The sequence below is a fragment of the Streptomyces sp. NPDC031210 genome, assembly GCF_055570395.1.
Window position 1 is genome coordinate 1 of the sequence record NZ_JBVIHH010000018.1, and the last position, 112839, is coordinate 112839.

General features: G+C 69.4%; 116 protein-coding genes and 4 tRNA genes (1 of these 120 only partly in view). 81 read left to right on the plus strand and 39 right to left on the minus strand.

Annotated features, from left to right (window positions below; all coding sequences use genetic code 11):
• Positions 1-105: 105 nt before the first annotated feature.
• On the minus strand, positions 106-615 hold the full coding sequence (locus ACZ45Z_RS27850) for a GNAT family N-acetyltransferase (RefSeq protein WP_468367927.1): 510 nt from the start codon (positions 613-615) through the stop codon (positions 106-108).
• 105 nt (positions 616-720) lie between these two features.
• On the opposite strand from ACZ45Z_RS27850, the gene ACZ45Z_RS27855 reads away from it, so the two are divergent.
• Entirely contained in the window at positions 721-2052 is a 1332-nt protein-coding gene (locus ACZ45Z_RS27855; protein ID WP_468367930.1) for a geranylgeranyl reductase family protein, read from the plus strand.
• Between the two features lie 60 nt (positions 2053-2112).
• Here the strand turns inward: ACZ45Z_RS27855 and ACZ45Z_RS27860 are convergent, their stop codons facing one another.
• The 4 genes from ACZ45Z_RS27860 to ACZ45Z_RS27875 form a co-directional block, all read right to left on the minus strand.
• The gene (locus ACZ45Z_RS27860; RefSeq protein ID WP_468367932.1) at positions 2113-2559 is read right to left on the minus strand and encodes a PIN domain-containing protein; all 447 of its coding nucleotides are present in this window, start codon (positions 2557-2559) and stop codon (positions 2113-2115) included.
• Positions 2556-2798: a hypothetical protein gene (locus ACZ45Z_RS27865; RefSeq protein ID WP_468367934.1), complete on the minus strand. Its 243-nt coding sequence runs from the start codon at positions 2796-2798 to the stop codon at positions 2556-2558. Before ACZ45Z_RS27865 ends, ACZ45Z_RS27860 begins: the two co-directional genes overlap by 4 nt.
• Positions 2799-2942: 144 nt before the next feature.
• Positions 2943-3758 carry an ATP nucleotide 3'-pyrophosphokinase gene (locus ACZ45Z_RS27870; RefSeq protein ID WP_468367937.1) on the minus strand — a complete coding sequence of 272 codons (816 nt, stop codon included), beginning with the start codon at positions 3756-3758 and terminating at the stop codon, positions 2943-2945.
• A gap of 235 nt (positions 3759-3993) precedes the next feature.
• On the minus strand, positions 3994-4800 hold the full coding sequence (locus tag ACZ45Z_RS27875; RefSeq protein WP_468367939.1) for a C40 family peptidase: 807 nt from the start codon (positions 4798-4800) through the stop codon (positions 3994-3996).
• Between the two features lie 725 nt (positions 4801-5525).
• Here ACZ45Z_RS27875 and ACZ45Z_RS27880 point away from each other — a divergent pair.
• The 14 genes from ACZ45Z_RS27880 to nuoN are packed head-to-tail and all read left to right on the plus strand — an operon-like array spanning position 5526 to position 21733.
• Positions 5526-5885 (plus strand): NADH-quinone oxidoreductase subunit A, encoded by a 360-nt coding sequence (locus ACZ45Z_RS27880; RefSeq protein ID WP_030262580.1) that lies wholly within the window; start codon positions 5526-5528, stop codon positions 5883-5885.
• Positions 5886-5894: 9 nt separating this feature from the next.
• Positions 5895-6449, plus strand: coding sequence for a NuoB/complex I 20 kDa subunit family protein (locus ACZ45Z_RS27885; protein WP_468367943.1), 555 nt, complete (start codon positions 5895-5897; stop codon positions 6447-6449).
• The gene (locus ACZ45Z_RS27890; protein ID WP_468367946.1) at positions 6446-7186 is read left to right on the plus strand and encodes an NADH-quinone oxidoreductase subunit C; all 741 of its coding nucleotides are present in this window, start codon (positions 6446-6448) and stop codon (positions 7184-7186) included. Before ACZ45Z_RS27885 ends, ACZ45Z_RS27890 begins: the two co-directional genes overlap by 4 nt.
• Positions 7186-8523, plus strand: a complete 1338-nt coding sequence (locus tag ACZ45Z_RS27895; protein WP_468367949.1) for an NADH-quinone oxidoreductase subunit D — start codon at positions 7186-7188, stop codon at positions 8521-8523. Before ACZ45Z_RS27890 ends, ACZ45Z_RS27895 begins: the two co-directional genes overlap by 1 nt.
• Before the next feature lie 17 nt (positions 8524-8540).
• Entirely contained in the window at positions 8541-9359 is an 819-nt protein-coding gene (gene nuoE, locus ACZ45Z_RS27900) for an NADH-quinone oxidoreductase subunit NuoE (RefSeq protein ID WP_468368279.1), read from the plus strand.
• On the plus strand, positions 9359-10741 hold the full coding sequence (nuoF, locus tag ACZ45Z_RS27905) for an NADH-quinone oxidoreductase subunit NuoF (RefSeq protein WP_468367951.1): 1383 nt from the start codon (positions 9359-9361) through the stop codon (positions 10739-10741). Before nuoE ends, nuoF begins: the two co-directional genes overlap by 1 nt.
• Positions 10738-13272: an NADH-quinone oxidoreductase subunit G gene (locus ACZ45Z_RS27910; protein WP_468367953.1), complete on the plus strand. Its 2535-nt coding sequence runs from the start codon at positions 10738-10740 to the stop codon at positions 13270-13272. The genes nuoF and ACZ45Z_RS27910 overlap by 4 nt, the downstream gene beginning before the upstream one ends.
• The gene (gene nuoH, locus ACZ45Z_RS27915; protein WP_468368282.1) at positions 13272-14690 is read left to right on the plus strand and encodes an NADH-quinone oxidoreductase subunit NuoH; all 1419 of its coding nucleotides are present in this window, start codon (positions 13272-13274) and stop codon (positions 14688-14690) included. Before ACZ45Z_RS27910 ends, nuoH begins: the two co-directional genes overlap by 1 nt.
• Positions 14683-15300, plus strand: a complete 618-nt coding sequence (nuoI, locus tag ACZ45Z_RS27920) for an NADH-quinone oxidoreductase subunit NuoI (RefSeq protein ID WP_468367955.1) — start codon at positions 14683-14685, stop codon at positions 15298-15300. Before nuoH ends, nuoI begins: the two co-directional genes overlap by 8 nt.
• Positions 15297-16157, plus strand: coding sequence for an NADH-quinone oxidoreductase subunit J (locus tag ACZ45Z_RS27925; RefSeq protein ID WP_468367958.1), 861 nt, complete (start codon positions 15297-15299; stop codon positions 16155-16157). Before nuoI ends, ACZ45Z_RS27925 begins: the two co-directional genes overlap by 4 nt.
• Positions 16154-16453: an NADH-quinone oxidoreductase subunit NuoK gene (nuoK, locus tag ACZ45Z_RS27930; protein ID WP_393892757.1), complete on the plus strand. Its 300-nt coding sequence runs from the start codon at positions 16154-16156 to the stop codon at positions 16451-16453. The genes ACZ45Z_RS27925 and nuoK (ACZ45Z_RS27930) overlap by 4 nt, the downstream gene beginning before the upstream one ends.
• 13 nt (positions 16454-16466) lie before the next feature.
• Complete coding sequence (gene nuoL, locus ACZ45Z_RS27935; RefSeq protein WP_468367961.1) at positions 16467-18413, plus strand: NADH-quinone oxidoreductase subunit L; 1947 nt, start codon at positions 16467-16469, stop codon at positions 18411-18413.
• Positions 18414-18416: 3 nt separating this feature from the next.
• Positions 18417-20084: an NADH-quinone oxidoreductase subunit M gene (locus ACZ45Z_RS27940; protein WP_468367963.1), complete on the plus strand. Its 1668-nt coding sequence runs from the start codon at positions 18417-18419 to the stop codon at positions 20082-20084.
• Positions 20081-21733: an NADH-quinone oxidoreductase subunit NuoN gene (nuoN, locus tag ACZ45Z_RS27945; protein ID WP_468367965.1), complete on the plus strand. Its 1653-nt coding sequence runs from the start codon at positions 20081-20083 to the stop codon at positions 21731-21733. Before ACZ45Z_RS27940 ends, nuoN begins: the two co-directional genes overlap by 4 nt.
• Positions 21734-21831: 98 nt before the next feature.
• On the opposite strand, the gene ACZ45Z_RS27950 is transcribed toward nuoN, so the two are convergent.
• Both ACZ45Z_RS27950 and fahA read right to left on the minus strand, forming a co-directional pair.
• On the minus strand, positions 21832-22320 hold the full coding sequence (locus tag ACZ45Z_RS27950) for a hypothetical protein (protein WP_468367967.1): 489 nt from the start codon (positions 22318-22320) through the stop codon (positions 21832-21834).
• A gap of 214 nt (positions 22321-22534) precedes the next feature.
• A complete protein-coding gene (gene fahA / locus ACZ45Z_RS27955; protein ID WP_468367969.1) occupies positions 22535-23764 on the minus strand; it encodes a fumarylacetoacetase in 1230 nt (409 codons plus the stop codon).
• Between the two features lie 359 nt (positions 23765-24123).
• On the opposite strand from fahA, the gene ACZ45Z_RS27960 reads away from it, so the two are divergent.
• On the plus strand, positions 24124-25137 hold the full coding sequence (locus ACZ45Z_RS27960) for a polyprenyl synthetase family protein (RefSeq protein WP_468367972.1): 1014 nt from the start codon (positions 24124-24126) through the stop codon (positions 25135-25137).
• A 295-nt stretch (positions 25138-25432) separates the two neighbouring features.
• Positions 25433-26704 carry a LolA family protein gene (locus ACZ45Z_RS27965; protein WP_468367975.1) on the plus strand — a complete coding sequence of 424 codons (1272 nt, stop codon included), beginning with the start codon at positions 25433-25435 and terminating at the stop codon, positions 26702-26704.
• Between the two features lie 127 nt (positions 26705-26831).
• Here ACZ45Z_RS27965 and rarD read toward each other — a convergent pair whose 3' ends face one another.
• From rarD to tgmA, 9 genes are all read right to left on the minus strand, one after another.
• Positions 26832-27908 (minus strand): EamA family transporter RarD, encoded by a 1077-nt coding sequence (rarD, locus tag ACZ45Z_RS27970; protein WP_468367976.1) that lies wholly within the window; start codon positions 27906-27908, stop codon positions 26832-26834.
• Positions 27909-28115: 207 nt separating this feature from the next.
• Positions 28116-29210, minus strand: a complete 1095-nt coding sequence (locus tag ACZ45Z_RS27975; RefSeq protein ID WP_468367978.1) for a 2-oxoacid:ferredoxin oxidoreductase subunit beta — start codon at positions 29208-29210, stop codon at positions 28116-28118.
• Positions 29203-31143 (minus strand): 2-oxoacid:acceptor oxidoreductase subunit alpha, encoded by a 1941-nt coding sequence (locus ACZ45Z_RS27980; RefSeq protein WP_468367980.1) that lies wholly within the window; start codon positions 31141-31143, stop codon positions 29203-29205. The genes ACZ45Z_RS27975 and ACZ45Z_RS27980 overlap by 8 nt, the downstream gene beginning before the upstream one ends.
• 316 nt (positions 31144-31459) lie before the next feature.
• Positions 31460-32161 (minus strand): LuxR C-terminal-related transcriptional regulator, encoded by a 702-nt coding sequence (locus ACZ45Z_RS27985; protein ID WP_468367983.1) that lies wholly within the window; start codon positions 32159-32161, stop codon positions 31460-31462.
• Positions 32162-32393: 232 nt separating this feature from the next.
• A complete protein-coding gene (locus ACZ45Z_RS27990; RefSeq protein WP_468367986.1) occupies positions 32394-33707 on the minus strand; it encodes a sensor histidine kinase in 1314 nt (437 codons plus the stop codon).
• Positions 33708-33921: 214 nt separating this feature from the next.
• Positions 33922-35133: a sensor histidine kinase gene (locus ACZ45Z_RS27995; RefSeq protein ID WP_468367989.1), complete on the minus strand. Its 1212-nt coding sequence runs from the start codon at positions 35131-35133 to the stop codon at positions 33922-33924.
• A gap of 96 nt (positions 35134-35229) precedes the next feature.
• The gene (gene tgmC, locus ACZ45Z_RS28000) at positions 35230-36351 is read right to left on the minus strand and encodes an ATP-grasp peptide maturase system methyltransferase (RefSeq protein WP_468367992.1); all 1122 of its coding nucleotides are present in this window, start codon (positions 36349-36351) and stop codon (positions 35230-35232) included.
• A complete protein-coding gene (gene tgmB / locus ACZ45Z_RS28005) occupies positions 36344-37312 on the minus strand; it encodes an ATP-grasp ribosomal peptide maturase (RefSeq protein WP_468367994.1) in 969 nt (322 codons plus the stop codon). Before tgmB ends, tgmC begins: the two co-directional genes overlap by 8 nt.
• Before the next feature lie 25 nt (positions 37313-37337).
• A complete protein-coding gene (gene tgmA / locus ACZ45Z_RS28010) occupies positions 37338-37610 on the minus strand; it encodes a putative ATP-grasp-modified RiPP (RefSeq protein WP_468367997.1) in 273 nt (90 codons plus the stop codon).
• 181 nt (positions 37611-37791) lie between these two features.
• Here tgmA and ACZ45Z_RS28015 point away from each other — a divergent pair, with 181 nt between their 5' ends.
• From ACZ45Z_RS28015 to ACZ45Z_RS28090, 16 genes are all read left to right on the plus strand, one after another.
• On the plus strand, positions 37792-38631 hold the full coding sequence (locus ACZ45Z_RS28015; RefSeq protein WP_468368000.1) for a helix-turn-helix domain-containing protein: 840 nt from the start codon (positions 37792-37794) through the stop codon (positions 38629-38631).
• Positions 38621-38830, plus strand: coding sequence for a DUF397 domain-containing protein (locus tag ACZ45Z_RS28020; protein WP_468368003.1), 210 nt, complete (start codon positions 38621-38623; stop codon positions 38828-38830). Before ACZ45Z_RS28015 ends, ACZ45Z_RS28020 begins: the two co-directional genes overlap by 11 nt.
• A gap of 308 nt (positions 38831-39138) precedes the next feature.
• Positions 39139-40521: an EsaB/YukD family protein gene (locus ACZ45Z_RS28025; RefSeq protein WP_468368005.1), complete on the plus strand. Its 1383-nt coding sequence runs from the start codon at positions 39139-39141 to the stop codon at positions 40519-40521.
• Positions 40522-41137: 616 nt separating this feature from the next.
• Positions 41138-42526, plus strand: coding sequence for a hypothetical protein (locus ACZ45Z_RS28030; RefSeq protein ID WP_468368007.1), 1389 nt, complete (start codon positions 41138-41140; stop codon positions 42524-42526).
• A gap of 238 nt (positions 42527-42764) precedes the next feature.
• Positions 42765-43166 carry an NADH-quinone oxidoreductase subunit A gene (locus ACZ45Z_RS28035; protein WP_468368010.1) on the plus strand — a complete coding sequence of 134 codons (402 nt, stop codon included), beginning with the start codon at positions 42765-42767 and terminating at the stop codon, positions 43164-43166.
• Positions 43157-43834: an NADH-quinone oxidoreductase subunit B gene (locus ACZ45Z_RS28040; RefSeq protein WP_468368013.1), complete on the plus strand. Its 678-nt coding sequence runs from the start codon at positions 43157-43159 to the stop codon at positions 43832-43834. The genes ACZ45Z_RS28035 and ACZ45Z_RS28040 overlap by 10 nt, the downstream gene beginning before the upstream one ends.
• Positions 43831-45249, plus strand: a complete 1419-nt coding sequence (locus tag ACZ45Z_RS28045; protein WP_468368016.1) for an NADH-quinone oxidoreductase subunit C — start codon at positions 43831-43833, stop codon at positions 45247-45249. Before ACZ45Z_RS28040 ends, ACZ45Z_RS28045 begins: the two co-directional genes overlap by 4 nt.
• On the plus strand, positions 45246-46211 hold the full coding sequence (locus ACZ45Z_RS28050) for a complex I subunit 1/NuoH family protein (RefSeq protein ID WP_468368019.1): 966 nt from the start codon (positions 45246-45248) through the stop codon (positions 46209-46211). Before ACZ45Z_RS28045 ends, ACZ45Z_RS28050 begins: the two co-directional genes overlap by 4 nt.
• A 113-nt stretch (positions 46212-46324) precedes the next feature.
• Entirely contained in the window at positions 46325-46945 is a 621-nt protein-coding gene (locus tag ACZ45Z_RS28055) for a 4Fe-4S binding protein (protein ID WP_468368285.1), read from the plus strand.
• A complete protein-coding gene (locus tag ACZ45Z_RS28060; RefSeq protein ID WP_468368022.1) occupies positions 46942-47595 on the plus strand; it encodes an NADH-quinone oxidoreductase subunit J family protein in 654 nt (217 codons plus the stop codon). Before ACZ45Z_RS28055 ends, ACZ45Z_RS28060 begins: the two co-directional genes overlap by 4 nt.
• Positions 47595-47975, plus strand: coding sequence for an NADH-quinone oxidoreductase subunit NuoK (gene nuoK, locus ACZ45Z_RS28065; RefSeq protein ID WP_468368025.1), 381 nt, complete (start codon positions 47595-47597; stop codon positions 47973-47975). The genes ACZ45Z_RS28060 and nuoK (ACZ45Z_RS28065) overlap by 1 nt, the downstream gene beginning before the upstream one ends.
• Entirely contained in the window at positions 47972-49969 is a 1998-nt protein-coding gene (locus ACZ45Z_RS28070; protein WP_468368028.1) for an NADH-quinone oxidoreductase subunit 5 family protein, read from the plus strand. Before nuoK (ACZ45Z_RS28065) ends, ACZ45Z_RS28070 begins: the two co-directional genes overlap by 4 nt.
• A 100-nt stretch (positions 49970-50069) precedes the next feature.
• Positions 50070-51710 carry a complex I subunit 4 family protein gene (locus ACZ45Z_RS28075; protein ID WP_468368031.1) on the plus strand — a complete coding sequence of 547 codons (1641 nt, stop codon included), beginning with the start codon at positions 50070-50072 and terminating at the stop codon, positions 51708-51710.
• Positions 51711-51718: 8 nt separating this feature from the next.
• Positions 51719-53299: an NADH-quinone oxidoreductase subunit N gene (locus ACZ45Z_RS28080; RefSeq protein WP_468368288.1), complete on the plus strand. Its 1581-nt coding sequence runs from the start codon at positions 51719-51721 to the stop codon at positions 53297-53299.
• A 178-nt stretch (positions 53300-53477) separates the two neighbouring features.
• A complete protein-coding gene (gene htpX, locus ACZ45Z_RS28085; RefSeq protein WP_468368034.1) occupies positions 53478-54341 on the plus strand; it encodes a zinc metalloprotease HtpX in 864 nt (287 codons plus the stop codon).
• Positions 54342-54477: 136 nt separating this feature from the next.
• Positions 54478-54870, plus strand: a complete 393-nt coding sequence (locus tag ACZ45Z_RS28090; RefSeq protein WP_468368037.1) for a YccF domain-containing protein — start codon at positions 54478-54480, stop codon at positions 54868-54870.
• A 64-nt stretch (positions 54871-54934) separates the two neighbouring features.
• On the opposite strand, the gene ACZ45Z_RS28095 is transcribed toward ACZ45Z_RS28090, so the two are convergent.
• Both ACZ45Z_RS28095 and ACZ45Z_RS28100 read right to left on the minus strand, forming a co-directional pair.
• Positions 54935-55660 (minus strand): hypothetical protein, encoded by a 726-nt coding sequence (locus tag ACZ45Z_RS28095; RefSeq protein ID WP_468368040.1) that lies wholly within the window; start codon positions 55658-55660, stop codon positions 54935-54937.
• 171 nt (positions 55661-55831) lie between these two features.
• Positions 55832-56320, minus strand: a complete 489-nt coding sequence (locus ACZ45Z_RS28100) for a YajQ family cyclic di-GMP-binding protein (RefSeq protein WP_468368042.1) — start codon at positions 56318-56320, stop codon at positions 55832-55834.
• Positions 56321-56508: 188 nt separating this feature from the next.
• On the opposite strand from ACZ45Z_RS28100, the gene ACZ45Z_RS28105 reads away from it, so the two are divergent.
• A tRNA-Tyr gene (locus ACZ45Z_RS28105) sits at positions 56509-56590 on the plus strand.
• Between the two features lie 153 nt (positions 56591-56743).
• Here ACZ45Z_RS28105 and ACZ45Z_RS28110 read toward each other — a convergent pair.
• From ACZ45Z_RS28110 to ACZ45Z_RS28175, 14 genes are all read right to left on the minus strand, one after another.
• Entirely contained in the window at positions 56744-58105 is a 1362-nt protein-coding gene (locus ACZ45Z_RS28110; RefSeq protein WP_468368044.1) for a tyrosine-type recombinase/integrase, read from the minus strand.
• Positions 58105-58314, minus strand: coding sequence for a helix-turn-helix transcriptional regulator (locus ACZ45Z_RS28115; protein ID WP_468368047.1), 210 nt, complete (start codon positions 58312-58314; stop codon positions 58105-58107). The genes ACZ45Z_RS28110 and ACZ45Z_RS28115 overlap by 1 nt, the downstream gene beginning before the upstream one ends.
• Positions 58315-58675: 361 nt before the next feature.
• Positions 58676-60652, minus strand: a complete 1977-nt coding sequence (locus ACZ45Z_RS28120; RefSeq protein WP_468368049.1) for a YfjI family protein — start codon at positions 60650-60652, stop codon at positions 58676-58678.
• Positions 60653-60754: 102 nt separating this feature from the next.
• The gene (locus ACZ45Z_RS28125) at positions 60755-62170 is read right to left on the minus strand and encodes a DNA cytosine methyltransferase (RefSeq protein WP_468368052.1); all 1416 of its coding nucleotides are present in this window, start codon (positions 62168-62170) and stop codon (positions 60755-60757) included.
• A 115-nt stretch (positions 62171-62285) separates the two neighbouring features.
• Positions 62286-62525, minus strand: coding sequence for a hypothetical protein (locus ACZ45Z_RS28130; RefSeq protein WP_468368291.1), 240 nt, complete (start codon positions 62523-62525; stop codon positions 62286-62288).
• A 59-nt stretch (positions 62526-62584) separates the two neighbouring features.
• Positions 62585-63190 (minus strand): hypothetical protein, encoded by a 606-nt coding sequence (locus ACZ45Z_RS28135; protein ID WP_468368055.1) that lies wholly within the window; start codon positions 63188-63190, stop codon positions 62585-62587.
• Positions 63191-63200: 10 nt separating this feature from the next.
• Entirely contained in the window at positions 63201-63389 is a 189-nt protein-coding gene (locus ACZ45Z_RS28140; RefSeq protein ID WP_468368058.1) for a hypothetical protein, read from the minus strand.
• A 27-nt stretch (positions 63390-63416) separates the two neighbouring features.
• Complete coding sequence (locus ACZ45Z_RS28145; RefSeq protein WP_468368060.1) at positions 63417-63668, minus strand: hypothetical protein; 252 nt, start codon at positions 63666-63668, stop codon at positions 63417-63419.
• A 140-nt stretch (positions 63669-63808) separates the two neighbouring features.
• A complete protein-coding gene (locus ACZ45Z_RS28150; protein WP_468368062.1) occupies positions 63809-66028 on the minus strand; it encodes a cell division protein FtsK in 2220 nt (739 codons plus the stop codon).
• A gap of 77 nt (positions 66029-66105) precedes the next feature.
• Complete coding sequence (locus ACZ45Z_RS28155; RefSeq protein WP_468368064.1) at positions 66106-66411, minus strand: hypothetical protein; 306 nt, start codon at positions 66409-66411, stop codon at positions 66106-66108.
• 1 nt (position 66412) lies between these two features.
• A complete protein-coding gene (locus ACZ45Z_RS28160; protein WP_468368067.1) occupies positions 66413-66754 on the minus strand; it encodes a hypothetical protein in 342 nt (113 codons plus the stop codon).
• Positions 66751-67833, minus strand: a complete 1083-nt coding sequence (locus ACZ45Z_RS28165; RefSeq protein ID WP_468368293.1) for a DUF2637 domain-containing protein — start codon at positions 67831-67833, stop codon at positions 66751-66753. The genes ACZ45Z_RS28160 and ACZ45Z_RS28165 overlap by 4 nt, the downstream gene beginning before the upstream one ends.
• Positions 67834-67847: 14 nt before the next feature.
• Positions 67848-68510: a GGDEF domain-containing protein gene (locus tag ACZ45Z_RS28170; protein WP_468368070.1), complete on the minus strand. Its 663-nt coding sequence runs from the start codon at positions 68508-68510 to the stop codon at positions 67848-67850.
• Positions 68510-68803, minus strand: a complete 294-nt coding sequence (locus ACZ45Z_RS28175) for a hypothetical protein (protein ID WP_468368073.1) — start codon at positions 68801-68803, stop codon at positions 68510-68512. The genes ACZ45Z_RS28170 and ACZ45Z_RS28175 overlap by 1 nt, the downstream gene beginning before the upstream one ends.
• A gap of 465 nt (positions 68804-69268) precedes the next feature.
• Here ACZ45Z_RS28175 and ACZ45Z_RS28180 point away from each other — a divergent pair, with 465 nt between their 5' ends.
• From ACZ45Z_RS28180 to ACZ45Z_RS28195, 4 genes are all read left to right on the plus strand, one after another.
• Positions 69269-69619 (plus strand): winged helix-turn-helix domain-containing protein, encoded by a 351-nt coding sequence (locus ACZ45Z_RS28180; RefSeq protein ID WP_468368296.1) that lies wholly within the window; start codon positions 69269-69271, stop codon positions 69617-69619.
• Between the two features lie 234 nt (positions 69620-69853).
• Entirely contained in the window at positions 69854-71284 is a 1431-nt protein-coding gene (locus ACZ45Z_RS28185; protein WP_468368076.1) for a helix-turn-helix domain-containing protein, read from the plus strand.
• A 40-nt stretch (positions 71285-71324) separates the two neighbouring features.
• Positions 71325-72008 (plus strand): RibD family protein, encoded by a 684-nt coding sequence (locus ACZ45Z_RS28190; protein WP_468368079.1) that lies wholly within the window; start codon positions 71325-71327, stop codon positions 72006-72008.
• Positions 72009-72028: 20 nt separating this feature from the next.
• Positions 72029-72463 carry a dCMP deaminase gene (locus tag ACZ45Z_RS28195; protein ID WP_468368299.1) on the plus strand — a complete coding sequence of 145 codons (435 nt, stop codon included), beginning with the start codon at positions 72029-72031 and terminating at the stop codon, positions 72461-72463.
• 584 nt (positions 72464-73047) lie between these two features.
• Here ACZ45Z_RS28195 and ACZ45Z_RS28200 read toward each other — a convergent pair.
• The 5 genes from ACZ45Z_RS28200 to ACZ45Z_RS28220 all read right to left on the minus strand — a co-directional run bounded on the left by ACZ45Z_RS28200 (position 73048) and on the right by ACZ45Z_RS28220 (position 77846).
• A complete protein-coding gene (locus ACZ45Z_RS28200) occupies positions 73048-73917 on the minus strand; it encodes a hypothetical protein (protein ID WP_468368082.1) in 870 nt (289 codons plus the stop codon).
• Positions 73918-73943: 26 nt separating this feature from the next.
• On the minus strand, positions 73944-74117 hold the full coding sequence (locus tag ACZ45Z_RS28205) for a hypothetical protein (protein ID WP_468368085.1): 174 nt from the start codon (positions 74115-74117) through the stop codon (positions 73944-73946).
• Positions 74118-74672: 555 nt separating this feature from the next.
• Positions 74673-75422, minus strand: a complete 750-nt coding sequence (locus tag ACZ45Z_RS28210) for a TIGR04255 family protein (protein WP_468368088.1) — start codon at positions 75420-75422, stop codon at positions 74673-74675.
• Positions 75423-75796: 374 nt separating this feature from the next.
• A complete protein-coding gene (locus tag ACZ45Z_RS28215) occupies positions 75797-76459 on the minus strand; it encodes an NAD(P)H-binding protein (RefSeq protein WP_468368091.1) in 663 nt (220 codons plus the stop codon).
• Positions 76460-76559: 100 nt separating this feature from the next.
• Positions 76560-77846, minus strand: coding sequence for an amidohydrolase family protein (locus ACZ45Z_RS28220; protein WP_468368094.1), 1287 nt, complete (start codon positions 77844-77846; stop codon positions 76560-76562).
• A gap of 182 nt (positions 77847-78028) precedes the next feature.
• Between ACZ45Z_RS28220 and ACZ45Z_RS28225 the strand changes: the two genes are divergently transcribed.
• From ACZ45Z_RS28225 to ACZ45Z_RS28250, 6 genes are all read left to right on the plus strand, one after another.
• Positions 78029-78101 (plus strand) — tRNA-Thr (locus tag ACZ45Z_RS28225).
• Positions 78102-78147: 46 nt separating this feature from the next.
• Positions 78148-78220, plus strand: a tRNA-Met gene (locus ACZ45Z_RS28230).
• An 88-nt stretch (positions 78221-78308) separates the two neighbouring features.
• A complete protein-coding gene (rpmG, locus tag ACZ45Z_RS28235) occupies positions 78309-78473 on the plus strand; it encodes a 50S ribosomal protein L33 (protein ID WP_006604855.1) in 165 nt (54 codons plus the stop codon).
• An 87-nt stretch (positions 78474-78560) separates the two neighbouring features.
• Positions 78561-79019 carry an FAS1-like dehydratase domain-containing protein gene (locus ACZ45Z_RS28240; protein ID WP_468368098.1) on the plus strand — a complete coding sequence of 153 codons (459 nt, stop codon included), beginning with the start codon at positions 78561-78563 and terminating at the stop codon, positions 79017-79019.
• Position 79020: 1 nt separating this feature from the next.
• On the plus strand, positions 79021-79455 hold the full coding sequence (locus ACZ45Z_RS28245; protein WP_468368101.1) for a MaoC family dehydratase: 435 nt from the start codon (positions 79021-79023) through the stop codon (positions 79453-79455).
• Between the two features lie 59 nt (positions 79456-79514).
• Positions 79515-80570: a UDP-N-acetylmuramate dehydrogenase gene (locus tag ACZ45Z_RS28250; protein ID WP_468368104.1), complete on the plus strand. Its 1056-nt coding sequence runs from the start codon at positions 79515-79517 to the stop codon at positions 80568-80570.
• Here the strand turns inward: ACZ45Z_RS28250 and ACZ45Z_RS28255 are convergent.
• Positions 80567-81607, minus strand: coding sequence for an adenosine deaminase (locus ACZ45Z_RS28255; protein WP_468368107.1), 1041 nt, complete (start codon positions 81605-81607; stop codon positions 80567-80569). The two genes, ACZ45Z_RS28250 and ACZ45Z_RS28255, sit on opposite strands and share 4 nt — an antisense overlap.
• 150 nt (positions 81608-81757) lie before the next feature.
• On the minus strand, positions 81758-82993 hold the full coding sequence (locus ACZ45Z_RS28260) for a pyridoxal phosphate-dependent aminotransferase (RefSeq protein ID WP_468368110.1): 1236 nt from the start codon (positions 82991-82993) through the stop codon (positions 81758-81760).
• Positions 82994-83176: 183 nt separating this feature from the next.
• Between ACZ45Z_RS28260 and ACZ45Z_RS28265 the strand changes: the two genes are divergently transcribed.
• The 37 genes from ACZ45Z_RS28265 to secY form a co-directional block, all read left to right on the plus strand.
• Positions 83177-83249, plus strand: a tRNA-Trp gene (locus tag ACZ45Z_RS28265).
• Positions 83250-83357: 108 nt separating this feature from the next.
• Positions 83358-83654 carry a preprotein translocase subunit SecE gene (gene secE / locus ACZ45Z_RS28270; RefSeq protein WP_136741286.1) on the plus strand — a complete coding sequence of 99 codons (297 nt, stop codon included), beginning with the start codon at positions 83358-83360 and terminating at the stop codon, positions 83652-83654.
• Positions 83655-83727: 73 nt separating this feature from the next.
• Complete coding sequence (gene nusG, locus ACZ45Z_RS28275; protein ID WP_468368113.1) at positions 83728-84627, plus strand: transcription termination/antitermination protein NusG; 900 nt, start codon at positions 83728-83730, stop codon at positions 84625-84627.
• Between the two features lie 167 nt (positions 84628-84794).
• Entirely contained in the window at positions 84795-85229 is a 435-nt protein-coding gene (gene rplK, locus ACZ45Z_RS28280; protein ID WP_468368116.1) for a 50S ribosomal protein L11, read from the plus strand.
• A gap of 106 nt (positions 85230-85335) precedes the next feature.
• Positions 85336-86052 carry a 50S ribosomal protein L1 gene (gene rplA, locus ACZ45Z_RS28285; RefSeq protein WP_468368119.1) on the plus strand — a complete coding sequence of 239 codons (717 nt, stop codon included), beginning with the start codon at positions 85336-85338 and terminating at the stop codon, positions 86050-86052.
• Between the two features lie 150 nt (positions 86053-86202).
• Positions 86203-87051 (plus strand): SCO4651 family lipoprotein, encoded by an 849-nt coding sequence (locus ACZ45Z_RS28290; RefSeq protein ID WP_468368122.1) that lies wholly within the window; start codon positions 86203-86205, stop codon positions 87049-87051.
• A gap of 302 nt (positions 87052-87353) precedes the next feature.
• Positions 87354-87905, plus strand: coding sequence for a 50S ribosomal protein L10 (gene rplJ / locus ACZ45Z_RS28295; RefSeq protein WP_468368125.1), 552 nt, complete (start codon positions 87354-87356; stop codon positions 87903-87905).
• 108 nt (positions 87906-88013) lie between these two features.
• A complete protein-coding gene (rplL, locus tag ACZ45Z_RS28300; protein WP_468368128.1) occupies positions 88014-88397 on the plus strand; it encodes a 50S ribosomal protein L7/L12 in 384 nt (127 codons plus the stop codon).
• Between the two features lie 645 nt (positions 88398-89042).
• Complete coding sequence (gene rpoB, locus ACZ45Z_RS28305; protein ID WP_468368130.1) at positions 89043-92528, plus strand: DNA-directed RNA polymerase subunit beta; 3486 nt, start codon at positions 89043-89045, stop codon at positions 92526-92528.
• 124 nt (positions 92529-92652) lie between these two features.
• A complete protein-coding gene (locus tag ACZ45Z_RS28310) occupies positions 92653-96552 on the plus strand; it encodes a DNA-directed RNA polymerase subunit beta' (protein ID WP_468368302.1) in 3900 nt (1299 codons plus the stop codon).
• A gap of 330 nt (positions 96553-96882) precedes the next feature.
• Positions 96883-97368, plus strand: a complete 486-nt coding sequence (locus ACZ45Z_RS28315) for a DUF1707 and DUF4190 domain-containing protein (RefSeq protein ID WP_468368305.1) — start codon at positions 96883-96885, stop codon at positions 97366-97368.
• Positions 97369-97822: 454 nt separating this feature from the next.
• Positions 97823-98194 (plus strand): 30S ribosomal protein S12, encoded by a 372-nt coding sequence (gene rpsL / locus ACZ45Z_RS28320; protein WP_003948652.1) that lies wholly within the window; start codon positions 97823-97825, stop codon positions 98192-98194.
• A gap of 2 nt (positions 98195-98196) precedes the next feature.
• A complete protein-coding gene (gene rpsG, locus ACZ45Z_RS28325) occupies positions 98197-98667 on the plus strand; it encodes a 30S ribosomal protein S7 (protein ID WP_004571813.1) in 471 nt (156 codons plus the stop codon).
• 39 nt (positions 98668-98706) lie between these two features.
• Complete coding sequence (gene fusA / locus ACZ45Z_RS28330) at positions 98707-100827, plus strand: elongation factor G (protein WP_468368135.1); 2121 nt, start codon at positions 98707-98709, stop codon at positions 100825-100827.
• Positions 100828-100982: 155 nt separating this feature from the next.
• Entirely contained in the window at positions 100983-102176 is a 1194-nt protein-coding gene (gene tuf / locus ACZ45Z_RS28335; RefSeq protein ID WP_468368138.1) for an elongation factor Tu, read from the plus strand.
• A gap of 456 nt (positions 102177-102632) precedes the next feature.
• Positions 102633-102941 (plus strand): 30S ribosomal protein S10, encoded by a 309-nt coding sequence (rpsJ, locus tag ACZ45Z_RS28340; RefSeq protein ID WP_003948644.1) that lies wholly within the window; start codon positions 102633-102635, stop codon positions 102939-102941.
• 14 nt (positions 102942-102955) lie between these two features.
• Entirely contained in the window at positions 102956-103600 is a 645-nt protein-coding gene (gene rplC, locus ACZ45Z_RS28345) for a 50S ribosomal protein L3 (RefSeq protein ID WP_468368141.1), read from the plus strand.
• A 7-nt stretch (positions 103601-103607) separates the two neighbouring features.
• The gene (rplD, locus tag ACZ45Z_RS28350; RefSeq protein ID WP_468368144.1) at positions 103608-104258 is read left to right on the plus strand and encodes a 50S ribosomal protein L4; all 651 of its coding nucleotides are present in this window, start codon (positions 103608-103610) and stop codon (positions 104256-104258) included.
• Positions 104258-104581, plus strand: a complete 324-nt coding sequence (gene rplW, locus ACZ45Z_RS28355; protein WP_468368147.1) for a 50S ribosomal protein L23 — start codon at positions 104258-104260, stop codon at positions 104579-104581. Before rplD ends, rplW begins: the two co-directional genes overlap by 1 nt.
• A gap of 39 nt (positions 104582-104620) precedes the next feature.
• Positions 104621-105457: a 50S ribosomal protein L2 gene (gene rplB / locus ACZ45Z_RS28360; RefSeq protein ID WP_468368150.1), complete on the plus strand. Its 837-nt coding sequence runs from the start codon at positions 104621-104623 to the stop codon at positions 105455-105457.
• A gap of 12 nt (positions 105458-105469) precedes the next feature.
• Positions 105470-105751 carry a 30S ribosomal protein S19 gene (gene rpsS, locus ACZ45Z_RS28365; protein ID WP_014054167.1) on the plus strand — a complete coding sequence of 94 codons (282 nt, stop codon included), beginning with the start codon at positions 105470-105472 and terminating at the stop codon, positions 105749-105751.
• Positions 105752-105794: 43 nt separating this feature from the next.
• Entirely contained in the window at positions 105795-106142 is a 348-nt protein-coding gene (rplV, locus tag ACZ45Z_RS28370; RefSeq protein ID WP_052859704.1) for a 50S ribosomal protein L22, read from the plus strand.
• Entirely contained in the window at positions 106142-106966 is an 825-nt protein-coding gene (rpsC, locus tag ACZ45Z_RS28375; protein ID WP_468368153.1) for a 30S ribosomal protein S3, read from the plus strand. The genes rplV and rpsC overlap by 1 nt, the downstream gene beginning before the upstream one ends.
• A 5-nt stretch (positions 106967-106971) precedes the next feature.
• Entirely contained in the window at positions 106972-107391 is a 420-nt protein-coding gene (gene rplP, locus ACZ45Z_RS28380; protein WP_006604880.1) for a 50S ribosomal protein L16, read from the plus strand.
• Positions 107391-107615: a 50S ribosomal protein L29 gene (gene rpmC, locus ACZ45Z_RS28385; RefSeq protein ID WP_006604881.1), complete on the plus strand. Its 225-nt coding sequence runs from the start codon at positions 107391-107393 to the stop codon at positions 107613-107615. The genes rplP and rpmC overlap by 1 nt, the downstream gene beginning before the upstream one ends.
• On the plus strand, positions 107615-107896 hold the full coding sequence (gene rpsQ / locus ACZ45Z_RS28390) for a 30S ribosomal protein S17 (RefSeq protein WP_248865559.1): 282 nt from the start codon (positions 107615-107617) through the stop codon (positions 107894-107896). Before rpmC ends, rpsQ begins: the two co-directional genes overlap by 1 nt.
• A gap of 127 nt (positions 107897-108023) precedes the next feature.
• Positions 108024-108392 (plus strand): 50S ribosomal protein L14, encoded by a 369-nt coding sequence (gene rplN, locus ACZ45Z_RS28395; protein ID WP_003992364.1) that lies wholly within the window; start codon positions 108024-108026, stop codon positions 108390-108392.
• Between the two features lie 3 nt (positions 108393-108395).
• The gene (gene rplX / locus ACZ45Z_RS28400) at positions 108396-108719 is read left to right on the plus strand and encodes a 50S ribosomal protein L24 (RefSeq protein ID WP_468368159.1); all 324 of its coding nucleotides are present in this window, start codon (positions 108396-108398) and stop codon (positions 108717-108719) included.
• On the plus strand, positions 108719-109279 hold the full coding sequence (gene rplE, locus ACZ45Z_RS28405; protein ID WP_468368162.1) for a 50S ribosomal protein L5: 561 nt from the start codon (positions 108719-108721) through the stop codon (positions 109277-109279). Before rplX ends, rplE begins: the two co-directional genes overlap by 1 nt.
• 2 nt (positions 109280-109281) lie before the next feature.
• The gene (locus ACZ45Z_RS28410) at positions 109282-109467 is read left to right on the plus strand and encodes a type Z 30S ribosomal protein S14 (RefSeq protein ID WP_004571834.1); all 186 of its coding nucleotides are present in this window, start codon (positions 109282-109284) and stop codon (positions 109465-109467) included.
• Between the two features lie 294 nt (positions 109468-109761).
• Positions 109762-110160: a 30S ribosomal protein S8 gene (gene rpsH / locus ACZ45Z_RS28415; RefSeq protein ID WP_030062890.1), complete on the plus strand. Its 399-nt coding sequence runs from the start codon at positions 109762-109764 to the stop codon at positions 110158-110160.
• A gap of 22 nt (positions 110161-110182) precedes the next feature.
• Complete coding sequence (gene rplF, locus ACZ45Z_RS28420; RefSeq protein WP_468368167.1) at positions 110183-110722, plus strand: 50S ribosomal protein L6; 540 nt, start codon at positions 110183-110185, stop codon at positions 110720-110722.
• Between the two features lie 3 nt (positions 110723-110725).
• Entirely contained in the window at positions 110726-111109 is a 384-nt protein-coding gene (rplR, locus tag ACZ45Z_RS28425; protein WP_468368170.1) for a 50S ribosomal protein L18, read from the plus strand.
• 46 nt (positions 111110-111155) lie between these two features.
• On the plus strand, positions 111156-111758 hold the full coding sequence (gene rpsE, locus ACZ45Z_RS28430) for a 30S ribosomal protein S5 (RefSeq protein ID WP_006604888.1): 603 nt from the start codon (positions 111156-111158) through the stop codon (positions 111756-111758).
• Positions 111758-111940, plus strand: a complete 183-nt coding sequence (rpmD, locus tag ACZ45Z_RS28435; RefSeq protein ID WP_030074796.1) for a 50S ribosomal protein L30 — start codon at positions 111758-111760, stop codon at positions 111938-111940. The genes rpsE and rpmD overlap by 1 nt, the downstream gene beginning before the upstream one ends.
• A gap of 1 nt (position 111941) precedes the next feature.
• Positions 111942-112397 carry a 50S ribosomal protein L15 gene (gene rplO, locus ACZ45Z_RS28440; protein ID WP_468368175.1) on the plus strand — a complete coding sequence of 152 codons (456 nt, stop codon included), beginning with the start codon at positions 111942-111944 and terminating at the stop codon, positions 112395-112397.
• A 228-nt stretch (positions 112398-112625) separates the two neighbouring features.
• Positions 112626-112839, plus strand: partial view of a preprotein translocase subunit SecY gene (gene secY / locus ACZ45Z_RS28445; RefSeq protein WP_468368178.1) — the start only. Its footprint extends 1100 nt past the window's final position; 214 of the gene's 1314 nt are visible here — the first part of the coding sequence; the start codon lies at positions 112626-112628; its stop codon lies beyond the right edge, outside the window.

Below are 112839 nucleotides of genomic sequence, written 5' to 3' on the forward strand. Positions count from 1 at the left end.
CCCCCCCCCCCCCCCCCCCCCCCCCCCCCCCCCCCCCCCCCCCCCCCCCCCCCCCCCCCCCCCCCCCCCCCCCCCCCCCCCCCCCCCCCGCCGGCGAACGGCCGCTCAGACCGCCAGCCGGTGGCAGTAGGCGGTCCGCTCGCCCCGCGGTGTGATCACCGTCTCCGCGCGCCGCATTCCCAGCCGCCGGGTCACCGCCAGGGACCGCTCGTTGCGGGCGTCCACCATCGCGACGACCTCCCGCACCCCGGCGGCGCGTACGGACTCCAGCGCCGCCCGCGCCGCCGCGGTGGCGTACCCCTTGCCCCAGTAGGCGCGGCCCAGCCGCCAGCCGATCTCCGTCTCCCCGGCCGGGCCCCACTCCCAGGGCCACGGCTGCGCGCCGGTGAAGCCCATGACCGCGCCGTCGGCCGGGTCCAGCAGGGTGTAGAGGCAGTACCCCAGCTCCGCGTGATGTCTGCGCTGCCGCGCGGTCAGCTCCTCGTACACCGACAGTTCGGCCGCGATCCCGCCGTGGAATTCCATGACTTCGGGGTCCTTGAAGACCTGGTGCCAGTGCCAGGCGTCCTCCTCGGTGGGCACGCGCAGCTCGACAGCCGGGAGCGGTGTATTCATCGGCCAACCCTTCAGGATCTGATCACCAAGGCCCCCATAGACTGCACGTGCCCAGTGCCGGTCGGCACCCAGATATCCAGATATCGACTTCCGGGAGACCCCGCCGTGACCGAGTCCGCGTCCGTGACCGAGCCCGTGACCACGCCCCGATCGGAGCACAGCGCGGATGTGATCGTCGTCGGTGCCGGGCCCGCCGGCTCAGCGACCGCCTACCATCTCGCCAAGTCCGGGCTGGACGTCCTCCTCCTGGAGAAGACCGCGTTCCCCCGCGAGAAGGTGTGCGGCGACGGCCTGACCCCGCGCGCCACCAAGCAGCTCGTGGCCATGGGCATCGACATCTCCGAGGAAGCCGGCTGGCTGCGCAACAAGGGCCTGCGCATCATCGGTGGCGGCTCCCGGCTCCAGCTCGACTGGCCGGATCTCGCCTCGTTCCCCGATTACGGACTGGTCCGCAAGCGCGACGACTTCGACGAGCAGCTCGCCCGGCAGGCGCAGAAGGCGGGCGCGCGGCTGTACGAGCGCTGCAACGTCGGCGCCCCGATCATCGACGAGCTGACCGGCCACATCACCGGCGTGCACGCCAAGCTCGGCGAGGCCGGGTCCGATGCGAAAGACAAGACCCCGGTCACCTTCCACGCGCCGCTCGTCGTCGCCGCCGACGGCAACTCCACCCGCCTCTCCCTGGCCATGGGCCTGCACCGGCGCGAGGACCGCCCGATGGGCGTCGCCGTGCGCACGTACTTCACCTCACCGCGCCACGACGACGACTACCTGGAGTCCTGGCTGGAGCTGTGGGACCGGCGCGGCCCGCAGGACCGGCTGCTGCCCGGCTACGGCTGGATCTTCGGCATGGGCGACGGCACGTCCAACGTCGGCCTCGGCGTGCTGAACACCTCAGACTCCTTCAAGGAACTGGACTGGCGCGAGGTCCTCAAGGCGTGGTGCGCCTCCATGCCCGCCGACTGGGGCTACACCCCGGAGAACATGACCGGCCCGATCCGGGGCGCCGCCCTCCCCATGGCCTTCAACCGCCAGCCGCACTACACCAAGGGCCTCCTGCTGGTCGGCGACGCCGGCGGGCTGGTCAACCCCTTCAACGGCGAGGGCATCGCGTACGCCATGGAGTCCGGCGCCATCGCCGCCGAGGTCATCGTCCAGGCGCACGCCCGGCAGACCTACGCGCAGCGCGAGCTGGCCCTGCACCGCTACCCGAAGATCCTCAAGGAAACCTACGGCGGCTACTACTCCCTGGGCCGCGCCTTCGTGAAGCTCATCGGCAACCCCAAGGTCATGAAGATCGCCACCCAGCGCGGCCTGACCCACCCCCTGCTGATGCGCTTCACCCTCAAGATGCTCGCCAACCTCACCGACCCCACGGGCGGCGACGCGATGGACCGCATCATCAACGGCCTGAGCAAGGTGGCCCCCAAGTCCTGACCATGCAAGACCGCCCGCCCGGGCCGGGGATCGGCGGCCGGGCGCGCGGCGGTTGAACTCTCAGACGTTGACGATCTTCAGCTTCGGCGAGCCCGGAAGCTCCTCGGCAGCCTTGCACAGAGCCGGGATGTGCGACTTGTCGGAGGTGACGAGCAGCACCGGGGGTGCGCAAAGCGCGGCTGTGGCGACCACGAGTGCGTCCACGAGGCATTCGTGCCCGTCAAGGCCCGAGAGGTCCAGCAGCTTCTCCGCGGCATGTATCACCGCGTCGCTGACCGGCTTCACGTCGAACCGGGACAGCAGGAACTGGAGCCGCTTGGCGGCCTCCCCGGTTCGGCGCACCTCCAAAGGTGTCAGGACGGACAGTGCCACTCGTCTGCCGCTCTGCTGGGCGACCTCGATTCGCGCACGCATCGGCTCGTCGCCGTCGACGTGCAGGGAAAGCCCCTGGGCGTCCAAGACGAGCGTGCCTTCACTTTTTGCCTTGATCTTGGGGCGTTTGGTCACCACTCCTGTTCCGCCTGCCGCCGTGCTTCGGCGGAAACCGGGCCGAACGCCTCGCGGTCGGCTGCGACGACCTCGCGGAGCTTGGCAGTGGCGAGCCACTGCTCCAGGGCTTCGGCCACGACTGAGGAGAAGGCGTTCTTCCCGGTCCGCTCCTCAACTTCCTTGATCAACGACTGCGCCAGCGAGACGGATCTCTTACCGGCCCGCTCGGGTGCGGCGTGGGCTACGTGGCTGCTCATACCTAAAAACGTAACACCGCCGGTAGGAAAAATCTCGTGGGGGTCGCCGCACGTAATCGCCGCCGGCCGGCTCGACGTGGCGCGGGCCCGGAGAGCTCCGGACCCGCGCCGTCGCGTGCGGCGTTCCGGCCGCGGCGGGAGGGGTCAGCCGGCCGGTACGCGGGCCGGGGCCCGGCGGCGGGGTTCGGGGGCGGTCAGCCGGTCGGCGCCCGGCGGGACCTGCACGGCCGCGAAGATGGCGTTCTGCTTCTCCTGGAGTTCGCGGACCCGCTCGGGCGGAGTGCCGGGCAGCCGCTGTTCCTCGTACAGCTTGTGTGTCTCCAGTTGTGCGGCCTTGCTCTGCGGGGTGTGGAACTGGACCTCGAAGAGCTGGCCGGAGCGCGGGGCGCGCCAGGCGGAGTTGATCGCCTTGTAGCCCGCGGCGCGGTGCCAGGTGTTGGCCCAGCGGGTGCTCTCGTTGCCCCAGTTGGAGAGCAGCCCGGCCGCGGTGGCGGCGCCGGTGGTGTAGGTGAGGGCCGGCCACTGGAGGGTGAAGCGGACCGAGTCGTTGATCATGGACAGCGCCTCCTCCACCGACTGGCCCGGGGTTTCCCGCATCCAGGTGGCGACCTTGCGCTTGAGCGAGTCGGGGGACTTCAGCCGGTGGTCGAAGCCGACCAGTTCGGCGTTGCTGAGCCGGGCGGCGGCGCGTACCTGGGGGCTGATGGAGCGCTCGGCCGTGCGGGCGCGGGCGGCGAACGCGTCGACCTTGTTGTTGTCGGCGGCGTTCAGCGCCAGTCCGTCCTGGCGCCAGCCGCCGTCCGGATCGGTGTCGGCCCGGCCCGCCGGGGCGGCCGTGACCGGGGCCGAGGCGGTGGCCGCGCTGGTGGTGTGGATCGCGCCCAGGCCGAGGGCGGTGGCGAGCGCGGCGGCGGTCGCGGCGCGGGTGACGAGGCGGCGGGGGGTGAAAGAAGTGCTCATCGGTGTGCGGGGTCCCTCTCGCTACGGGTACCGCATGACACTTACGGGTCATTTGCGCGGCATGTGACGAGAACTGCAACGGTGTCCCCGGCCATCGGTAGCTGTGGCACGGCCAGTTGGCGCATACCTGGCCAAAACACGGCGTCGAACGGCGCGAATCGGTTGCCACCGCGCGGCGGCGGCAACGAAAAACCGCCCCTCCCGAGCGGTGGGAGGGGCGGTCCGTGCGGCGGTCTCAGAGGACGCGTACCGCGCCGGTCGGCTGGTCGTAGTCGAGCGGGCGCTCGACGATGCCGGTGCTGGAGTTCTGCGCACCGATGAAGTTGCCGTTACCGACGTAGACACCCACGTGGTAGGCGCTGCCCGCGCTGCCCCAGTACAGGATGTCGCCGACCTGGAGGTTGTCCAGGCCGACCTGGGTGCCGGCGGTCGACTGGTCCTGCGAGACGCGCGGCAGGTCGATGCCGATCTGGCTGAACGCGGCCTGGGTCAGGCCGGAGCAGTCGTACGCGGACGGGCCGGTGGCACCCATCACGTACGCCTTGCCGAGCTGCGCCTTGAGGAAGGCGACGAGCGTGGCGGTGCTGCCGGTGGCGGAGGAGGCCGACGGCGTGGAGACGGCGGAGAGCGTCGAGCGCTCGGCGGAGCGCGAGGCGCGGGCCTGGGCGGCCTCCTTGGCCTCCCGGGCCTCCTGGGCCTTCTTCTTGGCCGCGGCCTTCGCCTTGGCCTCAGCGGCGGCCTTGTGCTTCTGCGCGGTCTTGGCGGCGTGCGTCAGGGCGTCTTCCTGGAGCGCCTGACGCTCGTAGGTGAACGCGACCTGCTGCGCGGCGTCGGCGCTCTTGGCGGCGCTGGTGGCCAGCGCCGTCGTGATGGTCGGCATCTCCTGCGTTTCGGAGACGGGCTTCTCGGCGGCGTTGGCCGGCACGGTCGCGCCGGTCACCGCGAAGGTGAGGATGCCACCGGTCACTCCCGCACGCAGTGCCCGCGAGGACGCGGAACGGCGGGGCTTCCGGTGGCTGGGTATGAGTGCGTTCGGGGACATGGCACCACGGCTATCAGGCGCCGGAGGTTGCTGCCAAGAAAGGTGCAGTACGCCACACTTGACGCGTACGCGTCGAACAAAACGGACTTTTGACTGCGCGCGGACCCGCCGGCGCGATGTCCGTATTTCGCGATCATGTTCCTACGCACGGCATTTGCAGCCCGATGCGGTCTCCGGAGGCACTTATCACCTCCCCATCCGCCACGCCAAGGCTTCCCGGCCGTCAAGGACTCAGGCCCCTAAATAGCGTGGGATAGGTCACTCTTGAGTGTCCGTTATGTTCCCGTGACCTGTCGGCGGGTGCCGCGCTCGTGAACGCGGGCACGTACGGACGATCACGGTCGGGTCACGGCCGGGCCGCCCCAGTCGGCCTGCGGCTTATAGCAGTTGGGCCGGTCCAGCGCCAATTTGCTTGCACGGTCCACCTCTTGATAGTGGCGCGTGCCCTCTGACCAGCGGTAACCCGGGTGAATGTCACCTCTCGTGATCACTCGCGCGCTTCGCGTATGAAGATCACCGCTGATCCGACTTCATGATCGTTCGCCGGGTGGTGGAGATCACAAAGGCGTTGTCGCACCCCGTGTCGCAGATCACAGATCGACGGGCATAAGATGCAAGCGGTTCGGGCTTGTGAACTGCCTCACATGTGCACGATCTTCACCGGGGCGGCCAAGGGCCCGAGCGGACCGCCATCCAGTCATCGTCGACTGAAGGGAGCGAGGACGGTGAACGCTTACGCGCCCATCCTCGTACTGGGAGCCCTCGGGGCAGGCTTTGCGATCTTCTCTGTCGTCATGGCCACGCTCGTCGGACCCAGGCGCTACAACCGGGCCAAGCTCGAGGCGTACGAGTGCGGAATCGAGCCGACCCCGCAGCCGTCCGGCGGCGGTCGCTTCCCGATCAAGTACTACCTGACGGCGATGCTGTTCATCGTCTTCGACATCGAGATCGTCTTCCTCTATCCCTGGGCCGTCACCTTCGACGCCCTGGGGCTGTTCGGGCTCGTCGAGATGCTCCTCTTCGCGCTCACCGTCTTCGTCGCCTACGCCTATGTCTGGCGTCGTGGCGGCCTGGAATGGGACTAGGGGCCACCAATGGGACTTGAAGAGAAGCTGCCGAGCGGCTTTTTGCTGACCACTGTCGAGCAGGCCGCGGGCTGGGTGCGCAAGTCATCGGTCTTCCCCGCGACCTTCGGCCTGGCCTGCTGCGCCATCGAGATGATGACCACCGGCGCCGGGCGCTACGACCTCGCCCGCTTCGGCATGGAGGTCTTCCGCGGCTCACCGCGGCAGGCCGACCTGATGATCGTGGCCGGCCGGGTGAGCCAGAAGATGGCGCCCGTGCTGCGGCAGGTCTACGACCAGATGCCGAACCCGAAATGGGTGATCTCCATGGGCGTGTGCGCCTCGTCGGGCGGCATGTTCAACAACTACGCGATCGTCCAGGGCGTCGACCACATCGTCCCCGTCGACATCTACCTGCCGGGCTGCCCGCCGCGCCCCGAGATGCTGCTGGACGCCATTCTCAAGCTCCACCAGAAGATCCAGGACACCAAGCTCGGGGTCAACCAGCGCCAGGCGGCGCACGAGGCGGAGGAAGCGGCCCTCAAGGCGCTCCCGCTGATCGAGATGAAGGGGCTGCTGCGGTGACCGAGCCGAAGAACCCCCAGAACCCCCAGCCGCCCGACGCCACGAGCGGAAACGTCCCCGCGCCGCGCGACGACGCCGGCGAGGTGATCGCCACCCGCCGCGGCATGTTCGGCGCCGACAACGGCGGCGACACCTCCGGTTACGGCGGCCTGGTCCGCACCGTACGGCTGCCCGGCGCCACCTCCCGCCCCTACGGCGGCTGGTTCGACGAGGTCGCCGACGAGCTGGAGGGCGCCCTGGACGAGCGGGGCCTGGTCCCCGAGAACGTCATCGACAAGACGGTCGTCGACCGCGACGAGATCACCTTCCACATCGAGCGCGAGTACCTCCCGGCCGTCGCCAAGATCCTGCGCGACGACCCGGCGCTGCGCTTCGAACTGTGTACGGGCGTGAGCGGGGTGCACTTCCCCGGCGACAAGGGCCGCGAGCTGCACGCCGTCTACCACCTGCGCTCGATCACCCACAACCGGCTGATCCGGCTGGAGGTCTCCGCCCCCGACGCCGATCCCCATGTGCCCTCGCTCGTGGAGGTCTATCCGACCAACGACTGGCACGAGCGCGAGACCTACGACTTCTTCGGCCTCGTCTTCGACGGGCACCCCGCGCTCACCCGGATCATGATGCCCGACGACTGGCAGGGCTTCCCGCAGCGCAAGGACTACCCGCTCGGCGGCATCGCCGTCGAGTACAAGGGCGCCCGTATCCCGGCTCCCGACCAGCGGAGGTCGTACAGCTGATGGCAACTCCCCACGCGCAGCGTCCCCACGCGGCGGCCCGCGAGACGACCGAGGGCCCGGTCTACACCGTCACCGGCGGCGACTGGGACGAGATCGCCGCGGCGGCCGCCAGGTCCGACGACGAGCGGATCATCGTCAACATGGGGCCGCAGCACCCCTCCACGCACGGCGTGCTCCGGCTGATCCTGGAGATCGACGGCGAGACCGTCACCGAGGCCCGCTGCGGCATCGGATACCTCCACACCGGCATCGAGAAGAACCTCGAATACCGGACCTGGACCCAGGGCACCACCTTCGTGACGCGGATGGACTACCTCACGCCGTTCTTCAACGAGACGGCGTACTGCCTGGCCGTGGAGAAGCTGCTCGGCATCACCGACGACATCCCCGACCGGGCCACCGTCATCCGCGTGATGCTCATGGAGCTCAACCGCCTCTCCTCCCACCTGGTGGCCATCGCCACCGGCGGCATGGAACTGGGCGCCACCACGATCATGATCTACGGCTTCCGCGACCGCGAGCTGATCCTCGACCTGTACGAGCTGATCACCGGGCTGCGGATGAACCACGCCTACATCCGCCCCGGCGGCCTCGCCCAGGACCTGCCCGCCGGCGCCGTCGACCAGGTGCGCGCCTTCGTCAAGAAGATGCGCAAGAACCTCCCCGAATACGACAAGCTCGCCACCGGCAACCCCGTCTTCCGGGGCCGCATGGAGGGCATCGGCTACCTCGACCTGGCCGGCTGCCTGGCCACCGGCGCCACCGGCCCGGTGCTGCGCTCCGCCGGGCTGCCGCACGACCTGCGCAAGACACAGCCCTACTGCGGCTACGACACCTACGACTTCGAGGTGCCGACCGCCGACACCTGCGACTCCTACGGCCGGTTCCTGATCCGGCTGGAGGAGATGCGCCAGTCGCTGCGGATCGTCGAACAGTGCCTGGACCGCCTGGCGCCGGGGCCGGTGATGGTCGCCGACAAGAAGATCGCCTGGCCCGCCCAGCTCGCCCTGGGCCCGGACGGCCTGGGCAACTCCCTCGACCACATCAAGAAGATCATGGGCACCTCGATGGAGGCCCTGATCCACCACTTCAAGCTGGTGACCGAGGGCTTCCGGGTCCCGCCCGGGCAGACCTACGCGGCGGTCGAATCCCCCAAGGGCGAACTCGGCGTGCACGCCGTCAGCGACGGCGGCACCCGCCCCTACCGGGTCCACTTCCGCGACCCCTCCTTCACCAACCTCCAGGCCATGGCGGCGATGTGCGAAGGCGGCCAGGTCGCCGACGTCATCGTCGCCGTCGCGTCCATCGACCCCGTGATGGGAGGCGTCGACCGGTGAGTGACGTCCAGTTGGGGATGCCCGAACTCCCCGCCCCCGACTACCCCGCCGACGTACGCGCCCGGCTCGAAGCCGACGCCAAGGAGGTGATCGCCCGCTACCCCGGCTCCCGCTCGGCCCTGCTGCCGCTGCTGCACCTCGTGCAGTCCGAGGAGGGGCACGTCACCCGCACCGGCATCCGCTTCTGCGCCGAACAGCTCGGCCTGACCACCGCCGAGGTCACCGCGGTCTCGACCTTCTACACCATGTACCGGCGCAAGCCCAGCGGTGACTACCAGGTCGGGGTCTGCACCAACACCCTGTGCGCGGTGATGGGCGGCGACGCGATCTTCGACGAGCTCAAGGAGCACCTCGGCGTCGGCAACGGCGAGACCACCGAGGACGGCGCCGTCACCCTCGAACACATCGAGTGCAACGCCGCCTGCGACTTCGCCCCCGTCGTGATGGTCAACTGGGAGTTCTTCGACAACCAGACGCCCGAGTCCGCCAAACGGCTCGTCGACGACCTGCGGGCCGGGCGGACCGTCGAACCCACCCGCGGCGCGCCCCTGTGCACGTACAAGGAGACGGCCCGGATGCTGGCCGGGTTCCCCGACGAGCGGCCCGGCGCGGTCGAGGCGAGCGGCGGCGCCGGCCCCGCCTCGCTGGTCGGACTGCGGCTGGCCAAGGGCCAGGCCGTGCCCGGCCGCGGCGACCACGTCATCTCGCCGCGTACGTCCCGCCCCCCGCAGGACCAGCGCCCGGCCACCCACCCCAGCTCCCACGACGCACCGCAAGAAACCTCGGCCTCCGACTCTCACCACCCGGCCGGGCCCACAGCAGAGGAGGGGGAGTGATGACCGTGGCAACCGAGGATGGGGGCACCGCCCGGCCGGAGGTCGGGGAAGGGACGAGCCCGGAGAAGATCCTCGCGCCCGTTCTGTCCGCCTTCTGGGACGAGCCCCGCTCCTGGACGCTGGAGACCTACCGGCGCCACGAGGGCTACGAAGGCCTGCGCAAGGCGCTGGCGATGCCCCCGGACGACGTCATCGCCTACGTCAAGGACGCCGGGCTGCGCGGCCGCGGCGGCGCCGGCTTCCCCACCGGCATGAAGTGGCAGTTCATCCCGCAGGGCGACGGCAAACCGCACTACCTCGTCGTCAACGCCGACGAATCGGAGCCCGGGACCTGCAAGGACATCCCGCTCCTCTTCGCCAACCCGCACTCCCTCATCGAGGGCATCGTGATCGCCTGCCACGCGATCCGCTCCCACCACGCCTTCATCTACCTGCGCGGTGAGGTCGTGCCCGTCCTGCGGCGGCTGCACGAAGCCGTCCGCGAGGCGTACGCGGCGGGCTACCTCGGCAAGAACATCCTCGGCTCGGGACTCGACCTCGACGTCATCGTCCACGCCGGCGCCGGGGCCTACATCTGCGGTGAGGAAACCGCGCTGCTGGACTCCCTGGAGGGCCGCCGCGGACAGCCCCGGCTGCGTCCCCCCTTCCCGGCGGTGGCCGGCCTCTACGCCTGCCCCACCGTCGTGAACAACGTCGAGTCCATCGCCTCGGTTCCCGCCATCATGAACAAGGGCAAGGACTGGTTCCGCTCGATGGGCAGCGAGAAGTCCCCGGGCTTCACGCTCTACTCCCTCAGCGGCCATGTCACCAACCCCGGCCAGTACGAAGCCCCGCTGGGCATCACCCTGCGCCAACTGCTCGACATGAGCGGCGGCATCCGCCGCGGCCACCGCCTGAAGTTCTGGACGCCGGGCGGCTCCTCCACCCCCATGTTCACCGACGAGCACCTGGACGTCCCCCTGGACTACGAGGGCGTCGGCGCGGCCGGCTCGATGCTCGGCACCAAAGCGCTCCAGTGCTTCGACGAGACGACCTGCGTGGTGCGCGCGGTGACCCGCTGGACGGAGTTCTACGCGCACGAGTCCTGCGGCAAGTGCACCCCGTGCCGCGAAGGCACCTACTGGCTGGTGCAGTTGCTGCGCGACATCGAAGCCGGCAAGGGCCGGATGGACGACCTCGACAAGCTCAACGACATCGCCGACAACATCAACGGCAAGTCCTTCTGCGCCCTCGGCGACGGCGCCGCCTCGCCGATCTTCTCCTCGCTCAAGTACTTCCGCGAGGAGTACGAGCGGCACATCACCGGCAAGGGCTGCCCGTTCGACCCCGCCAAGTCGACCCTCTGGGCCGGCAACGACGCCCACCTGGGGGTGAATGCATGACCGTCACGACAAATGCCCCCCACAACGGGGGCGGCGAGGCGGCGATCCCGCCGGAAGACCTCGTCACCCTGACGATCGACGGCATCGAGATCTCCGTTCCCAAGGGGACGCTGGTCATCCGCGCCGCCGAACTCCTCGGCATCGAGATCCCGCGCTTTTGCGACCACCCGCTGCTGGATCCGGCGGGCGCCTGCCGGCAGTGCATCGTGGAGGTCGAGGGCCAGCGCAAGCCGATGGCCTCGTGCACCATCACCTGCACCGACGGGATGGTCGTCAAGTCCCAGCTCACCTCCCCGGTGGCCGAGAAGGCCCAGCGCGGCGTGATGGAGCTGCTGCTGATCAACCACCCGCTGGACTGCCCGGTCTGCGACAAGGGCGGCGAGTGCCCGCTGCAGAATCAGGCGATGCAGGTCGGCGACCCGGACTCCCGCTTCGAAGGCAGGAAGCGGACGTTCGCCAAGCCGGTGCCGATCTCCACGCAGGTGCTGCTGGACCGCGAACGCTGCGTGCTGTGCGCGCGCTGCACCCGCTTCAGCAACCAGATCGCCGGCGACCCGATGATCGAGCTGGTCGAGCGCGGCGCCCTCCAGCAGGTCGGCACCGGCGAGGGCGACCCCTTCCAGTCGTACTTCTCCGGCAACACCATCCAGATCTGCCCGGTCGGCGCGCTCACCTCCGCCGCCTACCGCTTCCGCTCCCGCCCCTTCGACCTGGTCTCCTCCCCGTCGGTGTGCGAACACTGCGCGGGCGGCTGCGCGACGCGCACCGACCACCGGCGCGGCAAGGTCATGCGCCGGATGGCGGCCAACGACCCCGAGGTCAACGAGGAATGGCTCTGCGACAAGGGCCGCTTCGGCTTCCGCTACGCCCAGCAGCGCGACCGGCTCGAACACCCCCTGGTGCGCAACGCCGGGAGCGGTGAGCTGGAGCCGGCGAGCTGGCCCGAGGCCCTGGAGGCCGCGGCCCGGGGCCTGGCGGCGGCCAAGGGACGCACCGGCGTCCTGACCGGCGGCCGGCTGACCGTCGAGGACTCCTACGCGTACGCCAAGTTCGCCCGCGTCGCGCTGGAGACCAACGACATCGACTTCCGGGCGCGGCCGCACAGCGCCGAGGAGGCCGACTTCCTGGCGGCCAGGATCGCCGGCCGCGGCCGCGACCTGGACGGCGAGGGCCTGACGTACACCGCGCTGGAGAAGGCGCCGGCCGTGCTGCTGGCCGGCATCGAGGCGGAGGAGGAGGCCCCCGGCGTCTTCCTGCGGCTGCGCAAGGCCCACCGCCGCGGTGGCGGCCGCACCTTCGGGCTGGCGGCGTACGCCTCGCGCGGCCTGATCAAGGCCGGCGGCACGCTGCTGCCCGCCGCGCCCGGTACCGAAACCGAATGGCTGGACGCGCTCGCGGACGGCGCCGGCCTGGAGGGCGAGGGCCGGGCCGCGGCCGAGGCGCTGCGGGCCGACGGCTCGGTGATCATCGTCGGCGAGCGGCTGGCGGCGGTGCCCGGCGCGCTGACCGCGGCGGTCCGCGCCGCGGCCGCCACCGGCGCCCGCCTGGTGTGGATCCCGCGCCGGGCGGGCGAACGCGGCGCCCTTGAGGCGGGCGCGCTGCCGGGCCTGCTGCCCGGTGGCCGGCCGGCCACCGACCCGCGGGCGCGCGACGAGGTCGCCGCCGCCTGGGGCGTGGCCGCGCTCCCGCACCGGCACGGCCGGGACACCGGCCAGATCATCGAGGCCGCGGCGACCGGCGAGATCGGCGCGCTGGTGGTGGCCGGCGTCGAGGTCGCGGACCTGCCCGACCCGGCCCGCGCGCTGACCGCCCTGGACGAGGTCGGTTTCCTGGTGAGCCTGGAGCTGCGGCCCACCCGGGTCACCGAGCGGGCGGATGTGGTCCTGCCGGTCGCCGCCGTCGTCGAGAAGGCCGGCACGTTCCTCAACTGGGAAGGCCGGGCGCGGCTGTTTGAGGCCGCGCTCAAGCCGGACCAGATGACCCGCCGGCATCTGCTGCCGGACGCCCGGGTCCTGCACATGCTCGCCGACGCGCTGGCCCGCGTCGAAGGCGGACACAGCCGCAACCTGCTCGCGCTGCCGGACCTGCGCGCGGTACGCCGTGAGCTGGACCGCCTCGGCGGCTGGAGCGGGCCGTACGCCGCCGAGCCGGTGGAGTCGGGGCGCCCGCTGCCCCGGCCCGAGGCCGGCCAGGCGGTACTGGCCGGGCACCGGCTGCTGCTGGACCAGGGACGGCTCCAGGAGGGCGACGAGGCGCTGGCCGGCACCCGGCACGCCGCCGTCGCCCGGCTCTCGCCGACGACCGCGCGGGAGACCGGCGTCAAGGACGGCGATCTGCTGGCGGTGTCCGGGCCGGCCGGCTCGGTGCGGCTGCCGTTGCAGGTCACGCCGATGCCCGACCGGGTGGTGTGGCTACCGCTGAACTCCGTGGGCGGGGGCGTCGCCGCCGACACCGGGGCGCGACCCGGTGACCTGGTGAAGGTCCGCGCCGTCTCCGGTACGCCGGAGCTGGCCAAGGAGGTGGACGCGTGATGCAGCGGCTCGACCAACTCGTCGCGGCGGGCGGGGCGCTGGCCCAGGAAGACCTGTCGATGTTCGGCCGCGATCCGTGGTGGCTCGTCGTCATCAAGGCGGTCTTCTGCTTCGCGTTCCTGATGCTGACGGTGCTGTTCTCGATCGTCTGGGAGCGCAAGGTCGTCGCCTGGATGCAGTTGCGGATCGGCCCCAACCGGCACGGTCCCTGGGGCATGCTCCAGTCCCTCGCCGACGGCATCAAGCTGATGCTGAAGGAGGACCTGGTCGTCAAGCGGGCCGACAAGGCGGTGTACGTCCTCGCGCCGATCGTGGCGGCCGTACCGGCCTTCATGGCCATCGCGGTCATCCCGTTCGGCCCGGCCGACAACGAGATCTCGATCTTCGGCCACCGCACCCCGATGCAGCTCACCGACCTGCCGATCGGCATCCTCTACATCCTGGCCACGGCCTCCGTCGGCATCTACGGCATCGTGCTCGCTGGCTGGTCCTCCGGCTCGACGTACCCGCTGCTCGGCGGGCTCCGCTCCTGCGCGCAGATGATCTCCTACGAGATCGCGATGGGCATGTCGTTCGCGGCCGTCTTCCTCTACTCCGGGTCGATGTCGACCTCGACGATCGTGGAATCGCAGCAGGACAGGTGGTACATCCTGCTGCTGCCGGTGTCGTTCATCATCTACATCGTGGCGATGGTGGGCGAGACCAACCGCGCGCCGTTCGACCTGCCGGAGTCCGAGGGCGACCTCGTCGGCGGCTTCAACACCGAGTACTCCTCGATCAAGTTCGCGATGTTCATGCTCGCCGAGTACATCAACATGGTCACCGTCTCGGCGGTCGCGGTCACCCTCTTCCTGGGCGGTTGGAAGGCGCCGTACCCCATCACCACGTTCTGGGAAGGCGCCAACCACGGCTGGTGGCCGCTGCTCTGGTTCGTCATCAAGGTGCAGTTGCTGCTGTTCTTCTTCATCTGGCTGCGCGGCACGCTCCCGCGCATGCGCTACGACCAGTTCATGAAGCTGGGCTGGAAGGTCCTCATCCCGGTCTCGATGGTCTGGCTGATGCTGGTCGCCACCGTCCGGGCGCTGAAGAACGAGGGCTACGGCTTCCAGCAGATCGTGCTGTACGTCGCCGGGGGCGCGGTCGCCCTGCTGCTGGTCTCCCTCGTCGTGGACTTCTTCCGGCGGGGCGAGAGGGAGGAAGAGCCCGACGGCGGCGAGGCGTTCGACCCGATGGCCGGCGGCTTCCCCGTACCGCCCAAGCCCGGCCAGAGCCTGCCACCCGTGCCACGACGGCGACCGCGCTGGGGTTCGTCCCGCGCGGCGGGCGCCGGTGGCGAGCGGGAGCTGATTGTCAGTGGCGGGGTGGACACTGTCAGTGACGAAAACGGAATCGACGGAAAGGGGGGCGACGGTGCCTGAGTTCCACAACCCCGTAGCCGGCTTCGGCGTGACCTTCAAGGCCATGTTCAAGAAGCGGCTGACCGAGCAGTATCCGGAGGAGAAGAAGCCGACGGCGCCCCGCTTCCACGGCAGGCACCAGCTCAACCGCCATCCGGACGGGCTGGAGAAGTGCGTCGGCTGCGAGCTGTGCGCCTGGGCCTGCCCGGCGGACGCGATCTACGTCGAGGGCGCGGACAACACCGACGAGGAGCGCTACTCCCCGGGCGAGCGGTACGGCCGCGTCTACCAGATCAACTACCTGCGCTGCATCCTGTGCGGTCTGTGCGTGGAGGCCTGTCCCACCCGCGCCCTGACCATGACCAACGAGTACGAACTCGCCGACCGGTCCCGCGAATCGCTCATCTACACCAAGGAGGAGCTGCTCGCGGGCCTTCAGGAGACGATGGTCGACACGCCGCACGCGATCTTCCCCGGCATGACGGAGAAGGACTACTACAACGGCCTGGTGACCGAGGCCGCGCCCGGCACGGTCCGCCAGCCCGCCGTCTCCAAGGGCGCGGCACCGCAGGAAGCCGCCGCCACGACCGGTCCGAACGAACCCGCCGCGGGGGAGGTGACGGGGCGATGACTCCCCTCGCCGCCGCCATGACCTCCACCGGGGAGGCCGTGCAGTTCTGGGTCCTGGGCATCGTCGCCGTCGTCGGCGCGCTGTGCACGATCTTGCTGAAGCGGGCCGTCCACAGCGCGCTGTCGCTGGCCGGGACCATGATCACCCTGGCGGTCTTCTACCTCGCCAACGGCGCGTACTTCCTCGGCGTCGTCCAGGTCGTGGTCTACACCGGCGCGATCATGATGCTGTTCCTCTTCGTCGTCATGCTCGTCGGCGTCACCGCGGCCGACTCCCTCAAGGAGACCCTCAAGGGCCAGCGGTGGCTCGCCGCCACCCTGGGCATCGGCTTCGGGATCCTGCTCATCGCCGGCATCGGCAACGCCTCGCTCAAGGAGTTCAACGGCCTGGCCGAGGCCAACGCCGGGGGCAATGTGCAGGGCCTGGCCGCCCTCATCTTCACCAAGTACGTCTTCGCCTTCGAGATCACCGGCGCCCTGCTGATCACGGCGGCCGTCGGCGCGATGGTGCTCACCCACCGGGAGCGCACGGAGCGCCCCAAGTCCCAGCGCGAGCAGGCCGAGGCCCGTGTCCGCGAGGGCAAGCAGGTGCCGCCGCTGCCCGCCCCCGGCGTCTACGCCCGGCACAACGCGGTGGACATCCCCGGCCTCCTGCCCGACGGCACCCCGTCCGAGCTGACGGTCAGTCCGACGCTGCGGGAGCGCGGCCAGGTCCGCGACGTCTCCGGCGAGTCCCTGGCCGCACTCAAGGCGCTGGAGCGGCGGTCGCAGGAGTGGCTGGGGCGGGAGTCCGAGCCGGAACCCCCGCCGTCCTCGGCGCCCGGGGTCGCGTCGCCCAAGGAGGAGGCCAAGAAATGAACCCGGTCTACTACCTCTACCTCGCCGCCCTGTTGTTCACCATCGGCGCGGCCGGGGTGTTGATCAGGCGGAACGCCATCGTGGTGTTCATGTGCATCGAGCTGATGCTCAACGCCTGCAATCTCGCCTTCGTGGCCTTCTCGCGGATGCACGGAAATCTGGACGGCCAGATCATCGCCTTCTTCACGATGGTCGTCGCCGCGGCCGAGGTCGTCGTCGGTCTGGCGATCATCGTGTCGATCTTCCGCACCCGTCATACGGCCTCGGTCGACGACGCCAGCCTGATGAAGCTGTAAGGGGTCGCACAAAGTGGAGAACTTGATCGCGCTGCTTGTCGCGGCACCGCTGGTCGGTGCGGCCCTGCTGTTGTGCGGCGGAAAACGACTCGACCGGGCCGGCCACTGGCTCGGCTCACTGTTCGCGGTGGCGTCGTTCGCCGTCGCGGTGGTGCTCTTCGCCGACATGCTCGGCAAGGGCGCCGAGGACCGCGCCCTGCACCAGCACCTGTTCAGTTGGATCCCGGTCGGCGGCTTCCGCGCCGACCTCGCCTTCCAGCTCGACCAGTTGTCGATGACCTTCGTCCTGCTGATCACCGGTGTCGGATCGCTGATCCACATCTACTCGATCGGCTACATGGAGCACGACGAGCGGCGCCGCCGCTTCTTCGGCTATCTCAACCTCTTCCTCGCGGCGATGCTGCTGCTCGTCATCGCCGACAACTACCTCCTGCTGTACGTCGGATGGGAGGGCGTCGGCCTCGCCTCGTACCTGCTGATCGGCTTCTGGCAGCACAAGCCCAGCGCGGCCACCGCCGCCAAGAAGGCGTTCCTGGTCAACCGCGTCGGTGACGTCGGACTGTCCATCGCGATCATGCTGATGTTCACGACCTTCGGGACGTTCGCCTTCGGTCCGGTGCTCGCCGCGACCGGCGACACCTCGGAGGGCAAGCTCACCGCCATCGGGCTGATGCTGCTGCTGGCCGCCTGCGGCAAGTCCGCGCAGGTACCGCTGCAGTCCTGGCTGGGCGACGCGATGGAGGGCCCGACCCCGGTCTCGGCCCTGATCCACGCCGCCACGATGGTCACCGCCGGCGTGTATCTGATCACCCGCTCCGGGGCGATCTTCAACGCCGCGCCGGACGCCCAGACCGCCGTCGTCGCCGTCGGCGCGGTCACCCTCCTGTTCGGTGCGATCGTCGGTTGCGCCAAGGACGACATCAAGAAGGCGCTGGCCGGCTCGACGATGTCGCAGATCGGCTACATGATCCTGGCCGCCGGCCTCGGTCCCGTCGGGTACGCCTTCGCGATCATGCACCTGGTCACCCACGGCTTCTTCAAGGCGGGCCTCTTCCTCGGCGCCGGTTCCGTGATGCACGGCATGAACGACGAGGTGGACATGCGCCGTTACGGCGGCCTGCGGAAGTACATGCCGGTCACCTTCATCACCTTCGGCCTGGGCTATCTCGCGATCATCGGCTTCCCCGGCCTGTCCGGCTTCTTCTCCAAGGACAAGATCATCGAGGCGGCGTTCGCCAAGGGCGGCACCGAGGGCTGGATCCTCGGCGGCGCGGCCCTGCTCGGCGCCGCGATCACCGCGTTCTACATGACGCGGGTGATGCTGATGACGTTCTTCGGCGAGGAGCGCTGGCGCAAGGCGCCGACCCCCTCACCCGCCGAACCGTCCGTCGAACCCGCCGCCGAGACTCGCGGCGAGTACACCCCGCCGGACCCGCACGAATCCCCGCGGGTCATGACGATCCCCATGATCGTCCTGGCCGTCGGATCGGTCTTCGCGGGCGGCCTGTTCAGCATCAACGAAGCCTTCGTGAAGTGGCTGGAGCCGGTCACGTCCTTCTCGCACGGCCGCTCCCCGCTCAGCGCCACCGCCGTCACCTCCGCCACGATCGTGGTGCTGGCCCTCGGCGTCGGCGCCGCCTGGATGATGTACGGCCGGCGCCCCGTCCCGGCCGTCGCCCCGCGCGGTTCGCTGCTGACCCGGGCCGCCCGCCGCGATCTGCTCCAGGACGACCTCAACCACCTGGTCCTGGTGCGCGGCGGCGAGCAGCTCACCCGCACGCTCGTCACGCTCGACCACTCCCTGGTGGACGGCGCGGTCAACGGCACGGCGGCCTCGATGGGCGGGCTCTCGGGCCTGCTGCGCCAGTTGCAGAGCGGCTTCGTCCGCTCGTACGCGGTCCAGATGCTGGGCGGGGCGGCCGTTCTCGTCGCCGCGACCCTGCTGATGAGGGGTGTCTGAGCCATGGCAGATCTTTCCTTCCCTCTGCTGACGGTGACCGCCGCGGTGCCGGCGATCGGCGCGATCGCCACCGCCGCGGTGCCCGCCGCCAAGCGCACCGCGGCCAAATGGTCGGCGCTGCTCTTCTCGCTGGCCACCCTCGTCCTGGCCGTGGTGATCGCGGTCCGCTTCCGGCCCGGCGCCCGCGGCCCCTTCCAGCTCACCGAATCGCACGCCTGGATCCGGGACTTCGGGGTCCGCTACGACCTCGGCGTGGACGGCATCGCGGTCGCCCTGATCGCCCTGACCGCGCTGCTGATCCCGTTCGTGATCCTGGCGGGCTGGCATGACGCCGACCCGCTGGAGGAGGACCGCCCCAACCGCCGCTGGCGGCCCACCCAGGGCTTCTTCGCGCTGATCCTGGCCGTCGAGGCGATGGTGATCCTCTCCTTCGAGGCCACCGACGTCTTCCTCTTCTACATCTTCTTCGAAGCCATGCTGATCCCGATGTACTTCCTCATCGGCGGCTTCGGGGACCGTGCCGGAGGGGACGGCGAGGACCGGTCCGCCACCCGGCGCTCGCAGGCCGCGGTGAAGTTCCTGCTCTACAACCTCCTCGGCGGCCTGATCATGCTGGCCGCGGTGATCGGGCTGTACGCCGTCACCGCCGACCAGCTCGGCACCGGCACCTTCTCGCTCCAGCAGATCGTCGAGGCCCGCGCGTCCGGCAAGCTGGACATCTCCACCGGCACCGAACGGCTGCTCTTCCTCGGCTTCTTCTTCGCCTTCGCGGTGAAGGCGCCCCTGTGGCCGCTGCACACCTGGCTGCCCGGCGCCATGGGCGAGGCGACGTCGCCGGTCGCGGTGCTGATCACCGCCGTGGTCGACAAGGTCGGCACGTTCGCGATGCTGCGCTTCTGCCTCCAGCTCTTCCCGGAGGCCAGTAGCTGGGCCACCCCCGTCATCCTGGTGCTCGCGGTGATCAGCGTCCTGTACGGCGCACTGCTCGCCGTCGGCCAGCGGGACATCAAGCGCCTGATCGCCTACGCCTCGATCTCCCACTTCGGCTTCATCATCATGGGCATCTTCGCCATGACGTCGCAGGGACAGGGCGGCGCGACGCTCTACATGGTCAACCACGGCATCTCGACCGCCGCGCTGATGCTGGTGGCCGGCTTCCTGATCAGCCGCCGCGGTTCGCGTCTGATCGCGGACTACGGCGGCGTGCAGAAGGTCGCCCCGATCCTCGCCGGGACCTTCCTCATCGGCGGCCTGGCCACCCTGTCGCTGCCCGGCCTGGCACCGTTCATCAGCGAGTTCCTGGTCCTGGTCGGCACCTTCAGTCGCTATCCGGTGATCGGCGTCATCGCCACCGCCGGCATCGTCCTGGCCGCGCTCTACGTCCTCGTGCTCTACCAGCGGACGATGACCGGCCCGGTGAAGGCCGAGGTGCGGACCATGCCCGACCTGCGGGTCAGGGAGCTGGTCGTGGTGACGCCGCTGATCGCGCTGCTGCTCTTCCTCGGTGTGTATCCCAAGCCGCTGACCGACATCGTCAACCCGGCGGTGGACCACACCCTGTCCGTGGTGGACGAGAAGGATCCCAAGCCCGCCGTGCGGGTGGACGCCGTGCCCGGCGCGGGCCGGCACGGCCACGCCGCGCCCGATCAAGACGTGGAGGCCGCGAAGTGAGTTCCGTGGCAAGTGTCCACAGCCTGTGGACAGTGGCGGCCGACGCACCGGGCAAGATCCCGGCGCCGCACATCGAGTACGCCCAGCTCTCCCCGACGCTGATCGTCCTCGGTGCCGCGGTGGTCGGCGTCCTGATCGAGGCGTTCCTGCCGCGCCGCGGCCGCTACCACGCCCAACTGCTGCTGTCCGTGGTGGCGCTGGCCGCCGCGTTCGCCGCGGTGATCGGCCTGGCGGCCGGCGGCTTCGGCTCGTCCAAGGCGCACATCGCCGCGATGGGCGCCCTCGCCGTCGACGGCCCCGCGCTGTTCCTCCAGGGCACGATCCTGCTGGTCTCCCTGGTCGCCGTCTTCACCTTCGCCGAGCGCCGGCTCGACCCGGTGGCGGAGGGCAACCGCGTGGACTCCTTCGCCCCCCAGGGCGGCGCCGTCCCCGGTGGCGAGGCCGAACAGGCCGCCGTCAAGGCCGGGTTCACCACCACCGAAGTCTTCCCGATCATGCTCTTCGCGGTCGGCGGCATGCTGGTCTTCCCGGCGGCCAACGACCTGCTGACCCTCTTCATCGCGCTGGAGGTCTTCTCCCTCCCGCTGTACATCCTGTGCGCGCTGGCCCGCCGCCAGCGGCTGCTGTCCCAGGAGGCGGCGGTCAAGTACTTCCTGCTCGGCGCGTTCTCCTCCGCGTTCCTGCTGTTCGGTGTGGCCCTGCTGTACGGCTACGCCGGCACGGTGACGTACGCCGGCATCACCGAGGTCGTCTCGGACGGCGCCAAGCAGATCGATCCGGCGCTGGCCGGCACGATGGGCAATGACGCGCTGCTGCTGATCGGCGCGGCGCTGGTGCTGATGGGGCTGCTGTTCAAGGTCGGCGCGGTCCCGTTCCACATGTGGACGCCGGACGTCTACCAAGGCGCCCCGACCCCGGTCACCGGCTTCATGGCGGCGGCCACCAAGGTCGCGGCCTTCGGCGCCCTGCTGCGCCTGCTGTACGTCGTCCTGCCCGGCCTGCGCTGGGACTGGCAGCCGGTGATGTGGGGCGTCGCGATCCTGACGATGCTGGGCGGCGCGATCGTCGCCATCACCCAGACCGACATCAAGCGGCTGCTGGCCTACTCCTCCATCGCGCACGCCGGCTTCCTCCTCGCCGGTGTCATCGCCACCAGCGAGGACGGCATCTCCTCGGTGCTCTTCTACCTCGCCGCCTACTCCTTCGTGACGCTCGGCGCCTTCGCCGTGGTCACCCTGGTGCGGGACGCGGGCGGTGAGGCCACCCAGTTGTCCAAGTGGGCGGGGCTCGGCCGCCGTTCGCCGCTGGTGGCCGCCGTCTTCGCCGTCTTCCTGCTGGCCTTCGCGGGCATCCCGCTGACGTCCGGGTTCGCCGGGAAGTTCGCGGTCTTCAAGGCGGCGGCGCAGAGCGGCGCGGGCTGGCTGGTCGTGGTCGGTGTGATCTCGTCGGCGATCGCCGCGTTCTTCTACATCCGGGTGATCGTCCTGATGTTCTTCCACGAGCCGAAGGCGGAGGGCCCGACCGTCGCGGTGCCCAGCCCGCTGACGGCGACGGCCATCGCGATCGGCGTCGCGGTCACCGTGGTGCTGGGCCTGGCGCCGCAGTATTTCCTGGACCTGGCCGGCCAGGCCGGGGTCTTCGTGCGCTGACCCCGGCGCCGCCGTACGGCACACCGCGACGGCCGCCGCCCGGACCCCTCTCGGGGCCTGCCGGGCGGCGGCCGTCGCGCGCTGCGGGTGGCCGGCGGTCAGCCGCCGTCGGGCATGCCGCTCGGCAGCTCCGGCATGTCCGGGATCTTCACACCGCTGTCGGTGGACTTGGTGTACTTCTCGGTGGGCCCGTTCTTCCAGTTCACGGTCAGGCTCTTGCCGTCGGCGCCGGGCTTGAGCGTGCCCATCGTGCGGGTGGTGTCCCCGTCGGTGCACTTCAGCGCGGCCATGGTCATGCCGGCCAGCTCCTGGACCTTGCCCAGGCAGGCGGCCTTGTGGCCGTTGCTGAGGGCGACGGTGCCCTTGGTGATGGCGAGGATCAGCGTGCCGTCGGCGGACTTGGCCTCCCAGGCACCCTCGAAGGCCTTGGCGTCCGTGGGCTTGTCCCCGCCCTGCGGAGTCGACGGCGCGGTCTCCGGCTGCTTGCTGGGAGTGCTGTCCTTGCCGCTGTCGCCGCTGCTTCCGCAACCGCTGAGCAGCATCGCGGCGATGGCGGCCGCCCCGGCGATCTGCGCTGCCTTGCGCACGTTCGTCTCCTCCGTTGTGGGACAGGGAGACGTGAGGCTAGCAGCCGGCCGGCGGGCCCGTCCGGCACCGAGCACGCGGGGCTTCCCGGGGGCGGCGCGGTCGTGGCCGGGGCCGTGGCGAGCCGGGGAGCCGACCGGCCGGCAGAAGCCCGCCCAGCCGGCCCCTGGCCCCGTCCAGCCGACCCCCCCGCTGCGCTCGCCGGTAACCCCGCCGTCAGGGTGCCTCGCCCGCCGGGGCGGCGGTCGCGGGGAGGACGCGGCCGGTGACCTCGCCCAGGCCGATCCGGGCGCCGTCGGGGCCCGGTGCCCAGGCGGTGAGGGTGACCTCGTCGCCGTCCTGGAGGTAGGGGCCCTTGCCCTGGGTGAGCTCCAGGAGGCAGCCGAGCTGGTCGGGCTCGGGCCCGGACACCGTCCCGGAGGCGAACAGGTCGCCGGTGCGCAGCGAGGCGCCGTTGACGGTCATATGGGCGAGCTGCTGGGCGGCCGTCCAGTACATCGCGGAGAACGGGGGCCGGGAGACCGTCTCGCCGTTGATGTCCACCTCGATGCGCAGATCGATCCCGCCCGGTTCGGCGGCGGAGTCGTCGAGGTAGGGCAGGAGCGGCAGGTCGCGGGCGGGCGGCCGCGTACGGGCCTCGTCGAAGGCGTCGAGGGGGGTGATCCAGGCGGACACGGAGGTCGCGAAGGACTTGCCGAGGAAGGGGCCGAGCGGCACGTACTCCCATGCCTGGATGTCGCGCGCGGACCAGTCGTTGACGAGGCAGACGCCGAAGACGTGGTCGCGGAAGCCGTCGAGGGCGACGGGTTCGTGGAGCGCGGAGGGCGTGCCGACGACGAAGCCGATCTCCGCCTCGATGTCGAGACGGGTGGAAGGGCCGAAGGACGGCGCCGGGTCGGCGGGCGCCTTGCGCTGGCCGTTGGGCCGTACCACCGGGGTCCCGGTGACGACGACGGTGCCGGACCGGCCGTGGTAACCGATCGGCAGATGCTTCCAGTTGGGCGTCAGCGCCTCGCCGTCCGGGCGGAAGATCCGGCCGACGTTGGTGGCGTGGTGCTCACTGGCGTAGAAGTCGACGTAGTCGGCGACCTCGAAGGGGAGGTGCGTGGTGATGTCGGTGAGCGGGCGCAGGAGGGGCGCCACGGCGGTGCGGTGCGCCGGGTCCGTCAGGGCGGTGCGGACGGCCTGGCGCACTTCGCTCCATACGGCGCGGCCGGCGGCCAGCAGCGGGTTGAGGGTCGGTGCGGCCAGCAGGTCGGCGTGCGGCGGCCGGACGGCGGCGGGCAGCGCGCTCAGGTCGAGGACGTGCCGGCCGTAGCGGACGCCGATGCGGCGCAGACCGGGCGCGTCGGCGGTGCTGAACACCCCGTAGGGGAGGGTGTGCGGGCCGAAGGGATCGCCTTCCGCCAGGTCGAACAGGTCGTCGAACGGGCTCTGCTCGGGCATGGACAGCTCCTCGCGTGCGTCGTCGCCGGTGGGCGGCCGGGCCGGCCGGGGTGGGTGTCCGGGCCGGCCGGGACGGTCGGTGGACCGGCCGCCCGTGGCCGGCCGGTCCGACGCTCAGGGTACGGGGGCGGGGCCGCGGCGGGGCGGGTGATTCACGCGGACGACGGGTGGCCGGTGCGGGCCGTTCCGAGGGGCCGTGAGCGGCTCGCGGCGGCCGTCCCACGGGCCGGGGCGCTTCCGACGTGGTTCGAGGGGCGGGCGCTCACGGTGATCCAAGAGCGACCGGATACGCTGGCCAATGGTGGAGACAGCGACAGATCGACATTCCGTTTGATCGTCAGCAGACAGGAGTACCCCTCGTGACCGTCGTCGGGCCCTTCGGGCTGAGCGTGCGGGACCAGGCTCTTGAGGCCGATGTCCAGGCCGGGTTGGCGGCTGTCGAGGAGGGCCTGCTGGAGGCCACCAAGAGCGACGTGCCGTTCATCACCGAGGCCGCGCAGCATCTCGTGCGCGCGGGAGGCAAGCGGTTCCGGCCGCTGCTGGTGATGCTGGCCGCGCAATTCGGTGACCCGTACACCCCCGGTGTGGTGCCCTCGGCCGTCGTCGTGGAGCTCACGCACCTGGCCACGCTCTATCACGACGACGTGATGGACGAGGCGGACGTGCGCCGCGGTGTGGCCAGCGCCAACGCCCGCTGGGGCAACTCCGTCGCGGTCCTGACCGGCGACTTCCTCTTCGCCCGCGCCTCGCACATCCTCGCCGACCTCGGGCCCGAGGCGGTCCGGATCCAGGCCGAGGCGTTCGAGCGCCTGGTGACCGGCCAGATCCTGGAGACCGCGGGCCCGCGCGACGGCCGCGACCCCGTCGACCACTACCTGGACGTCCTGGCCGGCAAGACCGGCTCGCTGGTCGCCGTCGCGTGCCGCTTCGGCGCGATGATGTCGGGCGCCGAGGAGTCGACCGTCAACATCCTCACCCAGTACGGCGAGCGGCTGGGCACCGCCTTCCAGTTGGCCGACGACGTGTTGGACATCGCCAGCGATTCGCATGAATCGGGCAAGACGCCCGGCACGGACCTGCGCGAGGGCATCCCGACGCTGCCCGTGCTGCATCTTCGGGCGCGGGCCGAGAGCGACTCGGGTACGCCGGAGGACCGCGCGCTGTGCGAGCTGCTGGCCGGCGACCTCACCGACGACGCCCGGCATGCCGAGGCGCTGGCCGGGCTGCGCGCCCACCCGGCGCTCGAAGAGGCCCGGCGCGACACCGTGCGCTACGCCGAGGAGGCGCGGGCGCTGCTGGCGCCGCTGCCGTCGTGCATGGCCAAGACGGCCCTGGAAGGGCTGTGCGACGCGGTGGTGTACCGCGCGGGCTGATCCGGTGGCTTGTGCCGGCCGCGGTCCGGCCTCGCCTCCGGGGCATCCCCTCGGGGACATCCCCGACGCGACGGCCGTCCCCTAGGGAATGATCAGCCTCCCGTCGTACGGGTTCCGCCTCGCCGCGGCCGGTTGTCATCCCTCAGCAGTAGAGACAGTTGCTCCCGCGGGCTGACGCTTTGTGCCGGGCGGTTTGATGGGATGGAACCACCGAGCACGGCGGTCGGCCGACCATGCGCCCGAGGGGTGGGCGAGTGCACCTGAGGCCGCCGCCGTATATGACGGAGGTAGGCACATGCCACGCAACGAACCGACAGAGGCCACCGACGAGTGGGGCGGGGAGCGCTCCCCGGGGCGCCGGAAGGCGGCTCGGTACGGCGTACCGCTCGCGGTGGCAGGGGTGGCGGCGGCGACGATCGGGCTGGTCCCCGCGTTCGCCGGCTCCGGTTCTCCGGACCTGCCCGAGATCTCCGCGCAGGACCTGATCGCCAAGATCGCCCGCTCGGACGTCCAGCAGTTGTCCGGCACGGTACGGATCACCACCGACCTCGGGCTGCCGTCCCTGCCCGGCGGTGCCGGGGGCCTGGGCGGCGGTGACGGGGGCGAGGACGGCGCGGCCGCCGCCCCGCAGCAGAAGCTGATGGAGCTGGCGTCCGGCGCGCACACCCTGCGCGTCGCGGCCGACGGCCCCGACCGGCAGCGGGTGTCGATCGTGGACAAGGACGCCGAGTACAGCCTCGTCCACAACGGCGATGAGCTGTGGGCGTACGACGGTGGCAGCCGCACCGCCGTCCACACCAAGGAGGCCGGCGCGCACGGCGAGCGGCATGGCCTGCCGGGCGGTCGTCCCGGGCACCACGGGCGGTCCGCCGGGCTGAAGGACGCGACGCCGCAGGAGCTGGCCAAGGAGGCCCTGAAGGCCGCGGGCGACACCACTTCGGTCGAGGTCGGCGGCACGGCGAAGGTCGCCGGCCGGGACGCCTACCAACTGGTCATCAAGCCCAAGCAGTCCGCCTCGACGGTCGGCTCGATCCGGGTGTCGGTGGACGCCGAGAACGGCGTCCCGCTGAAGTTCACCCTCACCCCCAAGAGCGGCGGCGCGGCCGCGGTCGACGTGGGGTACACCAACGTCGACTTCGCCAAGCCCGACGCGAGCACGTTCTCCTTCACGCCGCCCAAGGGCACGAAGGTCGTCGACGGCGACAAGGAGCGCGCGACGGCCCACGAGCGCGGGGACTTCGGGTCCGGCAAGCACCTGAAGGGGCTCGGGGACCTCAAGGGGCCGGGCGGCGGCCTCGACGGGCTGCGGGTCATCGGCAAGGGCTGGACGTCCATCGCCACGATCAAGGGCTCCGGACCGGGCCTGCCCTCCGGCAAGGACAAGGGCGCGGCCGGCGACGCCGGCGCGTTCCTGGACAGCCTCGGCGAGAAGGTCAACGGCTCCTTCGGCTCCGGCCGGGTCTTCAGCACCCGCCTGGTCAACGCCCTGCTGACGGACAAGGGCACGCTCTACGTCGGCGCCGTGGACAAGCAGGCGCTGATAGCCGCGGCCAACGGCGCGAAGTAGGGCCGACGGCGCGGTGGCGCCCCGTACGGCGAACTGACGGACGCGCGCGGCCTCTGGCGGGGGTCGCGTTCGTCCGCCCTCCGGCGGGGGTCGCGCGCTCTTCCGCCCCTTCGCCCCGCGCGGGCCGTCAGGGCGTGACCGGTCCGGCGGCCGTCTCCGGTCCCGGCTCCGGGCTCTCCCGCGCGGCCGACTCGGCGGTCTCCGCGCCCGCGGCGGCCACCGCGGCCGTCTCCGTGCCCACCGCGGTCGGTGCGGCCCCGGCTCCGGCCTGGGCCGCCGCCTCGGCGGCCCGCGCTCCGGCCGCCGCCAGAGCGGTCCGCGCGGCCCGGGCAGTCCGCAGCGCGTCCCAGGTCAGCAGCGCCAGGGCCAGCCACACCAGCGCGAATCCGGCCCAGCGCTCGGGCGGCATCTCCTCGTGGAAGACCGTCAGCCCGAGCAGGAACTGGAAGGTCGGCGCCAGGTACTGCATCATCCCGATCACCGTCAGCGGCAGCCGTACCGCCGCGGCGCCGAAGCAGATCAGCGGCACGGCGGTCGCGATTCCGCAGGCCGCGAGCAGCAGCGCCTGACCCGGGCCCCCGGAGGTGAAGGCGGAGTCGCCGCCCGTGCCGAGGAAGAGCAGGTAACCCAGCGCGGGCAGCAGTTGCAGGGCCGTCTCCGCGCTGAACCCTTCGATGCCGTCGAGCTTGATCCCCTTCTTGACCAGCCCGTACGTCGCGAACGGGAAGGCCAGCGCGAGGGCGATCCAGGGGACCTTGCCGTAGGCGAAGGTCATCAGGGCGATGGCCGCGACGCCGACGGCCACCGCCGTCCACTGCAGGGGCCGCAGCCGTTCGCGCAGCACCAGCACGCCGAACGCGATGCTGACCAGGGGGTTGATGAAGTAGCCGAGCGAGGCTTCCAGGACGTGCCCGGCGTTGACCGCCCAGATGTAGAGGAACCAGTTCACCGAGATGAGGGCGGCGCACACCAGGATGAGCCCGAGCCGTCCCGGCTGCCGCAGCAGCGGGCGTATCCACGCCCAGCGGCCCGTTGCGGCCAGGATGACGACGGCGACGGGCAGCGACCACACCATCCGGTGGGCCAGGATCTCCGACGGCGAGGCGCCGCGCAGCAGGTACCAGTAGAGCGGGAGGAGCCCCCACATCGTGTAGGCGGCCAGGCCGTAGGCGAGTCCTGCGCGCTGTTCGCTTCGAGGCTGCAAGGGACCCCTCCCGATGGTGCCGCGTCGACCCTGTGAAGGTAGTGCCGACCGGCCCACCTGTCATGCCCGTACCGATATACGGTCATGACGACCGGACTCCGGTCGCGGCCTACGGGCCGGCGGGCGGAAAACGCCGAACGGGTGCCCGCCCGGCAGCGTCACACGAACGCTTCCGTACGGGCACCCGAGAAGGCAGGCCGGGGCCGGTCAGCCCACGACCGTCCAGGTGTCGTTGCCCGCCAGCAGGGTGGCGAGGTCGCCCTTGCCCTTCTGCTCGATGGCGGAGTCCAGTTGGTCGGACATCAGGGTGTCGTAGACCGGCCGGTCGACGCTGCGCAGCACACCGATGGGGGTGTGGTGGAGGGTGTCGGGGTCGGCGAGGCGGGAGAGGGCGAACGCCGTGGTGGGCGAGGGGTTGTGCGCGTCGTGCACCAGCACGCCGCCCGTGCCCTCCTCCCGGACGTCGATGACCTTGAGGTCGCCGGTGGCCGGGTCGCGGACCACGCCCTTGGAGCCGAAGCCGTCGGGAGCCAGCGCCCCGAAGCGGATCGGCTGCCCGTGCTCCAGGCGGATGACGGCTTCCTCGGCCTTCTCCTTGTCCTTGAGGACGTCGAAGGCGCCGTCGTTGAAGATGTTGCAGTTCTGGTAGATCTCCACCAGCGCCGTGCCGGGGTGGGCGGCGGCTTCGCGCAGCACCGAGGTGAGGTGCTTGCGGTCGGAGTCGACGGTGCGGGCCACGAACGACGCCTCGGCGCCGATCGCCAGCGAGACCGGGTTGAACGGCGCGTCCAGCGAGCCCATCGGCGTCGACTTGGTGATCTTGCCGACCTCGGAGGTCGGGCTGTACTGCCCCTTGGTCAGGCCGTAGATCCGGTTGTTGAACAGCAGGATCTTGAGGTTGACGTTGCGCCGCAGGGCGTGGATGAGGTGGTTGCCGCCGATCGACAGCGCGTCGCCGTCGCCGGTGACCACCCACACCGACAGATCGCGCCGGGAGGACGCCAGACCGGTGGCGATGGCCGGGGCGCGACCGTGGATGGAGTGCATCCCGTAGGTGTTCATGTAGTACGGGAAGCGGGAGGAGCAGCCGATACCGGAGACGAAGACGATGTTCTCCTTCGCCAGGCCGAGCTCGGGCATGAAGCCCTGCACGGCGGCGAGGACGGCGTAGTCACCGCAGCCGGGGCACCAGCGCACTTCCTGGTCGGACTTGAAGTCCTTCATGGACTGCTTGGCCTCGGCCTTGGGCACCAGGGAAAGCGCCTCGATCTGCGAGGAGCTCTCCGAGATCGTCTCAGTCATTGATGGCCTCCTTAAAGACCTCCGCGAGCTGCTCGGCCTTGAACGGCATTCCGCTGACCTGGGTGTGCGAACGCGCGTCGACCAGGTACCTGGCGCGCAGCAGAGTGGCGAGCTGTCCGAGGTTCATCTCCGGCACGATCACCTTCTCGTAACGCGCCAGGACCTCGCCGAGATTCCTCGGGAAGGGGTTGAGGTGGCGCAGATGGGCCTGCGCGATGTGCGCCCCCGCGCGCCGTACGCGCCGTACGGCGGCGGTGATCGGGCCGTAGGTCGAACCCCAGCCCACCACCAGGGTGTTGGCCTCGCCGGCCGGGTCGTCGACCTCCAGGTCCGCGACCTCGATGCCGTCGATCTTCGCCTGGCGGGTGCGCACCATGAAGTCGTGGTTGGCGGGGTCGTAGGAGATGTTGCCCGTGCCGTCCTGCTTCTCGATGCCGCCGATGCGGTGCTCCAGACCCGGCGTGCCCGGTACCGCCCACGGACGGGCCAGCGTCCGCTCGTCGCGCTTGTAGGGCCAGAACACCTCGGTGCCGTCCGCCAGTTGGTGGTTGGGGCCGGAGGCGAACTGCACGCGCAGGTCGGGAAGTTCGTCGACCTCGGGGATCCGCCACGGCTCGGAGCCGTTGGCCAGATAGCCGTCGGAGAGCAGGAAGACGGGCGTGCGGTACGCCAGCGCGATACGGGCCGCCTCCAGCGCCGCGTCGAAGCAGTCGGCGGGCGTCCTGGGCGCGACGATCGGCACCGGCGCCTCGCCGTTGCGCCCGTACATCGCCTGGAGCAGGTCGGCCTGCTCGGTCTTGGTGGGCAGGCCCGTCGAGGGGCCGCCCCGCTGGATGTCCACGACCAGCAGCGGGAGTTCCAGGCTGACCGCGAGGCCGATGGTCTCCGACTTCAGCGCCACACCGGGGCCGGAGGTCGTGGTGACCGCGAGCGCGCCGCCGAACGCCGCGCCCAGCGCCGCGCCGATCCCGGCGATCTCGTCCTCCGCCTGGAACGTCCGCACACCGAAGTTCTTGTGCTTGGACAGCTCGTGCAGGATGTCGGAGGCCGGAGTGATCGGATACGAGCCCAGATACACCGGCAGGTCCGCCTGGCGGCCCGCCGCGACGAGTCCGTAGGACAGCGCGAGGTTTCCCGAGATGTTCCGGTACGTGCCGGTCGGGAACGCCTTCGTCGCCGGCGCCACCTCGTACGAGACCGCGAAGTCCTCCGTCGTCTCGCCGAAGTTCCACCCCGCCCGGAAAGCGGCGACGTTCGCCTCCGCGATGTCGGGCTTCTTGGCGAACTTGGCGCGCAGGAACTTCTCGGTGCCCTCCGTCGGCCGGTGGTACATCCACGACAGCAGGCCCAGCGCGAACATGTTCTTGCTGCGCTCGGCCTCCTTCCGGGACAGGCCGAATTCCTTGAGCGCCTCGATCGTCAGCGTCGTCAGCGGCACCGGGTGGACGTTGTACGCCTCCAGGGAGCCGTCCTCCAGCGGGCTGGTCGCATAACCGACCTTCGCCATCGGGCGCTTGGTGAACTCATCGGTGTTGACGATGATGTCCGCGCCGCGCGGCACGTCCGCGATATTCGCCTTCAGCGCGGCCGGGTTCATCGCCACCAGCACGTTCGGCGCGTCGCCGGGCGTGAGGATGTCATGGTCGGCGAAGTGGAGCTGGAAGCTGGAGACGCCCGGCAGGGTCCCGGCGGGCGCCCGGATCTCGGCGGGGAAGTTCGGCAGCGTCGACAGGTCGTTGCCGAAGGTGGCCGTCTCGGAGGTGAACCGGTCACCCGTGAGCTGCATACCGTCACCGGAGTCACCCGCGAACCGGATGATGACCCGGTCCAGGCGGCGGACTTCCTTGCCTCCGCCACCGTCACCGGATGCTCGCTGCCCCCCGACACGCGCTCCGTCGGCCTGCTCGGCTGGGCTACTGACCTGGCTCGTCACTGCTTCGGACCTCCCTCGAGGCGTGAGGCGTCCCGCCGAAAGGCGGGCCTCGGGACCTGTCGTAACGACTGGTTGTCCCATATCCATCGTACGTGGGTAAGGGTGACCTTCCCTGGGTCGATCACATGCTGGACGCCGAGCTGAGACGCCCCCGCGGCCTTGATTGTCATGAAATCACCACCCCCGCTTCCCCCTCTTCATGACGCTCCGGACTCGTCCATTGGTTGTACGTGCAAGGTCCTGGCCCACCCTCACTTTCAACGCCGACGCGCCCGGCCCCATTCCGGCCGGACCGCCGGGGCGTCACGTGTTGTCCTCACGTGTTGAGGTAGGTGAGCACCGCGAGCACCCTGCGGTGATCCCCGTCGCTCGGTGCCAGGCCCAGTTTCAGGAAGATGTTGCTGACGTGCTTCTCGACCGCCCCGTCGCTGACCACCAGCCGCCGGGCGATCGCGGAGTTCGTGCGCCCCTCCGCCATCAGCCCCAGCACCTCGCGCTCCCGCGGCGTCAGCCGGGCCAGGACGTCCTGCTTGTGGCTGCGGCCCAGCAACTGCGCCACCACCTCGGGGTCCAGCGCGGTGCCGCCCCCGGCGACCCGGACCACCGCGGCGACGAACTCCCGCACCTCGGCCACCCGGTCCTTGAGCAGGTAGCCGACACCTCGGCTGGAGCCCGCCAGCAGCTCCGTGGCGTACTGCTCCTCGACGTACTGCGACAGCACCAGCACACCCAGTCGCGGGTGGTCCCGGCGCAGCCGGATCGCGGCCCGTACGCCTTCGTCGGTGTGCGTCGGCGGCATCCGTACGTCCGCCACCACCACATCCGGCGGCGCGCCGGCGTCCGCCAGCTCCCCGATCACCTTGAGCAGCGCCTCGGCGTCGCCCACGCCCGCCACGACCTCGTGTCCCCGGTCGGTGAGCAGCCGGGTCAGGCCCTCCCGCAGCAGCACCGAATCCTCGGCGATGACCACCCGTACGCAGTCCCGTACGCCGTCCCGCGCGTCCTCCACGACTGACATCCCCCGTTGTCCCCCGCCATCCCTCGCGTCGTGCGCGGCCCTCCCGGTCGATCCCAGCATCCCAGCATTCGAACGCCGGGGTGGGGGAGTAGGCGGATTGGGGGACAAGTACGGCAAAGGGGCAGGTCGGGGCGGGGTGAAAGGCGTGAAGGGCGGGCGGGGTGAACGACGTGAAGGGCGGGACCGGGACCGGACCCCCGTCCCGGTCCCGCCCGCTGCTACCGGTTCGCCCTCAGCCGCGCCACGGCAGCTCGGCCGTCACGACGGTCGGGCCGTCGGCCGGGGAGTCCACGACCAGGCGGCCGTCGACGGAGCCGATCCGCTCGGCGAGGCCGGCCAGGCCGCCGCCGCGGTCGGTGCGCGCGCCGCCCCGGCCGTCGTCGCGCACCAGCAGCCGGATCCGGCTGTCGGTGTGCCGGACGTCCACCGTCGCGCTGGTTGCCCGGGCGTGCTCCGAGACGTTCCGCAGCAGCTCCGAGACGGTGAAGTAGGCGACGCCCTCGATCGCCGCGGCCGGGCGGCGGTCCAGGTCCACCGACACCCGCACGGGCACCTCGCACCGGGCGGCCAGCGCCGACAGCGCCGGGCCGAGCCCCCGGTCGGTCAGGATGGCCGGGTGGATGCCGCGGGCCAGGTCGCGCAGCTCCCGCAGGGCCGTCTTCACCTCGCCGTGCGCCGCGTCCACCACCTTGGCGGCCGCCTCCGGGGCCGCCGCCAGCTTTTCCCTGGCCAGGCCCAGATCCATGTCCAGCGCCCTCAGCCGCGCCTGCGCGCCGTCGTGCAGCTCCCGCTCGATACGCCGCAGATCGGCCGCCGCGGTATCCACCGCCACCCCCCGGTCCGACTCCAGCTCCGAGACGCGGGTGGCGAGGGACGACGGGCCGAGCAGGCCCAGCACCATGACCCGGTCGACCTGCGTCAGCCCGTGCACCAGCCATGGCCCCACCACCACGAGCACCAGGCCGGCGGCGCTGGTGACCCCGATTTCCGTCGGGGTGTCCAGGTAGAAGCCGTCGCCGTCGCCGTTGCCCCACAACTGGATGCCGGGCCGGCCGAGGAATTCGGGGAAGGTCCACCGCCACAGCGGATAGGCCAGCAGAGCCCACCCCACGGACAGGAAGGTCACCGAGAGGACGAAGGAAAAGAGCGCCCAGGGGAAATGCAGCACCGAATAGAGCAGATGCCGCCAGGACGCCCCGCTCTTGAGCACCGCCCCGACCCACCCCATCAGCCCCGGCTTGGCGGGCCGCACCGGTGCCGGCTCGGCCACGTCCAGTCCGAGCAGCGCCCGGGCCCGGCCGCGCTCCAGCCCGCCCAGCGCCCGGCAGCCGGCCAGCCCGCCCGCGAGCACCGGGATCCCCAGGAAGGTGACCAGGAGACCGGCCCCGAGCGAGAGCACCGTCACCGCGTAGACGAACATCAGGACGGCCACGGGGAGGCTCAGGAACAGGTAGAGGAACTCCCGCCAGGAGCGCCCGGAGAACGGGGCGCGCAGGCCCACGGGCACCCGGGAGCCGCGAGGCCGCGGTGCGTATGCGCTGTCCATCGTCTGTAATCCGTCCGTTCTGCCGTTTCCGCCACCACCACCTGTCGCCGGTCATCCGGCGCGTGGTTCCTGCCCTACGCCCAGACTCCGGGAGCGCCGCCGCCCGCACCATGCGGCCCGTCGCCCTCTTCTCCTGGGGTTTTCCCCACGCCCTTCCTGGGGTTTTCCCCACCCCTTTCCCGAGGCTGGAGGTTTCCCCAGCCCCTTCCTTTCCTTACGTCCGCGCCCGCCAAGGGAGCTCGGCCGTCACCCGCGTCGGCCCGCCGCCCGGTGAGTCCAGGACGAACAGGCCGTCCACCGCCCCCAGCCGCTCGGCCAGCCCGGCCAGCCCGCTGCCGCCGGCCGGCCGTGCCCCGCCCCGCCCGTCGTCCCCGACCTGGATCAGCAGCCGGTCCCCGACCCGCGACACCGCCACGGACGCCTGCCGCGCCCCGCTGTGCTTGGAGACGTTCTGGAGCAGCTCGGAGACGGTGAAGTACGCGATGCCCTCCAGGGCGGGCGCGGGCCGCTCGGCCAGATCCACCGACGTCGTGACCGCGACCGTGCAGCGCCCGGCAAGAGAGGTCAGCGCCGGCCCCAGCCCCCGGTCCGTGAGGATCGCCGGGTGAATGCCCCGGGCAAGGTCCCGCAGCTCCTGAAGCGCCAGCTTCACCTCGCCGTGCGCCTCGTCCACCATCGCCGCCACGCTCTCGTCGACCCGGCCCTCCAGAAGCTTCTCCTTCGCCAGCCCGAGCCCCATGGCCAGCGCCACCAGCCGCGCCTGCGCGCCGTCGTGCAGATCGCGCTCGATACGCCGCAGATCGGCCGCCGCCGTATCGGTCACCGTCACCCGGTCCGACTCCAACTCGGCGATACGGCGCTCCAGTTCGTCCGACGGCGAAAGGAGCCCGCGCACCATCGCCCGGTCCGCGTTCGTCAGCCAGCGCGCCACCCACGGCAGCGCCGGCCACACCAGCACAAGCGACACGAGGGCGACCACGAAGGTGAGGACGACCCACGGCAGTCGGACGAACGCGAACAGGACGTGCCGCCAGGCGACGGGATCCTTCAGCCGCGTCCACAGCCAGGCGGCGAACCCCCGCTCCCGGGCCCGCGGCGCACTCGGCTCCTCGACCCGCATCCCCAACAACGCCCGCGCCCGCGCCCGCTCCGCCTTCCCGTACCACCGCGCCGCCCTCAGCCCCGTGGCCAGCAGCGGCAGCCCGACCACGGTGACGGACAGCCCGATCCCCAGGACGACCCACACGACCAGCACCGCGAACCCGACGACGCCCACCGGGAAGTTGGCCAGCAGATAGGCGATCTCCCGCCAGGTCGCCCCACTCAACGCCGCCCGGGGCGGCGTAGGTGACGCCCCGTCAGGCCCCTCGTCATCGGCAGTGGGCAGCGCGCCCTCGGAGGACGGGGAAAAAGATCTGTCGGTCATACCGCCCAGCCTGCCCGGCCGCGATCCGGGGTGCCATGGGGTTGGTGGGGTGCGGAGGGTGGGGTTTGCCCTACCCCGGGGGCCGGCAACCAGTGGCTACGCCCACGTGAGGCGTTGCCCGTCAGGGCCGACGTGCAGCCGCATCCGGTCGGCCGACGGTCGCCCCTCCGCCTGCCATCGGGTGACGTGTTCGGTGATCTGATCCCACAGGCGTGCCGTGCCGCCCTGCCGGACCCTCCACCGTGCGCCGTCCCGGAAGACGACCGCCCATGAGCCGGCCTCTACGTCGATGACGACGTGTTCTGCCCGGCCGTCGCGTTCCAGCGTGAGCCGCTGCGCGTGGGGGGCGGCGAACTGTGCGACGAACCGGGCCGTCCAGTCGTCGAGTACCTCCGCGCCGAGCACCGTGGGCGCCGTGTCGCCTTCGCCGAGGTCCGGCAGCATCCCGAGCGGGGGCGGAAGGTGGGGGCGGGCCAGCATGAACGAGATCTGCCCACCGAGAACCGGGCCGCTCGCCGTGCCGTCGTCGGCGACCGTGAGCCGTAGGAGTTCGGATGCGTGCATCCAGCCGCCGACGGTGACCAGGACCTCACCGCCGGGCCGGGTCTGCGCGAGCCAGTCGGCCGGCACCGTCCGCACGCCGCAGGTGGCGACCACGCGGTCGTACGGGCTGCCGTCCGGGTATCCCGCCAGGCCGTCACCGACCACGTGGGTAGGCCGGTAACCGGCGCCCGCGAGCGCCATCTCGGCGCGGGCGGACACCTCCGCGTCCACCTCTACCGTTGTCACGTTGTCCTCGCCGACGACGTGGCAGAGCAGCGCCGTTGAGTAGCCCGTGCCCGTGCCGATCTCAAGGACACGGGCCCCCTCGCTCACCCGCAGATCTTCGAGTATCCGCACGACGAGCCCCGGCAGGGTGGAAGACGACGACGGGGCCGCGGCGATGCGTCCCTCGATCTGGTCGGGGAAGACGCCCCCGGCCACCTGTGTCACGAGGGTGTCGTCTTCGTAGATCCGCCTGAGCCCGGCAGCGGAGTCCCCGGACACAGGCCGGTACCAGCCGCCCTCTTCGTACTCGAACCAACCGCGCGAGAGGAACGCCTCGCGGGGGACGGATAAAACAGCCGCTTTCCATTCGGGGCTGCGCAAGGCGCCGGTCTTGGACAGGTGCCGCGCGAGGTCGGCCCGTAGGTGTTCTGAGAGCAGGGGGTCAGTCATTCCGGCTCGCTCCGTTCTTCAACCCGTTCTTCAACCCGTTCGTCAACAGGTCTGCGATGGCACTTGTGATCGGCAGTCCGGCCGCGCTTTCGAGCCATGCCCATTGACCGTTGGGGTTGCATTCCAAGAACCACCACGCGCCGTCCGCGGTCATGGCGAAGTCGAAGGCGCCGAAGCTCAGCCCGAAGTCGGCGAGGAACCGCATCAGCGCACCGCGTATCTCCTTCGGACACGTAACCGGCTCATAGGCGAGGTTCTGATACTCGGCTCTCCAGTCCACGACTCCGGGCGGCGCGGTAATCCGGGCACTGAACACCTCCTCTCCGACGACGACCACCCGCATGTCCGCGGCCTTGGGCACCTGAGCTTGGAGTAGGTGCGCGCTGTGCCTCACTGCGCCGTCGATCTCGCCCGGCTCGACGGGCGCAGCCCAGATTCCGGCGGGCTCTCCCTCGACTTCGTACGCCGCCGCGTGCAAGGGCTTGTAGATCGTGGGCTGTTCCGCACAGAAATTCCTGGCCTCCTCCGGATCATTCGTGATCAGGGTGGCCGGGATCGTGAGCGCCACCCGAGCCGCCGCGGCCAACTGCGCGGGCTTGTACTCCGCCCGCGCGATGGCCTGCGGGTGACTCAGGTACAAGCACCCCGGCAGGGCACCCAACACGCCGCCAAGGCCACGCCGGTTCTCCTGAGCGGCGAACCGGCCGGACTGTTCGCCGCTATCCGTCGGGTAGGCAGTCGGGCGACGGTGGTACAGGGCGCGCGCCTCGGACAGGTCGGCCGTGCGCGCCCCGACCGTGAGCCGCCCGCCCCATCCCCTCGCTCCCGTACGGGCGGCAAGCACCGCAGGGGCGGGGAAATCGCGCCCCGGGTCGAACCGGAGGACGGGCACCCGGCGCCGGTTCAGTTCCGCAATGACCAGATCAGCGGTTGCGTCCTCGTGCTGCGTACAGATCAGCACCGGGCGTCCGCCCACGGCACTACCCCTAGTCCTGTGTCGCGTCGTGGCCGGAGTCGGCGTCTAACTTGCCGTCCTTGCCGACCTGCGTGGGCGGGTAGGTGTTCACGCTGGTGCCGTGCTTGCCTAGCTCGGCCGGCGTCATCGATCCGTCGGCTCCGATCCATCGACCGGTCTGCGTGTCTGGGTCGATGCCCGTGTATCGCCACGGCGAGGGCGAACCGTTGCGCAGCGGCGCCATACGGCGCAGGCCCCACGGGGCTTTTACCGTCGTTTCCGTACGTGCGATGTGTGTCTGCAAGCCTGTCTCCTTGTTCCGAACGTTGCGAACGCCCTTGGCGTGCAGCAGCGTTGGGCGGGTAGTCACGTGCTGTACTCCAACCATCACAAACATTGCCGATGAGGTCTGCCCGGTACACACCTGAGCTGTCACCGAATGCGTTGGGTTGACAGCGAGTTGAGGCGAAGAGGAGTTCGACGGAGTGGAGTTGAACAGCGGAGATTTCAAGCTCACGCCACGGGGCAGACTCGGCAGACGGCTGCGTCGGCTCCGCGAGCGTCAGAACCTGTCGCTCCGTCAGCTCTCCGAACAGGTGGGCGGCTACTCGCACAGTTACTTGGGGCGGGTCGAGCTTGGCCAGCAGCTTCCCTCGGAGGCGCTCGTCATCGCGCTGGACGAGTTCTTCGATACGGACGGGGTGTTGGCTGAGCTATTGGAGCTGGCCCACGACATGCTGGTTCCGGACTTCATTCGGCGAGCCTTCACCGTTGAGCAGGAGGCCGTACGCATTCAAGGGTTCACCAGTAGTGTCATCCCCGGGCTTCTCCAGACCCCCGAATACGCGCGGGCGCTTTTCCGGAGCGGGCTGCACGGCGAAAGCGACGAATTGATCGGTGAGCGTGTCACCGTTCGCATGAAGCGACAGCGCATCCTGGACAGAGAAGAACCGCCTTATTACTGGGCAATCATGGATGAAGCCGCCCTCAGGCGCCCAATTGGCGGCCGGAAGTGCATGGTTGGACAAATGAATCATCTGTTGTCCATGGCAACCCGACCTCGGGTTGAGATGCAGGTGCTTCCCTTCCACAAGGGGGTGCATCCCATCCTCGGCGGAAGCCTCAACCTGCGCACCCTGCCCAGCGGCGAAACGATCGCGACAGTCGAGAGCTTCGGCTCCGGTGAGGTAGTAGAGTCCCCAAGCAGGGTTCTCCTACAGACGCACCGATTTGATGTGGCCCGCACTCTGGCCCTCACGGACGACGAATCTATCGACCTGATCCATAGATACCTGAAAGAGTACGAAGTTGAAGATGATTTCTGACGCATCGACTCTCCGCGCCTGGCGCAAGTCCAGCTACAGCGATAACGCGGAAAATGCGTGTGTCGAGGTATCGGACGGCTACCCAGATGGCGTTCCCGTCCGCGACTCCAAGGCTCCGCACGGACCTGCGGTCGTCTTTGCGACGGCCGCTTGGTCGTCGTTCGTCGCCGCCGTCAAGGGCCGGGACTTCCCCGCCTGAGCCAGGCGGCAGACAACCCCCGATTGACCGGCCCTCGCCACGCGGCGGGGGCCGCTGTCATGTCGGCGCGGTAGCGGCGCCCGCTCGCCCCGGTCGGACCGTACCCAAATGAGGCGTTGGCGCAGGTGGTGGCTTTCTCGTTACCGGGCTTGGTGGAGACGGCCGGGTGGCCGGACCGTAAGGTGTGGCCGATAACGAACGGGAGAGGCGGGGGACATGGCACGGGGAGACGAGCGCCTGCGCGGGGCCCGCGCTCCGTACGTCCCTCCGGTCCGACCCGCGAAGAGAAGTACAGGGGTCGCGTCGACATGGCGAGTGTGAGTACCGGTGTCGGCGCGGGGCCGGGAGGGCGGTCCGTCCTCAGCCGGGTGACGCTGGTCGGTGACCGGCGCCGGATCGAGCTCGTCCTGCCCGCGCGGGAGCCCGTCGGGGCGCTGCTGCCCGACCTTCTGCGGCTGCTCGGAGAACGCGCCGACGGCGGTCCGTCGGGGCACCGGCTGCTCACCTCCGCCGGTGTGGTGCTCGGCGCGCACGATTCGCTGGCCTCCGCCCACGTCGCCGACGGCGCCGTACTGCGACTCGTACGGGACCTGGACGACGCGCCGGTCGCCGCCGGGGAGGGCCGCCTCCGCGAGACGGTCGGCCCGATGGACGAGGTGGCCGATCCCCTCGACGTGCGCGGCTGGGGCTGGGGCGAACGCGTCCGGGCCTGGACGGCGGTCACCGCGAGCGTGCTGCTGGCGGCGGTCGCCGGTGTCGGCGCCGGGCGCTGGTTCCCGGGCGGGAGCACCGCCCTGTGGCTGGCGGTCGCCGCCGTGCTCGCCGCGGGAGCCGGTGCGGCGGTCGGTGTGCGGGCGGGACGGTCCGGGCCGCACGCGCCGGGCGTCGCCCTGTCGCTGCTGGGCGGCACGCTCGGCGTCGTCGCCTCCTGGCAGGCGGCTTCCGGCGGCGGCGCGCGGCTCGCCGCCGTGGGCCTGACCGTCGCCGCGCTGCTCGCGTTCCTCGGCCTGAGCACCCCGCTGGGACGCGGCGGCCTGACCGGCGCGGCGGCGGTCGCGCTCGCGGTCGGAACCTGGGAGCTGTCCCTCGCGCTGACCGGCCCGGCGCGTACGGGCGTGGCGCTCGGCTTCGTCTCCGTCCTGGTTCTGGGATATCTGCCGCGCGCGGCGCTGACCGGGGCCGGCCTGACCCGGCTCGACGACCTGCGCTCCGGCGGCACACCGGTCAGCCGCTACCAGGTGGCGGCCGCACTGGGCGCCACCCACCGCGGACTCGCGCCGGCCACCGTGGCCGCGGCGGCGTCGGCGGGAGCGGCGGGCGTGCTGGCGCTGGACGCGCCCGACGTGTGGACCGTGGCGGCGGCAGTCCTGCTGTGCGGGGTGCTGTTCTCCCGGGCGCGTGCCTACCCGTTGGCCGTGGAGGTCGTGGCACTGCTGGCGGCGGGAACGGCCGTGTGCGTACGGCTGGTTCTGCTGTGCGCGACGGCCGCCGACGCGCCGGCGCTCGCCCTGGCCGCGCTGTGCGCGCTGGCGGCCCTGCCGGTCGCGGTGCTCGCGGTGCGCGTGCTGGAACCTTTGCGCGCACGGCTGCGGCGCCTGCTGGACGGGACGGAAGCGGTGGCCATGGTGGCGCTGATTCCGGTGGCCCTGGGCGCCTTCGGGGTCTACGGCGCGCTGTTCGGGACCGCCTGACGTGGGTCCTGGGGCAGAGGAGAGCAGAGGACTGGAGACAAGCGAGACAAGCGAGTTGGGTGTGACGGGCGACGGTGTGACGGTCCAGGGTGTGGCGAACGAGGGTGTGGCGCACCAGGCTGTGGCCCACGAGGGTGTGGCGCACCAGGCTGTGGCGAAGCAGGGTGGGGCGTACGAAGGCGTGACGGGTGACGGCGTGAGGGGGAGCGGGGCTGTGGCGGGCGAGGGGCTCACGAGTCCGGCGGGAGCCGGGGGGACGGCGCCGGACGCGCGTCCCGTGGCGCGGCCGACGCCCGGCGCGGCGAGGGCCGGCGGGCCGCTGCCGGCTCCGGTCCCGGGACCGGTTCCGAGGGCGGTTCCGCTGCCGAGGGAGGAGGCTTCCTCGGCTCCGGTCGCGCCGTCGCCATCCCAGTCGCCGCCCCTGGCGCCCCCGGCGTCCCCTGCCCCGGCACAGTTTCCTTCGGCGCCCCCTACCCACGCTCAGGCTCCCTCGATGCCCCCCGCTCAAGCCTCCGCCTCGGGACCCGCCTCCGCCCAAGGACCCGCCTCCGCCCAGGGACCCGCCCCTGCCCCGGGACCCGCCCCCGCCCAGGCCCCCGCTCCCCCTCCGCTTCCCGTGGCGCCCGCGCCCGTGCCCGGGCGGTACGGACGGTCGGGGCTGCCCGCGCGGACCCCGGTCTCCGTCCCCCTCCTGCCGCCCGAACTGGCCGACGGGCAGCCCAAGCCGCGCCGGGGCGATCCCCTCGCGCGGCGTGCCGGGCGGGCGCTGCGGCGGGTGTTCGCGTCCTCCCCGGCCGCCGAGACGGCCGCCGTGACCCAGGCCGCGTACGCGATCCAGCAGCCCGTGGCCACCGGCCGGCAGATCGCCGTGTCCAGCATTCGCGGCGGCGCGGGGAAGTCGACCGTCGCCGCCCTGCTCGCCCTCACCTACGCGCACTACCGCCCCGACCCGGTACTCGCCGTCGAGGCCGACCCGGCCCTGGGCACGCTCCCGCACCGGCTCGGCGCCCGGGAGGTGCGCTGGTCGGGCAGCGACCTGGCGCAGATCGTCGATCCGTCGATGCTGATCACCGACCTGACCGGCTACCTCCTGCCGTTCGCGGGCGGCGGCTGGCTGCTGCCCGGGAGCCAGGGTTCGATCGGCACCCGGCTGGACCTCGACACGTACCGCGTCGTGATGACCTCGCTGCGCCGTCACTTCGCCACCACGGTGGTGGACTGCGAAACGCTGCCGGCGGAGGTGGCCCGCACGGCTCTGGTGACCACGCAGGCGCGCGTACTGGTCACCCCGGCGACACCGGAGGGCGTGGCGGCGACCCGTTCCGTGCTCGACTGGATCGGCGGCCTGCACTCCGGGCTGCTGCCGACCACGGTCGTCGTGCTGACCCACTCCTCACCCGATACGGGCGTCGACGTCCGCAAGGCCGCCGAGCACCTGGGGGCCGGGGGCGCGGCGGTCCTGCCGCTGCCGTACGACCGGCACCTGGCGGCCGGCGGTGCGATCCGCACCGAACTGCTGGGTGAACGCACCCGTGAGGCGGCGGCGCGGATCGCCGCCGAGGTGATGGACCGCGCGGTCTCCCGGGAGCCCTCCCGGCGGCCGCAGCGGCAGATGGATCCGCCGGGAGCGGGAGGCGGCGCACCGCAGCCGCCCGCGTCGCCGATGCCCCCGCACGGGCAGCCGGACGGGCCGACGCAGCCGCAGCCGCAGCAGTACCAGCACTCGGCACAGCAGCCGCAGCAGTCGCACCAGTACTCGTCGCAGCAGCAGTCGCAGTACCAGCAGCCGTCGCAGCAGGCGCAAAACCGGCATCCGTCGCAGAACCAGCACCAGCACCAGCAGCCTTCATCGCCGCAGCCGCCTCCGCCGCACCCACAACCCCAGCCGCAGCAGCCCTACACCCAAGCCCAGCCGCAGCAGCCCCACCCACCGACGTCGGCCGCCCCCGCCACTCCCACCGCCCCAGACGAACGGAGCCCCTTCGACGGCGGCCCCCTCCGCTGACACCTGACACCCGGCACCTGACACCCGGCACCGTCCGCCTCTCCCTCCCCGCCCCGGCCACCACCAGCTCGGACGTTTCCCGACCCCCACCCGCAGGTAGGGCGAAGGTAGGGAGAAGAGGGACATCCCGCCCCGGAGTGAGACGGCTGCTCACCGCCGGGCGGGCAGGGCCTAGACTCCCGTCCGTACAGATCGTCGAAGTCGTTGAACAAGCGCAGTCAGGGAGCGAGGGGCGGACGTGCCGGACGCGACCGTACGCACCACCGTCGCCGCGAGCTACTTCCAGGGCTATGCGGTCGTCGGGATCATCGCCGTGATCGGCGTGCTCTTCGTCGCGGTGGCCTTCGGGGCCGGGCGGCTGCTGCGCCCTGTCGTGCCGACGCCCGAGAAGCTGCTGACGTACGAGTGCGGCGTGGACCCCATGGGCGAGGGCTGGGCGCACACCCAAGTCCGCTACTACGTCTACTCGTTCCTCTACGTCATCTTCGCCGTCGACTCGATCTTCCTGTTCCCCTGGGCGACGATCTTCGCCGCCCCCGGTTTCGGCGGCGTGACGCTGGTGGAGATGTTCATCTTCCTCGGCTTCCTCGCCGTCGGCCTGCTCTACGCATGGAAGAAGGGCGTCCTCGAATGGACGTGACTCCCGCCTCCAAGGGCTCCGTGGCCGCGACCGAGGGTGCCGCCCCCGAGTTCCTGCCCGAGCCGCGGCGCCTGGGCACGCTCGCCCGGCTGGCGCCCGAACCGATGAAGGTGGTCCTGAACTGGGGCCGCCGCTACAGCCTGTGGGTCTTCAACTTCGGTCTGGCCTGCTGCGCGATCGAATTCATCGCGGCCTCCATGGCCCGCCACGACTTCATCCGGCTCGGCGTGATCCCGTTCGCGCCCGGCCCCCGCCAGGCCGACCTCATGGTCGTCTCCGGCACGGTCACCGACAAGATGGCGCCCGCGGTCAAGCGGCTGTACGAGCAGATGCCCGAGCCGAAGTACGTCATCTCCTTCGGCGCCTGCTCCAACTGCGGAGGCCCGTACTGGGACTCGTACTCCGTCACCAAGGGCGTCGACCAGATCATTCCGGTGGACGTGTACGTGCCGGGCTGCCCGCCGCGGCCCGAGGCGCTGCTCCAGGGCATCCTCAAGCTCCAGGAGAAGATCGCGCGCGAGTCGCTGGGCGAGCGGTACGCGCGGGGTACGGGAGCGCGGCCCTCGACGGCCGCGCTGCGCAGCCCACTCGTGACGCCGCCGCCCGCGCCGACGACGGCGGAGGACAAGCCGGCCGGTGGGACGACGGCGGGGGAGGAGCCCCGATGAGCGAGCAGCCGGAGCAGTCGAAGCAGCAGCCTGAGGAGCCGCAGCGGCCTGACCGGTCGGAGCAGCCGGAGCGTTCCGAGCAGGCCGAGCAGCCGGAGCAGCCCGCCGCCGAGCCGGTCGTCGGCTGGCTGCCGCGGCCCGCGAGCGAGATCTTCGGCGCGGACGCCACGGCGGAGCTGGCGTACGACCTGCTGACCGTCGACGTCCCGGCCGACGGCTGGCTCACCGCGCTGACCGCCGCCCGCGACGACCTCGGCTGCACCTACTTCGACTGGCTGAGCGCCGTCGACGAGCCCGGCACCGGCTTCCGGATCTGCGCGCACCTCGCGGACGTGGCCCACCCCGGCACCGTCCGCCGCCTGCTGGTGCGCACGACCGTGCCGCACGACGCGGCCGCGCTGCCCACCGCCGTCGGTGTGTACGCGGGCGCGGGCTGGCACGAGCGCGAGACCCACGAGATGTTCGGCGTGGACTTCGCCGGCCACCCCCACCTCGTCCCCCTCCTGCTCCCCGAGAACTTCGAAGGGCACCCGCTGCGCAAGGACTTCGTACTGGCGGCGCGCGTCGCCAAGGCGTGGCCCGGCGCGAAGGAGCCGGGGGAGTCCGACCACGGCGGGCCCAAGCGCCGCCAGATGCTGCCGCCCGGCGTCCCGGACCCGAACGAATGGGGCCCGCTCAAGGGCCAGCTCCCGCCCGCACCCGCCCGCCCGGCGCGTGGTGCGCGTGCGGCGGGCGGGGCTCGTGCGGCGGGCGCCGCCGCGGGCGAGCGGCCCGTGCGGCGTGCCCGGACGGCGGACGCGTCCTCCCCGGCCGCCGCAGCCACCCTGGCCGGCGAGGCCGCGACGCCGCCGGCCGAGCGCCCGGCACGTACGGAACGGGCCGCTGGCACCGACCGGCCGGCCCGCCGTACGCGCTCCGTGAGCGAGGGCTCGGCGACCCAGCAGCAGGCGGCCGCGGCGGAGGCCGCCGACCAGGTGAACCGGGAAACCGCGGCGGCGGAGGCCGCGAAGCCGGAAGCCGCGAAGCCGGAGACCGCGAAGCCGGAGACCGCGAAGCCGGAAGCTTCCGCACCGGCGGGTTCGGCACCGGACGGTTCGGCACCGGCCGCCGCCGCACCGGCCGCCTCGGCGCCGGAGCCCAAGGAGCCGCGCTCCTCCGACGCGCCCTGGCACCACGCACGTCCGGCCTTCGGCGAACCCGAACCGGCCGCGGAACCGACCCCCGAACCGGCCCCCGAACCGGCCCCCGAGGCGAAGCCGGAGCAGGAAACCCAGCCGGAGCCGGAGACCGACCCGAAGCAGGAACCCCAGCCGGCTCCGGAGCAGGACACCGAGCGGAAGCCCGACCCCAGCCCCTCCCCCTCTCCGTCCCCCGACCCCACCCCCCAGGACCCGGCAGGAGGCGACACCCCGTGAGCGACGCTCTCGACATCGCGCTGCGTCTCGTCGCCGTCTTCGCCGTCTTTCTCGTGTTCCCCCTGGTCATCGGGCAGACCGAGCACAAGGTCATGGCCCATATGCAGGGCCGGCTCGGGCCGATGTACGCCGGTGGTTTCCACGGGTGGGCCCAGCTCGTCGCCGACGGCGTGAAGTTCGCGCAGAAGGAGGACATCGTCCCGGCTGGAGCCGACCGGCGGATCTTCCAGCTCGCGCCCGCCGTCGCCCTGCTGCCGTACCTCCTGGTGCTCGTCGCCATCCCGATAGGCCCGCACAACGCCGTCGGCCAGGCCCTCGACGCGGGCATCTTCTTCGTCCTGGCGGTCATGGGCGTCGGCGTGCTCGGCTCGCTGATGGCCGGCTGGGCCTCGGCGAACAAGTTCTCGCTGCTCGGCGGCCTGCGGACGGCCGCCCAGCTACTCGCCTACGAGCTGCCGATGCTGCTCGCCGCCGCCTCCGTGGCGATGGCCGCCGGCACGCTCTCGCTGCCCGGCATCATCGACGCCTTCCACTGGTGGTGGGTGCCGTGGCAGCTCGTCGGCGGCGTGGTCTTCTTCACCGCGGGCCTCGCCGAGCTCCAGCGCCCGCCGTTCGACATGCCGGTCGCCGACTCGGAGATCATCTTCGGCGCGTACACCGAATACACCGGACTGCGGTTCGCCCTCTTCCTGCTCGCCGAATACGCCGGGATCGTCGTCCTGTGCGCCCTGACCTCGGTGCTCTTCCTCGGCGGCTGGCACGGCCCGTTCGGCGCGGACGGCCTGGGCTGGCTGTGGACGCTGCTGAAGACCGTGATCCTCGCCTTCGGCGTCATCTGGCTACGGGTCACCTACCCCCGCCTCCGCGAGGACCAGCTCCAAAAGCTCGCCTGGACCGTCCTCATCCCGCTCGCTCTCGCGCAGATCGCCCTCACCGGCGTCGTGAAGGTGGTGATCTCCTGATGGCCACGGACAAGCACAACCACCCGCACGAGCATCAGCACCCCGGCCCGCCCAAGAAGTCCGGCTTCCCCGGATCCGGCCTCGCCAAGGGCCTGGCCGTCACGCTCCGGACGATGACGAAGCGGAGCTCCACCCAGCAGTACCCGGACGTCCAGCCCGACCTCGCGCCGCGCACCCGCGGCGTCATCGGACTGTTCGAGGAGAACTGCACCGTCTGCATGCTGTGCGCCCGCGAGTGCCCCGACTGGTGCATCTACATCGACTCCCACAAGGAGACGGTGCCGGCCGCCACCCCCGGAGGACGCGAGCGCAGCCGCAACGTCCTGGACCGCTTCGCGATCGACTTCGCGCTGTGCATGTACTGCGGTATCTGCATCGAGGTCTGCCCCTTCGACGCGCTCTTCTGGTCCCCGGAATTCGAGTACGCCGAGACGGACATCCACGACCTGACCCACGAGCGCGACAAGCTCCGCGAGTGGATGTGGACGGTGCCCGAGCCCCCGCCGCTCGACCCGGCGGCCGAAGAGCCCAAGGAGATCGCCGCCGCCCGCAAGGCCGCGGACAAGATCGCCGCCCAGGAGCGGGCCGAGGAAGCCGAACGGCAGGCCGCCGCAGCCGGCCCGCAGACCACCGAAGCCGACCAGTCGGCCGCCGAAACCGACCAGTCGGCCGCCGAAGCCGGCCGGCCGGCCGAGGACCGGAACCGACCCGACACCCCCCGGGAGGAATCGTGACGCTCGCAGCCGCGGTCGCGGCCGCCGGGAGCCATCCCGGCTTCCTCTCGCCCACCGGTGTCGAGATCGCCTTCCTCCTCGTCGGCATCGCCACGCTCGGCGCGGCGGTCGTCACCGTCACCACCAAGCAGTTGGTGCACGCCGCCCTGTGGCTGGTCGTCGCCCTCGGCGGCATCGCCGTCGAGTACCTGCTCCTGACCGCGGAGTTCATCGCCTGGGTGCAGGTCCTGATCTACGTCGGTTCCGTCGTCGTCCTCCTCCTCTTCGGGCTCATGCTCACCAAGGCGCCCATCGGCCGCTCCCCGGACGCCGACTCGGGCAACCGCTGGGCCGCGCTGACCGTGGCCCTCGCCGCCGCCGCGGCCCTGGTCTGGGTCGTCGTCGACGCCTTCCGCGCCACCTGGATCACTCTCGACGGAGCCGTCCAGGGCTCCACCGAGGTTTCCGGCCGCAGCCTCTTCCAGCACTGGGTGCTGCCCTTCGAGGCGCTGTCCGTACTGCTGCTCGCCGCCCTCGTCGGCGCGATCGTGCTGTCCCGCAGGAACGGTGACGCCACGCGCGACGGCGGCACCGCCCGCAAGGGTGGTGCGTCCCGCGACGGGGCGCCCGCCCCCGCGGCGGCCCCCGCTCCGGGAGAGGACCCGCGCTGATGCATCTCGCCTACCCGGCCGTCCTCGCCGTCCTCCTCTTCTGCACCGGTCTGTACGGCGTGCTCGCCCGCCGCAACGCGATCCTGGTGCTGATGTCCGTCGAGCTGATGCTCAACGCCGTCAACCTCAACCTCGTCGCCTTCGACGTCTGGCTGCGCGACACCCTCCACGCCGGCCAGGCCCTCGCCCTCTTCACGATCACCGTCGCCGCCGCCGAGATCGGCATCGGCCTGGCGATCGTGCTGCTCGTCTACCGCAACCGCGGCAGCTCCGACATCGACCGGCTCCGTGACCTCGCCGAGCAGCCGGGCGAGAGGGACGCGGCGGACGGGGACCCGCAGCAGCCGCAGCCGGACACCAAGGCGGAGGCCCCCGCGTGACGCTCACGACCACCGCCGTCCTCGTCCCCCTGCTGCCCTTCCTCGGGGCCGTCGCGGGCCTTTCCCTGGGACGCCGCGCGCCCGGCTTCGTCCGGCCGCTGGCCGTCCTGCCGACCCTCGCCGCGGCCGCGCTCGCCATCAGCGTCGCCGTCGAACAGGGCGGTGGCGCGGCCACCGACGTCGCCACCCGGCTCACCCCGACCGGCTCGGTCCCCATCGACCTGGCGCTGCACATCGACGGTTTCGCCGCGCTCATCGCCGTCCTCGTCGGCGTCGTCGCGACCTGCGTGCAGCTCTACTCCACCGGCTATCTGCGCGAGGACCCGCGCTACGCCTCCTACGCCGCGCTGGTCTCCCTCTTCACCTCCGCGATGCTGCTCGTCGTCTACACCGGCGACCTGATGGTGCTGCTGGTCGGCTGGGAAGTCATGGGCATCTGCTCCTACTTCCTCGTCGGCCACTACTGGGAGACCGAGGCCGCCCGCAGCGCCTCCCTCAAGGCGTTCCTCGTCACCAAGCTCGGTGACGTCCCCTTCCTCTTCGGCATCTTCGCGCTGGCCGCCGACACCGGGACCTTCCGCATCACCGGAATCCTCGGTTCGGTCGCCCGCGACGGCCTGGACCACCCGACCCTGATCGCGCTCCTGCTGCTGGCCGGCGTCGCGGGCAAGTCGGCGCAGTTCCCGCTGCACACCTGGCTCCCGGACGCGATGGCCGGCCCGACCCCCGTCTCGGCGCTCATCCACGCCGCGACGATGGTGGCCGCCGGTGTCTACGTCGTGGCCCGCCTCCTGCCCGTCTTCGCCGCCTCGGCCGCGGCCATGGTCGTGCTCGCCGTCATGGCCGCCGTCACCATGGTCGGCTCGGGCCTGGCGGCGCTGGCGCAGGACGACATCAAGCGGGTCCTGGCCTATTCCACGGTCGGCCAGCTCGGCTACATGACCGGCGCACTGGCCGTCGGCGACCGCGGTGCCGCCGTCTTCCACCTCCTGTCGCACGGTGCCTTCAAGGCGCTGCTCTTCCTCGGCGCCGGCGTGATCATCCACGCGGCGGGCACCAACTCGCTGGCCGCGATGTCCCGGATGAGCGGCCTGGCCCGGCGCATCCCCGACGCCTACTGGACGGTCACCGTGGCGCTGCTCGCGCTCGCCGCGATCCCGCCGTTCGCCGGCTTCTTCTCCAAGGAAGCCGTCCTGGGCGCCGCCGAACACGCCGCCACCGGCCACGGGCCGGGCATCCCCGGCGCCGCCGGCTGGACCGTGCTGATCGCCGGCCTGTTCACCGCACTGCTCACCGCCGGCTACGCCGCCCGCCTGTGGCTGCTCGCCTTCAAGGGCCGCGGCGCCGAGGCCCCCGACCACGGCCGGCAGCCCATCGTCATGAACGCCGTGCTGTGGTTGCTCTTCATCCCCACCGTCGGACTCGGCCTGACCGCCCCCTTCCTGCCCGACTGGTTCGACGGCCGCTCGCTCAACCCGACCCTGACCACCTCCGTCCTGGGCACCGGCGTCGCCCTCGTCGGCGGCCTGGTCACCTACGCGGCCTGGCGGCACACCACCGCCCTCGCCGCCCGCGCCCCGATCGGCGCGGTCGTCGCCGACCTGGACGCCACGCCCGCCGTCTCCGAGGAGACGGCCATCGCCACCCACGCCCCGGCCTACGGCGACAACGCCGGCGCCCCCGACCCGGCCGACCCCGGCCGCCTCGTCCTGGGCCCCCTGCACCGCCACGCCGCCGTCGGCTTCCACCTCGACGCGGTCTACTCCGCCCTGTTCGTCCGGCCCGTACGCGCCGCCGCCACCCTCGTCCGCTTCCTCGACCGCGAGGTCGTCGACACCTACGTCCGCGGTGCCGGCACCGCGCCCCGCTGGCTGGGCGCCGCCGTCCGCCGCGCCCAGACGGGGAACGTGCAGACCTACCTCGGCGCCCTGCTCGCGGGCTCGCTCGTGCTGGCCGTCGCCGCCGTCCTCGTCGCTACGGGCACGGGAGCCTGACCGATGCCGCACACCCCCGGGGCCCCGGCCCCGCACTCCCAGCCGACACCCCTCGCGGCCGGGCTCGCCGGAGCCGAACCCCTGAGGAGGGCCTGACCCCGTGAACCCCACCGCTCTGCAGCTCCTCCTCGCGGCGCTCGTCGTGCTGCCCCTCCTGGGCGCGGCCGGCGCCCTGCTGCCGCCCCCGCCCGGGCTCAAGGGCCGTAACCGCGACCAGGCCGTCCTGCGCCACGGCGTGACCGTCACCGGCGTGATCCTCGCCGCGGCCATCGCCCTGGCCGCCGGCTTCGACCACGACCACCCGGCCCGCATGCAGGCCACCACGGACATCAGTTGGATCCCGGCGCTGGACATCCGCATCCACCTCGGCGTCGACGGCATCTCGCTCCCCCTTGTCGTCCTGACCGCGCTGCTGACCTTCCTCTGCGCGCTCTACAGCTACTTCCACATGCCCAAGGGCCCGTCACCCAAGGCATTCGTGGCCCTGCTCCTCGTCCTGGAGGCCGGCACCCTCGCCACCTTCGCCGTCCTGGACCTGATGCTGTTCTTCCTCGCCTTCGAGATGGTCCTCATCCCGATGTACTTCCTCATCGCCCGCTGGGGTGGTGCGCAAAAGCAGGCGGCCGCCTGGAAGTTCATCCTCTACACGCTGCTCGGCTCCGTCGTGATGCTGCTCGGCCTCCTCCTCATCGGCGTGAAATCCGGCACGTTCGACATGGTGGCACTCGCCACTGACAACGGCCCGAAAGCGCAGCTCAGCCACACCGTCCAGCTCCTCGCGGTGCTCGCGGTCGGCATCGGACTGGCCGTCAAGTCCCCGATGTGGCCGCTGCACAGTTGGCTGCCGGACGCCCACACCGCCGCCCCCACCGTCGGCTCGGTGCTGCTGGCCGGCGTCCTGCTGAAGATGGGCACGTACGGCTTCGTCCGCATCGCGCTGCCCATCACCCCCGAGGGCATGCACACCTTCGCGCCCTACCTCGCCGCGCTCGCCGCCGTCGGCATCGTCTACGGCTCGCTCGCCTGCCTCGCGCTCGTCCGCAAGGGCGCCAAGGGCGACCTCAAACGCCTCATCGCCTACAGCTCCGTCGGCCACATGGGCTTCGTCCTGCTCGGCATCGCCAGCATGACCCCGACGGGCGTCAACGGCGCGCTGTTCGCCAACGTCGCGCACGGCCTGATCACCGGCCTGCTCTTCTTCCTCGTCGGCGCCCTCAAGGACCGCTACGGCAGCACCGACCTCGACACCCTCGCCGGCGAGACGGGCGCCGCCCTGTACGGCAAGGCGCCCCGGTTCGGCGGCCTGCTCGCCTTCGGGGCCGTCGCCTCGCTGGGCATCCCGGGCCTGGCCGGCTTCTGGGGCGAGATGCTCGCCATGTTCGGCGCGTTCCGGCCGGCCGAGGGCCTCAGCCGCCCCGCCTTCCTGACGTTCATGGCGCTGGCCGGCCTCGGCACCCTGCTGACCGCCGCCTACCTCCTGCTCGTCGTCCGCCGCGTCTGCATGGGCGGCACGCTGCCGGCCGCGGACGTCGCCGCGGCCGCCGAGGAAGGCGCCGCCACACCGGCCGAAGCGGCCGCGCGCCCCCCGGCGGACGCGCCCTTCATCCCCGACCTCGCCCGCTACGAATACGCGGCCTGGACCCCCCTCGCCGCCCTCACCGTCCTCGCCGGACTGTGGCCCGCGGCCCTCCTCGGCCTCACCGACCCGGCCGTCCAGCAGCTCCTCGGAGGCGGTAAGTGATCAGCCCGATGACCCTTTCGGCCCAGTCGGTGACCTCTTTGGTCCAGTCCGTCGACTGGTTCGCCCTCGCGCCGCCCACCCTCGCCGCGGCCGTCGCCCTGGTGGTGCTCGTCGCCGACCTCTTCCTCCCCGCCGCCAGGAAGCCGCTGCTGGGCTGGATCGCCATCGCCGGGCTGGCCCTCGCCGCGCTCTCCCTGCTGCCCCTCCTGGACGGCGACCGCCGCACGTTCTGCCTGACCGGCCACCCGTCCGTGTGCAGCTACGTGGCCGACCCGTTCACCCTCGTCATCCAGTTCCTGGTGCTGGCCGGGGCGCTGCTGACCGCCCTGCTGTCCGTCGACACCCTCAAGGACCACGGCCTGCCCGCCGGCGAGTTCTGGTTCCTGCTGCTGTCCTCCGCCGCCGGCGCGGCCCTGCTGCCCGCCTCCCGGGACCTGGCCACCCTCGTCATCGCCCTCGAAGTCGCCTCGCTGCCCGCCTTCGCGCTGGTCGGCATGCGGCGCGGCGACCGGCTCTCCTCCGAAGCGGCCCTGAAGTTCTTCCTCTCCTCGGTGGCCGCGACCGCCGTGATGCTGCTCGGCGTGAGCTTCCTGTACGCGGCGACCGGCAGCCTCCACCTCTCCCGGGTGGCGCACGCCCTGACCGCCCTGCCCGACCCCCGGCTGGCCACTCTGGCCAGCGCCGGCGTCGCCCTCACCCTCGTCGGCTTCGCGTTCAAGACGGCGGCCGCCCCCTTCCACTTCTGGGTGCCGGACACCTACGTCGGCGCCCCGCTGCCCATCGCCGCCTACCTCTCCGTGGTCGGCAAGGCCGTCGGCTTCTCCGGCCTGATCCTCGTCACCGTCCAGGGCTTCCCCTCGTACGCCGACGTCTGGGGCCCGGCACTGGCCGTCCTCGCCGCGCTCACCATGACCGTCGGCAACGTCGCCGCCCTGCGCCAGGAACCGGGCCGCGCGCACAGCGCCGTCCGCCTGCTCGCCTGGTCCTCCGTCGGCCAGGCCGGCTACCTCCTGGTGCCGATCGCGGCGGCCGGCTACGCCGACAACCCGGCGCACGCCATCGGCTCCACCGTCGCCTACGCGCTGATGTACGCGGCCGTGAACCTCGGCGCCTTCGCCGTCGCCGCCCTGGTGGCCCGCACCAGCCCCGCCAACCGGATCAGCGACTACCGGGGCCTGTACGCCCGCCGCCCCCTGTCCGCGCTCGCCCTCGGCTTCTTCCTGCTCTGCCTCGCCGGTCTGCCGCCGGGCATCATCGGCCTGTTCGCGAAGGTCACGGTCTTCTCCGCGGCCGTCGACGCGGGCCTGGGCTGGCTCGCCGTCGTCATGGCCGTCAACGTCGTCATCGCGCTCTACTACTACCTCCAGTGGACGGCGGTCCTCTTCCGCGGCGCCGAGGCCGGTGAGCCCGCGGCCGGCGAGCCCGAGGCGTACGCGCTGGAGGCGGACGGAGCGGTGACCGCCGGGCCGGCACGCGCCCCGATCCCGGCGGCCCTCACCGCCGCCATCGCCCTGGCCACCGTCCTCGGCATCGCCCTGTCCGGCGCCCCCCAGCTCGTCCTGCGCTTCGCCTCGGGCGCGCTGCTCTGACAGACGGGCCGGCACCCGTAACGCCGGCGCGCGCCCTCCCGTACCCCGTCCGGCCCCGCCCCGCGCGCACAAGGGAACCAGCCTTGCTCATCTGGCGTTGACCAGTGAGTAAGGGTCCACTGGAGAGTGGAGACAACGAGCAAAGGGTTCCCCTGCCGCACCGCTTGGAGGGCGTACCGTGCACCGCCGGCACAACGGGCTCAGGACCGCCGTACTCCTCGGGGGACTGTCCGCACTCATCATCGCCATCGGCAGCCTGTTCGGCCGTACGGGCCTGGTCATCGCCGTCGTCGTCGCCCTGGGCACCAACGCCTACGCCTACTGGAGCAGCGACAAGCTCGCCCTCAGGGCCATGCGGGCGCGCCCCGTCAGCGAGTTCGAGGCACCCGACCTCTACCGCATGGTCCGCGAGCTGTCGACGGCCGCCCGCCAGCCCATGCCCCGCCTCTACCTCTCCCCGACGCAGGCCCCCAACGCCTTCGCCACCGGCCGCAATCCGCGCAACGCGGCCGTCTGCTGCACCGACGGCATCCTCCAGTTGCTGACCCCGCGTGAGCTGCGCGGCGTCCTCGGCCACGAGCTCAGCCACGTCTACAACCGCGACATCCTCATCTCGTCCATCGCCGGCGCGCTCGCCTCCGTCGTCATGTTCCTCGCCAACTTCGCGTGGCTGATTCCCATAGGCAGATCCGACGATGACGAGGGTCCCGGCATTCTGGGCATGCTGCTGATAATGATCCTCGGGCCGGTCGCGGCCTCCCTCATCCGACTGGCCGTCAGCCGCTCCCGCGAATACGAGGCGGACGCCTCGGGCGCCCAGCTCACCGGCGACCCCCTGGCCCTCGCCTCCGCCCTGCGCAAGCTCGAAGCGGGCACCCGGCAGTTGCCACTGCCACCCGAGCCGCGCCTGGAGACGGCGAGCCACATGATGATCGCCAACCCGTTCCGCGCGGGCGGGGGCATGTCCCGCCTCTTCTCCACCCACCCCCCGATGCGCGAACGCATCGCCCGCCTCGAACAGATGGGCGGCCACCGCCCCTGAGCCCCCGGATCGCCACGCCCCTGAGCCACCCGAACGGCACGCCCCCGCTCCCACCCTCCCCGCAACTCTTCGCCCCACCAGCGCGTCCTTCCCAGCAGACACACTCACCCGCCGTGCCTGTGGAAGGCTGCCGCTCATGAAGTTCCTGCTCAACATCCTCTGGCTGGTCCTGAGCGGCCTGTGGCTGGCCCTCGGCTACGTCGTCGCGGGCGTCATCTGCTGCGTCCTGATCATCACCATCCCCTTCGGCATCGCGTCCTTCCGCATCGCCGGCTACGCCCTGTGGCCCTTCGGCCGGACGACCGTCCAGCGGTCCGACGCCGGGACCGGTTCGGCGATCGGCAACGTCATCTGGTTCGTCTTCGCGGGCTGGTGGCTGGCCCTGGGCCACATCGTCACCGGCGTGGCCCTGTGCGTGACGATCATCGGCATCCCCTTCGGTATCGCCAACTTCAAGCTGATCCCCGTCTCGCTGGTCCCGCTCGGCCGCGACATCGTCCCCACCGACCAGCCCTTCGCCACCCGCTGAACGCTCCCGCGCGCCGATCGGGCCCCGACCCGGCCGGGTCGGGGCCCGTGTCCATCCGGCCGGCTCACGCCCGCACGAGCCCCCGAGGCGTCACATAGCGCCGAAAGCCCAGGGTTTCGACACCCGGGAGCCCGCCGATGAACCGCATCACCGGCCCGTCGCTCCCCAGCTTGGGGACGATCACCCGCTCGTGGGACTCCGCGTCCCGCCACTCGCTGTAGTTGACGAGCCGGGTGCCGTCCTCGCTGATGTGGAAGTGCGAGGCGATCCCGCCGTCACCGTCCTGCCGGCCGCCGAACATCTCCATCAGACCGTCGACGAGTTCCCGGGCCGCCTCGTGCCCGCTCGTCCGGAAGGCGACCCGCACCACACACCCCGGCGCGGGCGCCACCCCCTGGGGCAGCAGGCTCCGATACAGCCGGAAGCGCGTCGGCCGCTCGGCGTCCACGTCACCGGCCTTCTCCAGCGCCGCCGCGATCCGCTCCCGCAGCCCCGTCTTCTCGCTCCGTACGAACTCCTCGTGTGCCGCGACGCTCGTCCACTGGGCGTAGTTGAGCACGCTGCGGCCATCCGTCCCCGCCAGCAGCACCCGCGACAGGAAGCCGTCCGGCAGCGGGGTCCGGGCCCAGGCGCCGGCCACGCCCTCCAGGACGGCGGCCTGCGCCTCGGGGCCGCCCGTGTCCCATTCGCTGATCAGCACGGCGCCGGCATCCGGCCGCCGGATCTCCGGAAAGACGTCCGCGACGAACGCGGTGGACATGCCGGCTGAAATCTCATCGCTCGTGTTCATGCCCACAGCCTGCGACCTCAACTGGACTTGAGGTCAAGCCCCTTGGGAGCGCCCTGAGCGCACACCTGTGCGGCGGCCCCCGGAACGCCGGTGGGGCGGCGCGCCCACGGCACACCGCCCCACCCGGCCACCCTCCCGGCGACCGCACCCGCGCCCGCCGGCCGGCGGCACCTACCGGTAGTTCACGAACTGGATCGCGAAGTCCAGGTCCTTGCCCTTGAGCAACTGCTGCACCGCCTGGAGGTCGTCCCGGCTCTTCGAGCTGACCCGCAGCTCGTCGCCCTGCACCTGCGCCTTGACGCCCTTCGGGCCCTCATCGCGGATGATCTTGGCGACCTTCTTCGCGTTCTCCTGGGAGATCCCCTCCTCGATCGAGGCGAAGATCTTGTACTCCTTGCCCGAGGCCTGCGGCTCCCCGGCGTCCAACGACTTCAGCGAGATCCCGCGCTTGATCAGCTTGGACTGGAAGATGTCGAGCACGGCCTTCACCCGCTCCTCGGCGTTGGCCCGCATCTCGATCTTCTCGCCCGACCACTCGATCGACGCGCCCACGCCCTTGAAGTCGTAGCGCTGCGAGATCTCCTTGGCGGCCTGGTTGAGGGCGTTGTCGACCTCCTGCCGCTCGACCTTCGAGACGATGTCGAAACTGGAGTCGGCCATGTTGAGTTGGCTCCTCGTACGTAGATCCGTCAGGGCTACGGCCCGTGCCGGACCGCCCCGCAAGCCTAGCCATCCCGGCATGATCCAGCGCTGTGGAATCGAGTGGCGGACCACCCCCAGCCATCGGGTATGGTTTACGTCGTTGCCACAGAGCGCCGCCCACAGCGGATCTCCCGGCAGCAAACCCTGGCGGTGTGCCCGAGCGGCCAAAGGGAGCAGACTGTAAATCTGCCGGCTTCGCCTTCCCAGGTTCGAATCCTGGCGCCGCCACAGGAAAGCAAAGGGCCCCTGGCCTGCGGAAATCGCAGGCCAGGGGCCCTTTGTCATGCGCCCTCGCGGCGGCCGTACTGTCTCGCTCCGTCTCGCATTCGAACGCCCTATCTCGAAGTGTGTGGACGGGGCGTGGACGGGATTTCTGAGCTGTCAGCCGCGCTGCCCCAAGCGGGCGGAAATCTTGGCGTTCGCGGCCGCGTCCCCGTCCTTGAGGAACTTGGCGTACACACGGAACAACACGGCCACACTGTGGCCGGCGCGCTCGGCGACAAGCTGAGGTTCCACGCCGGAGCTGAGCCACGTAGACACCGCAGCGTGACGAAGGTCATACGGGCGCTTGGCCAACACCGACTCGGACTCAGCCGGGCTCAGGGCCCGCGCGCGAGCCTCAGCCCAGACTTCGCCGTACCCGGTGTCCTGGATGAGCCCTCCGCGCATCGTCTGGAACACCCGACCGTCGGCGGCCGCGCCGTACGCGGTGAGGTGCCATCGCAGCAGGGCGACCAGTTCGGGCGGGATCGGTACGCGCCGGACCGCTTTCCGCGGGCGGTGCTTCAGGCCCCGTTTCTCGTGCGCCTCGCCACTGTCTGTCCAGGCCGTGCCGGAGCGGGGGCGGGTCTCCCTGAGCCTGAGCAGGCCCCAGCCGCGACGCGGTAGGTCGCAGTCTTGGAGCCGAAGCCCAATGACTTCCGCCGGCCGCGCGGCGCCGTAGTACATGCAGCCGAAGAACGCCACGAGCCGCCGACCGCGCTTGCTCTGGTCCCGCACGGCGGTCAGAAGCTTGGCCGCTTGCGCGGGGTTCGGCACGCAGGCCGGGTCCACCTCGTCCACCACTTGCTCCGGTGCTTTCCACTTGATGCGATCGAGCGGGTTGTCGTTGAGGAGATCAGCCTCCACCGCGTACTCAAGAGAGTTGTAGAAGATTGCGCGCTTTCGGCTGATCGTGCCCGGTGCGGCTGTCTTGCCGTCCAGTTTCTTGGAGAGGGCGTTGAGGGCGGCCCGTACGAGCAGGCGTTCCGAGAGCGCGGACACAGGAAGCGATTTGCGCTTGAACCAGTCCAGCACCTTCGTTACGTCGTCGGGCGTCTCCTGATCCCAGCGGTTCTTGTTGAAGGCCCAGCTGTAGAGGGCGCGCCGGACGACTCTGGCGTCCGGCATCCCCTTGGTGTCTTTCACGAAGGCGGGCGTCACCGTCGCCATTGCTTCGGACAGCGTGCGCCGTGTGTTGCCGGGGGAGTCGTCCCACTTCATCCCGATGTATTTGCGGGCGTGCTCGTACCACGAGATGTCCCGTTCCTTGTCGACCATGGACTTCGGCAGTCCGCTGTCCACGTCGAACGGCTCACCCTCGCGGGTGGCGGTAATGAGCTGGGCCCGGCGGCTCTCCGCCAGGCCCAGCGTGAGGAACGACTCCGAGTGCGGGCGGATGCCCACCTTCCAGCGGAGTTGGTAGGGCTTCCGGTAGTCGCGCTTCCGGATGGCCCAGATCTTCACGGTGTAGCTCCACGCCACTACGCCACGTCCATTTCTGCGAGGAATGCATCGAGGTCACTGCGCCAGACGCGCAGACGGCCGTTGGGCAGGCGGTGAGTGCGGGGGCCCTGGCCCCGGTTCCGCCAGCGGTACCAAGAAGCGCGGGTGATGCCGATCTCTTCGAGGACGACGGCCAGCGGGAGAAGCTCGTCGGCGGGTGCTCGGCGCTTGTGGACTTGGGTGCTCACGTGGTGCCTCCTTCAGGACTCGGGGTTCGTGCTCCGGACGCGGTGGGCGCCGCAGAAACCGCAGAATCCGCAAAAACCCCGGAGCATGCCGTCTGACCTGCGGAAACAGGTGGTTTCTGGCGCTGGTCGTGGCTGCCGCAAAAATCCCGGAAATCGCCGCAGAAATAGGCGGCGGGGCCCGGGACCCTGCTGGGCGGGGGTGCGGCGGTTGATTTTTGCGGGACTTTCGCGGGTTTTTGCGGCTGGCTGTTGCCGGGGCCCTGCGCGGGGTTCCTGGGCTGGTCAGAGCGGGTGCGGCGCGTATTTTTGCGATTTTGCGGTTTGTGCGGCTGGGTTCCTGCGTGGGGAGCCGTGCGGGCGCTCATACCTGGCCCTCCCGAAGCTCGGGGTGGACGAGGTACCGGGGGGCCGGCGGGCGGCCACGCTTGCCGGTGCGGGGCGGGGTGTCACTGCGGAGGTAGCCGTGCTCTTCGAGAAGGGCGACGGTCGGTTCGAGGTCGGCGACGGTAGGGAATTCGGAGCGGGACAGCTTGGCGAACAGGTCGCGGCGACTGACGCTCTCCCATCCGTTCGCGGCCAGAACATCCAGCAGCGTGCGGGCACGCGCCTGGGTGGCGTCGGCGCCCATGAGATCGAACACCGTCAGGGCGTGGGCGGTGAAGTAGTCGGCCAGCTCGATGGCGGCGCCCATGGTCGCTTCGCTGATGGGCTTGCCGTATCCGTCTTCGAGGTGGTCGGCCAAGTGCAGAAGGCCGGCGATACGGGCGGTGGCGCCAATGAGCTTGCCCGCCCACTTGCCGACGTGGCCAAGCCTGCCGCCCTTGGCCCGGAGCTGCGGCTCAAGGCGGTTCTCAAAGGCGATCAGCGCCACGTCCGCTGCCGGGGTGAGCTGGATGACGGCGGGATCGGTCCAGTCCGCCAGGGACAGGGTCAGGGCCTGCACGTTGCGCTCGTAGCGTTCGGCGAGGGCCTCTGGCACCGGGTCGGGGTTGATCTTCCGGAAGCCGACGAGGGATTCGGGTAGCGAGTACAGGAAGCGGGCCAGCAGGCCCCTGCCGTCGAAGCCGCGGTTCTTGCCGATGTCTTCCAGGACGGCGGGCTGCACGGCCAGGCCCATGGTCAGGGCCGGGGCTTCGATGTACTCCTCGCGGCTGCGGCGATCCACCCGCAGCCGGTCGCCGGCGTGGCCCTTGAGGAACACCTCCATGTTGGGGGTGCCGGAGTAACGGCCGGCGATGATGTCGAAGATGCCGCCCTCGGCGGACATCACCGCAAGCCGTCCGCCCTGCTCGGCCAGCAGAGTAGCGATGACCTCGGGGGTGGCATCGTCGGCCAGCAGACGGGGCCGGGCGGGCACGCTGAGGGATTCAGCGGCCTGGGCGAGGGCGATGGCCTCAGCTACCAGTCCGTCCCGCTCGGGGCCCTCCGCTGAGGCCGCTTTGGACGCGGCCTTATCGGCGGCTTCCTGGGTCATCTTGGCGGTGAGTTCAGCCTCCACGATGCGTCCAGACGCCTCGGCGACGAGCAACGCCTCGGACCGGTAGAGCGGGCTGGTCATGGCGGCGAATACCGCCGACTTCCGGTTAGCCGGGCCCAGTGCGACGACGACGAACAGGTTGGTCGGCTCCCGCCAGCGCCCACGCACCTGCACCACCGCGCGCCCGCCGGCGGCGGTGGCCAGGACCGACAGTGCCAGGGCGCCCGCCATGTCGGGTGGCGTCTGGGTTTCCTCGGCCACCGCAGCGACGTAATCCCCCAGCCAGCCAGGGAGGGCCTGGACAGGGAAGGGCGGGAGCTTGGGCTGGTGGTTGAGGGGGATCGGCTCTGCCCATACCTCCGGCACGGTCTGCGCCCCCAGGGCCAGGGCTTCGCGCAAATCGTCGTCCGTGGCGTCCGGCGCCATCCCGGCCTGGATGATGCGGGTGCCCGCTTCGATGCTGCGGCGCCGCTGCGCCTTGCCGTGCACGATCTCCGCGTAATAGGCGGCGTTGGAGGCGGTCGGGACCGCCTTTACCAAGGTGTGGAGGTAGGTCTTTCCGCCCACGCGGGCGATGGAACCGGCCTGCTCCAGATGGTGGCCGAGGGTGATCGGGTCCACGGGCTGGCCCTGGGCGTGCAGGTCGAGAAGCGCGCGGTGGATCGTCTCGTGGGCAGGAAGGTAGTGGTCGGCTGGGTCCATCGCGGCGATGACCTCGGAGATGATCTGCGGGGCGAGCATCATGGCGCCGAGAACGGCCTGTTCGGCTTCCAGGTCCTGCGGCGGGGTCCGGTCGATGCTGGCGGCGCCGCGCAGCGGCAGCACGGTGCCGTACTGCTCAGCCGCGGGTTCAGATGTCATGCTGGGGGTCTCCTGTTCTGTCTTCGGGCAGTGCGGGGAGACCGGGGGCGGCGGTGTGTCCTTGCACGGGAGTGCCGCCGCCCTCGGGCGTCATAGGTCAGGTCAGGCCGCAACGTCCAGGTCTTCGCCCGTGAGGGCTTCGGCGACCATGGCGATCAGGTCGCGGGCGGCCGGCGGGGTCACCGCGTTGCCAAGCATCAGCACCCGGGTGCGCTTGTCTTTGGCGAGTAGTCGATAGCCCTCGGGGAATGCCATCGCGGCGGCGTATTCGTGCGGCTCCAGCATCCGGAAGCGGCACTCCTCCACCGAGGTGACCGAGCCGCCGTACAGGGCGCCATGGCGGTCCACGGTGGTGACGGTGGGCAGGGGCTGGGTGGCGGGCCGGGCGGTGCCGTTGGAGTAGTAGGGCACGACCAGGTCCGGAGTGGTGACGATGCCGTGGTGGTTGCCGGACGCGCACACGGTGGCCAGCGGCGCGGCGATGGAGCGGTGGGAGGATCCGCCGCCGCGCAGTTCGACCATGTAGGGCGGCAGCGCGAGCCCCGTCTCGTTCCGCGTTGTGACGGTCCGCAGGGGCGAGGATGCAGGGGCGGCTTTCTTGCCGTCCCGGCCTTCCACGGGGACGGTCGGCGGTTCAGCGAACGCAGCGAATCCGGCGCGGACGCGGCGCATGGTGCCGGCCGCGAGGGGCCGCTTGCGCTCCCCGATAGCGCGGGCGGGAAGGCTCCAATCGATGACCTCGGCCGCGCCCCGCACAGCGGGCTCCACGACAGTGTTGCGGCACTCGGTGCGGGGGCAGCGCCACAGGTACTGGGCGCGCTTGCCGTAGCGGCCCCAGCGCCGGTCCAGGCGCTTGAACGCCTGCATTGCCCGGATGCGGCCGTGGGCGGGGCAGTCGGCCCAGGGGCGGGTCCACTTGCCGAAGTCCGGGGCCCGCTCCCCCTTGCGCCACAGGACCACGTACATGCGGTCGCGGGACTGCGGCGCGGCGGGGCCGAAGGCGGCGGCGTGCATGGAGTTGAGCCACACGATGTGGTGCTCGTAGCCCCACGCGTGAAGGGTGGACAGCCACGCCTGGAAGGCGGCGCCGGGCACCTGTTCGGGGCCCCACCAGTAGGCGTCCACGACGTTCTCCACGATGACCGCCCGGTAGTTATGGACCTCGGCGAAGCGGGGGACGTCGTGCATCGTGGCGCGGGAGCGGACGACGATTTCGTCGGTGCCGTCCTCGGCGAACAGCCCGTCCGAGTGGGCGCCGTGTCCGCGCCGCCGGCCTTTGGCGATGGAGTGGTTGGTGCACTCCGGGGAGGCCCACAGGATGTCCGTCTTGGGGTAGCGGCGGGGTTCGACCTGGGAGAGGTCGGCGCAGTCGTGGTCGGCGTCGGGGTGGTTGGCCTGGTGGGTGTCGACGGCGTGGCGGGCATGGTTGGCGGCCATCCGCACCGTCACACCCGGGACGGTCATGGCGCCGGTGGAGGAGCCTCCGGCACCGCAGAACAGGTCGGTCAGGGTCAGCACTTGGCCTCCTGGTGAGTCGTCGGGCAGGGCGGGGGGCCGGGGGCGGCGGCGGTGTCCTTTGCACGGGAGTGCCGCCGCCCTCGGGCGCGTCTAGGCGTTGGGGTGGGACTGACGATCAGAAGGGGGGTTCGTCGCTGAAGCCGTCGGCGCCCCACGGGGCGCGGCCGGTGCGGCGCCGGCGTCGGGGCAGGCGCGGCAGGGGCAGCAGGACCCAGCGGCGGTCTTGGTTCCAGCACTCGCAGGGCTCCCAGTGGGAGCCGTCGTACTCGCCGGTCTCGGGGTGGCCGTATTCACGCTCGATGCCGCCGATGCCCTCGCAGACGCGACAGTCGGGGCGGGGGGTGTCGGTCAGCATCAGCGCCGGACGGGGCCAGGTGGCGCGCTGGAAACGCAGCCGGGGCAAGGCTCGGTGACTCAAGCGGATGTCCTCTCTGTGCTGGGGAGTTCGGGCAGGCCCGCGTCGGTGAGGGCCTGCGGGTTGAAGCCGGGGAGGGCGGCGCGGGTGATGAGGGCGGTGGCGAGTTGTTCGGCGTAGGCAGCGCCGGAGTGGGCGACCTCGATCTGTGCCCCGGCGCGGAGGGCTTCGACGCGTTCGATATGGGCGTGTTCCTCGCGCCGCTCAGCGGTGTGCCGTTGGTGGGCGACGGTTTCGCGGTGGTCGCTGTGCCAGTGCCTCGCGGCCAGGCCGTACGCCACGGCGGTGGCCAGCGCCCATAGCAGCAGCGGCAGCGACCAGCCGTCGGAGTACCCGGCGACCCCGGCCAGGGCCAGGGCGCCGGAGGTGGCGAACGCGGTGCCCGCGATGACGCCGTCCCCGGCGCGGCCGACGGATGCGACGGCGCCGGCCACCGCCGCGCCGAGGGAGAGCGCGGTCATCAAGGCGGCGTTGCCGACGGAGTGTTCGGCGCCGTTGGCGTTCCAGATGCGCGCGAGGATCAGCACTGTGGAGGTGGCTAGGGCAGGGGCGGCTTTGGGGGCCGCTGCGGCGAGCCAGTGCCGGGAGGTGCGGTGTCCGTTCACGGCCAGCTCCTCACAGGTTGCGGACGGCGTCGAGGACCGCGTGGGCGAGCTGGTTGATGGGGCCGGAGGCGCCGGTGGAGGCGAGGAAGAAGCCGAACATGATGGCGATGAACGCGGAGCCGTAGCCGAGGGTCTTGGACCTCAGCAGGAAGAACAGGACCAGGCCGAACAGGGCGACGAGGGAGATGGTGACGGCCACAGGGGCCTCCTTGGCGTGAGGTGGCGGTCAGCGGGTGCCGTCGCGGTGGATGCGGGCGGCGACGTTGAACAGGTGGCGGCCGACGCGGATGCGCTTGCGGTCGCCGTGGCAGCGGCGGCAGGTCTTGCCGGGGCGGAGGCGTCCGCGTCGGTCGGTCTTGAGGGCGTAGCCGAAGCCCTTGCACTTGCGGCAGTTGCCGAACGGGCTCACCGCACACAGAGTCACATAACAGAGAGTGACTATGAGCAGGCAGGCGATAGCAAGGCTGTTGGGGGTCATGAGCGGCCTCCAGGGCGGTTTTCGGGGATTTCCGCAGGTGGGTCGCTATCCGCTAGCGGCCTGATCAGATGTGGTGTGGGGCGCTAGCGGGGCCGCTAACGTTAGCGAGGGTCACTGCTAGCGATAGCGGCCCCGGAGCCTCAGTCCGCATCGCGCTTTTTGTCACGCTCCGCTACGGTGGCGGTGATGTGGGCGCGTTCGATGCCGCGCCGGTTGACGACCTTGCCGTTGATGCGGCGGCCGATCTGGACGGTTTCGATGCCGTAGGGCTTGAGTGCCGCGGAGAGCTGTTCGGCGGCCCACTCGTCGTAGACCTCCGGTCGCAGCTCCGCGAGGCGGCCCACCACGGTCTCGTTCCAGACCTTGGCCTCTTCGACGGGCACCACGCCCAGGATGTCGCGCAGCAGGTCGTAGCTTGCTGCGGTGTTCTCCTCGGGCGCCTCTCCGGCCGCGTGGCCGGTGAGAGTGCCGGCGTCTTCCCGCAGCTTGCGGGCCCGTGCGGCGATGGCTTCGGCCGCGACGGCGTCCACGTAGACGGAGCGGACGATGCGGGCGTCGGAGCCTTCACCGACGAAGTAGTGGATGCCCTTGTCGCCCCAGGCGAACATCGTCGCCCGTATGCCCCGCTTGTAGGAGCCGGTGCCCAGGACCATGTCGTTCTCGATCTGGCCCATGACCTTCAGGCAGAACCGGGTGGAGGCGTTCGCGCTGATGCCGGTGGGCAGGGACTTGGAGTCGGGCCGCTGGGTGGCCAACAGCAGCGTGATGCCGGTCGCGGGGCCGCGCTTGACCAGGTCGGTGCAGATCTCCTCGAACTCGGCCCCGTACTTGGGGTGCTCGAACCACACCTGGCACTCATCCACCCCGATCACGATCGGGTGCAGACCCAGCTTCTTCATGCTGGCCAGCTCCGAAGTCACCTTGGACTCGGGGCAGATGTCGCGCGGAAGGGAGCGGATCATCTTCGCCCGGCGTCGCAGCTCCTCGCGCAGCGCCCGCAAGTCGACGATGGCGTACTCGATGTCGTCGTCGTCCTCGCCGGCCCGGTGGCGGTAGGAGCACTTCTCTCCCACGGGGTCCAGGTCGCCGGTGCCCTTGAGGTCGTAGGTGTGCAGCTCCGCCCTGGGGTCCAGGGCGGCGATGATCAGCAGCAGGCGCAGCAGGAACGTCTTGCCCATGCGCGGGATGGCGCCCACGATGCCGGAGATGTACATCAGGGACAGTTCCACCCAGCGTCCGCGCTGGTCGGTGCCGAAGGCGGTGGGCTTGAACAGGTCCACCGAGCCTGACTTGGCCAGAGGCCAGGCGGGCTGCTTGGCCTTGGACATGTCCTGATCGCCCACCCACAGCACCAGGCGGCCGGTGTGCTCGTCGGGCACCGCCTCCGGCCACACGCAGCCCAGCGGCCGACGAAGGCCGGAGGCAAGCCGGTCGCGGCGGTCCATCACGTCCGAGACGGTCACGCCGTAAGGCAGGTCGCCCTCAGCGCGCCAACCCGGACCGTCACGGGTGATCGGGGCCTTGAACACGAACCCCTCGCGCCCCTTGGCGATCGCCTGGTTGATCTGCGAGATGGACAGGGCGGCGAGCGCCCGCAGGACAATCGCATCCGTCAGGCGCGGCGTGGTCGGCAGTTCCACCGCGTGCCTGATCACGGGCGAGTCGGCCGACTCCCCGGCCCACCCCAGCGCCAGCACCACTGCGCCGACCGATACCCCCATCAGCCACCCCGGAGCCAGCACGTACAGTGCGAGGGCCGCCCCGACTCCGATGACGGAGGCGAGGATGACCACGAGCGTGCGAAGCCGCACCCGACCGTCCCGCTGACGCGACAGCTTCAGGTACGTGGCCGCGTCCTCCTTCTGCACCATGGCGCGGCGCACCGGATCGCCTTCGGCGTCGGAGACCCAACGCATCGTGCCGCCCAGGAACTTCGCCGCACCGCGGGGCGCCTGAAGGGCCAGGCGTCCGGCGTAGGCGGGTGCACGGAAGGCGTGGTACCCGGCCATGTGGCCGTAGTGACCAGCTACCCAGCCAGCAGCGGTCTTCAGCTCCTGGGTGGACTTCAGCCACTCGGGGATGATCGCCCGGCGCTTGGCTCCTATCAGCCGGCCGAGGTATCCGGGGCTCTTCGCCTCGGGTACCTCCACCATGATTCGGCCTGATCCGTCGGCCGACTCGGGCGGGGTCGAGTCGGCCGACGGATCAGCCGACTCGGTGGGCACGGGGGCGGCCGACTCGCTACGCGCCGACCGGGCCTTGTTCAGGTCCACTACGTCGGCCCCCGAGTCGGGCCCGTCGTTGGTGGTCATGTCGGCTTCGAGTCGGTTGAACAGTTCGTTCTCGTCGTCGTGATTCACTGACGTTCCTTCCAGAACGGGAGGGCGGCGGGGCCTGGTCGCTGTCCTTGGCCGGGTGGACCAGGCCCCGCGCTGTTTCAGAAGAGGGACTGAGCTGCTTGGCGCTGTTCCTCAAGAGCCGCCGCCCTGGCGGCGGCGCTGACCCTGGCGACGCAGCGGGGGCACCAGGCCCGAAGCCGCTTCGGGTCGGTTACTTCCGCGTCGGTGGTGGTGCCGGTCGGTTGGTTGGGGGCGATGACGAGTCGGGTGAAGTGGTCGTGGCTCTCGCGGCACATCCCGCCGCGCGTGTGGGTGCGGCCGCATGCGCCCTCGCACTGGCAGCGCCAGTCGGCCGTGTCCATCACCGCGTTGAACAGGTCAGCGCCACGGATCGGGCGACGCATCTCAGGCCGCCCGGACGACCCGCGCGTCGGTCGGCAGTCGGCCATAGCCGTGGACCCCAACCCAGGTGCCGCACCACTCCGTCTCGGCGGTGAGAGATACCGAGTTGGTCAGCATCCGGTAGACGACGCCCTCAGGCTGGATGCCGAGGGCTTCGCGCCACAGCTCGAAGCCGTCCAGCCCGTCGTGCAGCCTGATCACCACTGCTGCGCGGAAGTCGTCGTGCTCCGGGTGGTACACGGTCTGGACGTCCATCTCGGTGGCCGGGAGGTGGCCGAACGTCGCGGACAGACGGCCAAGGGTGTCGATGGCGGGCATCAGGCGGTTGAGGCTTTCGGCGCTCATGCTGCTTCTCCCTCACTGTGCTCGGTCTGGTCGATGTGGTCGGACTGGGCGGGCTCCTCGGTATCGGCAGGCCGGAAGCGGGCGGCCTGGGCGCGCTCGGCCTTGAGGGCGTCGCGCAGCATCCGGGCGTTGTCCTGGGATGTGCGGACCGTCTTGCGGATGGCGTCAGCGGTCAGCTCCGCCTCCGACCATCCGGCGGTCAGCTCCCGGGCCTCGGAGAACAGTTCTGCTTCGGTGCGGGCCGCAGGCGCCTTGGCCTGCTTGCGCTGGCGGGGCTGACGCTCGCGCGTGCGCGTGCGCTGCTGGGGTTCGCTGGCCTGCCGCCGGGCCCGCGCAGCGGCCTCCTGGCGCTGGCGCTCACGCTCGCGTTCTTCGCGCTGTTCGCGTTCCAGGCGTTCGGCGTGCTCGCGCTCCTCGCGCCGCTGCTGGTCCTGGCGGTCCAGGCGCTCACGCTCCATACGCTCGGCGTGCTCGCGCGCCTCACGGCGCTCGGTCGCCTCACGCTCCAGCCTTTCGCGCTCCAGACGTTCGGCCTGTTCGCGGGCTTCCCGCTCGGAACGCTCCCGGGCAGCGCGCTGTGCTTCCCGCTCATCCCTCGCCCGCTTCTCGCGCGCTTCGCGCTCCTGGCGGTCCTGCTCGGCCTGCTTTTGCTGCTCACGGTCGATGCGGGCCAGGGCGCCTGTGATCGCTCGGCGGTAGGCGAGCCCTGCCTCGGCGGTGACGATGAGCAGGAGCGGGGCGACACAGTGAACAGCCACCCCGACCAGGTCGCCTTTGAGGGCCGAGTCCCCGATGTTCAGGCCGAGAGTCATCAGTCCTGTCATCCAGCGCAGGACGGTTGGCCACGGGCCGCCGCTTCCACCAAGGCGGGCGACGGTGGAGTCGAGGCGGACCACGATGACGACTGCGGCGTCCACCACCACCGGGAGGATCGGGGCCGTCCACTCCCACCCGCCGGGGGTGGCCCGCTGAACGAGCGGCGTGACCGTCAGGACGGAAAAGACCACGGCGCCAATGGTGATCGCCCAGGTGCCCAGAGACAGCGTCCGCTCGGCCATCTTGATCTGCTGCGGGCTCATGGTCGCGAAGCGCATCACCCCGTCGCCTCCGCTCCGTCGGAAGCGCCGCGGCGACCGGCGCGGCGGCCGTTGACGGTGCCGTGAGCGGGCTCGGAGTCGTGCGCGACGGACCAGCCGCCGCCGTCCGCCTTGACCCCGTACATGACTTCGTCCGCCCGGCGCATCCAGGTGGACAGGTCCCCGGATCCGAGCGGGGCGACCACGGTGCCGATGGAGGCGCCCAGCGGCACCTTGCGGCCACCGACGCTGATCGGCTCGCACAATTGCGCATGCAGGTGCCACAGGAAGAAGTCCAGGGTCCTCAGCCCCTCCGGCTCCCCGGCGGGCGGGCGGCGGATCACGGCGGCGAACTCATCGCCCCCCAGGCGTCCCGCGATTCCGCGTGCATGAACCCACAGCCCGAGCCGCTCGCCGGCGGCGCGGATCGCCGCGTCCCCGGCGGCGTGCCCGTGGGTGTCGTTCAGCGCCTTGAGGCCGTCCAGATCGATGACTAGGACCGCCGTAGTGCCCTGACGCACCAGGCGGCGGGCCTGGGCCTCGAAGCCGTCCCGGCGCAGCAGGCCCGTGAGCGGATCGTGGCGGGCGGCGCGCAGTTGGCGGCGCATCCACAGCGTGTGGAGGGACCAGGCAGCGGCCAGCGGCCCGGACGCGGCGGCCAGCGTCATGACCTCGCTCATCAGGCCGCCGCCTTCCGCACACTGCGGCCCTTGCCCTTGCCAGGGCGAGACAGCGGGACGACGTTCAGCAGGTCCGGGGCGTGCGCCTGGGCCACCTCGCCGGCGATACGCGAGACCGTGTCGAACAGGCCGGGGTCGTCGGCGAGGATGTCACGCGCCGCGTCCAGCCTGGCCGCGCGCTCCTCGGCGCTCTCGCCCGCCACCCCGAGCCACAGCTCCAGCGGGGTGCCCAGGGCCAATTCGATGAAGTCGTTGTTTGTGACGGCCTGGTTGCCGCCGAAATAGGTCTTCATGGCAGTGCTCTCCTGATCTCAGATGGCGGGGAGAGCCGGGCGGCGGCGTGTCCTTGCACGGGAGTGCCACCGCTCCGGCCGGTCTGGATGAACAAGCCGCAGAACCGGAAGACACCGGCCGCGGCGACCGCTCGTTGAAGACGAGTGGCCATTGCTGCTGACGCCTCCGCAGAGAGTCGTCAGCAGCCAAAATCACTCGTTCTCAGCACTCTGTTCAGTTCTCAAGACACGGACGCTCTCTTCGAGCCCGTTTCACGGGGCCCTCCGGGCGTTTAATTGCGCAGGTCAGGCAGGTTCCTTGCGACTTCCTGGGGCTTTGACGGCCCCAGGCGCCTGTGCCTCATAGTGCACTGTGAGGCACAGTCCTGCAACCCCTCTTCCGGAGACCAGGGGCCTTGAGGCTTGGCCCTAGCTCTGCCGCTTGGGCACTATGAGGCAGAGACTGGATTGAGACGTGAGGTGCAGATGATCGAGTGGACCGGCAAGCCCGCCTATCAGCAGGTAGCGGAGGATCTTCGGCGACGGATCGCAGATGGCGAGTTCGCAGAGACTGGGCAGTTGCCTTCGCTCGCGAAGATCCGAAGCTCATACGGGGCTACCGCGACAGTGGCTCGCGACGCGATCCGCGAACTCAAGACCGAAGGTCTCGTGGTGAGTCACCAGGGCAAGGGTGCGTTCCTCACCGCCAACTCCGGCGAACTTGCTCAGCAGTCTGTTCCCGAAGCGGCGATCGCAGAACTGCGTGAACAGATCGCGAGCCTTCAGATGGAAGTGAGTGAGCTGCGCGAGCGGGTAGCGGGGCTGGAGGCGAACTAGTAGCCCGTGCGGTGCGTCGACGGCGTCAGCTCTGTTGGCCCGCAACCGCCCTGGCTGCAAAGCCTGCCCATCGGGTTTTTTTGCGGCCATGAGGCACCTCCTTCCTGCTCAATCGATGCGATCCATCAACCGACCTCGATAGGTTGGGATCTGCTTGTTCATCGTTTGTAGCGACTGAACTTGACTGGCCGACAGGCCTGACATGTGGCCGCCCAAGGCGGCCACATAGGCCTCATGGGGGAGGACGGGATGGGGCAACGTCCGAACGAACTGACACCGCACGCAAGCCCTCAGCACTACCTCGGTGCCGAGATGCGAGCTTGGCGTGAGCAGCGCCGTCTGTCCCTGGGCAAGTTGAGCCAGGCGATCATGTTCAACAGCAGCTACATGGCCCGTGTGGAAAGAGGCGGGCAGGCCGCATCCGCAGCCCTGGTCGAGGCGTACGACCGTGCTCTTGGTGCTGCTGGATCATTGGTCCGGCTCCACGTGAAGATCCTGGAGGGCGCGACCCTTGAGGCTCTGTCGTCCGGCCATGTGGCTAAACCGGGGACCCATGTGGCCAAAGCCCCTGTGGCCCTGGCTGGCGAATCGGGCATTCAGGCACCGTCAGAGGAGGGGATCTCAGTCCCCGTACGTACCGATGACGGAAGGATCATCTTCGTGTCCCTCTCTCGAAGGTCCCTACTCGGCGCGCTTGGGGCAGGCGCGGCGATAGCTGCGGTGTCGGACCTGCCGGCCGCTGCAAGGCCCAGCAAGTCGAGCCTCACGTTGTCGGGGGCGGACCCAATTGAGCACCTCAAGGCGACGCGGAGAGTGCTGATCGACAACGACAACCTGTTTGGCCCCCACCGCGTGATCCCCGCGGTCCAACAGCAGATCGCCGCTATCAAGGAGCTGCGGATCGACCGGCGCGGCGCAGATCGGCGTCATCTGCTCCAGATGCAAACGCAGTATTCGGAGCTCTGTGGATGGCTGCACCAGGATCTCGGCGACTTCCGCGCTGCTCAGCATTGGATGCGTGAGGCGTTGGAAGCCTCGCATATGTCCGGCGACCCGGAATTGACGACGTACATTCTGGCCCGGCGCAGTCAGTTGGCCGGCGACATGCGCGACCCTGTCGAGGCCGTGGATGTCGCGGAGGCCGCAGAAGATATGGCTGACCCGGGGAGCAGGTTGGCAGCCGTAGCGGCCACCTTCGGGGCACACGGCCATGCCCTCCGCAACGACCCAGAGATGGCCCAGCGTGCGTACGAACATGCCCGGGAGCTGCACGCGAGCATGGACCCGGACCCCCGCTCCTCCTGGGGGGTGTGGCTGGATGCGGCATACATCGAAGTGCACCGAGCGCAGAGCCTGGCAGTGCTGGGAGACCATCGAGAGGCCGCTGAGGGGTTCCGGAACGCCATCGCTCAGTTGCCCGCTGGCTACCACCGCGACAGAGGCGTGTACCTGGCTCGCGAAGCGGCGGCGCTAGGGCGTGCAGGGGAGGCAGAACAGGCTGCGGCTGTGGGCATTCAGGCGCTCAGCATCGGAGTCGAGACGGGGTCTGCTCGCATCGCACGGGAGCTGACCCAACTCGACGGGGACTTGAGCAAGTGGCGTACGGTCCCGGGCGTGAGCGACTTCAGAGATGCGATGAACGAAGCTGTGCTCAGCCAAGCCTGACGTTCGTGCCTACCCTTCCGAGCTAGCCAAGGAGACCGCGATGCCCCGTCCGTATGTGCTGCTAAGCGTTGCCACCTCTGTCGATGGCTACATCGACGACACCAGTTCGTCTCGGCTTCTGCTGAGCAATAGCGAGGATTTCGATCGCGTCGACCAAGTGCGAGCGGACTCCGACGCCATTCTTATCGGCGCCGGCACCATGCGTGCCGACAATCCCCGATTGCTGGTGAATAGCGAGGAACGCCGAGCTGCACGCGTTTCGGCAGGCAAGCCCGCGTATCCCCTGAAGGTCACCATTTCCGCGAGCGGTGATCTCGATCCGGATCTGAAGTTCTGGCATCACGGCGGAGAAAAACTGGCCTATACGACCGACGCCGGCGCAGAAAAGCTCGCCCAGCGCTTGGAGGGCCTCGCGGACGTTGTGTCTACAGGTTCCGACATCGACTTTGGCGCGCTTTTGGACGACTTGGGTGAGCGCGGCATCGAGAGGCTGATGGTGGAGGGGGGAGGGCGTGTGCACACAGCCTTCCTCTCGCAAGGACTGGCCGACGAGATCCACCTTGCGATCGCCCCGCTGATCGTGGGCGAAGCTGAAGCACCGAGGTTCCTCAGCCCCGCCAGCTACCCCGGAGGGTCGACGCGCCGCATGCGACTGGAAGAGGCTCGTAGCATTGGAGATGTCGTGTTTCTCCGATACTTGCCGAAGCAGGAGAGTACCGCTTGACCAGCACAGATCGAGCCTGGATGGAGGCAGCCATTGAGCTGTCTCGTCACTGCCCGCCAGCCCGTGGGGCGTACTCGGTGGGTGCCGTGATTGTGGCGGCGAACGGTGCAGAGTTGGCCCGCGGATACTCCCGCGAGACCGAGCCTCACATCCACGCAGAAGAGTCCGCCTTGAACAAGGTTCGCGATGGTCGCTCCAGGCTCGCCGGCGCCACGCTCTACAGCACCTTGGAACCATGTTCGCAGCGCCATTCACGACGGCCCACCTGCACTGAGTTGGTGCTTAAGGCTGGTGTCCCACGGGTCGTAATCGCCTGGCGGGAGCCAGCGTTGTTCGTGGAGGACTGTGTGGGGGTGGAGACGCTTCGCGCGGCAGGCGTGGAAGTGGTCGAACTTCCGGAGTTGAGCGAGCAGGCGCGCGCCGTGAATGCCCATCTGCTGCGCTTAAACGTCTGATCGGACGTAACGAGTCCCACAGGAGGAACGCGATGCCAATGTCCCACTCGGAGATCCTGGTGCCGAGCGACCACCCCGGCCCCACATGGGGCAGGCAGTGGCAGCTGATGTGTCCGGCGTGCGGCGCCGGTGAAGTCGAAACCGGTGGCCCCGACCATGAGTCGGTCACCGTGCAGCCCGACCGGGACGAGTACGCCGGCCCTTTGGGGACGCGCGGAGGATACGTCCGAGTGGACCTTGAATGTGCAGCCGGGCACGGCTTTTCCCTCATCGTGGCAAACCACAAGGGGGCGGAGTACTTGGGGGTTGTGCCGCGGGTCTGAGGCTAGGAGGGCGAGGGGAGGGCTTGCCCACTGACCCAAAAACGTTGGGCCGTGGACGAGACGCGGACGGCTAGAGCCCCCGTTAGGGCGAAGGGGGTTTGTGCCGCAGGCGTCATAAGCGGGCGCGGCGGGAACTACGCGCTGTCGAACATCGTGCAGGGGGCCATCGTCACTGAGCGGCGAATGACCTCTTCTCGCGCAGCAGCGAGTGGCTGTGGGGCCTCGGGAGCGCGCGGGGCTGATCTCGGAGGACGACGGATGTCATGAGCTTTTGCCATCCTCGACGAGCTGGCTTCCTTGGAAATCCGCCGCTGACAGGTCCTGGAGTGTGGCCGTCTTGGTAGGAATCAGCATCAGGTCGGCGGCAGTGGCCTGCTCGTACACGTGCTCCTCTGCTGCTGCCCAAAGATCGTGGTCGTGGTTGCCCGCGAGCCCCTCGCCCACAACGATGATCAAGCGAGCTTTCGACGGTGACTCGTAGCTGTCCTGCCAGACTCGTACGTGGTCCACGGTGTCCAGCATCCGCTGGCGCGTCGAATCGTCCTGCTGGCGCACCCAATCGAAGAGCGGTTGGACAACGTGGTCCAGGCACTTTCCCGCAACGTCGGGGCGCTTCCGAAGATGAGCGAGTCGCTCCCCGACATTTGAGTAGTCAGCCTCTGAGGCGTATGCCTCAAGAGGTGTCCGGTCGAGCAGGATCGTTTTTTCTACCGGTATCTCGATGCGCAGGTCTGCAACCCACTTCTCGTCTGAAGCGCCCCAGGGCGGCTTGAGCGGCAGCAGGTAGAGGACGTGCCCTGACCTAACCGCGCCGATCATGCTCCTGTCGAAGTGGCTGGCGGCGTTATACACCGGAACCACGCCGAGCCACGTATGTGTGGGCTTTACGATGTCGCAGCCTTGCGTGGTGATCATGGCATGGCGAAGCGGCAGCCCTTTCTCCATCACCGTCTGAAGGGCGGAGCCGAAGCCCCCCCGAAGCACCTCAGTGTCTCCAGCCCAGAGGGGCTGCTCGGCTGATCCCAGGAAGACGAGAGGGAGATCCTCCAGGATGTGGCCTTGCCGAAACTGGTTGAATTTCTCTAGATAGTCGTCGCGCCAAGGACGGGGCTTGCCGAGGTCCGGTTGCATCGATCCTTCGGGTTCAGACGTTGTTCTCACCAGCCTTCCAAGGGGCCGTCGGGTGCTGGGCCCTCGACTCCACCCGGGCGGGCCGCCAGACTGCGGTCGATGGGCAGCGCCTTGATGGGGGCGAAGGTGCGGCTCACCTCGTCCGTGATCTGGTCGAGCGCTTTGCGGTCGTCGGCTGCTGCCAGCAGCCTCTCGCGCATGGCGGGCGCCCCCAAGTGGAACCATCTGCGAGCACCGGGTTCTCCAAGCGCATCAACGACGAGCGAGGCCAGCGCATGAACCTTGTAGAGCAGGCGGGTCGTTCCTGAGCGGGGTGTACTCCCCCGGGATTTCCAGGCGTAGCAGGTAGCTCGCGGGATGCCTAGCGCTTCAGTGAGTTCGGAAACGCCTACCTCCAACCACCCCGACAAGTCGGTGACGCACGAGTAGGCGAAATTCGTACGTTCAGATCGTTCCGCGACAGGCAATGGACTGCCTGAGAGATCGGCTGACGCTGCCAGTTCAAGCGTCCTGACCGGTGTGATTGTGTCGATAAAGGACTCGCGGCGCGCAAGTGCCGTCCCGATGATCTCTGTGACAGCGATCCGCCACGCGATGCCGACTTCGGGTATCGCTACGGGCACAGGAAACGAGCCGATTTCTGTGACCGACGGGCCTACGGTGCCTGGCAGCTCATGCCGACGCTCACGCTCCCCAACCGACACGCCTTCCGTGCGTGTTCCTGTCTCCATGGCAGGTGCTTTCACCCGTGGCCCCTAACGCAGGTACTCGAAGAGATCATTGGTGATCGTGGCGCGGAACAAGTCGTAGACGGTGTCGTGAAGGACTTCCGCCTCTTCAACGATCCTAGTTGCGTCGAAAGCTGCAGGGGCTTCTCGGAAGATGTCGTAGTCCAGCAAGTAGACGCGCCGGCCGTTGGGGTCGGTGAACATTCCGTGCCGCAACAAACACCTGAGGCCGTTGGTCATGTCCAGTACGACGCGTTGTTCAGTAGCGACGACACCGTTCGTGAAGGCCCCATGAGTAGCTGCTGGGCCGAGTAGTTCTGCCGGAATGAGGCCATCCCAGTTCTCATGGCCTTCGGGCAACGGGATCTGGTTGATGTACCGCAAGCCGAGGCGTCGGGACTGTTGTGGGCCAATGACGGTGTCCACCGCCTTGATGAGTCGCGCAAAGGCGTCTCTGTACGTCTCCCATCCCGGATAGACGTTCATCTCGATCGCTGCGCTATCTGGGTTGAGGGCGACTGCCTGTTGGCCGCCCTTCGCCTTGATCTGCCATGCGGGACGTGCTGGCTGCTGCCCGATTCCGGCCGGACCTACGACACCCGTAATGATCTGATGCGCCTGGAGGTCAGACCATTCGTCGATGCCAAGCATCTTCTGGACGTCTCGCGCATCGCTGCGGACGACATCGCCCACGTCCTCGAAATGGACCTGCAGGGCAGCCAGCGCAATCGGTGCGTGTTGCAGCTTTACATGCGGCTGCTGAGGAAGGGACAACATGCTGGGGCCTCCATTGTGGACACAATGTAGACACTACCCACGCCTCGGGGGCTTGTCAGTCGTGGCGTGATCCGTAGTCGGTTGCTCATGCCCACATGCCGTCGCCGAGTCCCGGACTGATAGCTCGCTGGCTCGAACCGGTAGTCGAGCCTCGATCTGGACGAGGCGTGGACGGCTGAGCGCCCAGTTGTATGTGATTGGCCTTCCGTTGCAGGTCAGCGGTGGTGTGAAAGGAAGATCGCGAGAGGACTGTAAATCTGCCGGCTTCGCCTTCCCAGGTTCGAATCCTGGCGCCGCCACAGGTGTGAAGAGCCCCCGATCTGCGCAAGCGGATCGGGGGCTCTTTCGTGTGGGTTCGCAGGGGTCCGGGTGGGTCAGCCGCCCGCCACCGCCCTCACCGCCTCCGCGACCGGTACGTCGCCGTTGATCAGTTCCAGGGTGCGGCCGGCCGTGGCCGGGGTGTGGAGGAGTTCGGCGAGGGTGGCGGCCACGTCGTCGCGGGTGATCTCGGCGCGGCCGGTCGCGTCGGCCAGGGTGACCAGGCCCGTGCCCGGGTCGTCCGTCAGCCGGCCGGGCCGCAGGATCGTCCAGTCGAGACCCGCGCGGGCGCGTACGTCGGAGTCCGCGGCGCCCTTCGCGCGCAGGTAGGCGGCGAAGACCGGATCGGTGCCCTCCGGGGGCTCGCGGTCGGCGCCCATCGAGGAGACGACGAGGAAGCGGCGTACGCCCGCGGCCTCGGCCGCGTCGGCGAAGAGGGCGGCGGCGCCGCGGTCCACGCTGTCCTTGCGTTCGACGCCGCTGCCCGGCCCGGCACCCGCCGCGAAGACGGCCGCGTCGGCGGCCTGGAGATGCCGCGCGACATCCTCCACCGTCGCCGATTCCAGGTCGCAGATCACCGGTTCGGCCCCGGCGGCCAGCACGGCGCCGGCCTGCTCCGGCCGGCGGATGATGCCCGCGACCTCGTCCCCGCGCCCGGCGAGCAACCGCTCCAGCCGAAGCGCGATCTGACCATGTCCACCTGCGATGACAATGCGCATGATCCCGACCGTACGCCGAAGTGGAGACCGCGTACCGCAGGCCGCGGGCCGTACGGCGGGGCTCGTCACCCGGAGGGCGCGCGCCCCCGCGCACACCCCCTCAGCGCTGTGACTGCCGCGGCAGCTCCAGCGCCACCTCCGCCGCCGAATCGCAGTACTCGCGCACCGCGCTGGTACGCGCCACCACCCGCCCCCGGTGCACCACGATCCGGCTGTAGGCCAGCGAGAGGACCCCGGCGATCCGTTCGCCGCGCACCGCGAGCAGTTCGGCGGGGAAGCCCGCCTCGACGCGTACCTCCGGCAGGCCCAGCGTCGCCCGCGCCGCCGTGCTCACCGTCTCGTAGGCCGCCTCCGGCGTGGCCTCGCCCAGGGAGGCCAGGAGGTAGGCGGCCTCCAGAGGATCGCCGCGGCCCACCGGGTTCGCCACGTCGCGCAGCGCCCCGCTGCCCGCGGCGACCCGTACCCCGGCCGCGCGCAGCAACCGCACCGGCGCCGGCCGGGACACCCGTGAGCCGTGGCGTTCCAGGCCCGTGCAGTCGCCCTGCGGCAGGCAGACGACGGTGACCTCGGCGGCGGCCAGTTGTTCGGCGACCCGGGACGCCACGCTGCGCGGCATCCGCGCCATCCCGGCGCACGGCCCGAGGGCCACCCCCGGCCGCAGCCCGCCGGCCATCGCCGCGAACCGGGCCAGCCGCGCCGGGTCGTCACCGTCGGTGTGCAGGTCCACCGGGCAGCCGTGTTCGCCCGCGACCTCCAGGACCGCCTCTACGTACCCGGCCGGGTCGGGATCGAGGTCCGGGCAGCCGCCGATGACGGAAGCGCCCATCTTGACGGCGTCCCGCAGCATCGCCAGCCCTTCCGCGCCCGCCACACCCGTCAGCACGCGCGGCACCGCCACCGCCGCCAGGTCGGCGAGCCCGCGCAGCGACCGGCGCGCCTGGAGGACGGCCGCCAGCGAGCGCAGGCCCTGGACGTCGCCGATCCGGACGTGGCTGCGCGAGGCGGTGGCGCCGTGCCCGAGCTGGAGCAGCGCGGCCTCCGTCGTACGCCGCTGGACGTCCTCGGGGGAGCCGGAGGCCGGGCCGTCGGAGTCCGCAGTCAGGGCGGTGTCGCAGTGCGCGTGCGGTTCGGCGGGGGCGGGGAGCAGGAGGTAGCCGGCGAGGTCGACGCGGGAGCCCTGCCGGGGGAGGCTGCCGGCCGTCCCCACGGCCTCGATGCGCCCGCCGCCCAGCCGTACGTCCACGGTGCGGCCGTCGACCAGCCGGGCGCCGCACAGCACCAGCGCGCCGGCGTCCGGACCGGTGCGACGGCCGGCGCCGCCGGGCTGTCCCGGCTTTCGCGGCTGGCCCGGCTGTGGCTGCGGCTGCGGCGAACTGCTGTCGGACATCGCGCTCCTCGAAAGCCCGGGCGTGCAAGATCACGCAGCGTTGGTCCGAGGGTAGGGGGCCGTTGGGAGAGCTTCGCGGAGGCGCGGAAAAGTCGTACCGGTGTGGTGCGCGGGGCGCTTGGGACGTGGCCCGGATACGGATTTCACCTTTGGCTGCGGGCCGTGTAATGTCTTCATCGCTCGCCCCAATAGCTCAGTCGGCAGAGCGTCTCCATGGTAAGGAGAAGGTCTACGGTTCGATTCCGTATTGGGGCTCTGGTGTGTGAGAACCTCGCCTTCGGGCGAGGGACTCCTGCATCACAGCGGTGTAGCTCAGTCGGTAGAGCAAGCGGCTCATAATCGCTGTGTCACCGGTTCAAGTCCGGTCACCGCTACTGACAGTAGCCGATTGTGGGGTCGGTCCTCCGATCGGCTACTCTTCTATGCGTTCGCCCGTCCATCCGTCCGTCAAGGAGCACTCACGTGGCTGCCACAGACGTCCGCCCGAAGATCACGCTGGCCTGCGTGGAGTGCAAGGAGCGGAACTACATCACCAAGAAGAACCGGCGTAACGACCCGGACCGTCTTGAGATGAAGAAGCACTGCCCCCGTTGCAACTCGCACACCGCGCACCGCGAGACGCGATAACACAGGCTCGTTCGTGAGGCCGTCCCCATTTGTTGGGGGCGGCCTCACGGCGTTCTCACCACATCAGTACAGGGAGGTTGCGAGCCCATGGCGCTCGACCAGTCTTTTGTCGGACGTACGTACCCGCCCACCGACCCGTACGAGGTCGGTCGGGAAAAGATCCGCGAATTCGCCGAGGCCATCGGCGACCCCAACCCCGCGTACACCGACACCGAGGCGGCCAAGGCTCTCGGTCACCCCGACGTGATCGCCCCGCCGACTTTTGTGTTCGCCATCACTTTCAAGGCCGCGGGAGACGTCGTCAAAGACCCCCAACTGGGTCTGGACTTCGCCCGGGTGGTGCACGGCGATCAGAAATTCACCTATACCCGCCCGGTGCGCAGCGGCGACCGACTGACCGTCACCTCCACCATCGAGGGCCTCAAGTCCATGGCGGGCAACGACATCATCGACATCCGCGGTGAGGTGCACGACGAAGCGGGCGACCACGTCGTGACCGCCGTCACCAAGCTCGTGGCGCGCGCCGCCGGCGCCAAGGAGGCCTGAGATGACCGCGAAGATCTCCTACGACGACGTCGAGGTCGGCACCGAGCTCCCGGCCCAGAGCTTCCCCGTCAGCCGCGAGATACTCGTCCGGTACGCCGGCGCCTCCGGCGACTTCAACCCGATCCACTGGAACGAGAAGTTCGCCAAAGAGGTCGGCCTGCCCGACGTCATCGCGCACGGCATGTTCACCATGGCCGAGGCGATCCGCGTCGTCACCGACTGGGTCGGCGACCCGGGCGCCGTCGCCGAGTACGGCGTGCGCTTCACCAAGCCCGTCATAGTGCCCAACGACGACACCGGCGCGCTGATCGAGGTCAGCGCGAAGGTCGCCGCCAAGCTGGACGACGACGCCCGCACCGTCCGCGTCGACCTCCTGGCGATGAGCGCCGGCCAGAAGGTGCTGGGCATGTCCCGCGCCGTCGTCCGCCTCGCCTGACCACGCGCTCCGGGGGCGGTCGGCGAAGCCTGCCGGGCCGCCCCCGTATCGTGGGGCGGGTGCAGGAACTCCACGACGCCCCCCTCGCCCCGCTGACCACCTTCCGGCTCGGCGGCCCCGCGACCCGCCTCGTCACGGCCACCACCGACGAGGAAGTGATCGCCGCCGTCCGCGCGGCCGACGACACCGGCACCCCGCTGCTGATCATCGGCGGCGGCAGCAACCTCGTCATCGGCGACAAGGGCTTCGAGGGGACCGCGCTGCGCATCGCCACCCGCGGGTACACCCTGGACGGCACGTCCCTGACGCTGGCCGCCGGCGAGAACTGGTCCGACGCGGTGGCCCGCACGGTCGAGGCCGGACTGGCCGGCATCGAATGCCTCGCCGGCATCCCCGGCTCCGCGGGCGCCACCCCGATCCAGAACGTCGGCGCCTACGGCCAGGAAGTCTCCGCCACCCTCACCGAGGTCGTCGCCTACGACCGCCGCGCCGGCGAGTGCGTCACCCTCCCCAACGCCGACTGCGGCTTCGCCTACCGCCACAGCCGCTTCAAGCAGGACCCCGAGCGGTTCGTCGTGCTGCGGGTGCGCTTCGAGCTCGAAGACGCCGGCGGCCTCTCCGCGCCGTTGAAGTACCCCGAGACCGCCCGCGCCCTCGGCGTCGAGGCCGGTGACCGGGTCCCGGCCGCGGCCGCCCGCACGGCCGTCCTCGCGCTGCGCGCCGGCAAGGGCATGGTGCTGGACGCCGAGGACCACGACACCTGGTCGGCCGGCTCCTTCTTCACCAACCCCGTCCTCACCGAGGCCGAGCACGCCGCCTTCGTCAAGCGCGTCCACGACCGCCTCGGCCCCGACACCACCCCGCCCGCCTTCCCCGCGGGTGACGGCCGGATCAAGACCTCCGCGGCCTGGCTCATCGACCGGGCCGGCTTCACCAAGGGCTACGGCAACGGCCCGGCCCGCATCTCCACCAAGCACACCCTGGCCCTCACCAACCGCGGCTCGGCCACCACCGAGGACCTCCTCGCGCTCGCCCGGGAGGTCCGCGACGGCGTCCACGCCGCCTTCGGCGTCACGCTCGTCAACGAGCCGGTGACGGTCGGCGTCAGCCTCTAGGAGGCGCCCGCCGGCCCGTCGGCCGCCAGCCAGGCGTCCACGCCCGCCAGAAGCCGCTCCCGCTCGTCCCGCGGCGCCCGCGAGCCGTGGATCGACTGGCGGGCCAGCTCGGCCAGCTCGGCGTCGGAGAAGCCGTGGGCGGTACGGGCGATCTCGTACTGCGCGGCCAGCCGGGCGCCGAACAGCAGCGGATCGTCCGCGCCCAGCGCCATCGGCACACCCGCCTCGAACAGCGTCCGCAGCGGCACGTCCTCCTGCTTCTCGTACACCCCCAACGCCACATTCGACGACGGGCACACCTCGCAGGTCACCCCGCGCTCCGCCAGTCGGCGCAGCAGCGCGGGGTCCTCCGCCGCCCGTACGCCGTGCCCGACCCGGCCCGCGTGCAGATCGTCCAGGCAGTCCCGCACGCTCGCCGGCCCCGACAGCTCCCCGCCGTGCGGCGCGGCCAGCAGGCCGCCCTCCCGGGCGATGGCGAAGGCGCGGTCGAAGTCCCGCGCGAAACCCCGGCGTTCGTCGTTGGACAGGCCGAAACCGATGACGCCCTGGTCGGCGTAGCGCACCGCCAGCCGCGCCAGCGTCCGGGCGTCCAGAGGGTGCTTCATACGGTTCGCCGCGACCAGGACGCGGATGCCCAGACCGGTATCGCGCGAGGCGGCGCGGACCGCGTCGAGGATGATCTCCAGCGCCGGGATCAGCCCGCCCAGGCGCGGTGCGTACGAGGTCGGGTCGACCTGGATCTCCAGCCAGCCGGACCCGTCCCGGACGTCCTCCTCGGCGGCCTCGCGCACCAGCCGGTGAATGTCCTCCGGGGAGCGCAGACACGAGCGGGCGATGTCGTACAGCCGCTGGAAACGGAACCAGCCGCGCTCGTCCGTGGCCCGCAACCGGGGTGGCTCACCCCCCTGGAGCGCCTCCGGGAGGTGCACGCCGTACTTGTCGGCGAGCTCCAGCAGGGTCGTAGCCCGCATCGAACCGGTGAAATGCAGGTGCAGGTGGGCCTTCGGCAGCCGGCGCACCTCACGAAAGCTCTCCATCCGGAGATCTTGCCGCACCCACCCGCCGCGCCGGTAGGCCCTTTCTCCAAGGGGTGTCCGCCGGAACACGCGAGCGGGCCCCGGAACACGTTCCGGGGCCCGCTCGCGCAAAGGTCCTGCCCGTCACCCGGCAGGGCGGTTGTCCGGCCGCTACTTGGCTTCCGCCAGCAGCTTCTGGAGCCGCGAGACACCCTCGGTCAGGTCCTCGTCGCCGAGCGCGTAGGAAAGCCGCAGGTAGCCGGGGGTACCGAAGGCCTCACCCGGGACGACCGCGACCTCGGCCTCCTCCAGGATCAGCTCGGCCAGCTCGACACTGGTCTGCGGACGCTTGCCGCGGATCTCCTTGCCCAGCAGCTCCTTCACCGACGGGTAGGCGTAGAAGGCGCCCTCCGGCTCCGGGCACAGCACGCCGTCGATCTCGTTCAGCATCCGCACGATCGTGCGCCGGCGCCGGTCGAAGGCGGTCTTCATCTCCTCAACGGCGCTCAGGTCACCCGAGACCGCCGCGATCGCCGCCACCTGCGCGACGTTGGAGACGTTGGAGGTGGCGTGCGACTGGAGGTTCGCGGCGGCCTTGATGACGTCCTTGGGCCCGATCGCCCACCCGACGCGCCAACCGGTCATCGCGTACGTCTTGGCCACACCGTTGACGACGATGCACTTGTCGCGCAGCTCGGGCACCACGACCGGCAGGGAGGTGAACTGAGCGTCTCCGTAGACCAGGTGCTCGTAGATCTCGTCGGTGAGCACCCACAGGCCGTGCTCGGCGGCCCAGCGGCCGACGGCCTCGACCTGCTCGCGGCTGTAGACCGCGCCGGTCGGGTTCGACGGCGAGACGAACAGCAGCACCTTGGTGCGCTCCGTCCGCGCCGCCTCAAGCTGCTCCACCGTCACGCGGTAGCCGGTGGTCTCGTCCGCGACCACGTCGACCGGCACGCCCCCCGCGAGGCGGATCGACTCGGGGTAGGTGGTCCAGTACGGCGCCGGGACGATGACCTCGTCGCCCGGGTCGAGGATGGCCGCGAACGCCTCGTAGATGGCCTGCTTGCCGCCGTTGGTCACCAGGACGTTGGCGGCCTCGATCTCGTAACCGGAGTCGCGCAGCGTCTTGGCGACGATCGCGGACTTCAGCTCGGGCAGGCCGCCGGCCGGGGTGTAGCGGTGGTACTTCGGGTTGCGGCAGGCCTCGACGGCCGCCTCGACGATGTAGTCGGGCGTGGGGAAGTCGGGCTCACCGGCGCCGAAGCCGATCACCGGGCGCCCGGCGGCCTTGAGGGCCTTGGCCTTGGCGTCGACGGCGAGGGTCGCGGACTCGGAGATCGAGCCGACGCGGGCCGACACCCGGCGGTCGGCGGGGGACGATGCAGAAGGAGTAGCAGCGCTCATACATGCATCGTCGCAGACCGGCGACCGGCCCGGCACACGGGTTTGCGGGCACCACCCGCGACGTTTCTGTTCGACGCCCGGCTGAGAAGCACGTACACTCGCTGACCGTTGGCTCCCAACAGGTCGCCGCGCCGCACGCACGTAGTGCAGTCGGTCGCATGCGGTAGGTTGGGGGAACCACAAAGGGTCGTAGCTCAATTGGTAGAGCACTGGTCTCCAAAACCAGCGGTTGGGGGTTCAAGTCCCTCCGGCCCTGCTACACGCACTTCTTCACCACAGTGCGTGCACGCGTACGTATGAAATGCACCGCCGTGCGGCTCAACCGGGCGCGGCACGGCCACGACCCGGATTCAGGTGAGGACGAGTGACGGACGCCCTGGGCTCCATCGACATGCCTGAGCGCGGTCGTTCCGAGGACGAAACCGCGGAATCCCAGAAGAAGCCCCGCCGTGGCGGCAAGCGCGGCAAGAAGGGCCCCTTCGCGCGTCTCGCGCTCTTCTACCGCCAGGTTGTGGCGGAACTCCGCAAGGTTGTCTGGCCGACGCGCAACCAGTTGTCGACGTACACCAGTGTGGTGATCGTCTTCGTTGTCATCATCATCGGTCTCGTAACCGTGATTGACTTGGGAATCAACCGAGTCGTCGGGTACGTCTTCGGCTGACCCCGCGGAGGCGGCGCCTCAGCGGGCGCCCCTTCGCATGTTCAACCCCTTGAAGCAAGGAAGAAGCAGCCACGTGTCTGACCCGAACCTGAACGACGCCGCCGAGCCCGTCGCGGCTGCAGAGGCCGACGTTGACGAGGCCGTCTCGGCCGAGGTCGAGGGCGACGACACCGCTCTGGAGATCGTCGAGAACGCTGACGGTGCCGACGAGATCGACGCCGAGGACGCTGCTGCCGGCGAGCCCGCCGAAGAGGCCGCGGTGACCGACGAGGCTCCCGGCGAGACCGTCGAGGAGTCCGACGAAGCCGCCGAGGCCGAGGACGAGTCCGCGGAGCCCGAGGAGGAGCAGGAGCCGGTCGACCCGGTGGCCGCCCTCCGCGACGAGCTGCGCACCCTCCCCGGTGAGTGGTACGTCATCCACACCTACGCGGGTTACGAGAACCGCGTGAAGACCAACCTCGAACAGCGTGCCGTCTCGCTGAACGTCGAGGACTACATCTTCCAGGCCGAGGTGCCGCAGGAAGAGGTCGCTCAGATCAAGAACGGCGAGCGCCGTACCGTCCGCCAGAACAAGCTCCCGGGCTACGTGCTGGTGCGGATGGACCTGACGAACGAGTCCTGGGGCGTCGTCCGCAACACCCCGGGTGTCACCGGCTTCGTCGGTAACGCCTACGACCCCTACCCGCTGACGCTGGACGAGATCGTCAAGATGCTCGCCCCGGAGGCCGAGGCGAAGGCCGCCAAGGAGGCCGCCGCGGCCGAGGGCAAGCCGGCGCCGTCGCGCAAGCTGGAGGTCCAGGTGCTGGACTTCGAGGTGGGCGACTCCGTCACCGTCACCGACGGCCCGTTCGCGACGCTCCAGGCCACGATCAACGAGATCAACGCCGACTCGAAGAAGGTCAAGGGCCTCGTCGAGATCTTCGGCCGCGAGACCCCGGTCGAGCTCAGCTTCGACCAGATCCAGAAGAACTAGCGTCTTCCGGACCACCAGCCACCGACCAGGTCAGACGGGCTTCACGGCCCGTCTGACCTGCTCGGTTTTTGGCCGCGCGACTATACCCGTTATCGTTGTGCGGTATGCCTCCATCCGGATGACCGGATTGAGGGGCGAAACAACTCTCACTAGGACCCGGAGAGAGCATGCCTCCCAAGAAGAAGAAGGTCACGGGGCTTATCAAGCTCCAGATCCAGGCCGGCGCCGCCAACCCGGCTCCGCCGGTCGGCCCCGCGCTGGGCCAGCACGGCGTCAACATCATGGAGTTCTGCAAGGCCTACAACGCCGCGACCGAGTCGCAGCGTGGCATGGTCGTGCCGGTGGAGATCACGGTCTACGAAGACCGTTCCTTCACCTTCGTCACGAAGACTCCGCCGGCCGCGAAGCTCATCCTGAAGGCCGCGGGCGTGGAGAAGGGCTCCGGCGAGCCGCACAAGACCAAGGTCGCCAAGATCACCGGCGCCCAGGTCCGCGAGATCGCCACGACGAAGATGCCCGACCTGAACGCGAACGACCTGGACGCCGCGTCGAAGATCATCGCCGGCACCGCGCGTTCCATGGGCATCACGGTCGAGGGCTGACCGTCACCTCGTAGCCCGTGGCGGTAGCCGTACCTCGGCGCCGTTCCGTGGCAGGGCCAGGCGCTGGCCCGCACCACGACTCCATCTCCCTCACTCAGGAGCAGCAGTGAAGCGCAGCAAGACTCTTCGCAACGCGGACGCGAAGATCGACCGGGAGCGCGTGTACGCCCCGCTCGAGGCCGTCCGTATCGCCAAGGACACCTCGTCCGTCAAGTTCGACGCGACCGTCGAGGTCGCCATGCGTCTGGGTGTCGACCCGCGCAAGGCCGACCAGATGGTCCGTGGCACCGTGAACCTTCCGCACGGCACCGGTAAGACCGCCCGGGTCCTGGTCTTCGCGACCGGTGACCGTGCTGCGGCCGCGGAAGCCGCCGGCGCCGACATCGTCGGCTCCGACGAACTGATCGACGAGGTCTCCAAGGGCCGTCTGGACTTCGACGCCGTCGTCGCCACCCCGGACCTCATGGGCAAGGTCGGCCGTCTCGGCCGCGTGCTCGGTCCGCGTGGTCTGATGCCGAACCCGAAGACCGGCACCGTCACCCCGGATGTCGCCAAGGCTGTCACCGACATCAAGGGCGGCAAGATCGAGTTCCGCGTGGACAAGCACGCGAACCTCCACTTCATCATCGGCAAGGTCTCCTTCGACGAGACCAAGCTGGTGGAGAACTACGCCGCGGCGCTGGAAGAGATCAACCGTCTCAAGCCGTCCGCCGCCAAGGGCCGCTACATCAAGAAGGCGACCCTCACCACCACGATGGGCCCCGGCATTCCGCTGGACGCCAACCGCACCCGCAACCTCCTCGTCGAGGACGAGGCCGTCTGATCTCCTTGATCGACGCCTCGTAGCGCGCGACAGTCACCGTCGGGCCCCGCTCTCCCAAGGGAGGGCGGGGCCCGACGCGTTCGCTGTCGGTGCCCTGCATTACAGTCGCCCCCGAGTCCATGAAGAAGATCTAAAAAGGGGGAGCCTCAGGTGCGTAGCACGCGTATCACCGCCGCCGTGGCGGGAGTTGTCATGTTGGTGGGCGGTCTCAGCGCCTGTAACGACAACGGTGGCAAGGCGGCCGGCAGCGGCGGCGGTGCGGGAAGCGACGCGGCGGGACAGAAGCAGTCTCCGCTGCAGACCGCCCTGGCCTCCCTGCGGACCGCCTCGCAGCAGACGAACGGCAAGCAGTCCGCGAAGATCGACGGCTCGGTCAAGAACGGCCCGAGCCAGCAGACCATGAAGGGTGCCCTGGACTGGTCCCAGGGCATGCACATGGACGTCGACATCACGCAGTCCGCCGGTTCCGGCAAGCCGATGAAGGCGCTGTACACCCCGGACGCGATGTACATGAATCTGGGCGCGGCCGGCATGCCGGTGGGCGGCAAGCCGTGGGTGAAGTACGACTACGAGGTCATGGCCAAGAAGATGGGCCCGGCCGGCGCCCTGATGAAGGACATGATGCAGAACAACAACCCGAGCCGTTCGGTGGACCTGCTGGTCGCCTCCGGGAAGGTCGAGGCAGCCGGCAAGGAGGACGTCCGCGGCGTCTCGGCGACGCACTACACCGGCACCCTCGCGGTGTCCGAGCTGGCCCGCATGCAGTCCAAGAACGTCAGCGAGTCGGACCTCAAGGCGCTGGAGAAGCAGCTCAAGCGGTCGGGTGCGAAGACCGAGACGATCGACCTGTGGATCAGCGCGGACAACCTGCTCGTCAAGAAGCGTGAGCAGATGGACACCAAGACCGGCGGGTACGACTCGACGGTGTTCTACTCGGACTACGGCACCAAGGTCACGGTGACCCCGCCGCCCGCGAGCGAGACGACGGACTACAAGTAAGCGGTAGCAGGGGAGCGGGGGCGTCGCGGATGCCCCCGCTCAGCCGATTTGCCTGATGGCGGGCCGGTCCCGTACCGTATCCAAGAAGCCAAAGACCGCTGGTTGTCTCCGCGCGTCCGATCTCGGGCGTGTGGTGGCCGAAGGATCCGCTAGCTGCGGACGGCCTGCGCAGGTGTATGTGGAAGAAACTCCCGGACGTATTCATGTCCGGTCGAGTGATGCCCCGTGCGCTTGCGCCGGGGCGTTTGTTTTGCCCAGCCCCTTCTGCGCGGTCCTCATCACCCGGAAGGAGGCCGAGGCTCATGGCGAGGCCCGACAAGGTCGCAGCCGTCGAGGAGATCACGGACAAGTTCCGCAACTCCAACGCTGCTGTAGTGACCGCGTACACCGGTCTTACCGTTGCGCAGCTCAAGGAGCTGCGTCGTTCGCTCGGTGAGAACGCTCAGTACCGTGTGGTGAAGAACACGCTGACCAAGATTGCGGCCACTGAGGCCGGGATCACGCTGGACGAGCACCTCAAGGGCTCGACCGCAGTCGCCTTCGTGACCGGAGACCCGGTCATGGCGGCGAAGGGTCTTCGTGACTTCGCCAAGGAGAACCCCTCCCTCGTCATCAAGGGCGGTGTCCTTGACGGCAAGGCGCTGTCCGCCGACGAGATCAAGAAGCTTGCGGACCTCGAGTCCCGCGAGGTTCTGCTCGCCAAGCTGGCGGGTGGCATGAAGGCGTCCATGGCCAAGGCCGCGGCGACCTTCCAGGCCCCGCTCACGAAGTTCGCCCGCACCGCGGACGCGCTTCGCAGCAAGGTCGAGCAGGGCGGTGCCGGTACGCCGGCTCCCGCCGAGGCTGCCGAGTAATCACGCACACGCCCCTCGGGGCGCGTGACTCTCCGCAGTCCAGCGGGCCCGTACGCCCGCCATTCATGTACATCCGGCACCAGCCGAATTAGTGGAAGGACCGCCACCATGGCGAAGCTCAGCCAGGAAGACCTGCTCGCGCAGTTCGAGGGCATGACCCTCATCGAGCTCTCCGAGTTCGTGAAGGCGTTCGAGGACAAGTTCGACGTCGAGGCCGCCGCCCCGGTCGCCGTTGCCGCCGCCGGTGCCCCGGGCGCCCCGGCCGAGGCCGCCGAGGAGCAGGACGAGTTCGACGTCGTCCTCACCGGCGCCGGCGACAAGAAGATCCAGGTCATCAAGGTCGTGCGTGAGCTGACCTCCCTGGGCCTGAAGGAGGCCAAGGACCTCGTCGACGGCACCCCGAAGCCCGTCCTCGAGAAGGTCGACAAGGCCGCCGCGGACAAGGCCGCCGAGGCCCTCAAGGGCGCCGGCGCCTCCGTCGAGGTCAAGTGACCTCACTGAGTCTCCGACTCACGCTCTGAGCGCCTCCAGGCGCCTCGGGGCACAGCGAAGGGCGATCACCCATGCGGGTGGTCGCCCTTCGGCGCTCTCCGCCGCTGCTGCGTTGTCCCCGGCCGGCGTGCGAGTATGGTGATCTTCGTTGCCCGGACGCGCCCCATGTGACGATTTCCCAGAGGTGGGGGGCCTTGACGAACCGGACGCGGCGCGCAATTCTCGGGACGCGACGCAGAAGCGATCCAGGGTCCGAGGCATGGATCGCCGACGAAGAGGGAAGCATCGGTGTGCGCCACTGGCGCAGGGCTTTCGGCAGGCGCAGGGCATTGGGCGAAGACAGCAGCAGTGAGAAGACAGCGGCAATGAGGGGCTCCTCCAGCACGGAGGGCGTGGCCTTCCGGAGGGAGAAGATCGGTATCACGGTGCTGAACCGGTCTTCCGGAACCTCGCTCTGGACATCAGTGTGCCAAGTGGCTACACTGACCCTTTGCGCTGCCTGTTAGCTGCTCCCTGCCCGTCACCAGGGGCATACCCGAGCCCGAGCATATTGGATGAACCGCCCTGACCTGGGCTTTCCCTCCGTCTGCTCGATTCGGGACCGGTACGCGCGTAGTGAGTCCGAGCCCTCGGAAGGACCCCCTCTTGGCCGCCTCGCGCAACGCCTCGACTGCCAATACGAACAACGGCGACAGCACCGCCCCGCTGCGCATCTCTTTTGCGAAGATCAAGGAGCCCCTCGGGGTTCCGAACCTCCTTGCGCTGCAGACCGAAAGCTTCGACTGGCTGCTCGGCAATGCCGCATGGAAGGGTCGCGTCGAGGCTGCGCTGGAGAGTGGGCAGGAAGTCCCCACCAAGTCCGGTCTCGAAGAGATCTTTGAAGAGATCTCCCCGATCGAAGACTTCTCCGGGTCGATGTCGCTGACGTTCCGCGACCACCGCTTCGAGCCCCCGAAGAACTCCATCGACGAGTGCAAGGAGCGCGACTTCACGTACGCGGCTCCGCTCTTCGTCACCGCCGAGTTCACCAACAACGAGACCGGCGAGATCAAGTCCCAGACGGTCTTCATGGGCGACTTCCCGCTCATGACGAACAAGGGAACCTTCTGCATCAACGGCACCGAGCGTGTCGTCGTCTCGCAGTTGGTCCGCTCGCCGGGCGTCTACTTCGACAGCTCCATCGACAAGACGTCCGACAAGGACATCTTCTCGGCCAAGGTCATCCCGTCCCGCGGTGCCTGGCTGGAGCTGGAGATCGACAAGCGCGACATGGTCGGTGTCCGCATCGACCGCAAGCGCAAGCAGTCCGTCACCGTCCTGCTCAAGGCTCTCGGGTGGACCACCGAGCAGATCCTGGAGGAGTTCGGCGAGTACGAGTCGATGCGCGCCACCCTGGAGAAGGACCACACCCAGGGCCAGGACGACGCGCTGCTCGACATCTACCGCAAGCTGCGTCCGGGCGAGCCGCCGACCCGCGAGGCCGCGCAGACGCTGCTCGAGAACCTCTACTTCAACCCCAAGCGCTACGACCTCGCCAAGGTCGGCCGCTACAAGGTCAACAAGAAGCTCGGTGGCGACGAGCCGCTCGACGCCGGTGTGCTGACCACCGATGACGTCATCGCGACGATCAAGTACCTGGTCAAGCTGCACGCCGGCGAGACCGAGACGATCGGTGAGTCGGGCCGGACGATCGTCGTCGAGACCGACGACATCGACCACTTCGGCAACCGTCGTCTGCGCAACGTCGGCGAGCTCATCCAGAACCAGGTCCGCACGGGTCTGGCTCGTATGGAGCGCGTCGTGCGCGAGCGCATGACCACGCAGGACGTCGAGGCGATCACGCCGCAGACCCTGATCAACATCCGGCCGGTCGTCGCCTCCATCAAGGAGTTCTTCGGCACCAGCCAGTTGTCCCAGTTCATGGACCAGACCAACCCGCTGTCGGGTCTGACCCACAAGCGCCGCCTGTCGGCGCTGGGCCCGGGTGGTCTCTCCCGTGAGCGGGCCGGCCTGGACGTCCGTGACGTGCACCCCTCGCACTACGGCCGCATGTGCCCGATCGAGACCCCTGAGGGTCCCAACATCGGTCTGATCGGCTCGCTGGCCTCCTACGGCCGGGTCAACGTCTTCGGCTTCATCGAGACGCCCTACCGCAAGGTCGTCGACGGCCAGGTCACCGAGGAGGTGGACTACCTCACCGCCGATGAGGAGGACCGCTTCCTGATCGCGCAGGCCAACGCGCCGCTGACCGAGGACATGCGGTTCGCCGAGCAGCGTGTGCTGGTCCGCCGCCGCGGCGGCGAGGTCGACCTCGTCACGGTCGAAGAAGTCGACTACATGGACGTCTCGCCGCGCCAGATGGTGTCGGCCGCGACCGCCATGATCCCCTTCCTCGAGCACGACGACGCCAACCGCGCGCTCATGGGATCGAACATGATGCGCCAGGCCGTTCCGCTGATCAAGGCGGAGTCCCCGCTGGTCGGCACCGGCATGGAGTACCGCTGCGCGGTCGACGCCGGTGACGTCATCAAGGCCGAGAAGGACGGTGTGGTCCAGGAGGTCTCCGCGGACTACATCACCGTCGCCAACGACGACGGCACGTACACCACGTACCGCGTCGCGAAGTTCACCCGCTCCAACCAGGGCACCTCCTTCAACCAGAAGGTCGTCGTGGACGAGGGCGCGCGGGTCATCGAGGGCCAGGTCCTCGCCGACGGTCCGTCCACGGACGAAGGCGAGATGGCGCTCGGCAAGAACCTGCTCGTGGCGTTCATGCCGTGGGAGGGCCACAACTACGAGGACGCGATCATCCTGTCGCAGCGCCTCGTGCAGGACGACGTCCTCTCCTCGATCCACATCGAGGAGCACGAGGTCGACGCCCGTGACACCAAGCTCGGCCCGGAGGAGATCACCCGGGACATCCCGAACGTCTCCGAAGAGGTCCTCTCCGACCTCGACGAGCGCGGCATCATCCGGATCGGTGCCGAGGTCGTCGCCGGCGACATCCTCGTCGGCAAGGTCACGCCCAAGGGTGAGACCGAGCTGACCCCCGAGGAGCGCCTGCTCCGCGCGATCTTCGGTGAGAAGGCGCGCGAGGTGCGCGACACCTCGCTGAAGGTGCCGCACGGTGAGATCGGCAAGGTCATCGGCGTCCGCGTCTTCGACCGCGAAGAGGGCGACGAGCTTCCCCCGGGCGTGAACCAGTTGGTCCGCGTCTACGTCGCCCAGAAGCGCAAGATCACCGACGGTGACAAGCTCGCCGGCCGTCACGGCAACAAGGGCGTCATCTCGAAGATCCTGCCGGTCGAGGACATGCCGTTCCTGGAGGACGGCACCCCGGTCGACATCATCCTCAACCCGCTGGGTGTCCCGTCCCGAATGAACCCGGGTCAGGTCCTGGAGATCCACCTCGGCTGGCTCGCCAGCCAGGGCTGGAAGGTCGAGGGTGTCGAGGAGGAGTGGAAGAAGCGCCTCCACGCCATCGGTGCCGACGAGGTCGCCCCCGGCTCCAACGTCGCCACCCCGGTGTTCGACGGTGCGCGCGAGGACGAGATCTCCGGTCTCTTCGAGTCGACGATCCCGAACCGCGACGGCGAGCGCATGGTGAAGGGCTCCGGCAAGGCGCGGCTGTTCGACGGCCGCTCCGGTGAGCCGTTCCCCGAGCCGATCTCCATCGGCTACATGTACATCCTCAAGCTCCACCACCTGGTCGACGACAAGCTCCACGCGCGTTCGACCGGTCCGTACTCGATGATCACCCAGCAGCCGCTGGGTGGTAAGGCCCAGTTCGGTGGCCAGCGCTTCGGTGAGATGGAGGTGTGGGCGCTGGAGGCATACGGCGCCGCGTACGCCCTCCAGGAACTGCTGACGATCAAGTCCGACGACGTGACCGGCCGCGTGAAGGTCTACGAGGCCATCGTCAAGGGCGAGAACATTCCCGAGCCCGGCATCCCCGAGTCCTTCAAGGTGCTCATCAAGGAGATGCAGTCCCTGTGCCTCAACGTGGAGGTGCTGTCCTCGGACGGCATGTCCATCGAGATGCGTGACACCGACGAGGATGTCTTCCGCGCCGCGGAAGAGCTCGGTATCGACCTGTCCCGGCGCGAGCCGAGCAGCGTCGAAGAGGTCTGACGGGTCTGGCCGGGGCCTTGTAATCCAAGGCCCCGGCTAACCCCGGACCCCCAGACCACTATTGAGACTCGACCCTGGCAGCAACAATTGTCGGGGGAAACCCCCGAAGGTGGGATTGACGACAGTGCTCGACGTCAACTTCTTCGACGAGCTGCGGATCGGCCTCGCCACCGCTGACGACATTCGTCAGTGGTCCCACGGCGAGGTCAAGAAGCCGGAGACCATCAACTACCGCACCCTCAAGCCCGAAAAGGACGGACTCTTCTGCGAGAAGATCTTCGGTCCGACCCGGGACTGGGAGTGCTACTGCGGTAAGTACAAGCGCGTCCGATTCAAGGGCATCATCTGTGAGCGCTGTGGCGTCGAGGTCACGCGCGCCAAGGTGCGCCGTGAGCGGATGGGCCACATCGAGCTTGCCGCTCCCGTTACCCACATCTGGTACTTCAAGGGCGTGCCGAGCCGGCTGGGCTACCTGCTGGACCTCGCCCCCAAGGACCTCGAGAAGGTCATTTACTTCGCCGCCTACATGATCACGTGGGTGGACGACGAGCGCCGTACGCGCGACCTGCCCTCGCTGGAGGCGCACGTCTCCGTCGAGCGCCAGCAGATCGAGCAGCGCCGCGACTCCGACCTGGAAGCCCGCGCCAAGAAGCTCGAGACCGACCTGGCCGAGCTGGAGGCCGAGGGCGCCAAGGCCGACGTGCGCCGCAAGGTGCGCGAGGGCGCCGAGCGTGAGATGAAGCAGTTGCGCGACCGTGCGCAGCGCGAGATCGACCGTCTCGACGAGGTCTGGAACCGCTTCAAGAACCTCAAGGTCCAGGACCTGGAGGGCGACGAGCTGCTCTACCGCGAGCTGCGTGACCGCTTCGGCACGTACTTCGACGGCTCGATGGGTGCCGCTGCCCTGCAGAAGCGCCTGGAGACCTTCGACCTGGAGGAGGAGGCCGAGCGCCTCCGCGAGATCATCCGGACCGGCAAGGGCCAGAAGAAGACCCGTGCGCTCAAGCGCCTCAAGGTCGTCTCCGCCTTCCTCCAGACCCGCAACAGCCCCAAGGGCATGGTGCTGGACTGCATCCCGGTGATCCCGCCGGACCTGCGTCCGATGGTGCAGCTCGACGGTGGCCGCTTCGCGACCTCCGACCTGAACGACCTGTACCGCCGCGTGATCAACCGCAACAACCGCCTGAAGCGCCTTCTCGACCTCGGTGCGCCCGAGATCATCGTGAACAACGAGAAGCGCATGCTCCAGGAGGCCGTCGACGCGCTGTTCGACAACGGCCGCCGCGGTCGCCCGGTCACCGGTCCCGGTAACCGCCCGCTGAAGTCCCTGAGCGACATGCTCAAGGGCAAGCAGGGCCGCTTCCGTCAGAACCTGCTCGGCAAGCGAGTCGACTACTCCGCGCGTTCGGTGATCGTCGTCGGCCCGCAGCTCAAGCTGCACCAGTGCGGTCTGCCCAAGGCCATGGCGCTGGAGCTCTTCAAGCCGTTCGTGATGAAGCGCCTGGTTGACCTCAACCACGCGCAGAACATCAAGTCGGCCAAGCGCATGGTCGAGCGCGGCCGCACGGTCGTCTACGACGTCCTCGAAGAGGTCATCGCCGAGCACCCGGTGCTGCTGAACCGTGCGCCGACCCTGCACCGCCTGGGCATCCAGGCCTTCGAGCCGCAGCTCGTCGAGGGCAAGGCCATTCAGATTCACCCGCTCGTGTGCACCGCGTTCAACGCGGACTTCGACGGTGACCAGATGGCCGTCCACCTCCCGCTGTCCGCGGAGGCGCAGGCCGAGGCCCGCATCCTGATGCTGTCCTCGAACAACATCCTCAAGCCGGCCGACGGCCGTCCGGTCACCATGCCGACCCAGGACATGGTGCTGGGCCTGTTCTTCCTCACCACGGATGAGGCGGAGCGCAAGGTCATCGGCGAAGGCCGGGCCTTCGGCTCGACCGCCGAGGCGATCATGGCCTTCGACGCCCGCGAGCTGTCGCTCCAGGCGAAGGTCGACATCCGCTTCCCGATCGGCACCGTTCCGCCGCGCGGCTGGGTTCCCCCGGTCGCGGAGGAGGGCGAGCCCGAGTGGCAGCAGGGTGACAGCTTCCGGCTGCGGACGACCCTGGGTCGCGCGCTCTTCAACGAGCTGCTGCCCGAGGACTACCCGTTCGTCGACTACTCGGTGGGCAAGAAGCAGCTCTCCGCGATCGTCAACGACCTGGCCGAGCGCTACCCCAAGGTCATCGTGGCGGCGACGCTCGACAACCTGAAGGCGGCCGGCTTCCACTGGGCGACCCGTTCCGGCGTCACCGTCGCCGTCTCGGACATCGTCGTCCCGGAGGCCAAGAAGGCCATCGTCAAGGGCTACGAGGCCCAGGACGAGAAGGTGCAGAAGCAGTACGAGCGCGGTCTGATCACCAAGGACGAGCGCACGCAGGAGCTCATCAACATCTGGACCAAGGCGACCAACGAGGTTGCCGAGGCGATGAATGAGAACTTCCCGAAGACCAACCCCATCTTCATGATGGTGGACTCCGGTGCTCGCGGAAACATGATGCAGATGCGTCAGATCGCGGGTATGCGTGGTCTGGTGTCCAACGCCAAGAACGAGACCATCCCGCGGCCCATCAAGGCGTCGTTCCGTGAGGGTCTGTCCGTGCTGGAGTACTTCATCTCCACGCACGGTGCCCGTAAGGGTCTGGCGGACACCGCCCTGCGTACCGCCGACTCGGGTTACCTCACCCGTCGTCTGGTGGACGTCTCGCAGGACGTCATCATCCGCGAGGAGGACTGCGGCACCGAGCGCGGTCTGAAGCTGCGGATCGCCAGCAAGGGCGCCGACGGCGTCCTGCGCAAGGCGGACGACGTCGAGTCCAGCGTGTACGCGCGGATGCTGGCCGAGGACGTCGTCGTCGACGGCAAGGTCATCGGCCCCGCCAACGTCGACCTGGGCGATGTCCTCATCGACCAGCTCGTCGCGCACGGCGTCGAGGAGGTCAAGACCCGTTCGGTCCTGACCTGCGAGTCCGCGGTCGGCACCTGTGCCTTCTGCTACGGCCGTTCGCTGGCCACCGGCAAGCTGGTCGACATCGGTGAGGCGGTCGGCATCATCGCCGCCCAGTCCATCGGTGAGCCCGGCACCCAGCTCACGATGCGTACCTTCCACACCGGTGGTGTGGCCGGTGACGACATCACGCTGGGTCTGCCGCGTGTCGTCGAGCTCTTCGAGGCCCGTACGCCCAAGGGTGTCGCCCCGATCTCGGAGGCGGCCGGCCGCGTCCGTATCGAGGAGACCGAGAAGACCAAGAAGGTCATCGTCACCCCGGACGACGGCAGCGACGAGACCGCCTACGGCGTCTCCAAGCGTGCCCGCCTCCTGGTGGGCGAGGGCGACCACGTCCAGGTCGGCCAGCCGCTGACCGTGGGTGCGATCAACCCGCACGACGTGCTGCGGATCCTCGGCCAGCGTGCCGTCCAGGTCCACCTGGTCGGCGAGGTCCAGAAGGTCTACAACAGCCAGGGCGTGGCGATCCACGACAAGCACATCGAGATCATCATCCGGCAGATGCTGCGCCGTGTGACGATCATCGAGTCCGGCGACGCGGAGCTGCTGCCGGGCGAGCTGGTGGAGCGCACGAAGTTCGAGGGCGAGAACCGTCGTGTCGTGGCGGAAGGCGGCCACCCGGCCTCGGGCCGTCCGCAGCTCATGGGTATCACCAAGGCTTCGCTGGCCACCGAGTCCTGGCTGTCGGCGGCGTCCTTCCAGGAGACGACCAGGGTGCTGACGGACGCGGCGATCAACGCCAAGTCCGACTCCCTGATCGGCCTCAAGGAGAACGTCATCATCGGTAAGCTCATCCCGGCCGGTACGGGCCTGTCCCGCTACCGCAACATCCGGGTCGAGCCCACCGAGGAAGCCAAGGCCGCGATGTACTCGGCCGTCGGTTACGACGACATCGACTACTCGCCCTTCGGCACCGGCTCCGGCCAGGCGGTCCCGCTGGAGGACTACGACTACGGTCCGTACAACCAGTAAGCGATCCGGTTCGCCGGTTTCGGCTGAACGCAGGGCGGTCACCCCACCGGGGTGGCCGCCCTGCGGCGTTGGGGGGCCGCTGGGGGCGGGCGCGTGGTGCCGCAGGGGGGAGATGCCCGTGGCGTCCTGGCGGGCGGTGTACGGCGCGCGTGCGCGAGGCCGGCGGTCGGGCCGTTCGCGTCCCCATGCCCTGGGGGGAACTGGTCCTCCCATTGCCGCGTCTGTGATGAGAAGATGGGGTCAACTGTCGAGCGGGGGGAGGTTCGCGACATGGCATTCCAGCCGTGGCAGGGTGGGCAGCCCGCTCAGCCGCCGTATCAGATGCCGGCCATGCGTGCCTCGCACGCCGATCGTGAACGCGCGATCGATGTGCTGAAGGCGGGTTTTGCCGAGGGCCGGCTCGGCCAGGCGGAGTACGAGCAGCGGATGGGCCGTGCCTATCAGGCGCAGACGCACTCCGAACTCCAGATGCTGGTGTCGGATCTCCCGCAGGGACCGGTGCCGCAGGCGCAGTTCGCGCCGCAGCCCGGAGTGCCCGCGACGTTCATGCCGATGCCCATGCAGATGCCGATGCCGGTGCACACCAACAGCTCCGCGACGGGCGCGCTGGTGTGCGGGATCATGATGCCGGTGACGTGGGGGCTGACGGCGATCCCGGCGGTGATCCTCGGCCACAAGGCGCGGACCGAGATCCGCCGGACCGGTGAGCGCGGGGACGGTCAGGCCATCGCCGGCCTGGTGCTCGGCTGGCTGGGTATCGGCGCCTGGGCACTGTTCCTCCTGGTGTTCGTCCTCGTCGCGGTCTCCCACTCCTGAGGGACCTGCCGCGGCGGCCGTAGTGGATCATTGGGGCGCGGGCCCGTTTCCGGTGGTGGCCGGGGGCCGTCGCGGGGATGCGGCGCCTTCTTCCGTCCGGCCGTGGATCGCACTACGGTGGCGGGCAACGCCGTGAGGAGTCCGGCGTGTCCTTCGCGTGTGCATTTGTTTTGACCGCAGCTCATGCGGTAGGTACGCTCTGACCTTGTGCCTGGGGTGTCCCTGGGCTGCCGTGCGCGCAATCTCCCATGGAGCGCCTCCCGGGCCGTAAAGCCCGGAGGGACTTCGTCGGGGAGTGTCCCCCGCACGGGAGCCGGGTCTCGACACCGCGATCTGCCGCCATCCTCGTTCCAGCGAGGGTATGGACTGCAGTATTCGACACACCCGACCGCGTGGGTCGGTGAATGTTCCAGGTTAGCTTTACCGAGACTGGCACACAGAAACCGGAGAAACGGTGCCTACGATCCAGCAGCTGGTCCGCAAGGGCCGGCAGGACAAGGTCGAGAAGAACAAGACGCCCGCGCTTGAGGGTTCCCCCCAGCGCCGCGGCGTCTGCACGCGTGTTTTCACGACCACCCCGAAGAAGCCGAACTCGGCCCTGCGTAAGGTCGCGCGTGTGCGTCTGACCAGCGGGATCGAGGTCACCGCTTACATTCCGGGTGAGGGCCACAACCTCCAGGAGCACTCGATCGTGCTCGTGCGCGGCGGCCGTGTGAAGGACCTGCCGGGTGTTCGGTACAAGATCATCCGCGGCTCCCTCGACACGCAGGGCGTCAAGAACCGCAAGCAGGCTCGCAGCCGCTACGGCGCCAAGAAGGAGAAGTAAGAATGCCTCGTAAGGGCCCCGCCCCGAAGCGCCCGGTCATCATCGACCCGGTCTACGGCTCTCCTCTGGTGACCTCCCTCATCAACAAGGTTCTGCTGAACGGCAAGCGCTCCACCGCTGAGCGCATCGTTTACGGCGCCATGGAGGGTCTGCGCGAGAAGACCGGTAACGACCCGGTCATCACGCTCAAGCGCGCGCTCGAGAACATCAAGCCGACCCTTGAGGTCAAGTCCCGCCGCGTCGGTGGCGCGACCTACCAGGTCCCGGTCGAGGTCAAGCCCGGCCGCGCCGCGACCCTCTCGCTCCGCTGGCTCGTGGGCTACTCCCGCGCCCGCCGCGAGAAGACCATGACCGAGCGCCTCATGAACGAACTGCTCGACGCCTCCAACGGCCTCGGCGCTTCGGTCAAGAAGCGTGAGGACACGCACAAGATGGCCGAGTCCAACAAGGCCTTCGCGCACTACCGCTGGTAGTCGCAACCCACATCGAGACCGAGAGAAGATTGAGCCGATATGGCCACCACTTCGCTTGACCTGGCCAAGGTCCGCAACATCGGGATCATGGCCCACATCGACGCGGGCAAGACGACCACCACCGAGCGGATCCTGTTCTACACCGGCGTTTCGTACAAGATCGGTGAGGTCCACGACGGCGCTGCCACGATGGACTGGATGGAGCAGGAGCAGGAGCGCGGCATCACCATCACGTCTGCCGCGACGACCTGCCACTGGCCGCTGGAAGACGTCGACAACACCATCAACATCATCGACACCCCGGGCCACGTCGACTTCACGGTCGAGGTGGAGCGCTCGCTGCGCGTCCTGGACGGTGCGGTGACGGTGTTCGACGGTGTCGCCGGTGTCGAGCCCCAGTCCGAGACCGTTTGGCGTCAGGCGGACCGCTACGGCGTGCCGCGCATCTGCTTCGTCAACAAGCTCGACCGGACCGGCGCGGAGTTCCACCGCTGCGTCGACATGATCGTGGACCGCCTCGGCGCGGTGCCGCTGGTCATGCAGCTTCCGATCGGCACCGAGATGGACTTCAAGGGTGTCGTTGACCTCGTCACCATGAAGGCCTTCGTGTGGTCCGCCGAGGCCGCCAAGGGCGAGATGTACGACGTCGTCGACATCCCGGCTTCGCACACCGAGGCGGCCGACGAGTGGCGCGGCAAGCTGCTCGAAGCCGTCGCGGAGAACGACGAAGAGATCATGGAGCTGTACCTGGAGGGCGAAGAGCCCTCCGTGGAGCAGCTTTACGCGGCGATCCGCCGGATCACCATCGCCTCCGGCAAGGGCGGCGGCACGACCGTCACCCCGGTGTTCTGCGGTACCGCGTTCAAGAACAAGGGTGTCCAGCCGCTGCTGGACGCGGTTGTGCGTTACCTCCCCTCCCCGCTGGACGTCGAGGCCATTGAGGGCCACGCGGTCAACGACCCGGAGGAGACCGTCACGCGCAAGCCGTCCGACGACGAGCCGCTCGCGGCTCTGGCGTTCAAGATTGCGAGCGACCCCCACCTGGGCAAGCTCACCTTCATCCGGGTGTACTCGGGCCGCCTTGAGGCCGGCTCGCAGGTGCAGAACTCGGTGAAGGGCAAGAAGGAGCGCATCGGCAAGATCTACCGGATGCACGCGAACAAGCGTGAGGAGATCGAGTCGGTGGGTGCCGGTGACATCGTCGCCGTCATGGGTCTGAAGCAGACCACCACCGGTGAGACCCTCTGCGACTCCGCGCACCCGGTGATCCTGGAGTCCATGGACTTCCCGGCTCCGGTCATCCAGGTCGCCATCGAGCCCAAGTCCAAGGGCGACCAGGAGAAGCTGGGTGTCGCCATCCAGCGCCTCGCCGAAGAGGACCCGTCGTTCCAGGTCCACACCGACGAGGAGACCGGCCAGACCATCATCGCGGGTATGGGCGAGCTGCACCTCGACGTGCTGGTCGACCGTATGCGCCGTGAGTTCCGGGTCGAGGCCAACGTCGGCAAGCCGCAGGTCGCCTACCGCGAGACCCTGCGCAAGGCCGTCGAGCGTCTCGACTACACGCACAAGAAGCAGACTGGTGGTTCCGGCCAGTTCGCCAAGGTGCAGATCGCGATCGCGCCGCTCGAAGGCGACGGGTACGAGTTCGAGAACAAGGTCACCGGTGGCCGTATCCCGCGGGAGTACATCCCGTCCGTGGACGCGGGCTGCCAGGAGGCCATGGAGTTCGGTGTTCTCGCCGGCTACCCGCTGACGGGCGTCAAGGTCACGCTTCTCGACGGTGCCTTCCACGAGGTCGACTCGTCCGAGATGGCGTTCAAGATCGCCGGTTCGATGGCCTTCAAGGAGGCCGCCCGCAAGGCTTCCCCGGCCCTGCTCGAACCGATGATGAAGGTCGAGGTCACCACGCCCGAGGACTACATGGGCGACGTGATCGGCGACATCAACTCCCGTCGTGGTCAGATTCAGTCCATGGAGGAGCGCAGCGGCGCCAAGCTCGTCACGGGCCTGGTTCCGCTCTCGGAGATGTTCGGCTACGTCGGAGACCTCCGCAGCAAGACGTCGGGTCGCGCAAGCTACTCGATGCAGTTCGACTCCTACGCCGAGGTTCCCCGGAACGTCGCCGAGGAGATCATCGCGAAGGCCAAGGGCGAATAGGACCGTCTCCCGAGAGTCGGAACACGCTTTAGGCTTGACACCGTCTGCCGGGGTAATCCCCGCAATCCGTGAGGATTGCCCCCGCAGCCGGCATCCCAGCAAAGATCACCTGGCGCCGATGAGTAAGGCGTACAGAACCACTTCAGGAGGAACCAGTGGCGAAGGCGAAGTTCGAGCGGACTAAGCCGCACGTCAACATCGGCACCATCGGTCACATCGACCACGGTAAGACGACCCTCACGGCCGCCATTACCAAGGTGCTGCACGACGCGTACCCGGACCTGAACGAGGCCTCGGCCTTCGACCAGATCGACAAGGCTCCTGAGGAGCGCCAGCGCGGTATCACGATTTCGATCGCGCACGTCGAGTACCAGACCGAGTCGCGTCACTACGCCCACGTCGACTGCCCCGGTCACGCGGACTACATCAAGAACATGATCACGGGTGCCGCGCAGATGGACGGCGCGATCCTCGTGGTCGCCGCCACCGACGGCCCGATGCCGCAGACCAAGGAGCACGTGCTCCTGGCCCGCCAGGTCGGCGTTCCCTACATCGTTGTCGCCCTGAACAAGGCCGACATGGTGGACGACGAGGAGATCCTGGAGCTCGTCGAGCTCGAGGTCCGTGAGCTCCTCTCCGAGTACGAGTTCCCCGGCGACGACGTTCCGGTCGTCAAGGTCTCGGCGCTCAAGGCGCTCGAGGGCGACAAGGAGTGGGGTGACTCCGTCCTCAACCTGATGAAGGCCGTGGACGAGTCCATCCCGCAGCCCGAGCGTGACGTCGACAAGCCGTTCCTGATGCCGATCGAGGACGTCTTCACGATCACCGGCCGTGGCACCGTTGTCACCGGTCGTATCGAGCGTGGTGTCCTCAAGGTCAACGAGACCGTCGACATCATCGGCATCAAGACCGAGAAGACCACCACCACGGTCACCGGTATCGAGATGTTCCGGAAGCTCCTCGACGAGGGCCAGGCCGGTGAGAACGTCGGTCTGCTGCTTCGCGGTATCAAGCGCGAGGACGTCGAGCGCGGCCAGGTCATCATCAAGCCGGGTTCGGTCACGCCCCACACCTCGTTCGAGGCCCAGGCGTACATCCTGTCGAAGGACGAGGGTGGCCGTCACACCCCCTTCTTCAACAACTACCGCCCGCAGTTCTACTTCCGTACCACGGACGTGACCGGCGTCGTGACCCTCCCCGAGGGCACCGAGATGGTCATGCCGGGCGACAACACCGAGATGACGGTCGAGCTGATTCAGCCGGTCGCCATGGAGGAGGGCCTGAAGTTCGCCATCCGTGAGGGTGGCCGGACCGTCGGCGCCGGCCAGGTCACCAAGATCAACAAGTAATTGTCGATCCGGTTGACCGGGTAGCTCCCAGGAGCAACCGAGGAGCCCCGCCCACCACTTGGTGGGCGGGGCTCCTTGACAGTTGGGGCCCGATTGGCCTTATACCACCCATGTGTGGCACACTAGCCAGGTTGCTCGGTTGAGTGCCGATGCTGCGCGCCTCCCGCCGGGAGGACTGGAAGCGAGTCCCAGGTATTCGTCGTCCCATGCGGTGCACCGCGAGGTGCAGGGGCGGAAGTACGGGAATCTTCCGGGAAGCGTCAGCGGGGTACCAGCCAGGCGCCCGGTGGGTGTTCTTCCCCCACTCTCTCCTTCTTGAAGGATCTCCCTTGTGGAGATTTACGGGAAGGGGTGCGACACGCCCGACCGCGTGGGTCGGAGGTTGGACAGTGCGTCGCAAGACGCACAGCGCATCGGGTCCCAGAGCGTTACGAGAGACAGGACTACTGAGTAGCCATGGCGGGACAGAAGATCCGCATCCGGCTCAAGGCCTACGACCACGAGGTCATCGACTCCTCGGCGAAGAAGATCGTCGAGACGGTGACCCGCACTGGTGCGTCGGTCGCGGGCCCGGTGCCGCTGCCCACTGAGAAGAACGTGTACTGCGTCATCAAGTCGCCGCACAAGTACAAGGACTCGCGCGAGCACTTCGAGATGCGCACGCACAAGCGCCTGATCGACATTCTCGACCCGACGCCCAAGACCGTTGACTCGCTGATGCGCCTGGACCTTCCGGCCGGCGTTGACATCGAGATCAAGCTCTGAGAGGCGCGGAAGAGATGGCAAAGCAGATCAAGGGCATCCTGGGCGAGAAGCTCGGCATGACTCAGGTCTGGGACGAGAACAACCGTGTCGTCCCGGTCACTGTTGTCAAGGCCGGCCCCTGCGTCGTTACCCAGGTGCGCACCAATGACAAGGACGGCTACGACTCCGTCCAGATCGCCTTCGGCGAGATCGACCCGCGCAAGGTGAACAAGCCCCTCAAGGGCCACTTCGCCAAGGCCGACGTCACGCCCCGCCGCCACCTCGTCGAGGTCCGTACCGCCGACGCCGGCGAGTACACCCTCGGCCAGGAAGTGAACGCCGAGACCTTCGAGTCCGGTGTCAAGGTGGACGTGACCGGCAAGAGCAAGGGCAAGGGCTTCGCCGGTGTCATGAAGCGTCACGGCTTCCATGGCGGCAAGGCCTCCCACGGTGCCCACCGTGTGCACCGTAAGCCTGGCTCCATCGGTGGCTGTGCCACCCCCGGCCGCGTGTTCAAGGGCATGCGGATGGCCGGTCGCATGGGCAACGAGCGGGTCACCACCCAGAACCTGACCGTCCATGCCGTTGACGCGGAGAAGGGCCTGCTGCTCATCAAGGGCGCAGTTCCTGGTCCGAACGGCGGCCTCGTCCTGGTCCGTACCGCGGCCAAGGGGGCCTGAGGTAACGATGAGCACCATTGACATCCTTTCGCCGGCAGGCGACAAGGCCGGTACCGTCGAGCTCCCCACGGAGATCTTCGACGCCAAGGTCAGCATTCCGCTGATCCACCAGGTCGTTGTCGCTCAGTTGGCCGCTGCCCGTCAGGGCACGCACAAGACCAAGACTCGCGGCGAGGTCCGCGGCGGTGGCAGGAAGCCTTACCGCCAGAAGGGCACCGGCCGCGCGCGCCAGGGTTCGACCCGTGCGCCGCAGTTCGCCGGCGGTGGCGTCGTCCACGGCCCCGTGCCGCGTGACTACTCGCAGCGGACGCCCAAGAAGATGAAGGTCGCCGCCCTGCGCGGTGCCCTCACCGACCGGGCCCGCAACAGCCGCATCCACGTCGTCTCCGGCGTGGTCGAGGGCGCGATCTCCACCAAGGCCGCCAAGGACCTCCTCGGCAAGGTCAGCGAGCGCAAGAACGTGCTCCTGGTCGTCGAGCGCAGCGACGAGGCCGCGTGGCTGTCCGCCCGCAACCTGCCCCAGGTGCACATCCTGGAGCCGGGCCAGTTGAACACGTACGACGTGCTCGTCTCTGACGACGTGGTCTTCACCAAGGCCGCCTTCGAGTCCTTCGTGTCTGGCCCCAAGGCCGCTGACACCGAAGGGAGCGAGGCCTGATGTCTGAGGCGACCGTTACCAGCAAGACCTTCTCGGACCCGCGCGACATTCTCGTCAAGCCGGTTGTCTCGGAGAAGAGCTACGCGCTGCTGGACGAGAACAAGTACACGTTCATCGTCGCGCCCGGCTCCAACAAGACCCAGATCAAGCAGGCCGTCGAGGCGGTCTTCTCGGTCAAGGTCACCGGGGTCAACACGATCAACCGTCAGGGTAAGCGCAAGCGCACCAAGACCGGTTTCGGAAAGCGCGCGAACACCAAGCGCGCCATCGTGACCCTCGCCGAGGGCGACCGTATCGACATCTTCGGCGGCCCGGTCTCCTAACGGAGTCCGAGTCGTCCGGAATCGGACGAGGACTGAGAAATGGGTATCCGCAAGTACAAGCCGACGACCCCGGGCCGTCGTGGCTCCAGCGTCGCCGACTTTGTCGAGATCACGCGGTCCACGCCGGAGAAGTCGCTGGTCCGCCCGCTGCACAGCAAGGGCGGCCGTAACAACGCCGGTCGTGTGACCGTTCGCCACCAGGGCGGTGGCCACAAGCGCGCCTACCGAGTGATCGACTTCCGTCGTCACGACAAGGACGGCGTGCCGGCCAAGGTCGCGCACATCGAGTACGACCCCAACCGCACCGCGCGCATCGCGCTGCTGCACTACGCAGACGGCGAGAAGCGCTACATCATCGCGCCCCGTGGCCTGGCCCAGGGTGCCCGGATTGAGAACGGCCCTGGCGCCGACATCAAGCCGGGTAACAACCTGCCGCTGCGTCACATCCCCGTGGGTACGACGATCCACGCGATCGAGCTGCGTCCGGGCGGCGGTGCGAAGTTCGCCCGCTCGGCCGGTGCCTCCGTGCAGTTGCTCGCGAAGGAGGGCACGCACGCCCACCTTCGTATGCCCTCCGGTGAGATCCGCCTGGTCGACGTCCGCTGCCGCGCCACTGTTGGCGAGGTCGGCAACGCCGAGCAGTCGAACATCAACTGGGGCAAGGCCGGCCGTATGCGCTGGAAGGGCGTCCGCCCGACCGTGCGTGGTGTCGTGATGAACCCGGTCGACCACCCGCACGGTGGTGGTGAGGGCAAGACCTCCGGTGGTCGCCACCCGGTCTCGCCCTGGGGCAAGAAGGAGGGTCGTACTCGCTCGCCGAAGAAGGCCAGCAACAAGTACATCGTCCGCCGCCGCAAGACGAACAAGAAGCGCTAGGAGCGGGTTTAGATGCCGCGCAGTCTCAAGAAGGGGCCCTTCGTCGACGACCACCTGAGCAAGAAGGTGGATGTCCAGAACGAAGCAGGCACCAAGAACGTCATCAAGACCTGGTCCCGCCGCTCCATGATCGTCCCGGCCATGCTCGGCCACACGATCGCGGTGCACGACGGCCGCAAGCACGTCCCGGTGTTCGTCACCGAGTCGATGGTCGGCCACAAGCTCGGCGAGTTTGCGCCGACCCGCACCTTCCGCGGCCACGAGAAGGACGACCGCAAGTCGCGGCGTCGTTGATCGGCGGAGTGCGAAGACTATGACTGACACCGAAGGGACAACCATGGAAGCCAGGGCCCAGGCGCGGTACATCCGCGTCACGCCCATGAAGGCCCGCCGCGTGGTGGACCTTATCCGTGGCATGGATGCCACGGAGGCTCAGGCGGTCCTGCGTTTCGCCCCGCAGGCCGCGAGCGTGCCGGTTGGCAAGGTGCTGGACAGCGCCATTGCCAACGCGGCGCACAACTACGACCACACCGACGCCGGCAGCCTCGTCATCACTGAGGCGTACGTCGACGAGGGCCCGACCCTGAAGCGGTTCCGGCCGCGTGCACAGGGTCGTGCCTACCGGATCCGCAAGCGGACCAGCCACATCACCGTGGTCGTCAGCAGCAAGGAAGGAACCCGGTAATGGGCCAGAAGGTTAACCCGCACGGGTTCCGGCTCGGCATCACCACCGACTTCAAGTCGCGCTGGTACGCCGACAAGCTGTACAAGGACTACGTCAAGGAAGACGTCGCCATTCGTCGCATGATGACGAAGGGCATGGAGCGCGCCGGTATCTCGAAGGTTGAGATCGAGCGCACCCGTGAGCGCGTCCGCGTTGACATCCACACCGCTCGTCCGGGCATCGTCATCGGTCGCCGCGGCGCCGAGGCCGACCGCATCCGCGGCGAGCTGGAGAAGCTGACCGGCAAGCAGGTCCAGCTCAACATCCTCGAGGTCAAGAACCCCGAGACCGATGCTCAGCTCGTGGCCCAGGCCGTCGCCGAGCAGCTCTCCTCCCGCGTCTCCTTCCGTCGCGCCATGCGTAAGAGCATGCAGTCGACGATGAAGGCCGGCGCCAAGGGCATCAAGATCCAGTGCGGTGGCCGCCTCGGTGGCGCCGAGATGTCCCGCTCGGAGTTCTACCGCGAGGGCCGCGTGCCCCTGCACACGCTCCGTGCGAACGTCGACTACGGCTTCTTCGAGGCCAAGACCACCTTCGGCCGTATCGGCGTGAAGGTCTGGATCTACAAGGGCGACGTCAAGAACATCGCCGAGGTTCGCGCCGAGAACGCTGCCGCCCGTGCGGGTAACCGCCCGGCTCGCGGTGGCGGCAACGACCGCCCGCGTCGCGGTGGCGGCGAGCGCGGTGGCCGCGGCGGCCGCAAGCCGCAGCAGAACGCTGCCGAGGCCCCCAAGGCCGAGGTCGCTGCCTCTGCTCCGGCGGAGACCCCCGGAACGGAGGCCTGACCGACATGCTGATCCCTCGCAGGGTCAAGCACCGCAAGCAGCACCACCCGAAGCGCAGTGGTATGGCCAAGGGTGGCACCGAGCTGGCCTTCGGTGAGTACGGCATCCAGGCCGTTACCCCCGCTTACGTGACGAACCGTCAGATCGAGTCCGCTCGTATCGCCATGACGCGTCACATCAAGCGTGGCGGCAAGGTGTGGATCAACATCTACCCCGACCGTCCGCTGACGAAGAAGCCGGCCGAAACCCGCATGGGTTCCGGTAAGGGTTCTCCGGAGTGGTGGGTCGCGAACGTCAAGCCCGGTCGGGTGATGTTCGAGCTGTCCTTCCCGAACGAAAAGGTTGCCAAGGAGGCGCTGACCCGCGCCGCCCACAAGCTTCCGATGAAGTGCCGCATCGTGCGGCGCGAGGCAGGTGAGTCGTGATGGCGGCCGGTACCAAGGCGACCGAGCTGCGCGAGCTGAATGACGAGGACCTCGTCGGAAAGCTTCGTGAGGCCAAGGAGGAGCTGTTCAACCTCCGCTTCCAGGCGGCGACCGGACAGCTCGAGAACCACGGCCGGCTGAAGGCCGTCCGCAAGGACATCGCCCGGATCTACACCCTGATGCGTGAGCGCGAGCTGGGCATCGAGACGGTGGAGAGCGCCTGATGAGCGAGAAGAATGTGACTGAGACCAACGACCGCGGTTTCCGCAAGACCCGCGAGGGTCTCGTCGTCAGCGACAAGATGGACAAGACCGTCGTCGTCGCCGTCGAGGACCGCGTCAAGCACGCCCTGTACGGCAAGGTCATCCGCCGTACGAACAAGCTCAAGGCGCACGACGAGCAGAACGCCGCTGGTGTCGGTGACCGCGTCCTCCTGATGGAGACCCGGCCGCTGTCCGCCACGAAGCGCTGGCGCATCGTCGAGATCCTCGAGAAGGCCAAGTAGGACATTCCCGTAAGGGAATTCCGAGAGATACCGCCTGAGCTTTTCGGCTCAGGTCAGTTCCGCCAGGCTCGGCAGGGACTTCCACGGAAGTCCCTGCCGGGAACCGGCAGACGATCAGGAGATAGACGTGATCCAGCAGGAGTCGCGACTGCGCGTCGCCGACAACACTGGTGCGAAGGAAATCCTTTGCATCCGTGTTCTCGGTGGTTCCGGTCGCCGCTACGCGGGCATCGGTGACGTCATTGTCGCCACCGTGAAGGACGCGATCCCCGGTGGCAACGTGAAGAAGGGTGACGTCATCAAGGCCGTCATCGTTCGCACCGTCAAGGAGCGCCGCCGTCCGGACGGCTCGTACATCCGCTTCGACGAGAACGCGGCCGTCATCCTCAAGAACGATGGCGACCCCCGCGGCACCCGCATCTTCGGCCCGGTGGGCCGGGAGCTGCGCGAGAAGAAGTTCATGAAGATCATCTCGCTCGCGCCGGAGGTGCTGTAACCGATGAAGATCAAGAAGGGCGACCTGGTCCAGGTCATCACCGGTAAGGACAAGGGCAAGCAGGGCAAGGTCATTCAGGCCTTCCCCCGCGAGGACCGCGTTCTTGTCGAGGGTGTCAACCGGGTCAAGAAGCACACCAAGGCCGGCCAGACCGCTCGTGGTTCGAAGACCGGCGGCATCGTGACGACCGAAGCCCCCATCCACGTCAGCAACGTTCAGTTGATCGTGGAGAAGGACGGTAACAAGGTCGTCACCCGCGTCGGATACCGCTTCGACGACGAGGGCAACAAGATCCGCGTTGCCAAGCGGACCGGTGAGGACATCTGATGACTGCCACCACCAACGCGCCGCGCCTCAAGCAGCGCTACCGCGAAGAGATCGCCGGGAAGCTGAAGGACGAGTTCTCCTACGAGAACGTCATGCAGATCCCCGGCCTGACCAAGATCGTGGTCAACATGGGTGTGGGCGACGCCGCCCGCGACTCCAAGCTGATCGAGGGTGCCATCAAGGACCTCACCACGATCACCGGCCAGAAGCCGGCCGTCACCAAGGCCCGTAAGTCCATCGCGCAGTTCAAGCTGCGTGAGGGCCAGCCGATCGGTGCCCACGTCACCCTCCGCGGTGACCGCATGTGGGAGTTCCTGGACCGCCTGCTGTCGCTGGCGCTGCCGCGCATCCGCGACTTCCGTGGTCTGTCCCCGAAGCAGTTCGACGGTCGGGGCAACTACACCTTCGGTCTCACGGAGCAGGTCATGTTCCACGAGATCGACCAGGACAAGATCGACCGGACGCGGGGCATGGACATCACCGTGGTTACCACGGCGTCCAACGACGATGAGGGCCGCGCCCTGCTTCGTCACCTCGGCTTCCCGTTCAAGGAGAACTGACCGTGGCGAAGAAGGCTCTGATCGCTAAGGCGGCTCGCAAGCCGAAGTTTGCTGTGCGCGCGTACACGCGTTGCCAGCGCTGCGGCCGGCCGCACTCCGTCTACCGCAAGTTCGGCCTGTGCCGCGTGTGCCTTCGTGAGATGGCTCACCGTGGCGAGCTGCCGGGCGTGACCAAGAGCTCCTGGTAAACCCGCCCTCCCGTCGCCCAACCGCCGCCCCTCAAGGGTGCCTTACAGGCGACAGGAATTTCTGGTGGGTTTGCCCGGAGGCTCTCGGTAAGCATCCGGTCGGCAGGTGCCCGGCCCTTCGTCCCGTAAGGTAGAAGGGTTGGGCGCCCCGCCGCCCGAGACCGACCGCGGGCACCGCCCGCATAACGTCGCTTACTACGCCGTAGGTCCCCGCGCCGCACCCGTCCCGACTCTGATCGGGGAGAGGGATGGCGCACATAGGAAACCCCGGCGAGAGAGGCCGAAGGCCAATTCATGACCATGACTGATCCCATCGCAGACATGCTGACCCGTCTGCGTAACGCGAACTCGGCGTACCACGACACCGTCGTGATGCCGCACAGCAAGATCAAGTCGCACATCGCGGAGATCCTCCAGCAGGAGGGTTACATCACCGGCTGGAACGTCGAGGACGCCGAGGTTGGCAAGAACCTCACCCTCGAGCTGAAGTTCGGCCCGAACCGCGAGCGCTCGATCGCCGGCATCAAGCGGATTTCGAAGCCGGGCCTGCGGGTCTACGCAAAGTCCACCAACCTGCCGAAGGTCCTCGGCGGCCTGGGCGTGGCGATCATCTCCACGTCCCACGGTCTCCTGACCGGCCAGCAGGCCAGCAAGAAGGGCGTGGGTGGGGAAGTCCTCGCCTACGTCTGGTAACCAGGGAACGGAGGAATAGCTAATGTCGCGTATTGGCAAGCTGCCCATCCCGGTTCCCGCTGGTGTGGACGTCACCATCGATGGCCGGACGGTCGCGGTGAAGGGCCCCAAGGGTTCTCTCTCGCACACCGTCGCCGCGCCCATCGAGGTCGCCAAGGGTGAGGACGGCGTTCTGAACGTCACCCGCCCGAACGACGAGCGTCAGAACAAGGCCCTGCACGGCCTGTCCCGCACGCTGGTGGCGAACATGATCACCGGCGTGACCCAGGGCTACAGCAAGGCGCTCGAGATCAGCGGTGTCGGTTACCGAGTCCAGGCGAAGGGCTCCAGCCTGGAGTTCGCGCTGGGCTACAGCCACCCCATCGTGATCGAGGCCCCCGAGGGCATCTCCTTCAAGGTCGAGTCCCCGACCAAGCTCAGCGTCGAGGGCATCGACAAGCAGAAGGTCGGCGAGGTTGCGGCGAACATCCGCAAGCTGCGCAAGCCTGACCCGTACAAGGCCAAGGGCGTCAAGTACGCCGGCGAGGTCATCCGCCGCAAGGTCGGAAAGGCTGGTAAGTAAGCCATGGCATACGGTGTGAAGATCGCGAAGGGCAACGCCCGTAAGGGTGCCGCCCTCAAGCGGCGCCACATCCGCATCCGTAAGCGGATCGCGGGTACCCCCGAGCGCCCCCGCCTGGTCGTGACGCGCTCCAACCGCGGCATCACCGCTCAGGTCATCGACGACATCGCGGGCCGCACGCTCGCGTCGGCGTCGCACCTGGACGCGTCGATCCGTGGTGGCGAGGGCAGCAAGGGCGACCAGGCCAAGCAGGTCGGGTCCCTGGTCGCTGAGCGCGCCAAGGCCGCCGGCGTCGAGGCCGTCGTGTTCGACCGCGGTGGCAACCAGTACGCCGGGCGCATTGCCGCTCTGGCGGACGCCGCCCGCGAAGCCGGGCTGAAGTTCTAAGCCCCGGTTCCGGAGCTAGCGGACGTAACAGAGAGAGGTAAATCCAATGGCTGGACCCCAGCGCCGCGGAAGCGGTGCCGGTGGCGGCGAGCGGCGGGACCGGAAGGGTCGCGACGGTGGCGCTGCCGCCGAGAAGACCGCGTACGTTGAGCGCGTTGTCGCGATCAACCGCGTCGCCAAGGTTGTCAAGGGTGGTCGCCGTTTCAGCTTCACCGCGCTGGTCGTGGTGGGCGACGGTGACGGCACCGTAGGTGTCGGTTACGGCAAGGCCAAGGAAGTTCCGGCTGCCATCGCCAAGGGCGTGGAAGAGGCCAAGAAGAACTTCTTCAAGGTCCCCCGTATCCAGGGCACCATCCCTCACCCCATCCAGGGCGAGAAGGCTGCGGGCGTTGTCCTGCTCAAGCCGGCTTCCCCCGGTACCGGTGTGATCGCCGGTGGTCCCGTGCGCGCCGTTCTGGAGTGCGCGGGCATCCACGACGTGCTGAGCAAGTCGCTCGGTTCGTCGAACCCGATCAACATCGTGCACGCCACGGTGACCGCGCTTCAGGGCCTTCAGCGCCCCGAGGAGATCGCGGCCCGTCGTGGCCTGCCGCTGGAGGACGTTGCTCCCGCCGCTCTGCTGCGGGCGCGTGCCGGGGTGACCGCGTAATGGCGCACCTCAAGATCACGCAGACGAAGTCCTTCATCGGTAGCAAGCAGAACCACCGCGACACGCTGCGTTCGCTCGGGCTCAAGCGCCTGAACGACGTGGTTGTCAAGGAGGACCGCCCCGAGTTCCGCGGCATGGTGCACACCGTCCGCCACCTCGTGACGGTTGAGGAGGTCGACTGACATGGCGGAGAACAACCCGCTGAAGGTCCACAACCTCCGGCCCGCCCCGGGCGCCAAGACCGCCAAGACCCGTGTGGGTCGTGGTGAGGCGTCCAAGGGTAAGACCGCTGGTCGTGGTACCAAGGGCACCAAGGCCCGTTACCAGGTTCCGGAGCGCTTCGAGGGCGGGCAGATGCCCCTCCACATGCGTCTCCCGAAGCTCAAGGGCTTCAAGAACCCCGCCCACAAGCAGTTCCAGGTCGTGAACCTGGACAAGCTGACCGCGCTGTTCCCCGAGGGTGGCGAGGTTACGGTGGCCGATCTGGTCGCCAAGGGTGCTGTTCGCAAGAACGAGCTCGTCAAGGTGCTCGGCGCCGGCGAGGTCTCCGTGGCGCTGCAGGTGACGGTTGACGCCGTCTCCGGCTCCGCCAAGGAGAAGATCGCCGCTGCCGGCGGCACCGTCACCGAACTCCTCTGAGTTCGTTGGTTCAACTGACCGGGGATGCCCATTGATTGGGGCATCCCCGGTTGGTCGTTCCACGGGGGGTACGGTCGCCGGTAAGGTGGCGTGCACTGTTGTTTTCCGGGGCTTTGCCCCGGACCCCCGCCGCGCGGGCCGAGCCTGCGCGGTTTTTGGCCGCTAAGTATTCGTCGATCCTCAAGACCGTCACCTCCCGCACCAGAGGCGGGAGGCGCAGGAGGCACCGTGCTCACCGCGTTCGCCCGAGCGTTCAAGACGCCCGACCTGCGCAAGAAGCTGCTGTTCACATTGGGCATCGTGGTGCTCTACCGGATCGGTGCACATGTTCCGGTACCCGGGGTGAATTACGCGAACGTCGAGACCTGCATGAAGCAGGCCGGCGGCAACAGCGGGTTGTTCGCCCTGGTGAACATGTTCAGCGGCGGCGCGCTGCTCCAGA

Coding starts and splice junctions, on each gene's coding strand:
- ACZ45Z_RS28090 (WP_468368037.1), top strand. CDS start 54,478: ATGAAGTTCCTGCTCAACATCCTCTGGCTGGTCCTGAGCGGCCTGTGG.
- ACZ45Z_RS28190 (WP_468368079.1), top strand. CDS start 71,325: ATGCCCCGTCCGTATGTGCTGCTAAGCGTTGCCACCTCTGTCGATGGC.
- nuoE (WP_468368279.1), top strand. CDS start 8,541: ATGCCCGAACTCCCCGCCCCCGACTACCCCGCCGACGTACGCGCCCGG.
- ACZ45Z_RS28165 (WP_468368293.1), bottom strand. CDS start 67,833: ATGAGCCCGCAGCAGATCAAGATGGCCGAGCGGACGCTGTCTCTGGGC.
- rpsE (WP_006604888.1), top strand. CDS start 111,156: ATGGCTGGACCCCAGCGCCGCGGAAGCGGTGCCGGTGGCGGCGAGCGG.
- nuoH (WP_468368282.1), top strand. CDS start 13,272: ATGCAGCGGCTCGACCAACTCGTCGCGGCGGGCGGGGCGCTGGCCCAG.
- fahA (WP_468367969.1), bottom strand. CDS start 23,764: ATGCCCGAGCAGAGCCCGTTCGACGACCTGTTCGACCTGGCGGAAGGC.
- rplL (WP_468368128.1), top strand. CDS start 88,014: ATGGCGAAGCTCAGCCAGGAAGACCTGCTCGCGCAGTTCGAGGGCATG.
- ACZ45Z_RS27910 (WP_468367953.1), top strand. CDS start 10,738: ATGACCGTCACGACAAATGCCCCCCACAACGGGGGCGGCGAGGCGGCG.
- ACZ45Z_RS28185 (WP_468368076.1), top strand. CDS start 69,854: ATGGGGGAGGACGGGATGGGGCAACGTCCGAACGAACTGACACCGCAC.
- fusA (WP_468368135.1), top strand. CDS start 98,707: ATGGCCACCACTTCGCTTGACCTGGCCAAGGTCCGCAACATCGGGATC.
- ACZ45Z_RS27940 (WP_468367963.1), top strand. CDS start 18,417: ATGGCAGATCTTTCCTTCCCTCTGCTGACGGTGACCGCCGCGGTGCCG.
- rplF (WP_468368167.1), top strand. CDS start 110,183: ATGTCGCGTATTGGCAAGCTGCCCATCCCGGTTCCCGCTGGTGTGGAC.
- nuoK (WP_393892757.1), top strand. CDS start 16,154: ATGAACCCGGTCTACTACCTCTACCTCGCCGCCCTGTTGTTCACCATC.
- ACZ45Z_RS28100 (WP_468368042.1), bottom strand. CDS start 56,320: ATGGCCGACTCCAGTTTCGACATCGTCTCGAAGGTCGAGCGGCAGGAG.
- rpmC (WP_006604881.1), top strand. CDS start 107,391: ATGGCGGCCGGTACCAAGGCGACCGAGCTGCGCGAGCTGAATGACGAG.
- ACZ45Z_RS28315 (WP_468368305.1), top strand. CDS start 96,883: ATGCGTGCCTCGCACGCCGATCGTGAACGCGCGATCGATGTGCTGAAG.
- nuoF (WP_468367951.1), top strand. CDS start 9,359: ATGACCGTGGCAACCGAGGATGGGGGCACCGCCCGGCCGGAGGTCGGG.
- rplO (WP_468368175.1), top strand. CDS start 111,942: ATGGCGGAGAACAACCCGCTGAAGGTCCACAACCTCCGGCCCGCCCCG.
- ACZ45Z_RS28095 (WP_468368040.1), bottom strand. CDS start 55,660: ATGAACACGAGCGATGAGATTTCAGCCGGCATGTCCACCGCGTTCGTC.
- ACZ45Z_RS27885 (WP_468367943.1), top strand. CDS start 5,895: ATGGGACTTGAAGAGAAGCTGCCGAGCGGCTTTTTGCTGACCACTGTC.
- ACZ45Z_RS28130 (WP_468368291.1), bottom strand. CDS start 62,525: ATGCTGACCGACACCCCCCGCCCCGACTGTCGCGTCTGCGAGGGCATC.
- ACZ45Z_RS27875 (WP_468367939.1), bottom strand. CDS start 4,800: ATGTCCCCGAACGCACTCATACCCAGCCACCGGAAGCCCCGCCGTTCC.
- rplE (WP_468368162.1), top strand. CDS start 108,719: ATGACTGCCACCACCAACGCGCCGCGCCTCAAGCAGCGCTACCGCGAA.
- ACZ45Z_RS28080 (WP_468368288.1), top strand. CDS start 51,719: ATGACCCTTTCGGCCCAGTCGGTGACCTCTTTGGTCCAGTCCGTCGAC.
- tgmC (WP_468367992.1), bottom strand. CDS start 36,351: ATGACTGACCCCCTGCTCTCAGAACACCTACGGGCCGACCTCGCGCGG.
- ACZ45Z_RS27995 (WP_468367989.1), bottom strand. CDS start 35,133: ATGACCGACAGATCTTTTTCCCCGTCCTCCGAGGGCGCGCTGCCCACT.
- ACZ45Z_RS28255 (WP_468368107.1), bottom strand. CDS start 81,607: ATGGAGAGCTTTCGTGAGGTGCGCCGGCTGCCGAAGGCCCACCTGCAC.
- ACZ45Z_RS27975 (WP_468367978.1), bottom strand. CDS start 29,210: ATGACTGAGACGATCTCGGAGAGCTCCTCGCAGATCGAGGCGCTTTCC.
- ACZ45Z_RS27925 (WP_468367958.1), top strand. CDS start 15,297: ATGACTCCCCTCGCCGCCGCCATGACCTCCACCGGGGAGGCCGTGCAG.
- ACZ45Z_RS28025 (WP_468368005.1), top strand. CDS start 39,139: ATGGCGAGTGTGAGTACCGGTGTCGGCGCGGGGCCGGGAGGGCGGTCC.
- ACZ45Z_RS28120 (WP_468368049.1), bottom strand. CDS start 60,652: ATGACATCTGAACCCGCGGCTGAGCAGTACGGCACCGTGCTGCCGCTG.
- rplV (WP_052859704.1), top strand. CDS start 105,795: ATGGAAGCCAGGGCCCAGGCGCGGTACATCCGCGTCACGCCCATGAAG.
- ACZ45Z_RS27985 (WP_468367983.1), bottom strand. CDS start 32,161: ATGTCAGTCGTGGAGGACGCGCGGGACGGCGTACGGGACTGCGTACGG.
- nuoK (WP_468368025.1), top strand. CDS start 47,595: ATGCATCTCGCCTACCCGGCCGTCCTCGCCGTCCTCCTCTTCTGCACC.
- ACZ45Z_RS27865 (WP_468367934.1), bottom strand. CDS start 2,798: ATGAGCAGCCACGTAGCCCACGCCGCACCCGAGCGGGCCGGTAAGAGA.
- ACZ45Z_RS28170 (WP_468368070.1), bottom strand. CDS start 68,510: ATGAGCGAGGTCATGACGCTGGCCGCCGCGTCCGGGCCGCTGGCCGCT.
- ACZ45Z_RS28155 (WP_468368064.1), bottom strand. CDS start 66,411: ATGCGTCGCCCGATCCGTGGCGCTGACCTGTTCAACGCGGTGATGGAC.
- rpsJ (WP_003948644.1), top strand. CDS start 102,633: ATGGCGGGACAGAAGATCCGCATCCGGCTCAAGGCCTACGACCACGAG.
- rplB (WP_468368150.1), top strand. CDS start 104,621: ATGGGTATCCGCAAGTACAAGCCGACGACCCCGGGCCGTCGTGGCTCC.
- ACZ45Z_RS28205 (WP_468368085.1), bottom strand. CDS start 74,117: ATGCGCGAGAGGCTGCTGGCAGCAGCCGACGACCGCAAAGCGCTCGAC.
- rpsC (WP_468368153.1), top strand. CDS start 106,142: ATGGGCCAGAAGGTTAACCCGCACGGGTTCCGGCTCGGCATCACCACC.
- ACZ45Z_RS27850 (WP_468367927.1), bottom strand. CDS start 615: ATGAATACACCGCTCCCGGCTGTCGAGCTGCGCGTGCCCACCGAGGAG.
- ACZ45Z_RS27965 (WP_468367975.1), top strand. CDS start 25,433: ATGCCACGCAACGAACCGACAGAGGCCACCGACGAGTGGGGCGGGGAG.
- ACZ45Z_RS28175 (WP_468368073.1), bottom strand. CDS start 68,803: ATGAAGACCTATTTCGGCGGCAACCAGGCCGTCACAAACAACGACTTC.
- rpsG (WP_004571813.1), top strand. CDS start 98,197: ATGCCTCGTAAGGGCCCCGCCCCGAAGCGCCCGGTCATCATCGACCCG.
- rplJ (WP_468368125.1), top strand. CDS start 87,354: ATGGCGAGGCCCGACAAGGTCGCAGCCGTCGAGGAGATCACGGACAAG.
- rpmD (WP_030074796.1), top strand. CDS start 111,758: ATGGCGCACCTCAAGATCACGCAGACGAAGTCCTTCATCGGTAGCAAG.
- ACZ45Z_RS28245 (WP_468368101.1), top strand. CDS start 79,021: ATGACCGCGAAGATCTCCTACGACGACGTCGAGGTCGGCACCGAGCTC.
- ACZ45Z_RS28055 (WP_468368285.1), top strand. CDS start 46,325: ATGACGAAGCGGAGCTCCACCCAGCAGTACCCGGACGTCCAGCCCGAC.
- ACZ45Z_RS28160 (WP_468368067.1), bottom strand. CDS start 66,754: ATGAGCGCCGAAAGCCTCAACCGCCTGATGCCCGCCATCGACACCCTT.
- ACZ45Z_RS28040 (WP_468368013.1), top strand. CDS start 43,157: ATGGACGTGACTCCCGCCTCCAAGGGCTCCGTGGCCGCGACCGAGGGT.
- rplC (WP_468368141.1), top strand. CDS start 102,956: ATGGCAAAGCAGATCAAGGGCATCCTGGGCGAGAAGCTCGGCATGACT.
- ACZ45Z_RS28210 (WP_468368088.1), bottom strand. CDS start 75,422: ATGTTGTCCCTTCCTCAGCAGCCGCATGTAAAGCTGCAACACGCACCG.
- ACZ45Z_RS28145 (WP_468368060.1), bottom strand. CDS start 63,668: ATGACCCCCAACAGCCTTGCTATCGCCTGCCTGCTCATAGTCACTCTC.
- rplP (WP_006604880.1), top strand. CDS start 106,972: ATGCTGATCCCTCGCAGGGTCAAGCACCGCAAGCAGCACCACCCGAAG.
- ACZ45Z_RS28020 (WP_468368003.1), top strand. CDS start 38,621: ATGATTTCTGACGCATCGACTCTCCGCGCCTGGCGCAAGTCCAGCTAC.
- ACZ45Z_RS28045 (WP_468368016.1), top strand. CDS start 43,831: ATGAGCGAGCAGCCGGAGCAGTCGAAGCAGCAGCCTGAGGAGCCGCAG.
- rpsQ (WP_248865559.1), top strand. CDS start 107,615: ATGAGCGAGAAGAATGTGACTGAGACCAACGACCGCGGTTTCCGCAAG.
- rplD (WP_468368144.1), top strand. CDS start 103,608: ATGAGCACCATTGACATCCTTTCGCCGGCAGGCGACAAGGCCGGTACC.
- rplR (WP_468368170.1), top strand. CDS start 110,726: ATGGCATACGGTGTGAAGATCGCGAAGGGCAACGCCCGTAAGGGTGCC.
- ACZ45Z_RS28180 (WP_468368296.1), top strand. CDS start 69,269: ATGATCGAGTGGACCGGCAAGCCCGCCTATCAGCAGGTAGCGGAGGAT.
- ACZ45Z_RS27990 (WP_468367986.1), bottom strand. CDS start 33,707: ATGGACAGCGCATACGCACCGCGGCCTCGCGGCTCCCGGGTGCCCGTG.
- ACZ45Z_RS28220 (WP_468368094.1), bottom strand. CDS start 77,846: ATGTCCGACAGCAGTTCGCCGCAGCCGCAGCCACAGCCGGGCCAGCCG.
- rpsH (WP_030062890.1), top strand. CDS start 109,762: ATGACCATGACTGATCCCATCGCAGACATGCTGACCCGTCTGCGTAAC.
- ACZ45Z_RS28200 (WP_468368082.1), bottom strand. CDS start 73,917: ATGCAACCGGACCTCGGCAAGCCCCGTCCTTGGCGCGACGACTATCTA.
- ACZ45Z_RS28195 (WP_468368299.1), top strand. CDS start 72,029: ATGGAGGCAGCCATTGAGCTGTCTCGTCACTGCCCGCCAGCCCGTGGG.
- ACZ45Z_RS28240 (WP_468368098.1), top strand. CDS start 78,561: ATGGCGCTCGACCAGTCTTTTGTCGGACGTACGTACCCGCCCACCGAC.
- rpsS (WP_014054167.1), top strand. CDS start 105,470: ATGCCGCGCAGTCTCAAGAAGGGGCCCTTCGTCGACGACCACCTGAGC.
- rplX (WP_468368159.1), top strand. CDS start 108,396: ATGAAGATCAAGAAGGGCGACCTGGTCCAGGTCATCACCGGTAAGGAC.
- ACZ45Z_RS27870 (WP_468367937.1), bottom strand. CDS start 3,758: ATGAGCACTTCTTTCACCCCCCGCCGCCTCGTCACCCGCGCCGCGACC.
- ACZ45Z_RS28215 (WP_468368091.1), bottom strand. CDS start 76,459: ATGCGCATTGTCATCGCAGGTGGACATGGTCAGATCGCGCTTCGGCTG.
- rplW (WP_468368147.1), top strand. CDS start 104,258: ATGTCTGAGGCGACCGTTACCAGCAAGACCTTCTCGGACCCGCGCGAC.
- ACZ45Z_RS27895 (WP_468367949.1), top strand. CDS start 7,186: ATGGCAACTCCCCACGCGCAGCGTCCCCACGCGGCGGCCCGCGAGACG.
- ACZ45Z_RS28260 (WP_468368110.1), bottom strand. CDS start 82,993: ATGAGCGCTGCTACTCCTTCTGCATCGTCCCCCGCCGACCGCCGGGTG.
- rplK (WP_468368116.1), top strand. CDS start 84,795: ATGCCTCCCAAGAAGAAGAAGGTCACGGGGCTTATCAAGCTCCAGATC.